Below are 113,129 nucleotides of genomic sequence, written 5' to 3' on the forward strand. Positions count from 1 at the left end.
ATGCGGAAATGGTCATACCAATAGGCCCTTTGCCCGACCTTCTTCAGCCGCGGCACGCCGCGCAGCTCGCTGACCGCCGCATCCTTCAGATGCCGCAGCAGATCGGTCCAGGCCGCCACCGCCACCGGCGAAAGATGCTGCGCCACGAGACTACCCCACAGTTTATTCCTTGTGGGGCAAGGATAATCGCCCCGCGCCTACCCCACAAGAAAAAATTCGTGGGGTAAGATCGCCCCATCTTCTTCGTTCTTCAAATACTCATGCTCCCGTGCAACTCGGCGCTGCGCGGGCCGGCTCTCTGCCATGCTCGGCAACCCAGGCCAGGGCGCCTGCCAGCACCGCGTCATGGACTGCGGCGCCGATTGCCTCGCCCAGGGTGGTGTGCAGCCCGGCAAAGGCGGTGCCGCCCGCATCGCAGGCCACGGCGATGCAATCGGTGCCGGTGCCGGTGGCGCGCCCGGTCGGCAGCTCGATCCCGGCGCCGATGACGGCGGCGGTGCGGGCCTCGGCCACGATGCTCAGCGCCTCGATCATGGCGGCATCGGTCAGCCCGTCCTCGACCAGCAGGGCGATGTTGATCGTGCCATAGCTGCCGGACGGAACCATGCGGCGTCGCCCGACCCGCTCGGCATTGCCCAGGCCGACGGTGGCCAGGCAGGCCACCGGCCCGGCCTGGGCCAGCCGGTGATGGTGCAACCCGCGCGAGGTCATCATGCCCACGTCGCCGCCATGGCCGATCCGCGCCATCTCGGCCCCCAGCCAGTTCACAGCGTCCAGGTCCGGGGTCAGGTCGGCATCGCGGACCTGGCGGATCAGGATATGCCGCGCGCTGCGAAAGCCGGGGCGATGCGGGGCAAAGGACAGCACCCGCCGAACCCCGCCCAAATCGGCCACCAGCCAGGGCGGGGCCAGTCTGACCCGCAAATCCGTCCCTGCCACAGCCATCCCCCGCCCCTTGCCCCGCGCGGGCCGGGTTTGCGCCATCGCGGGGCGGCGATCAATGCCCCTTTCAGATATGCAGCGCGTGGCCAAGCGCGCGCAGGCAGGCTTCGTGCAGCGCCTCGCCGCGGGTCGGGTGGGCGTGGATGGTGCCGGCGATGTCCTCCAGCCGCGCGCCCATCTCCAGCGCCAGGGCAAAGCCGCCGGCCATCTCGGCCACGCCGGCGCCGACCGCCTGGATGCCCAGCACCTCATGCGTGTCGGGGCGGGCGGTGACGCGGACGAAGCCCGCCTCGTCGCCCGCCGTCATCGCCCGGCCGTTGGCGGCAAAGGGGAACAGGCCGGTCACGACCTCGCGCCCCTCGGCCGCGGCCTCCTCGGGGGAGATGCCGACGCTGACGATCTCGGGGTCGGTAAAGCAGACCGCCGGGATCGCCCGCTTGTCCCAGGCGCGGCGCTGGCCGGCGACCAGCTCGGCCACCATCTCGCCCTGGGCCATGGCGCGATGGGCCAGCATCGGCTCGCCGGTCACGTCGCCGATGGCCAGCACGCCGGTCATCGAGGTGCGGCAGCGCTCGTCGATGCGGATGAAGGGGCCGGCCATCTCCAGCCGCAGCCCCGCCACCCCTGCCGCGGTCGCGCGCGGGCGGCGGCCCACCGTCACCAGCACCTTGTCGGCCTGGATGTCCTCGGCCCCGTCCACCCCGGCGACGCGCAGCGCGCCGCTATCCGACAGCCCGCCGGCCCGCGCCCCGGTCAGCAGCCGGATGCCCAGCTGGGTCAGGCGCTGCGCCACCGGGCGGGTCAGTTCGGCATCGTATTGCGGCAGGATGCGCGGCGCGGCCTCGACCACAGTCACCTCGGCGCCCAGCTTGGCATAGGCGATGCCCAGCTCCAGCCCGATATAGCCGCCGCCGACCACCGCCAGCCGCCCCGGCACCTCGGTCAGCGCCAGCGCGTCGGTCGAGGAGATGACCTTGCCGCCAAAGGGCAGGGCGGGCAGCTCGATCGGTTCCGAGCCGGTGGCGATCACCAGAACCTCGGTGCGGATCTGCACCGGGCCCTCGGGCGTCTCGACCAGCACGGTCTTGCCGTCGCGAATGTTGGCCCGGCCCGTCACCAGCCGCACCCTGGCCTTGCGCAGCAGCGTGGCGACGCCGCCGGTCAGCCGCTCGACGATGCCGTTCTTCCAGGCCATGGTCGCGCCCAGGTCCAGCCGCGCCGGACCGGCCGAGATCCCCATCGAAGGGGTCGAGGAAAGCTGTTCAAGCCGATGAAATTCCTCGGCCGCGTGGATCAGCGCCTTCGAGGGGATGCAGCCCACGTTCAGGCAGGTTCCCCCCGGCGGCTCGGCATCGACCACCACCGTGTCGACGCCCAGCTGCCCGGCGCGGATGGCGCAGACATAGCCGCCGGGGCCGGCGCCGATCACCAGCAGCCTGCATTGGATCTCGCGCATCGCTCAGCCCTCCACGAAGATCAGCGCCGGGGTTTCCAGCAGCTCTTTCAGCCGCGCCACGAAGACGGCGGCGTCCCAGCCGTCGATCACCCGGTGGTCGAAGCTGCACGACAGGTTCATCATCTTGCGCGGCTCGAAGGCGGCGCCGTTCCAGAACGGCCGCACCGCCAGGCGGTTGACGCCGACGATGGCGACCTCGGGCACGTTCAGGATCGGGGTCGAGGCGATGGCGCCCAGGGGCCCCAGCGAGGTGATGGTGATGGTCGAGCCGGCAAGCTCGTCGCGCTTTGCCGTGCCCTCCTTGGCGGCCGTACCCAGCCGCGCGATCTCGGCGGCGGTGGCGCGCAGGTCCAGCGCCTCGGCATGGCGGACCACCGGCACCATCAGGCCATGGGGCGTCTGCGCCGCGATGCCCAGATGCACCCCGCCGAAGCGGCGGATCAGCCCGGCCTGGGCGTCGTAATGCGCGTTCAGCAGCGGCTGTTCATGCACGGCGCGCACGATGGCGCGGGCGATGAAGGGCAGCAGCGTCAGCCGCGTCCCCTTGCCTTGCGCATTCATCCGGCCGCGCAGATCCTCCAGCGCGGTGGCGTCCACCTCTTCGACGATGGTGATCTGGGGGATGCTGTTCGCGGCCTCCATCCGCTCGGCGATCTTGCGGCGCAGCCCGATGACGCGGATCTCCTCGACCGCGCTGTCGGGCTGCGGGCCCGAGGGCGCCGGGATGCCGCCCGAGGCGATGAAGGCGTCCAGGTCCTCGTGCCCGATCCGGCCGGCCGGACCCGAGCCGCGCACCAGCCGCAGGTCCACGCCCGCCTCGCGCGCCCGTGCCCGCACGGCGGGCGAGGCGATCGGCCTTTCGCCCTCGGGGCGCAAGGGCGCAGCCGCGAGGGTTTTCGCGGCCGGTTTCGGGGTCGGCGGCTCCGCCTCGGGCTCGGGTTCGGACTTGGGCGGCGCCTCGGCCTTGGGCTCTGCGGGTTCGGGATCGGGGGGCGCGGTCTCGGCCTGCCGCGACGACCCCTCGGCCGGCGCTGCGGCGCCCGCCTCGGCCGCGACATTGCCGGGGCCGTCCACCTCCAGCCGGATCAGCTCGGCGCCGACGGCGATCACGTCGCCGGGCTGGCCCGCCTGCCAGACCACCGTGCCGGTGACGGGCGAGGGGATTTCCACCGTCGCCTTGTCGGTCATGACCGCGACCATCGGGTCGTCCTCGCGCAGGACATCGCCGGGCTTGACCAGCCATTCGGAGATCTCGGCCTCGGCGATGCCTTCGCCGATGTCCGGCATGCGGATTGCGTGAATACCCATCTCAGGCCACCTCGACCAGTTGACGCAATGCCTCGGCCACCCGTGCGGGGCCGGGGAAATAGCTCCATTCATGCGTATGCGGATAGGGCGTGTCCCAGCCCGCCACCCGCCGGATCGGCGCCTCCAGGTGCCAGAAGCACTCGGCCTGCACCAGCGCCGCCAGTTCCGCGCCATAGCCCGAGGTCAGCGTCGCCTCGTGCAGCACCAGGCAGCGGCCGGTCTTGTTGACCGAGGCCACGATGGTTTCCATGTCCAGCGGCAGCAGGGTGCGCAGGTCGATCACCTCGGCATCGACGCCGGATTCCTCGACCGCGGCCAGCGCGACATGGACCATGGTGCCATAGGTCAGCACGGTGGCCGCCCGGCCCTGGCGGCGCAGCGCCGCCTTGCCCAGGGGGACGGTGTAATGCCCCTCGGGCACCTCGCCCAACTCGTGGCTTTTCCAGGCCGTGACCGGGCGGTCGTGATGGCCGTCGAAGGGGCCGTTGTAAAGCCGCTTCGGCTCCATGAAGATCACCGGGTCGGGATCCTCGATGGCGGCCAGCAGCAGCCCCTTGGCGTCGCGCGGGTTCGAAGGCACCACGGTCTTGAGGCCCGTGACATGGGTAAACAGCGCCTCGGGCGACTGGCTGTGGGTCTGGCCGCCGAAGATGCCGCCGCCGGTGGGCATGCGCACCACCATCGGGCAGGTGAACTGCCCGGCCGAGCGATAGCGCAGCCGCGCCGCCTCGGACACGATCTGGTCATAGGCGGGATACATGTAGTCGGCGAACTGGATCTCGACCACCGGCTTCAGGCCATAGGCCGCCATGCCGATCCCGGCGCCGACGATGCCGGATTCGTTGATCGGCGTGTCGAAGCAGCGGGTCTTGCCGTATTTCGCCTGCAAGCCCGCGGTGCAGCGGAAGACGCCGCCGAAATAGCCCACGTCCTCGCCGAAGACCACGACGGAAGGGTCGGCGCCCATCGCCACGTCCAGCGCGTCGCGGATCGCCTCGATCATCGTCATGCGTGCCATGTCAGAACCCCGCCTCGTGACGTTGCTTCAGAAGATGCGGCGGCATCTCGGCATAGACATCCTCGAACATGTCGGCGGGGCTGGGGTGCTGGCCGTGATGCAGCGTTCCGATGGCCTCGGCGCGCTTCTGCTGTTCGGTGATCTCGGCCAGGATCTCGGCCTCGGCCTGGGCGTGGCGCTCGTCGCTCCAATGGCCAAGCGCGATCAGGTGGTTTTTCAACCGCAGGACCGGGTCGCCCAGCGGCCAGGCCGTGCTTTCCTCGGCCGGGCGATAGGCCGAGGGGTCGTCCGAGGTCGAATGCCCGCCGGCGCGATAGGTGACGTATTCGATCAGCGTCGGGCCCAGGTTGCGCCGGGCGCGTTCCGCCGCCCATTTCGCCACCGCCAGCACCGCAAGGTAGTCGTTGCCGTCCACCCGCAGCGAGGGGATGCCGAAGCCATGCCCGCGCGCTGCGAAAGTGCCTGAACCTCCGCGTGCAATCCCCTGGAATGTCGAGATCGCCCATTGGTTGTTCACGATGTTCAGGATCACCGGCGCCTTGTAGGTCGAGGCAAAGACCAGCGCGGCGTGGAAATCGCTTTCCGCCGTCGAGCCGTCGCCGATCCAGGCCGCCGAGATCTTGCGGTCGCCCGAGATGGCCGAGGCCATGGCCCAGCCCACCGCCTGGATGAACTGCGTGGCCAGGTTGCCCGAGATGGTGAAGAAGCCATGCTCGCGCGAGGAATAGCAGACCGGCAATTGCCGGCCCCGCATCGGATCCTCGGCGTTCGAGAAGATCTGGTTCATCATCGCGCTGAGCGGATAGCCGGCGGCGATCAGCAGCCCGGCCTGGCGATAGGTCGGAAAGTTCATGTCGCCCGGCGCAAGCGCGCGCTGGAAGCCACAGGAAATCGCCTCTTCGCCCAGGTGCTGCATGTAGAAGCTGGTCTTTTGCTGGCGCTGCGCGTTCAGCATCCGCGCGTCGTAGATGCGCAGCGTCATCATGTGGCGCAGCCCGGTCAGCAGGTCGTCGGGGGTGATCTCCAGCGCCTCGGCCCAGGGCCCGACGGCCTGGCCCTCGCGGTTCAGGACGCGGATGATGGTGAATGCCAGGTCGCGGATCTCCTCGGGGTCGACGTCGACCGGCGGGCGGCGCACCGTGCCCGCGCGCGGGATCGCGACATGCGAGAAATCCGGCTGGCCGCCGGGCCGCACCTCGGGCTCGGGCACCACAAGGCCAAGCGGCGGATAGTCATTCGGGTCTGGCCTTTGCATCGGCACCTCCTTTGCCTTGGGGAACGGGCCGGGTTCCGGCCCTGCCGCCGCGGATGACGGGCATCCGGGCGATGCGGCACTGGCGTTCCACCCCGTTCCTCCCAAGGGGATGATGCCACAGATCGCCGCAAAATCTTCTTTCTTTGTTTTCAGCTATCAGCCAAAATGCAAAAGATTCTTCTGATAAGAACGGTAGGACATGAGCGGATCTTCTGCAACGCGCCAGCTTGACGCGATCGACCTCAGGATCTTGCGGGCGCTGAGTCGCGACGGGCGGCTGTCCAACAGCCAGCTTGCCGAAAAGGTCGGCCTGTCGCCCAGCCCCTGCTGGCAGCGCACCCGCCGGCTGGAGGCCGAGGGCGTCATCAAGGGCTACAGCGCCCTCCTGGACCAGTCCCGCCTGGGCGCCGCCGAAACCGTGATCATCGAGATCACGCTGGAACGGCACGACGACAAGGTGCTGGAGGAGTTCGGCCGCGCCATGGCCGCCATCCCCGAGGTGCAGGAGGTCTGGCTGACCACCGGTGAATACGACTACCTGCTGAAGGTCGCGGTCAGCGGCACCCGCGGATACGAGGAATTCCTGCGTCGCAAGCTTTACCGGGTGCCGGGGATCCGCAACGCCCGCTCGATCTTCACCCTGCGCTGCCTGAAGGAACGCGGCAGCATCCTGCCGCTGCTGGCCGAGGCGGACTGACGCGGCCGTCCCGGTTGCTGGATCACCGCCTCGACGCGCCATGGCCATGCCGTCCCCCTCCCTCTCTCAGCCGATGCGGATGCGGGGCGTGCCGGTCTGGTCGCGCGTCACTTCGACCTCGTGGCGGCGGTCGCCGATCATCACGCTGGCGCGGAAGCCCGGCCAATGCGAGGGCAGGGCGGGGGCCACCTCCAGCCTTTCGCCGTCCTTGATGCGCAGGCCCAGGATATGCTCGACCGCGACGCGGTGCAGCCAGCCGGCCGAGCCGGTATACCAGGTCCAACCGGCGCGGCCGATCTTTTCCTCGGCGCCATAGACGTCGGCGGCGACGACATAGGGCTCGCCGCGATAGACCTGAAGCGTGGCGGCGTCGCTGGCATGGCTGATCGGGTTGAGCAGCCGGAACACCCGCCAGGCGTCGTCGGCGCGGCCCGCCATGCACAGCGCCTGCACCATCCAGATCGCGGCATGGGTATATTGCCCGCCGTTCTCGCGCACGCCGGGCGGATAGCCCTTGATATAGCCGGGATCCTGCGGCGCATCGGCAAAGGGCGGGGTGAACAGCCGCAGCAGCATGCCGTCCTCGTCCAGCAGATGCTCCAGCGCCGCGTCCAGCGCCGGGTCGCGGCGGTCCTTGCGTCCGGCGCCCGAGATCACCGACCAGCTTTGCGCGATGGAATCGATGCGGCATTCCTGCGACGCGGCCGAGCCCAGGGGCGTGCCGTCGTCATAGATGCCGCGCAGATACCAGCCGCCGTCCCAGCCGTGCCGGTCCAGCGCGCGCGACAGCTTGGCGGCATGGGCGCGCCAGCGCTTTGCCCGCTCCTCCTCGCCGCGCGCCTCGGCCAGGGGGGCCATCATGGCGATGGTCTGGGCCAGGAACCAGCCCATCCAGACCGACTGGCCGCGCCCGGCGGCGCCGACGCGGTTCATGCCGTCGTTCCAGTCGCCGCCCAGGAACAGCGGCAGGCCCTCGGCCCCGGTGCGGGCGATGGCCAGTTCCAGCGCCAGCGCGGCATGGTCGTAGAGCGGTGCCATGCGGTCGCTGGTCTCGGGCCGGTAGAAGGCGTCGTGCTCGCCCGGCTCCAGCACGCGGCCCAGGATGAAGGGCAGGGGCTCGTCCAGGATGCTGCGGTCGCCCGTCACCTCGACATAGCGCGCCAGCGCATGGCCCAGCCAGACCACGTCGTCGGCGATCAGGGTGCGCACGCCCGCGCCGGTGCCGGGCAGCCACCAATGCTGCACGTCGCCTTCCGGGAACTGGCGCGAGCCGGCTTCCAGCAACTGGGCGCGGGCCAGCGCCGGGTCATAGACCAGCATGGCCGAGGTGTCCTGCAACTGGTCGCGGAAGCCATAGGCCCCCGAGGCCTGGTAGAAGGCCGAGCGCGCCCGGATCCGGCAGGCGATGGCCTGATAGGGCAGCCAGCGGTTCACCATCAGGTCGAAGGCCGGGTCGGGGGTCTGCACCTGCAAGCGGCCGAAGATATGCTGCCAATGCTCGGTCTGGGCGGTGGCGGCCTGCCGGGCGGTCTCGGTGCGCTCCAGCAGCGGCGGCGCTGCGGCGCCGGGCGCGGCGGCCAGGCGGAAGGTCACGTTCTGGCTTTCGCCCGGCTCGATCTCGATGCGGGTTTCCAGCATCATCACCGGGTCGCCGTCATGACGATGCACGAAGCGGCGGCTCAGCGTGGCGTCGAACCAGGCCGGCAGGCAGGCGTCGCGGTTGCGGCCCTGCCAGATCAGCCGCGACAGGCAAAGCCCCGTCACCTCGCGGTCCACCGACAGGATCATGCGTTGGCCGGCATAGTCGATGGAATAGGGGTTCTCGCATTCCACCGCCCGCGCCTCGGGCAGGTAGCGCATCTGCAGATAGGGCGCGGTCTTGGCGCGGGCGCCGCCCATCACCGGCTCCAGGAACTGCGCCACGTCCAGCGTCAGCCGCCGCGTGCCGTGGTTGGTCAGCCGCAGCCCGATCACCCGCAGCGGTGCGTCCGGGGTCAGGCTGTGCAGCGCGGTGATCTCCAGCTCGCCCGACCAGGCGGTGAACTCGGAGAAGCCGGCGCCGTGGCGGCATTGGTAAAGCGCCTCGCGCTGGCTCGACAGCGCCGCATAGGGGGTGTGGATCGCGCCAGTGCCCAGGTCGCGGATCAGGATGCCCTCGCCCGGCGGGTTGCTGACCGCATCGTTCGACCAGGGCGTCAGCTGGTGGTCGCGCGAATTGGCCGACCAGGTAAAGCCCGCGCCCTCGGCCGAGATGTGAAAGCCGAAATCGCTGCGGGCGACGACGTTGATCCAGGGGTTCGGCGTCGCCTCGCCATGGCGCAGGCGGATGACGTAATTGCCTTGCGCGTCGAAGCCGCCGGTGCCGTTCCAGAAATGCAGATCCTCGGGCGGGAAATCGCTGCGCAGCGCGGGGCGCTGCAAGGGCCGGGACGGCGCGCGGGCGATGCCGCGGCGCAGCTCGGCCGCCTCCAGCCGCTGGATCTGCCCGGCCAGGCTGCCGTTCTGGGCGTGGATCACCACGCGCGCCACGGCCAGCAGCGTGTCGCGCGTCTCGGCCGAAAGCCCGTTGGCATCGACGGCAAAGACCGAGGGGCGCGAATGCAGCAGCTGCATGCTGTGGCACAGGTTGTTCAGCGCCTCGTGCAGATGGGCGGCATAGCTTACGCGTTGTTCGTTCAGGATCACCAAGTCGCATTCGAGGCCGCGCATCCGCAGGTATTCCTGCATGCGGATCGCCTGGCGCGCCACCGGCATCAGGTCGGGGTCGTTGATGCGCAGCACCATGATCGGATTGTCGCCCGAGACCGACATCGGCCACAGCGCCGATTGCTGCCCCATGACATGGCGCACCTGCGAGGCCAGCATCTGGTTGGGATAGACCAGCAGCGCGGCATAGCGGCGGAACAGCGCCGCTTCCTCGGGGGTGATGCTGGCATGGTGCAGCTGCACCTGGCTGCGGGTCCAGGCCATCTGGTGTTCGTTGTCATAGGCGGCCTCGTCGGCCAGGTGCAGATGCGCCTCTTCCAGCGCCTCGCGGCTGGCGGCGGCGACGGTCCAGAAGGTCACGACCGCCTCTTTCCCCGGATCCAGGGTCAGCCGCCGGCTGAGCGAGAAGATCGGGTCCAGCGTATAGCTTTCGCCCGGCGCGACATCGGCCAGCAGGCCGGGATCGTCCAGCGCCTGCGGCGCGCGGATCGAACGGCCGCGGCCGATGAACAGCCGCCGGTCGGTGGCCGCGCCGTCGGGCACGCCGGCCCCGGCGCTCAGGTGCATCAGGTGGCGGTCGGGGTCGTGCGGGTTGCGCTTGTTGCGGCGGGCGAAGATGCGGCCGCGATCCGGCTGGGCCTCGGTCGCGACGAACATGCGCGAGAAGGCGCTATGGGCGCGGTCGGCGTCGTTCTGGTCCAGCACGATCTCGCCATAGCTGGTCAGCGCCAGCTGGCGCGGCCGGTCCGACAGGTTGCGCAGCTTGACCCGCGCGCCGCGCGCGTCCAGGTCGTCGGACAGGATCACCTCGGTCTCGCAATGGATGCCCTCGCCCAGGGCGGCGAAATTCGCCTTGTAGTCGAACAGCCGCGTCGCATAGCCGATCTCGGGGTCGAAGCCGGGCGCGGCGGTGGCCGACCACCAGCGCCCCGAGGCGAGGTCGCGGATGAACAGGAACTCGCCCCAGACGTCCGCCGCCGGGTCGGGCCGCCAGCGGGTGATGGCGGTGCCGTCCATGCGCAGCCGTCCCGCGCCGCTGGCATCGAGCAGCATCGACAGCCGCCCGTTCGACATGACTGCGACGGTATGGGGCGCCGCGGCGGCATCGGCCACCTCGACGATCTCGGTCTGGCCCAGTTCGGACGGGCCGGGCAGGCGGCGGCGCACCGTCTCGCGCAAGAGCGGCGAGACCTCGCGCGGGGTTTTTTGCTGCAAGAGCGTCGAGACGCTTTCGATCACCGGGTCGGCATTGAAGCGGTTGCGGTGCAGCCCGTCCATCAGGCAATTGGCAATAGCGATCAGGCTCATGCCCTGGTGATGCGCCATCACGCTGCGCACCACGGCGCATCGGTGCCCCTGCGGCAGCCGCGAGGGGGTGAAGTCCACCGCGTCGAAAAAGCCGTATTCGCCGCGCGCGCCCAGGTCCGCCAGCCGACGCAGGTTCTTCAGCGCGCTGCGCGGGCGGAAGCCGGCGGCGATGAAGCTGGCATAGGGCGCGACCACCTGGTCGTCGCGCAGCCAGCGCCGCAGGGCCAGCTCCGACACCCCGAAGGCGTAATACTGATAGTTCATCTGCGCGTCGCGGGCGTTATAGGCGCTTTCCGACACGCCCCAGGGCCGGCCTGCGCGCCAGCCGTCGCGGATCTGCGCCTCGACCGCCACGTCGCAGGAACTGTGCAGGATCGAGCCGGGCGGCTCGTCCATCACCAGGGGCGCCATCAGGTATTCGAACATCGAGCCCGACCAGCTGACCAGCGTCGAGCCATAGGGCATCACCGTCATCGGCCGGCCGAGCCGGTTCCAGTGCTCGGTCGGCAGGTCGCCCTTGGCGATGGCGAAAAGCGAGGCGAGCCGCGCCTCGGAGGCCAGCAGGTCGTAGAAGGACTGGTCCGGCGCGCCCTCGACGCAATTGTAGCCGATGGCGAGCAGCTGGCGCTCGGGGTCCAGCAGGAAGGCGAAATCCATCTCGAAGGCGAAGGCGCGGGCGCGTTCGGCCAGCGCCGCCATGCGCCGGGCCGCGACGGCGACCTCCTCGGGGTCGATGCGGCCCAGCCCCTCCATCTTGTCGCAGGTCGAGACCAGCCGGCTCGTCCACCAGTCCAGCTCGCGCGCGGCTGCGGTGGGGATCTCGGTGACAAGGCCCTGGATCAGCACCTGCAGGTTGGCGGCGGCGCGGGCGTGGCTTTGCACATGCAGGGGCGCCAGGTGCGGCGCCTGGGCGCTGGCCATGCTGTGCCACAGGGCGGTGATGCGTTCCTCGATGCGGTCGCGCAGCGGGTTGAGGCTGCGCCGCTCGCGCGGGATGGCCGCATGCAGGCGGCGCATCAGCGACAGGATGTCCACCGCCCCCGACAGTTCCGGCAACAGGTAGAGCGCCGGGTTGCGCGCCCATTCCTTGAGCGTCGAGGACAGGGTGATCAGATGCCCGGCCAGGTTGCCGCTGTCCACCGCCGAGACATAGCGCGTGCCCAGGGGTTGCAGGCTGTCGGTCGCATACCAGTTGTAGAGATGGCCGCGATGCCGCTCCAGTCGCTCGATGGTGGTCAGCGTGGCCTCGATCCGGTCCAGCGCCTCGCCCAGGGTGATCCAGCGGAACTCGTGCGCGGTCACGGTCGAAAGCAGGTAAAGCCCGATATTGGTGGGCGAGGTGCGTTCGGCCAGCTTGGGCTGCGGCTGGTCCTGGTAATTGTCGGGCGGCAGGTGGTTGGTGCCGGCATCGACGAAGGTTTCGAAAAAGCGCCAGACCAGCCGCGCCTCGGCCCGCCATTCCAGCCGCTCCTCGGCGGTCAGGGGGCGGGCGCCCTCATGCTCGATCGGGCGGGCGCTGACCCAGGCGATCAGCGGCGCGCCCATCCACAGCACGCCCAGCACCAGCGCCGGCGCCAGATTCTCGGGGCGCAGCAGTGCCGCCAGCGCGACGAAGCCAAGCGCCAGCGCCAGCCCGCCGCGCATCAGCAGGAAATGGCCGGGCAGCGTCTCGTGCGCGCGGCGGGCCACGGCGTCGGCGGTGGTCCATTCCAGCAGGTGCCGCCGCGATACATAGACCCGGCACAGGCTGCGCACCATCGCATCGACCATGCTGAAGGCCATCTGCGGCAAAAGCGTCAGCCGCATCATGAAGGCGGTGATCTGGTCCATTAGCTCGTTGCCGATGACCAGCATGTGCCGCAGCCGCGCCACGCCGGACTGGCGCGGCATCAGCCCCATCAGCCAGCCCAGCAGCTGCGACAGCCCGACCGAGACGCCCAGCAGGCCCAGCCAGAACAGCGCATCGGCATGGGGCAGGCCGATCACCGCCACCAGCCCCGCCAGCATCAGCGAGACCGGCAAGAGGCTGCGGCGCAGGTTGTCCACGATGCGGAACCGCGCCAGCGCATCCAGCCCGTTGCGCAGGTCCAGCAGATAGGGCAGCAACTGCCAGTCCCCGCGCGCCCAGCGGTGCTGGCGCGCCAGGTCCACGTCGAAGCGCTTGGGATATTCCTCGATGAAGTTCACGTCGGTCGCCAGGGCCGCGCGCAGCCAGGCGCCCTCGATCAGGTCGTGGCTGAGGACCGAGTTCTCGCGGATGCCGTCCTGGGCGGCGGTGGCGAAGGCATCGACGTCGTAGATGCCCTTGCCGGTATAGGTACCCTGGCCGAACAGATCCTGGTAAAGGTCCGAGACGGTGAAGACATAGGGGTCGAGCCCCTTGTCCTGCGACAGGATGCGCTGGAAGGGCGAGGTCTGGCTGCCGTGCTTCAAGAGCGAGGTGACGCGCGGCTGGATCAGCCCGTGGCCGCGGACGATGCGCTGCCGCGCCGGGTCGTAGACCGGGCGGTTGACCGGATGCGCCATCATGCCGACCAGCATCCGCACCGTGTCGCGCGGCATCCGCGTGTCTGCGTCCAGCGTCACCACATAGCGGATGCCCTCGGGCGGGCGCGGGCCGGTATCGACGAAGCTGGTGTCGGGGCTGCCGCGCAAGAGCGCGTTCAGCTCGACCAGCTTGCCGCGCTTGCGCTCCCAGCCCATCCAGACGCCCTCGGCCTCGTTCCATTGCCGGCGCCGGTGCAGCAGGTAGAAGCGCCGCCCGGTATGGGCGTATTTCTCGGCCAGCGCGGCGATGCCCTGGCGGGCATAGGCCAGCAACTCGGCGTCGCGCGGCGTCGTCTCCTCGGCCGCGTCGGTGAAATCCGTAAGCAGCGCGAAGCTGAGCGCCGGGTCGGGATTCGCAAGGTAATGCACCTCGAGATTGCTCAGCAGGTCGTCGATGGTGTCGAGGCTGGTCAGCAGGCAGGGGATCGCGACCAGCGTGGCATGGTCGGGCGGGATCCCGTCCTTGAACCCATAGGCGGGCAGCTGCGCCGGCGCGATCAGCCGGCTGGCGACGAAGCGCAGGAGCGCCAGCCCCGCATCGAGGAAGGCCGCCAGCGACAGCACGATCAGCGTGGCGGCCAGGAAGCCGCCGGTCTGCGCCGGCACATAGGTCAGGCACAGCGCCACGGCCAGCAGCATCAGGGCCGCCAGCGGCAGGATCAGGCTGAGGATGCCGTGGCGGCGCGCCAGACGCGCCAGCCGCTCGCGCCAGACCGGGCGATAGCCGCAATCCGCCTCGAAGCGCGGCGCGTCGTCGCCCAGCAGCACGACCGAGACCGGGATGTCCCGCCGCCCGGCCGCCGCCAGCGCGCGCTCGGCCACCTCGGGCTCGGCCAGGGCGGAATGGCGGGCGATCATCTCGATGCGGTTGCGGATCGCGTTGCGGGTCTGGGGGGCGAGGCGCTGGTGGTCGGGATCCTCGCGCAGGATCGCCTCGGTGCGGCTGGTGGCCTCGAACCATTCGCGCCAGTTGATTTCGTCCAGGCGCTTCAGCGCGCGGATGATATGGGCGGCGGTGACGTTGTTCGCGGTCTGGCGGGTCTGCTCGCCGGCCATCACCTGCTCGGCGGTGCGGCCCTGGGCGGCAAGCCGGCGGGCAAGCTGTTCGGTGATGGCATGGGTGCGGTCCAGGCCGGCATGGACGCGATAGATCACCTGCGCCACGAAGGCCGCGTTCTGCAAGGCCGGGCCGGGCACCGCCTGGTCGAAATCCGCCGGGCCCGGCTCGTCCATGGCCATCAGCCGGTCCATGGCGGCATTGGCCTCGCGCCGGCCGCGGCGCGCGCGCTCGGTCTCGTCGCTCAGCCGCAGCATGCGCAGCAAAAGCGCATAGCGCAGCATCGAGGGCAGCGACCACAGCTCGCCGATGGTCAGCCAGTCCACCTGCTGCGCCCCGGCGATGAAATCGGCAAAGCTGCGTTCGCGCAGGTCGCCGTCGGTCATCGCGGCATAGTCCCAGGCCAGGGCCAGCACCCGCGGGATCGGCTCGGCCACCGGCTGGAACTGCCCGCGCGGCAGCGAGCGCAGGAAGGCCGGGCTGAGGTCGCGGGTCAGGTGGCGATAGGTCTCGGCGATGGTGTGGTAGTTGTCCAGCAGCCAGCGCGTCGCGGTGGTGATATGTTCGCTTTCGGCATCGGCCCTCAGCGCGGCCTGATACAGCAGGCGCTGGTCCCGCGCCGCCTGCCCCAGCTCGAAGCGCGCGGCGCGGGGGTCGAAGCCGGGGATTTGCAGCCGCTGCTGCTCCAGGACCGCGCGCCCGGCCGCCTCGAAGACCGAGGCCGCGGTGGCCCCCATTCCGCCGCCCTCCGGGTTTCCGACACCGGCCCCGTCTGCCTGCATGTTCCGTCTCCGTCCCGTCGCTTCCCGCTAAGGAAGGGCCTGGGCGGCGGCAGGGTTCCCAAAAACCTGCACGCATCGCCCCGCGACACGGCATTGCCCGCCATCCGGGCAGGGCGGCATCACGGATCTGACACCGAGCTGCCGCATCGCTGTCACCTGCCCAGCCTAAAGCCACCACATCGCGACGACAAAGGATTTCGAACCATGCGCCTTGGCCTTGCCCTGCTTGCCTGCACCATCGCCGCCCCCCTTGCCCCCGCCGCCCTGGCCGAAGAGATCTTTCCGGCCCGGCTGGCGGGCCATGCGGTCCTGCCCGCCCTGACCATGGTGCCGCCGCCGGCGGATGCCCCGCGCGAGCTGTGGCTGTCGGGCCGCTTTACCGGCGCGGCGCGCAACGACGCGCCGATGTCGGTCGAGGGCGATACCGGCCCGACCTATGGCAGCCACAAGACCGGCATCGCGCTGCCCTTCCTGGGCCAGCCGGTGCAGGGCATGTCGGGTTTCGCCATGAACCGGGCCCCGGACGGCAGCTGGTTTTCCCTGACCGACAACGGCTTCGGCACCAAGGCCAACAGCCCCGACGCCATGCTGTTCTTTCACCGCATCGCGCCCGATTTCGCCGCCGGCACGGTCGAGCGGCTGGAGACCGTGTTCCTGCGCGACCCCGACCGCAAGGTGCCCTTCCGCATCGCCAACGAGACGACCGAGGGCCGCTATCTGACCGGCGCCGATTTCGACCCCGAAAGCATCCAGTATCTGGACGGCGAGATCTGGATCGGCGACGAGTTCGGTCCCTCGATCCTGCGCGTGGCCATGGACGGGCGGGTGCTGTCCGTCCACCGGACCCTGCTGGAGGGCAAGGCGCTGGCCGGCCCCGACACGCCCGGCGTCGCCGTGCCCGCCCAGCCCGGCAAGGATTTCCGCGTCCAGCGCTCGGGCGGCTACGAGGGCATGGCGCTGCAACCGGGCACCGGCCTGCTTTGGGCGATGCTGGAAAAGCCGCTGCTGGGCGACGACGGCCAGCCCGAGGGCGATTTCCTGCGGGTGATGACCTTCGACACCGGCAAGGCCGACTGGACCGGCGACAGCCATCGCTTCAGGCTGTCCGAGGGCGCGACGGCGATCGGCGACTTCAACTTCATCGACGAGACCCGCGCCCTGGTGATCGAGCGCGACAATGGCGAAGGCGACGCCGCCCGCGCCTGCCCCGAGGGCGCGGCGGACCTGTCGGCCTGCTATCCGCTGCCCGCGCGGGTCAAGCGGGTGGTGCTGGTCGATACCGCCAGCCAGGATGCCGAGGGCTATCTGCGCCGCATCGGCCATGTCGACCTGCTGGACATCGCCGACCCGGACGGCAAGGCGCTGCCGGGCCTTGCGGCCGAGGAGGGGAAGTTCACCTTCCCCTTCTTCACCATCGAGGACGTGGCGCGGGTCGATGCCGACCACATCATGCTGGCCAACGACAACAACCTGCCCTTCTCGGGCGGGCGGCGGATCGGCGCGGCGGCGGACAACGAATTCATCCTGCTGTCGGTGCCGGAACTGCTGGCGGCGAAATAGCCGCGCCGCGCCGGCGGCTTGGACAGGTTCACGCCGGGAAGCCTTGCAGCCGTTCGGCGCAGCAGGACCGGGCGATCGCGTGCCGGGATGCCGGCCGCCGATCCTGAACGGGCGGGCAGGGATCATGGCCATGCATTCGGCTGTTACCTTATCGGCCTCTTGGCCGCGGCGCTCCTTATCTGTCGATAGCGGGAATCCGATAGCGCCGCGGGGGTGGCGGATGACGTAGTTTTTCTAATGCCTCACGCCTGAACATTCTCCTTTGCGGCGGGACGGCCGGCTGCCCTACCACTAGGTGGACAAAAGCCCGCGCAGAGGAGGCCGCGACATGACACCCCGCCTGGTTCTTGAAGGCATTTACACGCCTGTGATCACGCCGTTCCAGGGGGATGGCTCGATTGATTTCGACGCTTTGGGCGATCTGGTCGAGCGGTTGGTGGCTGCGGGGGTGCACGGGTTGATCTCGGGCGGCTCGACCGGCGAGAACTATGCCGAGACGGTCGAGGAGCGGCTGGAGCTGGCCCGCTTCATCACCGAGCGCGCCGACGGCCGGCTGCCGGTCATCGTCGGCACCGGCGCCATGCGCACCCCCGATTCCATCGCGCTGGCCCAGGGCGCGCGCGAGATGGGCGCCGATGCGATCCTGCTCGGCACGCCGCCCTATTCGGTGCCGACCGAGGCCGAGAACGCCGCCAACGCGCTGGCAATCGACCGGGCCGCCGGCCTGCCGGTGATCCTCTACAACTACCCCGGCCGCATGGGCGTCAGCATGGGGCGCGCGTTCCTGGATATCGTCGGCCAGTCGCCGAACGTCATCGGCATCAAGGAAAGCTCGGGCGACGTGAACCGCATCCACACGCTGGCCTGCGACTATCCGCAGATCCAGCTGAGCTGCGGCATGGACGACCAGGCGCTGGAATTCTTCGCCTGGGGGGCGCGCAGCTGGATCTGCGCCGGCTCGAACTTCCTGCCCGAGGAGCATGTGGCGCTTTACGAAGCCTGCGCCGTGCGCGGCGATTTCGCCCAGGGCCGGCGCATCATGACGGCGATGATGCCGCTGATGGCGGTGCTGGAACAGGGCGGCAAGTTCATCCAATGCGTCAAGCACGGGGTCGAGACCACCGGCCTGCGCGCCGGGCCGATGCGCCCGCCGCTGCAGGGGCTGAACGACGGCGAAAAGGCCGAGCTGGAAGGCGTGATCGCCACGCTGAAGACCGCCGTCCAGGCCATTGTCGAGGGGAAGTGAGATGACCGATCTGCTGAGCACCGAGGATTACAGGGCCATCGCCGCCGGGCTGTCTTTCCCGACGCAGGCCTTCATCGACGGCGCCTTCCGCCCGGCGCTGTCGGGCAGGACCTTCGCCACCACCAACCCGGCGACGGGCGAGGCGCTGGCCGAGATCGCCGCCTGCGACGCGCAGGACGTGGACCTGGCCGTGGCCGCCGCCCGCGCCGCCTTCGAGGACGGGCGCTGGTCGCGCCTGCATCCCGGCGAGCGCAAGGAGGTGCTGTTGCGCCTGGCCGCGCTGATGCAGGAACACGCCCGCGAACTGGCGGTGCTGGAAAGCCTGGATGCCGGCAAGACCATCTTCGACTGCGAAACCGTCGACGTGCCGGAGACCATCCATGTCATCAAATGGCACGCGGAACTGATCGACAAGATCTACGACCAGGTCTCGCCCGCCTCGGACAACCATATCGCCATGGTGGTGCGGGAACCCGTGGGCGTGGTCGGGCTGGTGCTGCCCTGGAACTTCCCGCTGCTGATGCTGGCCTGGAAGATCGGCCCGGCGCTGGCCGCCGGCTGCTCGGTGGTGATGAAGCCCGCGGGCGAGACCACGCTGACCGCGCTGCGGGTGGCGGAACTGGCGGCCGAGGCCGGGCTGCCGGCGGGGGTTTTGAACATCGTCACCGGCTCGGGCCGCGAGGTGGGCGAGCCCTTGGGCCGGCACGCGGACGTGGACATGGTCAGCTTCACCGGCTCGACCGCGACGGGTCGGCGGTTCCTGAACTATTCGGCCGACAGCAACCTCAAGGAGGTGGTGCTGGAGCTGGGCGGCAAGAACCCCTGCATCGTGCTGGACGATGCCGAGGATCTGGACGCGGTGGCGGCGCATGTGGTGAACGGCGCGTTCTGGAACATGGGCCAGAACTGCTCGGCCGCCAGCCGCCTGATCGTGCAGCGCGGCATCAGGGACCGGCTGCTGGAGAAGGTCCGGGCCGAGGCGGCCGGCTGGCTGGTGGGCGATCCGCTGGATCCGGCGAACCGCGTCGGCCCGCTTGTCTCGAAGGCGCATTTCGACAAGGTCAGCAGCTATCTGGATGCGGCGAAATCGGAAACCGTGCTGGTCGGCGGCAATGTCGTCAGCCCCGGCTTCATCGAGCCGACCATCGTGGAGACCGCGCGCGATTCCCGGCTGGCGGTGGAGGAGATCTTCGGCCCGATCCTGACGGTGATCGTGGTGGACAGTTTCGAGGAGGCGATCGCGGTCGCCAACGACACCGACTACGGGCTTGCGGCCTCGATCTTCTCGGCCAATGGCAAGCGGGCGTTGCGCGGGGCGCGGGCCTTGCGGGCGGGCACGGTGACGGTGAACAGCTTCGGCGAGGGCGACGTCACCACCCCCTTCGGCGGCTACAAGCAATCGGGCTTCGGCGGCCGCGACAACAGCGTCCACGCCCACGACCAGTACACCCAGCTCAAGACAATCTGGATCGACCTCAACCAGCAAGACGCGAGCCTGGATTGACATGGGCAGCCATCGGGCGATTCGCACCCCGGTCCTGAACGGCCCCGCCGGGTGGAATGCGATCCTGCCCCCCGCCGCGCCCCGCGCGCGGCTGGAAGGGCAGGCGGGCTGCGACGTGGCGATCGTCGGTGGCGGCTTCGCGGGGCTTTCGGCCGCGCGGCGGCTGCACCAGATCGACCCGTCGCTGGACGTGGTGATCCTCGAGGCATCGCGGATCGCCGAGGGCGGCACCGGGCGCAACTCGGGGTTCATGATCGACCTGCCGCATGAGCTGACCTCCAGCGATTATGCCGGTTCGGGCGACAGCCACGACCGGCAGCTGACCGCGCTGAACCGCCATGCCATCGACTTCGCGGCGCAGGCGGTGGCGGAATACGCCATCCCCGAGGGCTGGTTCCAGCGCGCGGGCAAGATCAACGCCGCCGCCTCGGCCCCCGGCCTGGCGGCGAATGAAAGCTATGCCAGGCACCTGCGCGACCTGGGCGAGGCGCATGAGATGCTGGACGCCCAGGCCATGCGCGAGATCACCGGCACCGGCTATTACCAGGGCGGGCTTTACACCCCCGGCACGGCGATGATCCAGCCGGCCGGCTATGTGCGCGGGTTTGCCGCCGGGCTGGAACGGGCGGGCGTGCGCATCCACGAGGATTCGCCCGTCACCCGGATCGAAAGCAATGCGCAGGGCTGGCGGCTGGAGACGGCGCAGGGCTCGGTCCAGGCGCAAAGGGTGGTCATGGCCAACAACGGCCATCTGGAAAGCTTCGGCTTCAAGCGCGGGCGGCTGATGCACATCATGCTGAACGCCTGCATGACCGAGGAGCTGTCGCCCGAGGCCCTGCGCGCGCTTGGCGGCCATGAATGCTGGGGCGCGACGCCGGCCGACCCGATGGGGACCACCGTGCGCCGGATCGGCCCGGCCCAGGGCGGCAACCGCATCGTGATCCGGCAGGGCGGCTATTACCGGCCGAACATGCAGACCAGCGCCGGCGACCTGTCGCGGCTGGTGGAGCATATGCGGCGGAAATTCGACGCGCGTTTCCCGATGCTGAAGGGGCTGCGCTTCGAATATTGCTGGTCGGGGCATCTGTGCCTGTCCAGGAACGGCGTCTCGGTCATGCGCGAGCTGGAGCCGGGCCTGTTCGCCGCCTGCGTGGACAACGGGCTGGGCACCACCCGCAGCACGCTGACCGGGATCGGCGCGGCCGAGATGCTGTGCGGCCAGTCGAGCACGATCACCGCCTTCTTCACCGCCGAGGCCGAGCCCTCGCGCCTGCCGCCGCATCCTTTCGACACCATCGGCGCCAATGCTTATATGCGCTGGAAAGAATGGCAGTCCCGGCTAGAATGACGCCCTGTCCAAGGGAAAGCGTCACTGCCATGCCGCCGATCAAGCGCCGCTACCTGCCGTCACTTGGGGCCTTCGCGACCTTCGAGATCGCGGCCAAGCACCTGAGCTTTACCCTGGCGGCGAAGGAGCTGAACGTGACCCAGGGCGCCGTCAGCCAGCAGATCCGCCTGCTGGAGCGCGCCCTGGAGGTGGCCCTGTTCATCCGCAAGCACAATGCGCTGGAACTGACGCCCGAAGGGGCGGGCCTGTTCCAGGCGGTGACGGCGGGGCTCGACACCATCAGCGCCGCGGTTTCGGTGCTGGCGGGGGACGAGGGGCCGCAGACCGTGACCATCTCGGCCACGGACGCGATGGCGGCCTATTGGCTCAAGCCGCTGATCGACAGCTTCCGGCGCAGCCACCCCGAGGTGGGCTTCGTCGTGCTGGCCTCGGACGCCGACGACACCCTGCGCAACTACTCCGGGGTGGACATCGCCATCCTGTGCGGCAACGAGCGCTGCGAGGTCGGCGAAGAGCTGCATTTCCTGTTCCAGGAGATCGCCCAGCCGGTCTGCACGCCGGCCTTCCTGGCCGAGCATGGCCCCTTCGCGGCGGCCGAGGATCTGAACCGGGTGAACCTTCTGCACCTGCATGACCGGCATTGGAGCGCGGATGCGATCGGCTGGCAGCCGCTGGGCTGGGCGGAATGGTTCCGCGCCCAGGGCGCCGAATGGTCCAAGGCGCCCTCGAGCCTGTCCACGAACAAGGTCAGCCTGCTGATGAACGCCACCCTGGCCGGCGAAGGGGTGATGCTGGGCTGGCACCACATGGTTCGCGGCCCCATCGCCGAAGGCCGGCTGGTCTTTGCCCATCCCGCGCCGATCACCGCGGGCCGCGGCAATTTCCTCAACTGCAGGAAGAAATCGCTCAAGCGGGCCGGGGTCGCGGCCTTCGTGGATCATGTGCTGGCGGCGCTGCGGGCGCAGGGGCGGGACTGACGGTCGCAGCGCCGGACCTGCAGCGGGGCTGATGCCGCCCCGGCCGTTGCCGCAGATTTTCTAATGCCTCGCTACAGGAAAATCTCGTTTGCCCGAAGGCCGGCGGTAATGGATAAATTCGTCTATTCCGGGCGTGGGGGACGCTTTGGAGCATCCCGGCCGACAACCCCCCGGAAATTGCCGCCTTAACGGTCCCTTGCAACGGGGGCCGGACAAATCCCGCCGCGACAGGCTTGCGCGGCGAATGACGGCTCTTGCCCGGTGGCGGGGGCTGCGGACCAACAGATCCATGGAGGAACACGCATGCGCAGACTTTTCAAAGCCGTCCTTGCCGGCGCCCTGGCGCTTGGGCTTGCGTCGCCGGTTGTGGCGCAGGACAAGGTGGTCAAGATGGGGACGCTGTCCTGGGAGGACCTGACCCCGATCACCGGCATCACCAAGAAGGTGCTGGAGGACAAGGGCTATACCGTCGAGGTGACCGAGTTCTCGGAATGGGGCATCGCCTATGCGGCGCTGGCCAAGGGCGACGTGCAGATCCTGGCCTCGCAGACCGATTACGTCGCCCAGGACTACTGGCAGCGCAACAAGAGCCGGCTCGAGAAGATCTCGCCGGTCTCGCACGGGCTCTACCAGGCGATCGCGGTGCCGAACTACGTCACCATCGACTCGGTCGAGCAGCTGAACGAGAATGCCGAGAAGTTCGGCGGCAAGATCGTCGGCATCGAGCCCGGCTCGGGGCTGATGCGCGACGCGGCCGATGCGGTGTCGGAATACGGGCTGCAGCTGCAACTGGTCGAGGGCAGCACCGCGGCGATGACCGCGGCGCTGAAATCGGCCATCGACCGGCAGGAATGGATCGCCGTCACCCTGTGGGAGCCGTCCTGGATGATGCAGAAGTTCGACGTGAAGTTCCTGGCCGACCCCAAGGGCGTCTTCCCGCCGCCGCAGGGCTATTACTGGATCGGCCAGAAGGGCTTTTCCGAGGCAAACCCCGAGGCGCGCGAGATCATCGCCAGCGTCTACGTCCCGCTTGCCGTGATCACCGCGATCAACGGCGCGGTCAGCGACGGCCAGAGCATGGACCAGGCCATCGCCGACTGGACCGCGGCCAATGCCGACCTGATCGGCCGCTGGTCGAACATCAAGTCCTACTGACCGCCGCAGCGGGCGGCCCGGCTCGGGGCCGCCCGGCATGACCGCAAACCCAGCAGGAAGGCGCGACAGGAAAAGATGGAAAAGGCGAATACGGACGCGGACACGGCCGAGGTTCTGATCGACTGCCGGTCGGTGTGGAAGGTCTTCGGCGAGCGCAATGCCGAGGCGATCCGGGCGATCACGGAACGCGGGCTGACGAAAAAGGAAATCCTGCAGCAATACAATTGCGTCGTCGGCGTCTCGGACGCCACCTTGCAGGTGCGGCGCGGCGAGATCTTCTGCATCATGGGGCTTTCGGGCTCGGGCAAGTCGACGCTGATCCGGCTCTTGAACCGGCTGATCGAGCCGAGCCTGGGCCAGGTCATGGTCAAGGGCCAGGACATCGCCACCCTGGACGCGGCGGCGCTGCGCCGGATGCGGGCGCGCCATATCGGCATGGTGTTCCAGTCGGTGGCCCTGCTGCCGCAGCGCACGGTGCTGGAAAACGCGGCCTTCGGGCTCGAGGTGCAGGGCGTGGGCAAGGACGAGCGCAACCGCGCCGCCCAGGCCGCGCTGGCCAAGGTGGGGCTGGCGGACTGGACCGCGCGCTACCCGTCCGAGCTTTCGGGCGGCATGCAGCAGCGGGTGGGTCTGGCGCGTGCGCTGACCTCGGACCCCGAGATCATCCTGATGGACGAGCCGTTTTCGGCGCTCGACCCGCTGATCCGGCGCCAGTTGCAGGACGAGTTCCGCCAGCTGACCAAGGATCTGGGCAAGTCGGCGGTGTTCATCACCCACGACCTCGACGAGGCGATCCGCATCGGCGACCGCATCGCCATCATGAAGGACGGCGTCATCATCCAGACCGGCACCGCCGAGGAGATCGTGATGAACCCGGCCGACCAATATGTCGCCGATTTCGTCGCCGGCATCTCGCGTCTGCACCTGGTCAAGGCGCATTCGGTGATGATCCCGCCCGGCGAATGGGCGGGCGCGCCCGAGGGCCTGCCGTGCTGCCCGCCCGAGGCCGACATCGACACGCTGATCGCCACCATCGCCGGCTCGGACCGCGACGCCGTGGCCATCGTCGAGGGCGATGCGGTGGTCGGCATCGTCACCATCCGCAACCTGCTGTCGGGCGTGCGCGGCGATGCCGCCGCCGCGCCCGCCGCGGCGGCCTGAGGAGGCGGGGTGATGGAGATGTCCGCCCTGATCGCCGGCTTCGACGAAACCGTCGACAACGCGCTGTTCTGGCTTGGCGATCACGCCGCCTTCCTGTTCGACTTCTTCCGCCTGGTGCTGGAGGGGCTTTATGACGGGGCGCTGTGGCTGCTGGAGCTGCCGCCCTTCTACGTCGTCGCGCTGCTTGCGGGGCTTCTGGGCTGGCGCGTCGTCGGGCGCGGCTTCGGCCTGGGCGTCGCGCTGGCGCTGCTGGCCTGCGCCGCCATGGGGCTGTGGCCCGAGACGATGAGCACGCTGGCGCTGGTCGTCGCCGCCAGCATCATCGCGCTGGCGATCAGCCTACCCCTGGGGGTGCTGGCCGGGCTGATGCCGCGGCTCGACCGGGCGCTGGTGCCGGTGCTGGACCTGATCCAGACCCTGCCGCCCTATATCTACCTGCTGCCGGCGATCGCGCTTCTGGGCTACGGGCCGGCGACGGCGCTGGTGGCGACGGTGATCGTGGCCATGCCGCCGGCGATCCGGCTGACCGCGCTCGGCATCCGCCAGACCCCGCGCGAGTTCATCGAGCTGGGCCAGGCGACCGGCGTCACGCCCCTGCAGATGTTCTGGAAGATCCGGCTGCCCTTTGCCGTGCCCTCGATCATGGCCGGGATCAACCAGAGCCTGATGATGGCCTTCGGCATGGTGGTGATCGCCGGCATCGTCGGCTCGGGCGGGCTGGGCGAGACGATCTACGGCGCCATCCGCACGCTGGACATCGCCACCTCGATCGACGCCTCGATCGCCATCGTCATCCTGACCATGATGCTGGACCGCCTGACCCAGGGCGCGGCCCGGCCCCGCAACGGAGCGCGGACATGACCCTGCCGAGCGAATTTTCCCCCGGAGCCTTCCTGGCGCCGGCGATCGACTGGCTGAACGCCAATTTCCATCCGTTCTTCGCCCTGATCACCAGGGTGATCGAGGCGGTCCTGGGCACGATCGAGGGCGCGCTGCTGGCGCTGCCGCCCCTTGGGGTGATCGGGCTTGCGGTGCTGGCGGCGCTGCTGGCCATCCACCTGCGCGCGGCGATCCTGGCCGGCTGCTGCCTGGGCTTTTGCTGGCTCAGCGGGCTGTGGACCGGCTCGATGCAGACCATCGCGCTGGTGGCGGTGGCGGTGACGATCTCGGTCGCCATCGCCTTTCCGCTGGGCATCCTGGCCGCGCGCCGGCCGCGGCTCGAGGCGGGGCTGCGCCCGGTCCTCGACATCATGCAGACGGTTCCGCCCTGGGTCTACCTGATCCCGGCAGTGATGATCTTCAGCCTGGGCCGGGTTCCGGCGATCATCGCCACCATCGTCTACGGCGTGCCGCCGATGCTGCGGCTGACGACGCTGGCCTTCCGCGGCGTGCCCAGGGATCTCAAGGAACTGGGCCAGGCCATCGGCGCGAAACCCGGCACCATCCTGTGGAAGATCGAGCTGCCCGCGGCCCGGCCCACGCTTCTGGTGGGGCTGAACCAGTGCATCCTGCTGTCGCTGGCGATGGTGGTCCTGGCCGGGCTGGTCGGCGCCGGGGGCCTGGGCGCCGAGGTGACGCGCGGCCTGACGCGGATGGAGATGGGCCTGGGCCTGCGCGCCGGCCTCGCCATCGTCGCCGTGGCGCTGCTCATGGATCGCCTCTCCCGCGGCGCGATCGAACGCGGCGGTCGGCGTCCCGGCTGACCGCGCCAACCCGTCGACGCCGGCCGGGGACGCGCCTGTCATGTCCGCGGCCGGCTCGCCTGCGCCCCGCGGGGGAGCAGGCGCGCCACGGGCCTGACCGGCCGCAGCCCGACGGAATGCAGTCCGATGCGAGATGCTTCGGGGTGTCGATCATGAGGATGGTATCCATCTGCATGGCGGCGGGGCGTGCTTTGCTGCCCCTTGGTGCAGCGCAGGCCCAGGCCGTGGTTACGGGCGACGGCGGCATGACGCCTTACGCCTTCGACCCGGATGCCGAGGGAAAATCCGCCTGCTGCGGGGATTGCGCCAGGATCTGCCCGTCCTATCTGGGCAGCAGCGACGAGGAAAAGGGCAAGGGCTGACCGTGGTCGAGCGCAGCGACGGCGCGCTGCAATGGGCCTATGGCGGCAAGTCGCTTTACTGCCATGCCGACGACCAGGCGGCGGCGCCTGGCAGGTGCCGGCCGATTAGGCCCGCGCCGGCGCCGAAGCGGCTTGCAAGTTTCGCGCCGATGCTTTCCCTTCTTGCCGAAGCAGCAAGAGGAGAAAGACCATGCGCCCGCTTGCCCGACGCCTTGCCGCCGGCGCCGCCCTTTCGCTGGCCCTGGCCGGCACCGCCCATGCCGAGCCCGCGCCGACCAGCGTGTTTTCCCCCGCCAATATCGCGGCGGGGCTGGTGCGCGGCGCGATTTCCTATGCCCGGATGGTGGCCGACATCCGCTATGACGGGCTGGAGATCGACGCGCAACGCGGTGGGCTGGTGCTGCGCGACCTGCATGTCGCCGGGCTGGGCCGGCACAAGAACTGCCGGGTTGCGCTGGGGCGGCTGCAGGTCTCGGGCCTCAGCCTCTGGAACCAGGCGGAATCGCGGCTGCGCCTGGACGCGGCCGACCTGTCGATCGCCAACAACTGCTTCGGCGCCAATGCGGCGATGATCGGCGTGGTGACGGGCGGGGCCAGCATTCCCCTGGCCGCGCTGTCGGTCGATCTGCGCCAGGCCTCGGGCAGCGGTGCGCTGAGCGCCGACATCCAGGCCATCAGCCCCGGCATCGCCCGGATCGAGGCGGGCGCGGATTTCGATTATGTTTCCTTGTTCTCGCCGGATTTCTTCGAAAAGATCACGGCGGCGAGCCAGCCCGACGAGACCGGCGCCGTCACCGAGGAGACGCCGCAGATCGGCCTGCGCGGCACGTTGCGCGCGGCGCATCTGTCGGCGGAAAACCTGGGCATCTGGGAAAGGCTGAAGCCGCTTTTGCCGCCCGAGGCCAGCAGTCCCGAGGCCTTGCAGGCGCTGCTGACCGCCGAGCCGGGCAGCGCCCTGCACCAGTCGCAGCAGGGGCTGGTGCGGGCGTTGCGGGCCTTCATGGCCGAGCCGGGCCTTGTCACCGCCGAGGTCCGCCCGGCCGAGCCGGTGGCCTTCGACACCACGCTATGGGCCGGGCCCGAGGATGCGGCGGCGCTGTTCCGGCCGCAGTTTTCGAACGGGTTGCCCACGCCGCCGGTGGCGCTGATCGCCGATCCCGCGACGCATCAGGACAACCGCGCCCTGGGCCTGGCGCTGGCCGAGGGCAGGGGGGTGCCGCAAAACAGCCGCCGCGCCGTCGAGCTGCTGACCCCCATGCGGGAGGATGCCGAGGTGGCGCTGGCCCTGGCGCGGCTGACCGCCGGCACCGATCCCGCGCTTGCCTATGACCATGCGCTGCGGGCGGCGGCGCAGGGGGTGACGGGCGGCGCCGCGATGCTGGAGCGGATCGAGGCCGGGCTTGCCACCGCCGATCTGCTGGCGACGCAGGAGGCGGCCGAAACCGCACCGCCCGAGGGCAGCTTCGCCTCGACCCTGGCGCTGCGCGACACAGCGCTGGCGCATGAGCGGGGCGAGGGGGTGATGCGCAGCTATGTGCTGGCCTGGCGGCTGGCCGCGCTGGCCGCGGCGGCGGGCGACGGCCCGGCGCAGGCGCTGATGGCGCGGCTGGAGGCCCGCTTCGGGGCCGATCCGATCTGGCTGCGCGCCCGCGACCGGGCGGAGGAGCTGGCGCTGGAGGATTGGACGCGGCGCAAACTGGCGCAGCGCCTGGCGGAGGGCCGGCCATGAGGCGGCTGACCCTTTCCCTGGCGCTTGCCCTTGCCGCGCCTGCCGCGCCGGCGCAGGCGCAGGCGCAGGCGCCGCAGCCCGTCGAGCCGTCGCCGCTGTCGCCGCTGTCGCGGGAAATCGCGCAGAACGGCATCGCCGCCACGCTGGAGCGGCTGCATGCGCTGCCCGCCCCGGCGCCCGACGAGCGTTTCGCCATCGCCGGGCTGGAGTTCCTGGGCGCGGTCGAGGCGGCCTGGCGCTGGCGCGTGACCTATGGCGTGGCGCCCTTTGGCGGCATGATCTTCGGCTCGGCCGCCGAGCTGCCGCAAACCGTGCCGCCGCAGCCGATGCCGCCCGAGGCGCTGGCCGAGCAGACGCAGGCCACGCTGGAGGCGATGGCACGCAGCCGCGCCGCGCTGGACGGGCTGGGGGCGGACGAGGATTTCGGGCTGGCGATCTCGCTGGGCGATCTGTGGTTCGACCTCGACGCCGATGGCCGGCGCGGGATGGGCGAGGGCGCGGCGGAACTGCTGGACGGCATCGTCTGGTCCAGCATGCCGGGCCTTGACCCGGAGACGGGCGAACCCGCCCCGCCGCCCGCGCTGCCGGTGATCCGCTTCGACCGCGCCGATGCGGCCTGGCTTGCGGCCTATACGCATCTGGTCTCGGGCGGGGGCGAGCTGCTGCTGGCCTTCGACCCGACGCCCAGCCTGCGCAAGGTCTTTGCCACGCGGGCCCGGATCGACGAAAGCCGCCTGGCCGGGGGCGAGGCCGTTCTGCCGCCGATGCTGGACGATTTGATCGACCCGCTGGCCGTCGCCATCGACATGCTGCGCAACCAGCCCGATGCCGGGCGCACCCGCGCCGCCCGCGCGCATTGGCAGCAGACCATCGACCAGAACCGCCGCTTCTGGACGCTGGTCGGGCAGGAAAGCGACGATGCCGGCGAATGGATCCCGAACGACCGCCAGGTCTCGGCCACCGGCATCGCCTTTCCGCCCGGCACCGGCATCGCCTGGCAGGCGGTGCTGGCCGACGGCGAGGCGCTGCTGGCGGGCGAGCGCAGCATCCCGTTCTGGCGCGGGCCGATGGGCATCGACCTGGGGGCATGGCTGGAAGACCCGGCGCCGCTGCCGGTGGACGGGGTGATCCAGGGCTGGGCGCTGGCCGATTACTTCTCGGACGCGCCGCCGGTCAGCCCGGAAAGCTTTCGCCGCTTTTCGGACATGCTGATGGACACCGGCCCCTTCCTGGCCATGGTGATGCTGAACTGAGCGGGGTCACTTCACCAGTTCGCGGATGATCGTGTCGAGCCCGATGACGCCGTTGCCGATCTGGCCCTGGTTGATCAGCCGGTTGCGGCGCTGGCGGGCCTGCTCGGCATGTTCGCCGCGCGGGAAGTTCTGAAGGTATTGCGTATAGGATTGCACGGTATCGGCCTGCCGCGCCCGCGCCCAGGCCTGGTCCTCGCGGTCGCCGCGCGGGGTGTCCCGGTCGGCATTGGCCAGCCGCTGCCGGGCGGTCTGGGCATAGATGCCGTTGGGGTAACGGTCCAGATAGGCGCGCAGGTTGCGCACGCCTCCCCTGGCGCCGGTCTGCTGCCAATAGGCGTGGTCCTGTTCGTCCCGGCTGGGGGCGGCGGCATTGGCCTGCGCCCGCATGGCATCCACCTGCGGCCCGGTCAGATAGCCCGTCACCGCATAGCCGTTGCGCTGCTGCCAGCCCCGGATGGCCGCGCGCGAGCGCGAGCCGAAGATCCCGTCCGCGCCGCCGGTCGAATAGCCCAGCGTGTTCAGCCGGCGCTGGATCGTCACCCGGTCGCCGCGCGACAGGTTCAGCCGGTTCTCGGTCAGCTCGGCCTGCGAGGCCTGGCGGGGCTGCTGGATTTCCGGGGCGCGGGGCTGCACGGGGGCGGGGGCCGGCGCGGGGGCGGGGGTCGGGTCGGGGGCGGGGGTCGGGTCGGGGGCCGGCGTCGGGTCGGGGCGCAATTCGGCCAGCCTGTTTTGCGCGGCCTGGGCAAACTCGCCCTGCGGATAGCGGGCCAGGTAGTCCTGATAGGCGGCGACGGTATTGGCCGCCGCGGCATCGGCCCACAGATCGCGGTCCGACTGCACCGCCCCCAGCGCATCGAGCCGCGCCTTGGCCGCCGCCGAGTAGAGCCCGCCGGGGTAGCGGTCGAGATAGCCGCGATAGGCTGCCGCCGTATCCTCGGCCGCGGCCTTGGCCCAAAGGTCGCGGTCGGCGTCCAGCGGCCCGGCCGGGGCATCGGCGTCCGGGCCGGCCGCGACCAGAACCAGCTGCGCATCGCCGCCCTCGGCCATCGCCAGCCGGTCGTCTGCGCCGACCACATCGCCGACCGAGGTGCCGGGCTTGAGCAGCGCCGCCGCCGCCGCGCTGGTCGCCGCGGGCGGCCCCGAGATCACCGTCACCCCCTTGGGCGGGGTCAGCGGGCCGATGCCGTTCTCCAGCCCGGCCGCATGTTCCATTTCCCCCTCGTCCGAGCCGAGCAGCAGCACCGCGCCCGGCTTCGCCTGCTTCATCAGGTCCAGCACCATGGACAGCGGCACGCCCTGCGAGCCGGCGCCGACCAGGTCGGGCTTGTCGGCATCGGTGCCCATATACCAGCTGTCGCTGCCGCCATGCAGGAAGCGGCCGTTCAGCAGCACGATGCGCGCGCCGGGGGAATCGTCGGGCCGGAGCAGGTCGGCCAGCGCCTGGCGCACGTCCTGGACCACCAGGTCGGCCCCGGCCACGGTGCGGAACCCGGCCGCCTTCATCGCGGCAGAGACGGCGCCGGCATCGGCATCGGCCAGTTCCGGCGCGTTCTGGTAGCGCGCATTGGCGATCACCACGCCGCGGTTCTCGGCCAGGGCCGGTCCCGCCGCAAGCAGGGCGGCCAGAAAGAGCGACAGGTGACGCATGGCTTTCTCCTTCATCGCGATGCTTCCTGGCCATAAGCGCCGGGCAGCGGAATCGTTCCCGGTTAGCCGCGGCGCCCCAAGCCGGCAAGCCGGGCGCGGACACATGGGCGCGAGCGCCCGGCGCTTTCGGCAGGGCTTTGCCGAAGCAGGCCGTCGGATCGGCGGCGGGCCGGGGGAAGGAACCGGAAGCGGGCGCCGGGGATTGCGGGACCGGATGCCATGGGTGCATCCGCCGGGCGCGGGCGGACCCCGCGGATGGGGCGCCAGCGCAACGGCGTAGCGTGGACGGGCAGGGGAGGCGCGGCCATTCCCCTGTTTTGGGGAATGGTGCCCCCCAGCCGCCAGTGCCAGAATGACCTGCGTCCGATCGGGCCGCGCGATTGTCGCGAAATCCCCTCTCACGTCCCGAGGACAGGCGGTTTATCGTAGCGAGTAATCGGCCCTTCGGCCGAAGGTAACGAAACGGCATGCGCGAGCTATACCCCGGTTCGCGCATGTCCTACCCACCGCTGTTTCTTGTCGGAGAGAGGACCAGATGCGTCGCGCGATGGAGACCGTCCTGAGCAGAAGAGACCTTGTCCTGTTCGGATCAATGGCGGCCCTGGCGGCCGTTCTGCCCGCCCCGCGGCTTTTCGCCCGCCCGGCCGGGGCGATGCTGACGATCACCGAACCCTCGGGCAGGGTAAGGCAGCTCGAGGCCGAGGACATTGCTGCGCTGCCCTGGCAGCAGCTCATCACGCAGACCCCCTGGACCGACGGCAAGCAGCAGTTCCGCGGCCCCTTCCTTCGCGACGTGCTGACCAGCGGCGGAATGACGCGGTCGGAACTGGCCGGGCGCAAGCTTCTGATGAAGGCGCTGAACGATTACGGCATCGTGCTTCCGGCCGACGATGCCTGGGATTACGAGCCCGTCCTGGCGCGCGAGATGAACGGCAAGCCCATGCGGGTGCGCGACAAGGGACCGCTCTGGCTGGTCTATCCGCGCGACCAGCGGCCGGACCTGCAGCTTGCCGTCATGGACGAACGCTGGATCTGGCAGCTGTTCGAGATCACCATCCTCTGATGCGCCTGCGCGGTTCCCATTTCGCGCTCCTGACGATTGCCAGCTTTGTCCTGCTGTTCGTCTATTCCCTGTTCCAGCTGGTCAATATCGACCGCGCCTTTCGCGAAGAGATCGTCGAGCGCAACCTCTGGGCCGCGAACCAGGCTGATCGCGAGGCGCAGAACCTGATGCTGACCCTTTACCGCGTCAGCCTGGACCGGGATGTCGAGGACGTGCTGCTGCGCTTCGAGATCCTCTACAGCCGCATCGCGCTGATGGCGGATCGGCCGCAGATCGACTATCTGCGCGCGATCGGCGCGGACGATCTGGTTTTCCAGGCCAAGAGCCTGCTGGAAGAACTGGACGGGGCCTTCATGGCCGAGGATTTCGACGCCACCGATCTGGAGGTGCTGACGCCGCGCGTCGCCGTGCTTTCCTCGGTCCTGCGCGAGATCACCAACATCACCGCGCTGGACGAAAGGATCGACCGCCACGTCCGCCGCGAAGCCCTGTTGCAGATCATGCAATTGCTGCTGCTGGCCGTCGGCGGCGCCTTCCTGACCGGGGTGGTCATGGCCGGCCTTTTGTGGCGCAACATGCGCCGCTCCATGCGCGCGCAGGCGGAACTGCAAGCCCATCGCGCGGAACTGGAAAGGACGGTCGCCGCCCGCACGACCGAGCTGCAGGAGGCGCTGGAGGTCGAGCGCAGGGCCAAGGAGGTCTATCGCAGCTTCATCGTCACCGTCTCGCACCAGTTCCGCACACCGGTTTCCATCATCCACATGATCGCGCAAAGACAGCTGCGCGGCGAGGAAACGCCGCTTTCGGAAACGCTCAGGCGCAAGTTCAGCCGGATTCTGGACGCGGCGGAACGGCTTGAACGGTTGCTGAGCGGCTTTCTCGCCTCGGCCAGCGTCGAGGGCAAGGACATCGCGCTTTCTCGCCGCCTCGTCGATTTCAACGAGATCGCCCGGATCGCCGCCGAGCAGACCCGGCAAGCCAACCCGGACAGGGTGCTGGAGGTCGCCCTGTCGGACATGCCGCTGCTGGCGGATGCCGATCCCGTGCTGCTGGAGCAGGTGGTGCTGAACCTGCTGTCCAATGCGATGAAATATTCCGAAGCGCCGGCGCCGGTCCGGCTGGATACGTGGCGCGCCGGCGACCGGATCTTCTGCCGCGTCAGGGATCGCGGCGCGGGCATCCCGCCGGCGGCGCAGGGCGCGGTTTTCGACCGGTTCTATCGCGCACCGAATGTTCACCGATTGCCCGGAGTCGGGGTTGGCCTGAGCCTGGTTCGTGATATTGTCGCGCTGCACGGCGGCGAGGTCACGTTCACCTCGCGCCTGGGTGAGGGGTCGGAGTTCGTTGTCGCCGTGCCTGCCAAGGGGGATCACGTCGATGAATCGGGAGCGCGGGCCGGCGACCATTCTTTGTGTCGAGGATGAGCTGTTCATCCTCGAGGAATTGCAGGAGGAACTCGCGTCCAGGGGCTACAGGGTTCTGACCGCGCGCAACGGCGACGAGGCCGAGGCCATCCTGTCCCGAAGCCGGCCCGACATCGTGCTGTGCGACGTCATGCTGCCGGGCCGCAGCGGCTTCGAGCTGCTGAACGATCTGCGCGCCTCGGGCAGGCTGGCGGAAAGGACCGCCTTCATCTTCCTGACCGCGCTGTCGGATCGCGAACCGCATCTGGCGGGGCTGCGGGCCGGGGCGGACGATTACCTGACCAAGCCGATCGACCTGGACCTGCTGCATCTCAAGATCGAGAACACCTTGGCCTTCGCGCAGCGGCTTCGCGAAGGCATGGTTCCCGCGGGCGAGCCGCTGGACGTGCGGCTTTCCCGGCGCGAGGAGCAGGTCTTGTCCTTGCTGGGGCAGGGCGAGCGGACCGGGGCCATCGCCTTGCGGCTGGCGATTTCCGAGCATACGGTCAGCCATTATATCAAGGAGCTCTACCGCAAGCTCGGCATCAACAACCGCGCCGATGCCGCCCGCGTGGCGATCTCGCTGGGGCTCGGCACCACGAGCAAGGTCTAGCCGCCGCGCAGGCAAGGGCCCTCGGCCCGCCGGCTGCGGCGGAACGCCCCGGAATGGCGCAGTTTTCGCGATGGCCAAGCGCAGGCCCCAGGGCTAGAGTGGCGCCCATGAGCCAAAGCCTGCCGCCGTGCCCCGAATGTTCCTCCACCTATGCCTATCAGGTGGATGCCCTGCTTGTCTGCCCCGAATGCGGGCATGAATGGTCCCAGGATGCGGGATCCGAGCCCGCCGACGAGGTGCGCGACAGCGTCGGCAACGTCCTGAAGGACGGCGACACGGTGACGGTGATCAAGGATCTGAAGGTCAAGGGATCGTCCTCGGTGGTCAAGGTCGGCACCAAGGTGCGCGGCATCCGCCTGGTCGAGGGCGATCACGACATCGATTGCCGGATTCCGGGCATCGGGCAGATGGGCCTGAAATCGCAATTCGTGAAGAAGGTCTCGGAATAGCCCGCCTGGGGCCGCGGGACCGCAGCTGCCGCCGGCCATGCGGAACGAAAAAGGGCAGGGCGATCGCCCATGCCCTCTCTCCATCCCGAGGCGTGCCGTTCCGGCTTTCTCCGTTCGGCAAATACTCTCGGGGGTGAATTGCGGCTTTGCCGCAAGAGGGGGCAGACAGCCCCCTCCCGTCGCGGGCGTCACCCGACGATCGCCGCCTCGGTCGCGGCGCGCAGATCGGCCTCGCTGACGCCATCGGCCAGCTCGACGATGCGCAAGCCCCCCTCGACCACGTCCAGCACCCCCAGGTTGGTGATGATCCGGTCCACCACCCCCTGGCCGGTCAGCGGCAGCGTGCAGGACTTCAGCACCTTCGACTCGCCGTGCTTCGATGTGTGGTCCATCACCACCACCACCCGGCCCACGCCCGCCACCAGGTCCATCGCCCCGCCCATGCCCTTGACCAGCTTGCCGGGGATCATCCAGTTCGCCAGGTCGCCGTTCTCGGCCACCTCCATCGCCCCCAGGATCGCCATGGCGATCTTGCCGCCGCGGATCATCGCGAAGCTCTCGGCGCTGTCGAAATAGGCGGTCTGCGGCAATTCCGTCACCGTCTGCTTGCCGGCGTTGATCAGGTCCGGGTCCTCCTCGCCCTCATAGGGGAAGGGGCCGATGCCCAGCATGCCGTTTTCCGACTGCAGCGTCACATGCACCCCCTCGGGGATATGGTTCGCCACCAGCGTCGGGATGCCGATCCCGAGGTTCACATACCAGCCGTCCTGCAGCTCCCGCGCGGCCCGCGCCGCCATCTGGTTCCGATCCCAGCCCTTGATTTCGGCGGCCATCACGCGGTCTCCTTCCTGCGGGTCGTGTCGAAGACGCGCGAACGAGTCGTGCGCTGCTCGATGCGCTTCTCGTGGCTGCCCTGGACCAGGCGGTGGACATAGATCCCCGGCAAGTGGATGGCGTCGGGATCGAGGCTGCCCGTCGGCACGATCTCCTCGACCTCGCAGACGCAGATGCGCCCGCATTTCGCCGCCGGCACGTTGAAGTTGCGCGCGGTCTTGCGGAAGATCACGTTGCCGGTCTCGTCCGCCTTCCAGCCCTTGACGATCGACAGGTCGGCGACGATGGCGCGTTCCAGGATATAGGTCTGGCCGTCGAAATCCTTGTGTTCCTTGCCCTCGGCGACCACGGTGCCGACGCCGGTCCGGGTATAGAAGCCGGGGATGCCGGCGCCGCCCGCCCGCATGCGCTCGGCCAGGGTGCCCTGCGGGTTGAACTCCAGCTCCAGCTCGCCCGACAGGTATTGCCGCATGAACTCGGCGTTCTCGCCGACATAGGAGGAGATCATCTTGCGGATCTGGCGCGAGTCGAGCAGCTTGCCCAGCCCGAAGCCGTCGACGCCGCAATTGTTGGAGGCGATGGTCAGGTCCCTGGTCCCCGCCCGCAGGATCGCCTCGATGGCGAGCTCGGGGATGCCGCAAAGCCCGAAACCCCCGGCCGCAATCAACATCCCGTCCCGCAACACTCCCTCAAGCGCAGACCCGGCGCTGGGATAAAGCTTGTTCGATCCTGTCATTCGCACGCCTCGATTTGATTGATCTCCGACGGCCGGCCTTCCCCTCCGCCACGACCGAGCTTGTCGCATGCGGCAGGAATACTCTATCCGTAGGAATACGTAGTCGAATAGGTATTCCATGCAACCAACCGTCCGCCAGCCCGCGGCCAGGGATTACGACAGTCTCGGCTTCCAGAACGCGCCCGATGCCACCCTGGTCCTGGCCGAGCGCGTGATCGTCCGCGCCAGCCTGATGGTCGAAACCGTCTTCGGCTGGACGCCGCAGGAGCTGGCGGGCCGATCCATGCGCTGCCTTTACCCCGGCCAGACCGATTTCGACCTGGTCGGCGAACGCGCCCACAAGGCGCTGCGCGAGCGGCCGTTCTATCGCGACGAACGCTTCATGCGGCGCAAGGACGGACAGATCGTCTGGATGGAGGGGCGCGGGCGGACCATGGACCAGGCCGACCCGCACCGCCTGGCGATCTGGACCTACCGGCCGCTGGATTCCGCGGTCGGTGCCGACAGCCTGCTGACCGCGACCGAGAAGCGGATTGCCGGCTATCTGGTCAACGGTTTCACCAGCAAGGAGATCGCCAAATCGCTGGGCTGTTCGCCGCGCACGGTCGAGGTGCATCGTGCCAACATGATCCGCAAGATCGGGGTGCGCAACAGTTTCGAACTGGTGCGGCGGCTGCTCGACATCGGCGCAGGCTGAGCGGCATGGACAGCGGCCTGCGTCGGGTGCGGCTCAGGATATCGCCATCGCGAAGGTGGATCGTCCGGGGAACGGCGGATTTGTGCCGCTGAGGCCGTGGTGCGGTTGGGTTTTAGGCTGATTTTACTTACATAATTTTGATTATCGGCTAAATTCAATCCTAGGGTGAAAGCCGATGAAACTCGCGATGTTCTGGAAGCTCGTTGAACTGGCGGCCCAAAAAGAACCTTTTGTCTCCGGAACAGCGGGTTATGCTGAAAGGTCCGCTGAAGATGCTGTCCTGTTCCGAGAATTCACTCGCCCCGGCTGCTGAGCGGCTGCCGCCATCCCCACACGACCATTCGCGGGCCACAACAGCACACGCGTCGATCGCCGAAACGCATTTGGGGCGCATTCATGCCTTGCTTTGTGCAGACGCCCTGCCCCAACGATCTTGCACACGCGATCATCCTTGAGGCCTGGCAGCCCTGCCTTTTCATGCAAGGGTTTCCTGCGCTTTTGGGGTGTGCTGATGGATCATCCCCGCCTCGGGCGCCGCCCTGTGTTGACACCGCGACTACTGGTGATTGACCGACCTGACGGCTGGGCCCGCAGCTTGCAGGGCCTGATCCGCTTGGGGTTTTCCTTCGCTCAGTAGCGCGCATTCGCTCCCTCACAGCTGAGCGGCATCGCGCGCCAAATACGCGTGATCGAGGCCGCAGGCTATGTATCCATCGACCCGAAGATGCTGGAAGGTCTGCTTTCGGACTTCGCGCGAACTGTTCGCCTGATACATGCCTGCCGGCCACGCCCTGCCCGCTTGACTGAATCGCCCTATATCGGTTCTGGCCAGAGTATAGACGACCGATCGCCAGGCTGAGATCTCGCGGGCGCCACGCGATTTCTCGGTCCGGGCCGGTTCGAAAACCCCGCCCGACCTGATCTTCCCAAGCGCCTGATCGCCATCCCTCAAGCCTGCTGCCGCGACCGACCTTTCTTGGTCGACGGCCCCCTCATGACTGGAGTATCCCCATGTCCACCATCCCCTTCATCGAGACCCGCACCTTCAGCCCGAACGAGGGTCGCTTCGAACTCGAGGACCGCTTCAAGCGGCATCTGCGCAAGCTGCGCTGCAAACGGATTCCCCCCGGAGCGTCTGGCCCCACCTGACGATGTCGACGCGCCAAGCGAAAGCCCCGGCATGGATCTGATGGATATCATCGGGATCAGCGCCGACGACGCGGCCCGCATCCGGCGCCGGGTCAAGCGAATCCTGGAGCTTCGCAAGGCCGCCACCGGCCTCGAACACCTGAAGTCGGACGATCGAGCGCGGTTGGACGCGGTGAAGAATGGGGTGCGACTGATCTCTATTCCAAGCGAACATCGGGCTGACGAACTGGCGGCGGCCTTGCACGAGGACATGCCCTGGATGGCCCCGGCCACCGAGGTGGTCTGGCACGCTGCGCGGCGCTCAGTGCGCGAGGGATGGCCGGGCCTGAGGGTGCCGCCCCTTCTGCTCGACGGTCCGCCGGGCATCGGCAAAAGCCACTGGGCGCGGCGCTTCGGCGAACTGCTCTCGGTGCCGACCGCGGTGATCGAAGCCATCGGAGAAAATGCCAGCTTCGGCGTTGTCGGATCTCAGCGCGGTTGGGGCGGATCCTGCCCTGGCAGGCTGATAGAAACGGTGCTGCAAAGCCGCGTCGCCAACCCCGTCGTGGTGGTGGACGAGGTGGAAAAGGCCGGCACTGCGGTTTCGATGAAAGGCCACGCCTTCGGGTTGGCAGAGGCGCTTTTGCCGTTGCTGGAGCCGCTGATCGCGACGCGCTGGAGTTGCCTCTATTACCAGGTGAAGTTCGACATGAGCTGGGTGATATGGGTGTTGACCTCGAACGATCACCGCCGGTTGCCGGAACCCTTGCTCAGCCGTTGCCCGCCGATCCCGCTGCGTCCTCTCACCCTCGCCGAACTACAGGGCTTCGTGCGGCGCGAGGGCGTCAAGCGCGCGCTGTCCGAGACGGCCGTCGACGCGATCTGCGAGGTCCTCGCCCACCCCACCCTGCAGCGGCATCACCCCAGCCTGCGGGTCGCCACGCGCATGCTGCAGCGCGCCGCCGATCTGGAACAGCGGCCTGTTCGGCACTGATCCGGCACGTCCATCCTTGCTCATACAGGAGATCAGCCCTGAAACTCTCGCCCGAAGACCGCGCCTGGATCGACCTGGCCCTGCAGGCCATCGCCGCTGTCGAAGCCGGCCCCTCGGAAGCGGACATCGCGCATGCGCCGGTTCTGTCGGACTGGAAGCCGTGGATTTCACCGCTCGGGCACGTGATGCTCTGGAGCGAGGTTGTCGGCCACCCCATTCTCGGCAACTCAAGCATCACCACCTCGCAGCTGATCGCGATCAATCCCGGGGCCGGTTGGGCCCGGACGGTGTCGCGCTGGTATCGGCTCGCACAGCCCGTCGCTGTCATTGACGCGGTTCTTGCGAAAAACCTTGGTCTGAAGAATCCAACCGCAGCGGCGATCAAGTTCGCCATACCCGGGTTCATTACCCTGGATGATATGGCGACCCTGGATGAGATCCTGACCGAGAATATCGCACGCATTCGCAAGATCGACGCGGCGGACCGTGCAGCCTCCGGACGCGCCGCGGCCGCGGAGGTTCGGATTGGGCCGATCCCGAAACCTATACGGTGGCGCAGGAGGCGCGGGACGCCCTGGCGCTGCTGGATCATCTGGGGATCGCGCGGGCCGCCGTCATCGGCTCGTCACGCGGCGGGCTGCTGGCCATGGCCATGGCGGCGATGGTGCCCAAGCGCGTGGCCGGCATATGCTTCAACGATGTTGGCCCGGTGCTTCAGCGCGAGGGCTTGCTTCGCATCGGCACCTACATGAGCGTCCGTCCCTCGGTCGCCACGCTGGAAGAGGCCGTCGACCGGATGCCCGCCGCCAATCCGGGCTTCGACCACGTCCCGCCGCTGCGCTGGGAGGAAGAGACGATCCGGCACTACGTCCAGACACCGGACGGGCTGGACCTGCCTTATGACCCGGCTTTGCGCATCGGATTCGACCGTGCCATGTCGGCGCCGCTGCCCGAGGCATGGGACCTGTTCGACGCCTGCGCGGGGCTTCCGCTGGCACTGCTGCATGGCGAGAACTCCGACGTGCTGAGCCGTGCCACCGCCGACGAGATGCAGGCCCGCCGACCGGACCTCATCCGTGCGGAATTGCCCGGCAGGGGCCACGTCCCCTTCCTCGATGAGCCCGACGCGCTGGCCGCGATCCACCGCTGGCTGGATCTGTGCCGGACGAACTGAGAGCATGCTCCGCAGCCCTCCGCCGCGCCGGGGAACCACGCAGAATTGACTGCATACGACCGGCCCCGCCGCCGCTTCTGCGCTGCCCCAGCGCGAATGCCTCGCAGCAAACGGCCCGCTCCCCGACCGGCCAGCCTAGTCCATCAACGGCCAGCTTTGCAGCGGGCGCAGCTGCGGGGTCTTTTTCCGCATATGCCCGCCCATACGGCCGAACAGGCGGTCGAGTTCGGAAATCGCCTCGAAAAGATAAGGGCCCTTGTTCAGCATGACGCATTCGGCCCGCGCCGCCATCGCCGCGTCCGTCATCTCGCCTCGCGAAGGCACGCCTGTCTTGAGATAGCTTTCCAGCACCTGCGTCGCCCAGATCACCGGGATTTGCGCGGCCTCTCCCAGCCACAGGATTTCCTCCTGCATCTCGGCCAGCCGGGTAAAGCCGATCTCGACCGCCAGGTCACCGCGGGCGATCATGATGGCGGTGGGTTGCCCGCCCGCGGCACGGACCACCAGATCGGGCAGGTTCCGCACCGCGCGGGCGGTCTCGATCTTCAGGACCAGGCCCAGCCGGTGCCAGTCGTCTGGCCGCTCGCCGGCAAGCGCCTCTTGCAGCCGCACCACGTCCTCGGGCTCCTGCACGAACGAGAACTCCACGCCGTCCGCATGATGGGCGATGAAGCGCAGCGCCTCGACATCATCGCCGGTCAGGGCCGGGACGCTGAATTCCGTGTCGGGAAAGTTTATGCCCTTTTCCGGCTTCAGCTTGTAGCCCTTGCCCTCGGGACCGGCGGTGATCTCGGCCAGCACCCCCCAGGGTTCGCGCCGCACCACCCGAGCCTGCAACTTGCCGTCGTCCACGAAAAGACGATGGCCGGCATCGGTGGCCAGCAGGGCCTCAGGCAGGGTGCATTCGATGGCGGGCAGATCGGGATCGGCCTGGCCCAGTTGCCCCGGCAGGGCGAGGGCCAGTTGCTCGCCCAGGATGACACGCTTCAGCCCCTTGCTCTTGCGGATCGCTCCGGTGCGGATCTTGGGACCGGCCAGGTCCATGAAGACCTTCATGCGGCGACCGGTATGCTCACCCGCCTGGACGACATGGGCGATCATCTGTGCCCAGTCCTCTTCCCCGTCATGGGCGCAGTTGATGCGAACCGCCTCGACGCCCAACTCGGCAAGTTGCCGCAGGAAGCCGGGGTTGTCGGCCGCTTCCGAGGGCAGGGTCACCATCAGCGGCACCGGCCCGTGAAGCGAGGGCTGGCCCAGCAGCTCGACGGTGCGGGCGGCGATCCGCTCTTCGCCGGCGAAGAAATCGGGATCGGAGCGCATGCCCGAGGGCGGATTGCCGGCAAGCGCCTGCAGCGCCCGCACCACCGCGTCGAGGGTCGGCAGCACCCGACCCTCGGCCCGGCCCAGCGAGGACAGGCCCTCGGCCATCAGCCGCCGCTGCAGGGGCCGGATCTCGTGCCGCCGGAACGCGAGATAATAGGCGAAATTTTCGGCGCTCGGGGCAAAATCGTCGCGCGTGATCCAGCCATCCCAGCGGCGCAGGATCTCCTGCGCCTGGGCGGCGACGTCGCCGCGCAATGCCTCGACTTCCCGAAGAATGTCCAAAACGTCCGAATCCTGATCCATGAGACCCTCCTTGCGCGAGCGTAAGGCTAGACGGGCTGCATGACATGGCGGTAACTGCTGGCTGGCGTCATAGCCCGCCCTACACCAACTGAAATGTTGCCACGAAAATAAAATGACGACGGCTCAAGGATGCGAACCTATCACAACACGAACAGCCGGCGATCAGGGCGCAAAGGGCGGGCAGCTGATACTCGGTAACGCGGCAGAAAAGCTTCCACAATTGGCGCGACACCGCCGCGTGGGTTCCCCGCGCTGGATAGGTCCGGTTGGCGCTTGTGTGTTGGTTGCGGGCTCCCCCACCCTTGATTTGAACCTTTTGCGCCAAAATTTGGACAATATATTGATATTCCCTGGTAATGTCTCTTGTCTTGGGAGCTTTCCGCGCAAATACGAGAAGCGCGCCGTTTGGCGCACTGTACGCAACATATTGATTTATATTGATGTTTTTAGATCTATCTGGTTGCAGAGACCGCTGCTATGGACGCTATGGCTATCGCAAGATCGCCGAACTCCTGCGCAGCCCGGCCGGCTGGGTTGTCAACGACAAGCGTGTCGAGCGGATCTGGCGGCAAGAGGGGGGTGAGGCGGACAAGCAATCGATCCAGTGGGGGCTGTTGAAAAAGTTGTTTCAGGCTGCCGCCGGGTTTGGTCGGACTGCGCGCATTTCGATGATCGAACAGAGCAACAGCATCATTGCGGCTGCCAGTTTCTTGAGGTTCATGGCGATGGCCGTCAGGAGGGCCTGTATCCTCATGTTCTCGAGCCCCCTGCGGATGGCTCTGGCAAGTCCGTGGAGCGTCTTGGCGGTGCCGTGGGTGCCTTCGACGCGCCAGCGATGCCGGGTGTATATCGCATGGCCGTCCTTTCCCCATGCCAGCCGTTTGCGTCGAGCGCGCAAGATGGCCGCGTGGTTTGTCACGATATGCACCCTGCGGGATGGCGCGCCCCGGGGCAGGCATTGCGCCTTGAGAGGACAGCGCGCGCAGTCATGCCGGTCGGCGCGATACCATTGCCCGGATTTTGTGACGTTTCTCGGGGTCAGCCGCCTCCTCGCCGGACACCGGACCACATCATGATGGGGATCGAACTTGAACCGCTCGGTCGGAAAGCCCTGCGCCCCCTTGCGACGGGGGGCACGAAGAGGCGGGATGACGGCTGCTATCCTGCGGTCTTCAAGGGCGGCGTAAATCCGGCCAATGCCATAGAGCCTGTCCGCCGTGATCCGGCCCGGGGTAACTCCAAGGGTCGCTTCGATCGCTTCCAGGCGCTCGTCGAACCGGCCCGTGTCATGTTCTTCGCCGGTCACAATCTCCACATCGACGACGACGCCCGCAAAATCGTCAACGGCCGTGTGCTGCTTGTAGGCCGGGCGCAGCGGCGCCTTGGAGGATGTAGCCATGGTCGCGTCCGGGTCTGTGCGGCAGAGCTTCTTGAACTTGCCGCTCGTGCGCGCGTCCCGCTCGGCGCCATTGGCGTCGTCGTGGGCGGCCTCGACCGCATCCAGATGGCGCGAAACCAGTGCGTCCATGCTGACATTCGCCCGGATCAGGCTGGCGTCAATGTGGACGGTTTCAGTCGAAATCAGGCCCGCCGCCTGGCACTGTCGCACGACATGTATGAAGATCTGGCGGAAAACATCTGCGCCCCAACGCTGCCGGATGCGCGTCAGCGAGGAGTGATCCGGCAAGGCCTCGTGCAAGGCGTAACCGACGAACCAGCGGATCGCGAGATTGACCTGCGCTTCACGCATCAGCCGCCGGTCTTGAACGATCCCAAGCAGGAAACCCGCCAGCATCAGCCGCATGGCTACCTCGGGATCGATACCGGAACGGCCATTGTCGGCACAATAGAGATCGGCCACTTCAGCGCGCAGCCATCCAAGATCAAGAACCTGATCGACCCTCACCAGCACATGGTCATCAGGGATCAGCCCCCGCAGCGACCCCGTGATGAAAAGCTCCTGTTGCCCGCGTTCTTTCCGACCCAGCATCGCTGCCCCAATATCTCTGTTCAGCCAAGTGAATCAGAGACATCGGACTTCTTCAACAGCCCCCACCGGATCGTTTTCTGATCCTCGTCGATCACTGACGACACAGGCCGGCTTGCCGTAGATCCTGACCAGCGCATCCAGTTCCCGCGCCACCCTGGCCCCCGAGATGCTGGTGTCGGCGATCAAGGCGAGGTTTTCGCGGCAGCAATCGTCGTTCACGGCCAGAATGCGGAACCTGCGGCAGGCCCCGAACGTGTCGGCCAGGAAGTCCAGCGACCACCGCTGGTTCGGCAGCAACGGCACTGGCATGGGGGTCCGACTGCCATGCGCCCGCTTGCGACCGCGCCTGCGTCGCACCGACAGACCTTCCTCCCGGTAAATCCGGTAGAGCCCTTCGCCCTACAAACGATCCCCCGGATCGTTTGTAACGGCCCGATTGTTACCGCCTGCCTGAGTTTGGGCTGATGGATTAAGGCACATGCATAGTGACGTCGTTAATGACGTGTCTTATGCGGGTGTGGGGATGCGGGGCGATATTCTTGGACTGGAGCGGCGGCGGCGGTGGAGCGACGAGGAGAAGCTCGAGATCGTTTTGTCGGTCGGCGTGGACGGGGCGACAGTGACGCAGGTTGCACAGCGGCACGATGTAACACGGCAGCAAATCTATGCCTGGCGGCACCAACTGAAGAAGAAGGGCGTGGTTTCGGCGTCTCCGGAGGCGCTGTTTCTGCCGGTTGAACTGGACCGGCCCACGGAATTGGTGATGCAGTCAGCGGCCATCTGCGCAGGAACGCCTCGGCCTGCCCAGATCGAGTTGCAGTTGGCGAATGGTCGCTGCCTGCGCTTCGATCCGGCTCTGGATACCGTGACGCTGACACATGTGATCCGTGCGGTGGAAGGGGCATGATCGGGCCGGGAACCGGCGTTCGTGTCTATCTGGCCTGCGGCGTGACAGATATGAGGAAGGGGATCACCGGGCTGGCTGCACTTGCCCAGGATGTTCTGCGCCAGAAGCCGACCGGCGGTGCGGTCTTTGCATTCCGTGGGCGTCGCGGCGACAGGTTGAAATTGCTTCATTGGGACGGGCAAGGCTTCTGCCTGTATTACAAGGTGCTGGAAAAGGGCCGCTTTCCCTGGCCTACACGTGGTGATGGTGCGGTTCGCCTGACCTCGGCGCAGTTGGCGATGCTGTGGGAGGGCATTGATTGGCGTAGGCCGGATTGGGGCGCGCCGCCGGCCCGGGTGGGCTGATTTATCCTGCTGAAACACCTCGTTTTTATGGTCAGGATCGCTGCCCTGTGGTAGTCGGACGCATGTCGAATGCGGCCCAGACCCTTCCCGATGACCCGGCGCTTCTGAAGGCGCTGATCGTGGCGTTGCAGGCGGAAAACGCGAAGATCTCGGCCACGCTGCGCGCCCATGACCAGTTGATCCAGACCCTGCGACTGCGCATCGCCAAGCTGAAGAAGCAGGTCTTCGGCCAGTCCTCGGAAAAGATCGAACGCGAGATCGAGCAACTGGAACTGGCGCTGGAGGATCTGCTGATCGCAACGGCCGAAAGTGAGACCTCAGTTCCGGATGACAGTCAGGGCGATGATGTGCTGGAAACGTCAGCCACCGATGAAGGCGGTGACCGCCCATCCCGCCGACGCCCCCGAGTCTCGGACAGCACGCCGCGCGAGCGGCAAGAGCTGGATCCCGGCAGTTGCTGCCCCGATTGCGGTGGTGATCTGCGCCTGGTGGGCGAGGATGTCAGCGAGATGCTGGATCTGATCGCGGCGCAGTTGCAGGTCGTGCAGATCGCCCGGCTCAAGAAATCCTGCCGCCGCTGTGAGCGCATGGTGCAGGTTCCGGCCCCCAGCCGCCCGATCCCCGGCAGCATGGCAGGCCCGGGCCTGCTGGCGCATATCCTCGTCTCCAAGTTCGACGACCACCTTCCGCTTTATCGCCAGCATGAGATCTTCACCCGGATGGGCGCCGACATCCCCGACAGCACACTGGTCGACTGGTGCGGTCGGGCAATGAGGGTGCTGGCCCCATTGATCGAACGGATCGAGGTGGATGTGATGGCCAGCGACCTGCTGCATGCCGATGACACACCGATCCGGGTGCTGGATCGCGCGGGCCGCGACAAGGGGTTGGGCAAGGGGGTGAAGAAGGGCCGGATCTGGGCCTATGTCCGCGATCAGCGCCCTTGGGCAGGCGCCTCACCGCCCGGCGCGGTCTATGCCTTCGCGCCCGACTGGAAGGAAGAGCACGTTCATCGCCATCTGGCCCGGACCCGCGGCATTCTCCAGGCCGATGGCTACAAGGGCTATGCCAAGCTCTACGACCCGGACCCAGACGGGACGCCGCGCCTGCGGGAGGCCGCATGTTGGGCCCACCTGCGGCGGGACTTCCATGACGAATGGGACAAGACCAAATCCGCGATCGCCCGCGAGGCGCTCGACCGCATCGGCGCACTCTACGACATCGAGCGAGAGATCACCGGCCATCCCGCTGATATCCGCCTTGCCGCGCGCCGGAAACACAGTGCCCCGAAGGTCGAGGCCTTCTTCGCCTGGTCGGAGCAGCAGCTCCCGCGGATCCGCGGCAAGGGGGATCTGGCCAAGGCCTTCCGCTATGGGCTGAGCCGTCGGGACGCCTTCAGCCTGTTTTTTGAGGACGGCCGGGTGGCGATCGACAACAATCCTGCCGAGCGCGCGCTGCGCCCGATCGGTGTCGGGCGCCGCAACTGGCTCTTCGCCGGTGCGGATACCGGAGCCGAAACGCTGGCCCGCGCCATGACGCTCATTGAAACTGCCAAGATGAACGGCCTGGATCCCCAAGCCTATCTGGCCGACATCCTGGCCCGCATCCACGATCACAAGATCAATCGGCTCGACGATCTGTTGCCCTGGAACTGGTCGCCGCTGCCCTCCGCCCTGCACGAGGCCGCCTGATGGCAACCGTCACCCACGTCTGCACCCTCGACTACGTCGCAAAGATGCTGGGCGAAGACCCCGAGCTTCTCAAAGCCATCGTCTACAACGACGACAACCTGACCTATGGCTCGATCATCAGCGTCTATACCGGCCCGGATGACACCGTCACCGCCCTGACCGATGACGGTATCGATGAACTGAAAGACATGCTCAGGGACGCGCGCATCACCACCGAAACCTGGCACGCGTTCCTCGACGACTTTGTCGATGACGCGGAACTCGTCGCCCGCATCAAGGCACTGTCGCCGCGGTAACAATCGGGCGGTTACCCCGCACCAACGGATTCGGCCCGAGATGATGAGGGTCGTTGTTCTGATAGATCGCCGGCAGCGTGAAGTTGCTGATATTGGCGTTCGCCATGTCGAACGCGCCGATATTGCTCATGTAGGCGCGCGACAGGTCGATGACCGCCTCGCCCAGGGCTTCCGTATAGTCATGCGGGAAGCCGTCCCGGGCGGTCGCGTAAAGATAATAGTCCAGCACGCCGGGAATGATGTTTTCGCCCTGCTGCTCGGCGAACATCAGGAAATTGGCGCCGGGCTCGGGATCGTCGCCGAACAGGTCCCCGAGAAGCGTGCCGAGCAGCGTGCCGATGAAAGCGCCAACACCGGGGATCAGGAGGTTGCCAAGCAAACCAACCGACTGCATTCCACCCAGAGCACCCCCAATCTGCCCTATGGCCCAGGAGGTCCCGGCGATCGAGCCGAGGCTGCCGCCAATCGATCCAGCAAGAGTATCCGCCGGCAGGATCTTATGCGCAAGAGATGAGCCGAAGAACGCGCCGACCGCTCCTGACACGCTATCCCAGGCATTACCCCATTTAACCTCACCCCAATTATAGTTCTGCTTTGCGAGTTGCTCGATCACCGAGCCGGCATAGGTCGAGGCGGTTACACCGAAAAGCTGCGCCCCGAACCCCTCCAGTCCCAGTTGTTCGCCGAGTTTCGCCGCGAAAAGCGAGGCCATCGAGGCGGTAAGGCTGGCCGTGAACTCGGGTCCGATATCACCGAGCTGGTTGTCGATGGCATCCTCCAGGGAGACCGCGAAATTCAACTGCCGACCATCGAACATATGATAGCCGGTGCTGGTAATGACCTCGGCGAGGTTTTCGGTAATCGTGCCCAGAATGGTGCCGCCAAGCAGCCGCTCGAACTGGCTTTCGCCCTCCAGAAGAACATTGGCAAGCTGCGTGCCGAAGCTGCGCCCGAGATTTCCGGCCAGATCGATGGTCGCCTGGCTGTCGTTGTGAACCCGAACGCCGCCCGCGACGTAGGTATGCAGATCCTCGACCTCGAAGTTGTAGCTGCGCTAGGCACCACGACCGGAATGTGCGAGCCCGTCGCCTGCGGCCATGGCGACCGCCTCGACCTCCTCGGACATGTGCCTGGTCTCCTCAGACCAGACGATCCGTTCCGCGCGAATACCTGCAAGGGAACCGTCGGCCAACACGACCGTCGGCTCGGCGTCTTCGATGATCTCGTCGATACGGCGGAATTGGCCATGCGCGTCGAGGAAGCGGTGGCCGGGCGTTACCGTAAGCTCGCGATCTTCGCCACCCTCGTGCCACGAAAGGGAAAGCCATTCCCCCGTTTCATTATGGAAAAGCCTAACCACCCGCTTTGGTACCAATGCCCCCGCCCAGCTTCAACCGAATGATCAAACGCAAGGACAATGTCGCCGGGACGGAGGGTTTCGATAGATGCATGCTCACCCCCCATTACCAAGATTTGTGTGCCTGCTGAAAAGCAGAATGCTTTGAATTGGAACTCTTCAAGGATCTCGGCCGGGAGATTTAAATCGGAGCCAAGTTGGTCGATTTCAGAATCAGTCAAGCCAACAATAAAATCAATATCGATTCCTGCTGCGGAGTAAAGCTGCCGCAACGCAGCAGCGTTCTCACCAGCAAGAGTATATTGCTCCTTAACTACCTTGGAAACATTTGAGACATCTAGACCGGAATGTTTTTGAATGATCAGAGAAAACTTTTCCCATTCTGTTAAGGGAGTATTGGCGACAGTTCCATCTGGGAAAGTACGCTGAACTACCAGTTGGTCCAGCTTCACCTGCTCGCTCAGTAGAATTCCATAGTTAATATTTGCATCCGGATTAATCGCGTTAATAATGAAGTCAGCTTCAATCAATTTATCTTTCATGCCTTCGGTAATTGCCGAAAGCACCCAAGACTGTGGCTTTCCAATAAAGGCATCCCGTAGCCGCAGCGCTGACAACCCAGTGTTTGTGAGGGCAAGTACATCAGTTGCGGTTTTGTGGGAGTTGGCATAGTCTGACCAAGCTCCAAGGATGCTGATCTGAACTTCAATAGTTAACCAAGTGTCATTAGCACCGTTCATTCTTGATCACTTTTTCTGGAGGAAATGATAAAATAGAAGGTGCTGTTGGTGAAGGCACAGCGTATACGGTCTGAGGTACTGAGGCGACAACTTTGAGAAAGCTCCAATATCACACTGGGGCAGAGATCACATGAAGGGGCGGCACTACCTTTTAGTGCCCGGTAGACGATTCGGTCACCTTCGATACTCCGCCCAGGTGTCTGGCCGGTCTGTTGCTGCAAGCTATTATGAGCCGCTACTTCCCAACTAGCGATAGATCGCGGTGTCATTTGACCAGTAGACTTCGAAATTCCCACGATTATGTCGTCGCCATGACAGCGCGTCGTTTCAATCATCAATCCGGGGTTATTACCAAATACTCCCGAGCTTCTATAAACCGTAACGATAGCGCCATCGAAGTCTCGCTCGGACGGTCCTGAGACTGGCGTGACAGGGAACGAGATTGTGTTTAACTGTTGGCCGAGATGAACCGGAGGAGAGCCTAGGAGTAGTGCCTCTGCAGGCAGAGTATTGCAAAGCGAAGCCACCTCAACAGAGGATTGGCTTTTAGCTTGCTCGGCGATTGCAGGAATCCATAATGTAACCGTGGCAAAGATCAGTAGTAATGTGGCTTTCAGCACTTGCTCACTCCCTTGATCTTGCCATCTTAAAAATATACGAGTGAGCTTTAACGGTTTGATCGCGATAGATCTCTGCCGCCACAGGTTGTAATACAGACGCCGCAGGTTTCCGTGTATCTGTAACCTGCGCATATTTGATGTGAAATCTCCGCTGCAGGATCGCCGGCATAACCAGCTTCTCGATGTCCGCGACCTTCATCTCCCGCCCCGCAGGGTCCTGGGTCATCAGCCAGACGATCTCGCCCAGGATCTCCGCGACGGTCTTGCCGGCGACCGGGTCTCGGGCCGGACCTTCGGAGGCTTCGTTCGGTTCGGTGGTCCTGCCAGGGATGCCTCCGCAGATTCTCTTCCGGCAGTAAGCCGCGCATCCTGTATGTTGTAAAGAGCGGCAACCCGCCGACGCGCGTAGCGTCGCATATCGGAACATCCGACCGGAAGCACAGTATGCGCCGCAAGGTCGAAGGCAAGGCTGCCGTCGTCCAGCGCAGTATGGCCGCTGCGCCCGCCGGTCGCGGTGGCGCGGGTCTTGTAGAAGATCTTCATGGGTGTGTTCCTTCGTGGGATTGGCCTCGCAGGCCAGCAGCCGTGTCGTGGCGGAAAGCGCATCGCGCATCGGGTCGGGGGATCGCGTCAGCCTGGTCAGCAGCGCCGCCCCCAGCCACATCTGGTAAAGCACCCGGGTCAGCGCCTGTGCATCGGCGCCGCCGGGCAGCGATCCGTCTGCACGCCCCGCCGCGATCAGTGTGCCACAACGGGCGATCAGGCGTGTGACGCCCGCCTCCAGCACCTGACGCATGACTTCGGACAGATCCGCCACCTCGGCCGACAGCTTGACGACAAGACAGCCTTCCGCCCAGCCGGGCCGGGCCGGATCCTCGGGGTCAGAGATCCAGGCGTTCCAGTAGCGCATCAGTCTTTGGCTGCCAGTTCCCGGCGGCTCCAGCAGCCGGTCCAGCCTGTCGCCGTAGGTTTCGACGTAATGTTGCAGCAGGGCTGTGCCGAACGCTTCTTTGGAGGCGAAGTAATGGTAGAATGAGCCTTTCGGCACATCCGCCGCACGCAGGATCTCTTGCAGACCGATGCCCGAAAATCCCTTGTGCAGCACCAGCGCCTGACCGGCTTCGAGGATATGCAGCCGGGTCGCTTCGCCCTTTGGTGTGAGGTGGAACTGTGTCATACGCATAAAATAGACCGGTCGTCTATAAGAGCAGGACCAAGCGCAGCATACTTTTTGCAGATCTTCCCGCCGCCTTGGCAGGAAGGCTCGCACGAGAGCGCTTTCTTCCCCAGTCCGGAACAAGAGTGACGGTCGAGGGCAGAGCCGCTCTTTCATCCGAAATTTTTCCGGTTGGCGATTGACGCCCGCTTTCCCGCCTGCCGTAACTCCCATACGAAATAAATTCGGATGGTTCGCAACATGGCAACGTCGGGAGAAATGGTGGCGGCAATCGCCGATCTGTTCGACGTCAACGCCGTGACGATCGAGAGCATCGACCGCAGCCTGTCGGCGGCTGGCCTGCGCCGGAAAGGCGGGCGCGGTCGGTCCGCGCTGCATATGACCGGGTCGGATATCGTCAGCCTGACCTTCGCGCTGATCCTGGGCACGGGCATGAAAGATGCGCCGGAGAAGGTCGGCAAGGTCAGTCGGATGCCGCGACTGCATGCCTCCGTGCAATGGCGTCCGGACCCGGAAACGCCCCTGTCCGCGCTGGCCGAACAGGTGGAGCAGTATCAGGAACACCCGGCTGCGACTGCAGGTCTAGGCGTGTTTCCGGGTGGGGCGGCACTTGCCGCGGCGGGGACCTTGGGTGAAGGCGTTGCCGCACTGGTCGATGCGATGGCTGCCGGCGAGTTCCGCTCGCTCGACGATGTGGCGTTGAACCTGCAGATGTCGAGTGTCGGCCCTTCGGCCAGGCTCGCCTATGCCACCCGCGCCGGGGTATTGCGCGTGCATTACGAGACCACCGGTCCGGAAGCGGAGCGTCCGGTCTTCGAGCGTCGTTTCAAGCTCGACGAGTCTCTCCTGCGGCGTCTCGCCGGGATCATAGCCACCCGGTGACCGGCATTGGCCGGGATCTGACGGCATCGATCATGAATGCGGTAATGGACATGAATCCCCTGGCTGCTCTTATCTCGTCCTGGCTCATACGCTGATCCTTCTCGGATCGGACGTAGGGCTCGTTCAGCTGGACGTTCCCGGACCATCGCAACAGTCACCGAATCGTCCGTCTTTGGACGGGCTGTGCCGGGACACCCGCCGAAGTCTTCCGCGAGAAGCTAATGACAGAGACGGATCCCCTGTCCTAGTCTAAAACGCGTCAGCGTCGCGGTTCAGCCTGAAACCACAGAAGTGATTTGCGAAGACAGGAGAGCGAAGGCGCCTTCGCTCTCCCTGGCACCGGCTACTTCGCCGCCAGCCAGTTGTTGAACCGCTCGGCCAGTTCCGCGCTGTGATCGGCCCAGAAGCCGGGATCCTCAAGGACGGCATTGGCCATGTTCTCCGGCGCCGTCGGCAGGTTCGGCGCCATCTCGGTCTTGTCGTCCTTGTAGAGCCCCAGAAGCGGGGCCGAGGATTTGCGGGCGGGGCCGTAGCTGATATAGCGCGCCTGTCCGGCCAGGGGCTCGGACCCTGTGGCGAACTTGACGTATTCCAGCGCTTCTTCGGGGTGCGGCGCGCCCACGGGAATGACGAAGGCGTTCAGTTCCAGGTATTGCCCGTCCCAGATCACCTCGAAGGGCTTGCCCTCGTTGATCGCGGCGTCGAAGATGCGGCCGTTATAGGCGGTGGTCATCGTCACCTCGCCGTCTGCCAGCAGTTGCGGCGGTTGCGCGCCGGCCTCCCACCAGACCACGTCCTTCTTGATGGTGTCGAGCTTGGCAAAGGCCCGGTCGACGCCTTCGGGCGTGGCAAGCACGTCATAGACCTCGGATGCCGGCACCCCGTCGGCCATCAGCGCGAAATGCAGTGTGCGCTTGACATCCTTGGCCAGCCCGCGCTTGCCGGGAAAGGCTTGGGTGTCGAAGAAATCCGCGACGGTCGACGGCGCCTTGTCCGGGAACTTGCTGGTGTCGTAGCTGATCACGGTGCCGGCAAAGATGGTCGCGATGCCGCAATCGCTCAGCGCGCCGTCGATGAAGTCCTCGGCCGCGGGCGTGCCGTCGGCCCCCGGCGGCAGGTCGGCCGGTTCGATGGCGATGACCGCGCCGTCGTCGCAAAGCCGCACGGCATCGGCCATGGCCACGTCGAAGACATCCGCCGTCACGTTCCCCGCGCCCACCTGCGCCCTGAGCAGGACCGAGGGATCGTCCGCCGAGATGGTAGTGACCTTGATGCCGGTCGCTTCGGTGAAGGGCTTGTTATAGGCCTCGATCTGGCTGACCTCGATGGCGCCGCCCCAGGTGACGACGCTGACCTCCTGCGCTGCGCTGGCCGAGACCACGAGGCCGAATATCAAGGCCAGCGCGGTGGTCGAATGGGGGTGTTTCATGATGTTTCTCCCTGATCTTGTTATGTTGGAACGGTTGTGAAAGCAGGCTATCCGGCCCCCTGCAGGGCAGCCCTGACGGGGTCGGGCACCGGGACGCTCTGGCGCGCCAGCGCGTCGAAGAACACCTCGACCACCTCGCAGGTCGCGACGGTCCGGCCGGTGGCGGCTTCCTGCATCGTCAGCGCCAGGGTCACGGATTTGCCGCCGATGCGCGCCGGCTGCCCCGAGATCGCCAGCACCTCGCCGGCCGTGACCTCGGATCGGTATTCGATCTTCAACTGGGCGGTGACGGGGATCACCCCGAGCTGTCCCGGAGGGGGAACCTCCACCCCCGCCTGGGACCAGAAGATGAAGATCGCGTCGTCGAAGGCGGCCGCGTAATGGCGGGCGTTCAGATGCCCGAAATGATCGCAATGCCAGCGATGCGCGACCACGGCATTGAGCGAAACGGGAAAGCGCATCTCCTCAGCCCGCCAGGCGTTTTTCGGCAAGCGCATCGAGTCCCAAGATCCCGCGCGCCTCGTCGGGGGTGGCGACCTCGCAGCCCAGATCGGCGATGATGCGGCTGGCGCGCTCGACCAGCTGGCCGTTGGTGGCGAAGACGCCGCGTTCCAGGTAGATGTTGTCCTCGAGCCCCACCCGGCAATGGCCGCCCAGGATCGTGGACAGCGCCACGATGTCCATTTGCCAGCGCGAGATGCCGAAGGCGCTCCACAACGCGCCCTCGGGCAGCAGTTCCTTCATGTAGATCAGCGTCTTGGCGTCGGCGGGCGCCGACCATTTGACCCCCAGGCAGATCTGGAACAGCGGCGCCGGGTCGATCAGCCCCTGCTCGATCATCCGCCGCGCCAGCAGGATGTCGCCGGGGTTGAAGACCTCGATCTCGGGCTTGACGCCGCCTTCGCGGATCAGCTGCGCCATGCGGTTCAGCGTGCCGGGCGTGTTCATGAAGATGCAGTCCGGCGCCCCGGCAATGCCGCCTTCCAGGTTCATCGTGGTCACGTCCAGCGTGCAAAGCTCGGGCCGGTTCTCCAGCACATGGCCGACGCGCTCGACGGCACTCGCGACATCGGTGGTCGGATGGGCCACGGCCTCGTCCGCGGGATCCGGCACGAAGGTGGCGCCCATGCCGGTGGTCAGGTTGATGACCACGCGGTCGTTCCTTTCGCGGACGCGCTGGACGATCTCGCGGAACACCTCGGGCGAGCGGTTGCCGAGGCCGGTTTCCGGGTCGCGGCCGTGGATATGCACCACCGAGGCGCCCGCATCGGCGGCCTCGATGCAGGCATCCGCGATTTGGGCGGGCGTGACCGGATAGTTCGGAAAGCGGGGGTGGATCGGCCCGTCGCCGGTCACGGCGCAGGTCAGGACGATTTTGCGTTTCATGGGATCTCCTGTCGGTCTCTAGGCGTGTTCGGGGGCGGCAGGCGTCTTGCGGGTCTCGCCAAGCGCCTTGAGGACCGCGACCAGCTGGTCGTCGCGCTGCCGGCGCAAGGTGGCGTAGTCGCGGCCGTCGATTTCCTCGGCCAGGCCCTCGACCAGCCTGTCGATGGTCTCGGGCGTCAGCTGCGGCTTGCCCAGGTCGTCCCACCATTCGGTGTAGCTTTGGGTGAACTGCTCGCAATAGGCGCGCAGGCCGCCTTCGCCGCCGCCCAGGTTCAGCAGCATATGCGGCCCCATGATCGCCCATCGCAGGCCGGGGCCGGCCCAGATCGCCGCGTTCACGTCCTTGACCGAGGCGACGCCGGCATCGACCAGGTGGATCGCCTCGCGCCACAACGCGGCCTGCAGGCGGTTGGCGACATGGCCCATGACTTCGCGCTTCAGGGTGATCGTCACCTTGCCGCAGCTTTCGTAAAGCGCCCGCGCCCGCGGCAGCACGTCGGGATCGGTGCGGTCGTTGGCGTAAAGCTCGACCAGCGGCACCAGGTGCGGCGGGTTGAAGGGATGGCCGATGATCAGCCGGCCGGGGTTTTTCCAGCCCGCCTGCAGGTCCGACAGCTCCAGCCCCGAAGAACTGGTGGCGACGATGGCATGCGGCCGCAGATGCGGCTCCATCGCGGCATAAAGCGCCCGTTTCGCGTCCAGACGCTCGGGGATGTTTTCAAAGACGAAATCCGCCTCGGCCAGCGCGGCCTCGAGCGAGGGCGCGACGTGGAAATCCGGTTGCGTGGTTTCCGTCGCCAGCCCCAGTTCCACCAGCGCCGGCTTGACCGAATCCCAGAACTCGGCGACCGCCCGCCCTGCCTCGGGGCGGTTGTCATGGATCACCACCCGCCGCCCCGAGGCAGCCATCAGCGCCGCCCAGCTGCAGCCGATCAGCCCGGTGCCAATGATCGTGATCACTCGCAAATCGGAGGGATCGGTGGTTTCGTCTCGCGCCATCATGTCCTCATATATGATATCTGATCAGATTTAGGTCGACGTCATGCGGGTCCGCCCTGCTGCATCCACCCTAGGAGGCGCGAATCGATTCTGTCAATGAATATGATATCTGATCAGATATTGCGGACTGATTGCCTCGGCCTGGGCATTTCTTTACGCTTGCGCCAAAACCATCCAAGGATCCCGCATGGCCCCGCGCTCCGCCTCCCTGCCCGCCTTTCAGCAACGGCAGGTGATTTCCGAACCCGATCACGTCTATGGCGAGTTGAAGCAGTCCTTCATGATCGGCGAGTTCGAGCCGGGCCAGCGCCTGACCCTGCCCGAGCTTGCCGCGGCCTTCGGCACCAGCCAGATGCCCGTGCGCGAGGCCACCAGCCGCCTGGTAGTGGCACGCGCCATCGAGGCGATGCCGCGCCGCTCGATGCGGGTGCCACAGGCCACGGTGGAGCGGCTGGACGCGCTGCTGCCCCTGCGCTTGCATCTCGAGGGCGAAGCGGCCCGCCTTGCCGCCCTGCGGCCCGACCCGCAACTGGCCCGCCGGCTCGCGCGCATCGACGAGGAGATGCGCGCCATGGTGCCCCGGCAGGACACCAAGACCTATCTGCGGCTGAACCAGCAGTTCCATTTCGAGGTCTACCGGCAATGCGGCAACGACGACCTGGTCGACCTGATCGAGCTTTTGTGGATGCGCTATGGGCCGTTGATGAGCATCGTGCGCAGCGGGGTGCTGTCCAAGACCGGCCAGGTGCGCCACGCCGAGGTGATCGAGGCGATCCGGCAGGGCGATCCCGAGGCGGCCCGCGCCGCGATCTGCGGCGACATCGCCGAGGCCGCCGAGGCGATTCGCGCCCGGATCGCCACCGACAAGGCCACGCCTGCGCACCCGAAAACCGAATAGCGCCTGCTGGTGCCGCCGGAGGATGGGGGATCGATCCTGTCGCAAAAGCCCCGGCCGGTTTCTGTCCCCGATGATCCGCGATCCAGGATCCGGGCAGCACGCCAGGACCGCCAGGGCGGCCGGGATACTCGGCCGCATAGTGCGTTCGATGTCCAGAACCACGAACCGGACGAATCCTTGCGCCGGAACGGTCCCGTCCATCCCTGCTCGACGCAGCCGAAAACCGCATCGACTTCAATGCCCTGCGCGGCGGTCTCCAAGGCTTCGCGCTTCATCGCAGCACAGATGCGATGGTAGAGGAAGCCGAGGCTTTTCCTCCCGTCCTCGAAAGGCCGCAGGCGCGGAAGATCCCGGCCCGGATTTCCCCGGTTTCGGGCTTTCTCTGAGAAACATCTTTGCACGATCAGGTTGTCGGTCCGAGGCGGCAAACACGCCCTTGGGGTCGTGCGGGAGTTTCATGGCATATCGCGCAGCCGTCCAGGTCGGGGTCCACAGCGTCACGACGATGGGCAGTTGCCGGTCCACGGCCGTCATGCCCGCGGTGCTGCCCTCGGCCAGTTGCAGGTCGAGGCGATATTGCTCGACGGCCTGCATTGTCTTGCGCATCCACCCCGCGCCGGGCTCGGTGCCGATGATCTTTGCCCGGTCGTGGGTGGTGTCGTTCTGCTCCTCGATCGGTGATCTCGACAGAGTTGGGAACGGCCAGACCCTGGCAAAGGCCATGCGAAGCGATCGAGAGCTTCGCGGGCTGGTTTCCCGATAGCCGGCTTGGCCGCGCCTGACCACGGGTCAGGCCGACATAAGCAATGCCCAATCAGGGACGCGGTCGGCTCTACCGGATAGCCCTTGTTCCCAAGAACCTTCCCGGCCACCGTTGCGGTCGGAACCTCTCAGGCCATGGTGCCCGGCTCGAACCTTGTCCCGCGCTTGCGGCCAGGGTGCTCATCCGCACCGCCCAAGAGCTTTCACCAGTCGTTTCATGGCATCCCCCGATGGTCTGACCGAGCTTCGTCGCTTGTGACGGAACGCGGATCGCTGCCGGCCGCAAAGCTCATATTGACATACTGCAAATAATAGACATTCTGTCTATTAAAAATACAGAATGGTCGGCGTCAGTGGATCTCGTCGACACGGTCGTGGACCGGATCGGCGAGATCATGCAGCCGATCCTCTCGGGCACCATCAGCCGCGACCCTATGCGGGGCGATCTTTACGATCTGGTGGCGGCGGGCGGCTCCAGCCGCCGGTCCGATGACCAGGTCACGCTGTTCAAGAACGGCGGCGGCGCGCATCTGGACCTGATGATCGCCAGCTATGCCGTCGAGGCCCTCAAGTCCTTGAAGATAAAATATCGCAGCCGGCATCTGCCGGATCGCAGCGGATGTCCGCCTTGGGCCGCCGGATCGTGTCCGGCGGCCCATAGGATCACGATGCAGAGCGCGCTCATGGCCCGCGGCCAAGGCAGCACGCCGCCGCGTTCGTTGTATGTCGACAGCTTGGGCCGTGCCCCTGACGCCCGTTACGGAAAGCTGGCGACGGGGGCGCCGAGCAGCGCGCGGTCGACGGTGATGCCCAGGCCGGGGCCTGTCGGCGCGGCGCCCCGGCCGTTGCGGCTGCGGGGCTGATAGCCGGCGACATGCTCGTTCGTCCAGTCGTTGAAGAACGAGGTGTGCAGCAGATGTTCGGGGCTGGAGCTGGCCGCCACATGCGACACCGCCGCCGAGGTGACGTCGCCACCCCAGACATCCTCGATGGCGAAATGCATGCCCAGATCCTGCGCGGCATTGCGCAGGGCGACCGTCGGGGTGATGCCGCCCAGCCGGCCCAGCTTGATGTTCACCGCCGCCGCCGAGACCTCGTATTTCGCGCGATACAGATCGGCGTGGTTCAGGACGGTTTCGTCCATGATCATCGGCAGGCGGCCGGTGCGGCGCAGGAGGGCGCAATCGGCCAGTTCGCGGCAGGGCTGCTCGAAGAACATGCCGGTGTCGTCCAGCGCGCGCATCGCGACCTGCGCTTCCAGCAGCGTATAGCCGGCATTGGCATCGACGAAAAAGAAGATCTCGGGGAAGGCCTCGGCGATGGCGCGGGCGCGCGCGGCATCCCTGGCCGGATCGTCGCCGATCTTGATCTGGTAGCGCAGGATGCCCTCGGCGCTGCGTTTCTGGACATAGGCGATGCTGTCTTCGACCGAGGACAGCGGCACCGCCTCGAAGATCGGCAACTCGGTGCTGAGCACGCCGCCGATCAGCTCGGCGATCGGCAGGCCGACCGACTTGCCGAAGATGTCCCAGCAAGCCACGTCGAAGGCGTTCTTGGCATTGGCCTGGCCCATCAGCACGCTCGACATCAGCCGCTGCAGATGGCTGGTCCGGCGCGGATCCTGGCCGATCAGCAAGGGCGCCAGCTCGCGCAGCGCTGCGCGGGTGCCGGCGGCAAAAACCGGCAGGTAGTTCCCCGACAGCGTCGCCGCCTCGCCCCAGCCCTCGATGCCGTCGTCGGTGACGACCCGCACCAGGTTCGAGGGCTGTTGCCTGGCCGAGCGGCCCTTGGACATCGCATAGGTGCCATGGGCATAGGTCAGGTCGTATTCGTAAAGCTCGATGGCCAAGATCTTCATGGCGGTCCTCTTTCCTGCCGGGTGGCGCATCCGCCCAAGGCGGTGCGATCTGTTCACGGGGCAGGATTTCCATGGCGGCCGCGCTTGCCGCAAATCAGTTTTCCACTATACAAGGATCAGAAAATCTGAGTCTGGGGATCATGCCGGTTTCGCCGCCTTTCAGCAGGATGCCTTCCCTGAACGCCCTGCGCGCCTTCGAGGCGGCGGCGCGGCTTGGCAGTTTCCGGCAGGCGGCGGACGAGCTGATGGTGACGCCGGGGGCCGTCACCGCCCAGATCAAGGCGCTGGAGGCGGACTATGGCGCCACCCTGTTCGAGCGCCGGGCGCATGGCGTCCGGCTGACCCCGCTGGGGCAGCGCGTCGCGCCGGGTTTCATCGCGGCCTTCGATGCCCTTGGCCATGCGGTGCGCGAGCTTCGGCGCCATGCCGCGCCGCGCCGGGTCCATGTCGTCACCTCGCCGGCCCTGGCGCAGCTGTGGCTTGCACCGCGCCTGCCCGCCCTGCGCGCGGCGCTGGCACAGGTGGACATCTCGGTCACGGCGCTGGAGGATCCGCCGGATCTCAAGCGCACGCCCTTCGACCTGTGCCTGTTCTATGCCGCTCCCGACCCCGGCAGGATTGATCTTGGGGCGGAAAACCTTCTGCCGGTATGCGCCCCTGACCTGGCCGAAAGCCTTGCCGAGCCCGCCGATCTGGGCCGGGTGATCTGCATCTCGGACGTGGTCTGGCAGGACTGGCGGATCTGGGCCAAGGCGGCAATGCCGGACGGCGCGGTCGTTCCCACCGGCCCCGGCTTTTCGCTGTATGCGGTCGCCCTGCAGCAGGCGCTGGCGGGCGCCGGAGTCCTGATGGGCCGGCAATCCCTGGTGCAGGGGCATCTGGACAGCGGCACGCTTGTCGCCCCCTTCGGCCGGCCGGTTCCGTTGGGCCTGTCGGTGACGGCATGGATGCTGCCGGAAAGCCGCAACGACCGGGCGGTGATCGCGGTGGCCGACGCGTTGCGCCATGTCGCGGGTGGCGTGTCAGCCGGCCGTCCATGACCGCCGGCGTATCCCGGGCCCAGGTGTCGCCGACCGTGCAGCCTTAAGGACCGCGGTCCGGCGCAAGGAGATTGAGGCCGTGGATCCAGCCGGCCCCCGAGATTTCCAACACCACGCGGCGGCGGGCCATCTTGGTCTCCCAGACCAGCCGCCCAGCATGGACGTTGCCGAGAATGTTCTGATGCCGGAAGCTCTGGCTCAGCGGCAACTCGCCCTTGGCGCAGGTGCCGGTCCGCGCCCGTGCAGCGAACGAGCCCGGCCGGCAGGTGGATGCCGACCTGTTCCCGCTGCATCTGCCGGAGGGGGTCGAAATCGTCCCCGGCGCCGAGATCGCCGAGGCACGCTGGGTCGATCCGGCATGCAACGACATCACCCTCGCGCCGCTGACCGGAGAGGAGATCCTGCCGCGCTGGGTCTCGGGCGCCTTCGCCCGGCTGCAAGCCGGCTGGCCCAAGCTCATCGCCCGGCCGGAAGCAGCGGACCGACGAGGTCCAGAATGGTCGCAATGGCCGCTTGCGCCGTCCCCGGCATCTCGAATTCGGCGAGTGCGCCCCCGGCGATGCGCTCTGGCGGGATGGCGTCAAGAAAGGCGCGCAGCCGGTCGGGGACAAGCCCGCCGGGAACGGAATAGGCGGCGGCCGCCAAGCGCGACATCCCTGGCCAGCTCAAGCCCCAAGCCAATCGGGCGTGGGAGAAACAATGGACATTACCGTCCTGATTCCCAGGCTCATCCTGATCGCCGCAAGCGCAGTCCTGCCGACGCCCGAGTCAGGCCGCAAGGCGGTGCATCCGCGCCGAAGAACGGCCCGCTGGCTCTGCTGGCAGGCGACGAGCCCGCGGCCGAAACAGCCGGCGCGAATGTTGCCGATCGGGGGATGCCCGGCGCACAGGCCCGGCCCGAGGGCAAGGCGGCCGCAGCGGATCACGGCCGCCCCGCAATCGGAGCCGACGGCAAGGCGGCGGCGCTTGCACGACTGGCCTGCCTGGGCTGGTTTGCTCTCAAACGGCCCGGCAATCAGGCAGCAAGCCCCTCGCCGCGCGGACCGATTTTTCAACGCGGCCGCCCAGCCGCCCGGTCTTCCGCATCGAGCCTGGCTCTGGAACGGGGCTTTCCCTGGGCGGACTTGATGCGACCGGATGGTCGCTGCCCGCGCCCGCAAGGGGGCAAAGCGGGCGGGGGGCCGAAGGCCTCGACGATCAGACTCGCCGCAATGGAAGCGGACATGAAATCGTCCGGCGATCCGCCTGGCCGGATCGGCACCGGCATCGGCGGGAAAGCGGCTGGCTCGAACGGGGAAGCGTTCGAAACATCCCCCGCCGGGCCGGGCGGCACGGGCGAAGGACGGCGCGGACCGGTCTTCGCGACCAGACCGACGCGCCAGGGGCGGGCAGCTATCCCAGCGCCCGCACCAGCCCCAGGGTGATCGCCGGGAACGCGACCAGCAACACGATGCGCAGCAGGTCCGAGATCAGGAACGGCATGACCCCCTTGAAGCTTTCCCACATCGGCACCTCCTTGGCCATCGCGTTGATGACAAAGACGTTCATCCCGACCGGAGGGGTGATCAGCCCCACCTCGACCACCACCACCGCCAGGATGCCGAACCAGATCAGCGTGTCCTCGCGGCCCATGCCGAAATCCAGCCCCGCGATGATCGGATAGAAGATCGGGATGGTCAGCAGCAGCATGGACATGGAATCCATCACGCAGCCCATCGCCAGATACAGAAGCAGGATGGCGACCAGAACCATCATCGGCGACAGCCCCGCCTCGACGATCATCTGCGAGGCCAGCATGGGCGTCTGCGTGGCGGAAAGGAAGGCGTTGAACATCTCGGCCCCCAGCATGATCAGAAAGATCATGGCCGAGGTCCGGGCCGTGCCTTGCAGGCATTCGACCAGCCCCTTCAGCCGCAGCCCGCCATGCAGCACCGCCAGCACGAAGGCCCCGAAGGCGCCGACCGCCGCGGCCTCGGTGGGGGTGAACCAGCCGCGATACATGCCGACGATCACCAGCGCAAAGATCAGGATGATCGACCAGGTTTCCTTCAGCGAATCCAGCCGCTCGGACCAGCTGGCGCGGGGGCCGGCCGGGCCTGCCTCGGGGCGGCGGCGCACGAAGACGGCGATCGCCAGCATATAGCCGAGCGCGGCGACTACCCCCGGCACCATGGCGGCGACGAACATCTTGGCGATGCTTTGTTCGGTCATCAGCGCGTAAAGCACCAGGATCACCGAGGGCGGGATCAGGATGCCCATCGTGCCCCCGGCCGCCAGAGAGCCGGTGGCCAGCGCGCCCGAATAGTTGTAGCGCCGCATCTCGGGCAGCGCGACCTGGCCCATGGTCGCGGCGGTGGCCAGCGACGAGCCGCAGATCGCGCCGAAGGCCGCGCAGCCCCCGACCGAGGCCATGGCCAGCCCGCCGCGCAGATGCCCCATGAAGGCCGCGGCGGCACGGTAAAGCGCCCGGCTCATCCCGGCATGGGTGGCGAATTCGCCCATCAGCACGAAAAGCGGGATCACCGACAGCGAATAGGTGGAAAACTGGTAATAGGTGTTGGTCTTGAGGAAGGCGAGCAGCGGCATCCAGCCGCTGACCAGCCCGTATCCGACGATGCCGGTCGCCAGCATCGCCACGGCGATCGGAATACGGATGGCCATCAGCGCCAGAAGCACAGCGAAACCCGTCAGCCCGGCGGCGATCCCGGTCATGCGCGCGCCTTTCCGATATGGCCGATCAGGGTGAAGAAGGTGGTCACGATCAGCAGCGCCATCGCCGGCATGGCGATGATGAAGCTCCACCAGATCGGGATGCGCAGGATCATGGTCTGTTCCCCATAGCTGTAGAAATCGACCGCCCCGTGCCACAGCCGCCAGGTCAGCAGCACCCCGATCGCCAGATAGACCAGGTCGCCCAGAGCCTCGAGCGCGTGGTTCGTGCGCGGGCCGGCCTTCATGGTGAAGAAATCGACCAGCACGTTGCCGCCGATGACCTGGCACCAGGGCAGGAAGCAGAAGACGGTGATGGCCGAGAGAACCTCGACCAGCTCGAAATCGCCGGGGATCGGCCAGCCGAGGACGGATCGCAGCGTGACGCTGGCCACGGTCATCAGCATCATCGCCAGCAGCGCCGCGCCCCCGATGGCGGCAAACCAGCGGCAGAGGGCGACGAGCCAGCCGGGCACCGGCACCGGATGGGGCTGTTCGGTCAGGGGTTCGGCTTCGGTCATCTCGCCCTCGCCTCCCCTTACTCGGCGCCGGCCGCGGCCAGCATGGCGCGCGCATCGTCCAGCATCGCCTGCCCGTCCAGGCCACGGCTGTCCATGGCCTTGACCCAGCCGTCCACCACCGGCTGCACCGCCGCGCGCCACTCCTCCATCTGCTCGGCCGGGATCACGTTGATCTGCGCGCCCGCGTCCAGGGCTTTCTGCCTTTCCTCGGCCTCGACCCGGTCCAGGGCGGCGCCGGCCAGCACCGCCAGATTGGCGCCGGAATTGTCGTCGATTACCTTTTTCAGGTCGTCGGGCAGGCTGTCGTATTTGGCCCGGTTCATCACCAGCGCCATGACCGCGGTGGAAACGCCGCCGTTCTCGACCCCGATTTCGCTATGGGCATTGGTGATCTCGTCGACCCGCAGGGAACCCACGACCTCCCACGGGATCTGCGCGCCGTCGATCACGCCGGTGGTCAGGGCCTGCGCGACCTCGGGCACGGGCATGCCCACGGCAGTCGCGCCAAGCGCATTCAGCGCGTCGGTCATCGCGCGCGAGGGGGCACGGATCTTCTTGCCCTTGAGATCGGCCAGCGCGGTGATCGGGCCGCTGCGCATGTGGAACTTGTAGCCCGCCGGCGCATGCAGCAAGAGCGGCTTCACCTGCGCCATCTCGTCGCCCAGGTATTTCGCCTGGAACTCTTGCAGCGCGGCGGTGGTCTGGACGGCGGTGCCGGAGACGAAGGGCAGTTCGAACACCTCGGCCACGGGGAAGCGGCCGGGCGTATAGCCCAGGAGCGTCCAGGAAATGTCCACGATGCCGTCGCGCGCCTGGTCGAAGAGTTGCGGCGGCTTGCCTCCCAATTGCATCGAGGGGAACAGTTGCACGTCGATGCGGCCGCCCGACTGTTCCTCGACGGCCTTTTCCCAGGGGACCAGGATCTCGGTTTGCATCGGCGCATCGGCCGACAGGAAGTGATGGACGCGCAGCGTCACATCGGCGGCGCATGCCGCGCCACCCAGCGAAAGCGAGGCGATGGCCGACAGGATCAGGGTTTTCATGGTTTCCTCCCGTTGCGTTGTTCAGATCGGTCGTGCGGCGCGCGCTTGCCGGGGCGCGGCGCCGGTCAGGTTCTCGGGCCTCAGGGCCTTGGCCCAGTCGCGGCCGGGGGCCAGTTGCGCCAGCGCATCGGCCAGCGTCGGCGCCTCGCCCCCGGCGACCTGCGCCAGCGCCTGCGCCACGATCCGCAGGGCCTCGGCGCGGGGCATGGCCTTGGCCAGCAGAAAGCCCGCGGCCTCGGCCGCCATCCGCCCGCGGTCGGCGGCAAAGGTGGCCGCGATGCCGTCGGGGCGCGGGGCCAGCGTCTCGGCCAGCGCGCAGCCGATGCGCAGCGCCGCGGCCGCGCGTTCCAGCATTCCCGGCAGCAGGTTCCATTCCAGCCCCAGCGCGATGCCGTCGCGTTCCTGCGCATGGACCAGCGCCTGGTGCATTCCCGCCAGATCGCCGGCATTCAGCCGCGCCAGCGTCACCAGCGCCTCGGCCGCGACGGGGTTCTGCTTTTGCGGCATGGTGGACGAACCGCCCCCGGACCCCGCCGCCAGTTCCGCGATCTCGCTTTGGCCAAGCTGCACCAGGTCGAGGCCCATCTTGCCAAGCCCGCCCGTGACCAGCGACAGCCAGCCCGCCAGTTCCGCGATGCCGTCGCGGGCCGCGTGCCAGGGCCCATCCGGCACCCCGAGCCCCAGCGCCGCCGCCATCGAGGCGCGCAGCGCCGGGCCGTGACCGGCCAGCGCCGCCTCGGTCCCCGCCGCCCCGTGCAGCGAGACCAGCAGCAGCCGCGGCCGCAACTGATCCAGCCTTTGGCGGTTGCGCACCGCCGTCCCGTGCCAGACCGCGATCTTGGCGCCCAGCGTGGTGGGCGTGGCGATCTGGTGGCGGGTGCGCGCCGGGATCGGCAGGTCGGCGTGATCCGCGGCCTTCTGCGCCAGCAGCGCCTCCAGACGGTCCAGGCGCGCGGCCAGCACTTCCAGCGCCGCCTCCAGCTGCAGCGCCAGCGCCGTGTCCACGACGTCCTGCGAGGTGGCGCCGTAATGGGCGAATGCCCCGGCCTCGCCCGCCGCGGATTTCAGCGCCGCGACAACCGGCTGCGCAGCGATGCCGGCCAGGGCCACCGCCGCGGCCAGGTCCGCCGGGTCGGGGTCCAGAGCCTCTGCCGCCTTGGCGATCGCCTCGGCCGCCGCGGCCGGGATCGCCCCCAGATCGGCCTGGGCGCGGGCCAAAGCGACTTCGACCCGCAGCATGGCCCGGATGGCCGCGCGATCCGACAGGATCGCCGCCATCTCGCCGTCGCCGTAAAGCTGTCCGAACAAGGTGCCCACCGCCATCAGACCATCCGCAGCCCAAGGATCTGCCGCGCCTGCCGCCATGTCGCGACGGGGCGGCCGTATTTCCCGCACAGCTCGACCGCACGGCGGACCAGCGCCGCGTTCGAGGGCGCCAGCCGGTCCCGATCCAGCCGCAGGTTGTCCTCGAGCCCCGTGCGCGCGTGGCCTCCCGAGGAAATCGCCCATTCGTTCAGCACGATCTGGCTTGCGCCGATCCCGGCCGCGCACCAGGGCGCGTCCTCGCCGAACAGCCGCTTCACGGTGCGGATGTAATAGTCGAAGACATCGCGATCCGCGGGCATGGCGTTTTTCACCCCCATCACGAACTGCACATAGGGGGTGCCGGCCAGCCGCCCGTCCTCGGCCATCTTCTTGGCCTGGAAGATATGGGACAGGTCGAACGCCTCGATTTCCGGCTTGATGTCGTATTCCAGCATCTCGGCGGCCAGCCAGTCCACCAGGTCCGGCGGGTTTTCATAGACCCGCGTCGGGAAGTTGTTGGACCCGACCGAGAGCGAGGCCATGTCGGGGCGCAAGGGCAGCATGGCCCCCCGCGCCTCCCCCGCACCCGACCGCCCGCCGGTCGAAAGCTGGACGATCATGCCGGGGCAATGTTTCTCCAGCCCCTCCTTCAGCGCGGCGAAGCGGTCGGGGTCGTTGGTCGGCCGCCCCTCGTCGTCGCGGACATGGCAATGGGCGATCGAGGCGCCGGCCTCGAATGCCTCATGCGTGGATTCGATCTGCTCGGCCACGGTGATCGGCACCGCCAGGTTGTTTTCCTTGGTCGGCAGGCTGCCGGTGATGGCGACGCAGATGATGCAGGGTCTTTCGGCCGGGTCAGACATCGAAGAACACCGTTTCATCCTCGCCCTGCAGGCGAATGTCGAAGCGATAGACCGGGCGGCCGTCGCGCAGGGTGCGCTTCGCGATCAGCGTGGCGCGGCGGCGTTCCCATTCGATCAGGTTCAGCACCGGATCGGTGGCGTTGGCCGGGCCCTCGTCGTCGAAATACATCCGGGTGTTCAAGCCGATGTTGATGCCGCGGGCAACGATCCACAGATTCAGGTGCGGCGCCATCGGGATGCTGTCTTCCTGCGCGCGACCCTGCCAGTCGGGATGGCTGTCGCGCACCCGCTGGCTGACGCCCGAGATCATGCGGGCCCGCGCCCTGACCGGGCCGGGCTTGACGGTGTCGAAACCCCATTCGCCGGTCTCGAAATCGGTGATGACCCGGCCCCAGCCGCGAAAGCCCTCCTCGACCGCGCCGCCCGCCTCGGGATGGGCATAGATGCCGGCGGCATTGGCCTGCCAGACCTCGATCAGCACGTCCTTGACCGGACTGCCGGTGCCGTCGATCACCACGCCCTCGACCCGGATGCGTTCGCCTGCGGCGTTCGGCCCGGCGATGTCCCAGCCCAGTTCGCGGTCGAAGATCCGAAAGCCGGCAGCCCCCGGCGCCAGCCCGATATGGACATAGGGGCCGGCGGTCTGCGACGCGGTTTCCGGCAGGTAGTGCGGGCGGTTGGCCCGTGCATCGACGACCTTCATCAATTCCCCTCCAGCCGGTTTTCGAACATGGTCGAGCGGCGGCCGCGCAGCACGATGTCGAAACGATAGGCGATGCTGTCCAGCGGCACCGTGGCGTTCATGTCCAGTTTCGCGGTCAGCCGGTCGATGGCCTCCGGGTCGGGGACGGTCTGCACGATGGGGCAGATCGGGATCAGCGGATCGCCCTCGAAATAAAGCTGGGTGATCAGCCGCTGGCAAAAGGCGTGGCCGAAGACCGAGACGTGGATATGCGCCGGCCGCCAGTTGTTGACCCAGTTGCGCCAGGGATAGGCGCCGGGCTTGATGGTGCGAAAGAAATAATAGCCGTCCGCGTCGGTGATGGTGCGCCCGCAGCCGCCGAAATTCGGGTCGATGGGGGCCAGGTAGCTGTCCTTCTTGTGGCGATAGCGGCCGCCGGCATTGGCCTGCCACACCTCGACCAGCGTGTCGGGCACGGGCCGGGCGTTCTCGTCCAGCACGCGGCCGTGGACGATGATGCGTTCCCCGATCGGGTCGCCGTCCTTGGCGTAGTTCTTGATCAGGTCGTTGTCGATCGGGCTGATGTCGCCATGGCCGAAGGTCGGCCCGGTGATTTCCGACATCGAGCCTTGCAGGCTGATCAGGCTGAAGCGCGGGCTGCGCGCGACCGAGGTCTTGTAATCCGGCGTCAGCGCCGGCGGGTGGATGCGTCGGTCGCGCTGGTAATATTCTGCGGGGGTCATCGGCTCTCCTCCTCTTCCATCTCGGCGAAGGTCTGCTTGGCCAGTTTCAGCGCGTGGTTCGCCTTGGGCACGCCGCAATAGATGGCGACATGCTGGAACGCCTCGAGGACGTCGCGCTGGCTGGCTCCGGTGCGGGCGGTGGCGCGGATATGCATGGGGATCTCCTCCCAATTGCCGGTCGCCGCCAGCAGCGCCAGCGTCAGCATGGAACGCTCGCGCCGGCTGATGCCGTCCGAGGCCCAGACCGTGCCCCAGGCAGAGACGGTGATCAGATCCTGGAACGGCCGGTCCAGATCCGAGGTCTGCGCCTCGGCCCGGTCCACATGCATATCGCCCAGCACCTCGCGGCGGGTTCTCATGCCGGTCGCATGGCGGTCGGGGACGGGGCTGTCAGACATGGCCGATGTCCTTGAAAAAACGGTTGAGAATGGCCGCATGGGCGGCCGGCGCCTCCACGCAGGGAATATGCCCGGCATCCGCGATCAGGTCGAAGCGCGCGCCGCGGATCAGCGCGGCGGTGGCCCGCACCAGGTCCGGCGGGGTCGAGCCGTCGAGCCCCCCCGCGATCACCTGCACCGGCAGGTCCAGCGTGCGGGCCGCCTCGGCCAGATCGGCCCCGGCAATGGCCTGGCAGCAGGCGACATAGCCCCCCTGCGGCTGGCGGGCAAGCATCCGGCGCCAGGGCGCGTCGCGTCCCGCCGCCCGGAATGCGGGCGAGAACCAGCGCTCCATCGTCGGCGCCGCGATGCTGGCCAGCCCGTCGTCGCGGATCGCCTGGATCCGGGCGTTCCACATCGCCGCATCGCCGATCCGGGCGGCCGAGTTCGACACCACCAGCCCCGCCAGCAGGCCCGGATGGCGGGCGGCCAGCGACAGGCCGATCAGCCCGCCGATGGACAGCCCGACAAAGACCGCCCGCCCTAGGTCCAGCGCCGCGATCAGCGCCGCGGCATCGTCGGCCAGCGTCTCGATGTCGTAGGGGCCGGGCGTTTCCTGGGACAGCCCGTGGCCGCGCTTGTCATAGCGCACCAGCCGCAGCCCCGGCGCCAGATGCGGGATCAGCCCGTCCCAGACCCGCAGGTCGGTGCCCAGCGAGTTCGCAAAGACCACCACCGGCCCGGTTTCCGGCCCCGACACCGCGACATGCAGATCCGCGCCGTTTGCCATGATCGTCCGCATCAGTAAGGCAACCCCACGTAGTTTTCGGCGAATGCGCGCTGTTGCGATTCGTTGTCGCGCAGGAAGGCGATATCGGCCTTCTGCATCTTCAGGTCGAAGGGGCTCTGGTGGGGATAGCGGTGCAGCAGGCCGCTGAACCACCAGCTGAAGCGTTCCGCCTTCCAGACGCGCAGCAGCGCCTTTTCGGAATAACGGTCGATGCCCTCGCTGTCCTTGTCCCGGTAATATTGCACCAGCCCGTTATACAGGTATTGCACGTCGCTGGCCGCCGTGTTCAGCCCCTTGGCCCCGGTCGGAGGCACGATATGGGCGGCGTCGCCGCACAGGAACAACCGGCCCCAGCGCATCGGCTCGGTCACGAAAGACCGCAGCGGCGCGATGGATTTCTCGATCGACGGGCCCGCGACCAGCCGGTCGGCCACCTCTTCGGGCAGGCGGCGGCGCAGCTCGTCCCAGAAAGCCCCGTCGGTCCAGTCGCTGGTGTGGTCCGACAGCGCGCATTGGATGTAATAGCGCGACAGGTTGGCGTTGCGCATCGAACACAGCGCGAAGCCGCGGTCGGAATTGGCATAGATCAGTTCGTCGTGGACCGGGGGCGTTTCCGACAGGATGCCCAGCCAGCCGAAGGGATAGGTCTTTTCATATTCGCGCCGCAGGTCCAGCGGGATGGTCTGGCGGCTGATGCCGTGGAACCCGTCGCAGCCGGCGATGAAATCGCAATCGATGCGGTGGCCTTGCCCGGCGCGGGCATAGGTCACATGCGGGCGGTCGGTGTCGGCACCGTGGATCACGACGTCCTCGACCTCGAAGACGGTCTGCGCGCCCGCGGCCTCGCGCGCGTCGTAAAGATCGCGCGTCACCTCGGTCTGGCCATAGACCACCACCGGGGTGCCGGTCAGCCTCTTGAAGTCGATGTGGAACATGCCGCCGTCCCAGGCGATCCGGGTGCCGTCATGGACGTAACCCTCGCGGTGCAGCCGCTCGGCCACGCCCGCTTCCTCCATCAGCCGGACGAGGCCGGTTTCCAGCACGCCGGCACGGATGCGGTCCAGCACATAGTCCCGCGTCTTGCGCTCCAGCACCACCGCCTCGATGCCCTGGCGGTGCAGAAGCTGGCCCAGAAGCAGCCCGGACGGCCCGCCGCCGATGATAACGACCTGAGTGCGCATGACAGTCCCCCTCTGCCGCCGAACTTGACCTGCCACGCATCGCAAGTAAAATGAGAAATCGGGTTTGATGATTATCAGAAACGGCAAGTGTTGGACCGCAGGATTCGGCTGAGACATGTGCAGGCCTTTGTCGAGATCGTCCGCCAGGGCAATCTCAAGCGGGCGGCCGAGGCGCTATATCTGACCCAGCCGGCGATTTCGCGCACCATGGCCGAGCTCGAGGAAATCGTCGGCGCAAGGATGATGACCCGCAGCCGCCGCGGCGTGGCGCTGACCGCGCAGGGCGAATTCTTCCACGGCTATGCGCTGAACGCGCTGTCGGCGCTGTCGCAGGGGCTGGCGGGCATTTCCGGCGAGGCGCAGGCGGCCGAGCTGTCCTTGCGGGTGGGGGCGCTGCCCTCGGTTTCGGCGCGGCTGATGCCCGAGGTGGTCGCCGAATTGCAGCAGGCCGCACCACATCTGCGGCTGTCCATCGCCGATGGCGGGCACGGGCATCTGATGGGGCTGCTGCGCTCGGACGATCTTGACGTGGTGATCGGGCGGCTGGGCGCGCCCGAAACCATGCAGGGGCTGAGCTTCACCCAGCTTTACCTGGAGGACGTGGCGGTGGTGGTCCGGCCGGGCCACCCGATCCTCACCGACCCCGACCTGCGCCGGATCGGCGATTTTCCGGTGATCTATCCGACCGAGACCGCCGCGATCCACCCATTCGTGGAACGGTTGTTGATCGCGCATGGCGTCCTGCGCCCCGCCCGGCGGATCGAGACCGTCTCGGATGCCTTCGGCCGCGTCTTCACCCGGCAGGGCGATGCGGTATGGTTCATCTCGGCGGGGGTCGTGGCGCGCGAGATCGCCGAGGGCCGGCTGGTGCGGCTGCCGCTCGACACGACGCTGACGCAGGGTCCGGTCGGGCTGATGACCCGCGCCAGCCAGCCCGAAACCAATGCCCAGCTGCTGTTCCGGCAGGCGGTGATGCGGGTGATCGCCGAAGGCTTCGGGCCAGGACCGGGACCGGGGCCAGGGCCGGCAGATGCCGGCCCGGCCCGCGGCTAGGACGCAGGCAAGGCCCGCCGCCGCGGCCTAGCCCGCCGGCCGCAGCACGCCCGCGAAATATTCCCCCAGCGCCGTGTCGTCCTCCAGCGGCAGAACCTGGGCGACATATTGGTCGGGACGCACCACCACCATGCAGCCCCGCTCGCGGTCGATGCCGCGCCGGTCGAAGATGTCGCCCGCGGCCGGATCGGCGCAGAACGCCTTTTCATAGTCGCGCAGCCCGTGGCGACCCTTGCGCGGCCACAGCAGCCCCGGCAGGTCGTCCATCGACAGCGACTGGTGGGGCTGCTGCAAAACCGCGCGGATGTCGAACACCGCATCGGGGTCCGCACCCGCGGGGGTGTGGCGGCGCAGGACCGAGCCGTCCCGGTCGAGCCGCCCGCAAAGCCGCGCCAACCCCGAGCCGGGCGCCAGCCCCTGCGCATCGGCAAAGAGATAGATCCGCCAGCGCCCGTCCGCCTGGGCGATGTGGCCCAGATGCATGGGCCGTGCATCGGCCAGCCTTATCACCGGCGCCGAATGAAAGCGCATCCCGACCGGGAACCCGGTCGCCAGATGCTGATGCGTGTCCGGCCCGGTCAGCTCCGAGCGGCGATAGCGCGTCGCCGTCCCGGCGGTGAAGCGGCCATGCTGGATGAAATAGCGCTGGAACTCGGCCGGGTCGACGCCTTCGCCGTCGTCCTCGGCGGTCTTGGGACGGGCACTGAACATCCGGGCAAACTCGCGGTCGAAGTCGATCAGCTCCTGCGCGACCCCCTGCCGCTCGGCCGAATAGCTGCGCAGCAGCCCGGCATCGGCCTGTCCGCGCAGCACCGCCGCGAGTTTCCAGCCCAGGTTGAAGCTGTCCTGCATCGAGACGTTCATGCCCTGCCCCGCCTTGGGGCTGTGGGTGTGGCAGGCATCGCCGGCGATGAACACCCGCGGCATGCGCGAGGCCGGGGCATCCGCGGGCAGGTCGTCGAAGCGGTCGGTCAGCCGCTGGCCGATTTCATAGACCGACCACCAGGCGACCTCCTTCACCTCCAGCACATAGGGGTGCAGGATCCGCTGCGCGGCGGCGATCAGGGTTTCCTGGGTGATGTTGCGCGACGCGACGCGCTCGTCCTCGGCCAGCTTGTCCAGCTCGATATAGAGCCGGACCAGATAGCCCCCTTCGCGCGGGATGATCAGGATATTGCCTTCCTGCGCGGAATGGATCGCGGATTTCAGCCGGATGTCGGGAAAATCGGTATAGGCCAACACATCCATCACGCCCCAGGCTTGGTTCGCCGCCTCGCCGCGCAATTCCCGCCCGATCTGGCGGCGGACCTGGCTGCGCGCCCCGTCGCAGCCGACGACATAGCGGGCGCGAACGATCTGGTCGCGGGACGCGTCCTCGGCCCCGGCCGGGCGCAGCCGCGCCTCGACCGGCTGCGCGGGGTCGTCGGGGATGGTCAGGCCGGCCAGTTGCAGGCCGTAATCCGGCTGCAGCCGGGTCGGCGCATGACGCATCGCCTCGAGATAGAAGTCATGCACCCGCGCCTGGTTCAGGATGACATGGGGAAATTCCGAAAGCCCCTCTTCGGTGTCGCGGATGCGGCCGTGGCGCATGATCGGGCCATCGCCGTCCTGCGGCTTCCAGAATGTGACTTCGTTCACCCAATAGGCTTCCTTCATCACCCGGTCGGCAAAGCCGAAGGCGTTGAACATCTCCATCGTGCGGCAGGCGATGCCATCGGCCTGGCCCAGGTCCAGCGGCCCCGGCCTCCGTTCCACGATGCGCGTGCGGATCGAGGGAAAGACGGCCAGCTGCGCCGCCAGCGTCAGCCCGGCCGGGCCGCTGCCGACGATCAGCACATCGACGTCCCCGTCGTTCCCGGCCGCCCCGTCCTGCGCAGAGGCGGCCGGATGATGGGTCGGGTCGCCGGGCCGGAAGCCGTCAAGGTGAAACTGCATTCTGTCCTCCCTCAGGGTTCGCCCCGACCATGCCGCGGGGTCCGATAATCAAGACGTATACTAATCATCAGTATACTGGTCAATATGATTAGCACACTTGTCATCCTGCCCCGACTTGCCTAGCCTGCGGCGGTCCCAACCATGCCGGTGCCATGACGACGCTTTACGATCTGCCGGGCCATCTGATCCGGCGCCTGAACCAGATCTCGACAGCGATCTTCGCCACCCGGATGGACGAGGCGGGGGTGGACCTGACGCCGGTGCAATTCGCGGCGCTGGCGGCCCTGGCCGAACATCCGGGGGTGGACCAGGCCACGCTTGCCGGGCTGATCGCGCATGACCGCGTCACCATGGGCGGGGTGGTGGACCGGCTGGAGGGCAAGGGGCTGTTGTCGCGCAGCGTCAGCGCGCAGGACCGCCGCGCAAGGGTGCTGGAACTGACCGCAGCGGGGCAGCGCATGCTGGAGCAGCTTGCCCCGGCCATCGCCGAGGTGCAGCAGCGTACGCTGGCCGGGCTGACCCCGGCCGAGGCCGAGGCATTCCTCGCGCTGCTGCGCAAGGCGACCGAGGCCGGCAACGAATACAGCCGCGCGCCCCTGCGGACGGGGGCGCGCGGAGAGGATTAGCCTGGGATCGGCGGGCGGCGGAACTCTGGCAGCCCGGCGTTTCGCGCGCCTGGAACCGTTCCAGCGAAAGGGCACCGGGCCGCCTTGGCGGCGCAGGCCGGCAAGCTCCGCGCCCGCCCATGGCCGACACGGCGCCCCGCCACCGGCTTCAGCGCCGCGGGATCACCGGATAGTCGGCATCGTTCAGCACCCAGCCCTCCTGCATCGAGAAATCCAGCCGCGGCGGGCAGAAGATGTCCACCAGCGCATTCTCGCCCGCGCCGCTGGCTTCGGTCGTGTGGACCACCGGCGGCGGGATCACCAGCGAAGAGGGCGAGCCGACGGCGATATGCCGGTCCTCGCGCCAGTCGCTGCGGTCCACCGTCCAGGGCCAGCGCAGGTGATGGACGAAGCTGCCGGCAAGCGCCAGCGAGCATTGCTCGAAATCGTCGTGGTGATGGGGCGAAAGCTTCCTGGGATCGCGCGGTCCCTGCTGCACGTCCAGGAAGTTCACCATGAAGGTGGTGCAACGGAAGATGCGGCCGAAGCGCCCCTCCTGCGGCTTCACGTCCAGGTCATAGGCGCGGATCCTGAAGCCCCCGGCAGGCTCGGGCCAGGGCCGGAAGGCCGGGATATGGCTGCGCCCTTCCGCATAGGCATCGGCATTGGGGCACAGCGCGACCAGGTCCGCCGCGGCGGCGGTGAACAGCCGGACCACCCTGCCCCCTTCGGGCAGCGTCACCCGGCTGTCGCCCGGCGGCACGAAGACGATGGAATGGCCGGCAACCTCGCGGCTGTCGCCATCGGCCTCGATCAGCGCCGGCCGGTCGGGCAGCAGCACGACATATTCGTCGGGCTGGCCGGTGCGGGCGAAGCTTGCGCCCGGCTGCGCCTCGGCATAGGCCAGCACGAAATTGCAGCCGCGCTGATACCAGACCTTGCGGCCTTGGGCGTCCTCCTGCGGCGGGGTCTTGTCGAACTCGGCCAGCTGTTCCTCGGCGATCAGGCCGGTGCGGGCCGGCGCCGAGGCCGCGGCGAACAGGGCCGCGCGGGGATCCTTGTCTTCATACATCCCGAAAATCCTTTCCTGTCAGCGCGGGCTCAGCAAGCGCGGCCCGCCTCGATGATCCGGCGCGCGCCCTTCATCAGCAGCCCCTGGTCCGAGCCGCAGACGAAGACGCTGACGCCCCGTTCGCGCCAGGGGGCGATCTGGCTTTCGTCGCCGACGAACAGGCCGGCGGCGATACCGGCGCGCCGGGCGGCCGCGATCACGCGGATGATCGCCGCGTCAAGCGCGGCCGAGGGGAAGCCGCAGCCCAGCGACTGCGACAGGTCGGCAGGGCCGACGAACAGCACGTCGACATCCGGCACGCCGGCGATGTCGTCCAGCCGCTCCAGCGCCTCCCTGTCCTCGATCTGCAGCATCACCACGGTTTCGGCATCGCTTTTCGCGGTATAGGCGGGGGCGGCAAGGGTGCCGTAATTCCCCGCCCGCGGCGAAGGCGACAGGCCGCGCGAACCCCGGCCGAACTTGACCGCCGCCACGACCCCTTCCGCCGCGCCGCGATCCGCGACATGGGGCACCATCACCCCCGCGCAGCCCAGATCCAGCAGCGGCGAGATCCGCGCCGGCGACTGGTCCAGGCAGCGCGCGACCAGAGGCAGCCCCACCGCGCGCGAGGCCAGCGCCAGCTGGTCCATCGCGCCCAGGTCCAGCGGCGCATGTTCCTGGTCGGGCACCGCGAAATCCAGCCCGGCAAGGCCGAGGATCTCGACGACATGGGGCGCGGGCGTCTTGACGAAGGTGCCGATGACGGTCTCGCCCGCGTTGATCCGAGCCTTCAGCCCGCTCATGCTGCCAGCCCGACCAGTTCGGCCCCGACGGTCGAGGTCATCTTGCGGATGTCGTCGTCGTCATGGCCCAGCTTGATCAGCATGGCGATCATCTGGCGCATGCCCTCGACCGGATCCGGGTTGCCGGTCTGGCCGAGGTCGGTGCCGAAGAAGGTATTGTCGACGCCCGCCGCCTCGATCACCGCGCGCAGATGATCCTCGTCGAACAGCTGGAAGGTCGAGGGGATGAACATGCAGACGGAATGCTCCATCTTGACCCCCATCCCGACCAGATGCGCGACGTCCTGAAGGCTGCAGTCGTTCACATAGGTCGGGTGGTTCAGGAACAGCCGCTTCACGCCCCGCGCCTTGGCCTCTTCGTAGAAGGGCAGCAGTTCGCGGGCGTGATGGTGGCCGCCCGACACGACCGCGTCGGCCTCGGCGATCAGGTCGAGGATATGCTTGACCTCGTCGCGCACCACGCCCTTTTCGTCGGTCAGCGTCAGCGGGACGGGGGCGACGGTCTTCTTGCTGTTCTGCGGGAACTTGAAGCCGGGCTTCTGGGCTTCGTGCTCCATGTGGTTCTGGGCATGGGCCGTCGCCATCCAGACCACGCGGGCGCCCTGCTTGAGCGCGTAATCCACGGCCGAGGGGTTCAGCCCGCCCAGCGGATTGTTCAGCACGATCGAGCCGATGGCCCTGGTCCTGAAACCCATGTTCTGGTTGATCAGCGTCGCCAGCGGCATGGTGGGATAGTAGTGGTCCTTCAGCAGCACGGCGGCCATGCCGGCCCGGTCGGCCTCGCGCAGGGCGGCGATATGGTCCAGCTTGCGCGGATGCAGCGAGGGGCCGGAATGGACATGCAGGTCGACCGCGCCCTTCATCAGATCGTCAATGCGGTTTTGTTCGGCAGTCATCGGTTTCTCCTGACTTCTTCGCCCGGCACCAGCGGCGCGGGAACATGGTTGCGCCAGACCTGATCGAGGACCGGCATTTCGGCAAAGCTGCGGCGCGCATCGGCCGCGCGCCCGACCAGGTCGCGGGCGCTTGCGCCCTTGCCGGCGCAATAGGCTTCAAGGTCGGCGATGGCATCGCGCAGGACGTCCCAGCCGCGCAGCATGACGGCCGAGGACAGCCCCACCGCCGACGCGCCCGCCAGCATCATCCGCGCCACATCAGGGCCCGAACAGGCGCCGTTGATGCCGATCAGCGCCTGGTCCGGGCCCAGCCTTACGCGGGTCGTCGCCAGCCAGTGACAGGTCAGCGGCAGGTTCCAGTAGCCGCCGATCCCGCAACTGGTGCCCAGCATCGGCTGCATGGTCTCGAGATCGGGAACCAGCCCCAGCGCCCGCCCGGCGATCACCGCGCTTTCCGCCCCGGCGCCGGTGGCGGCGGCGACCAGGTCGGGAACCCGCTCGCTCTGGCCCGAGAGCTTGACCCAGACCGGGATCGACACGGCCGATGTCACCTGCCCGACCAGTTCCGCCACGCGCGCGGGCGAAAGCTCTGTGCTGACCGCGCCCTTGGCGGCCTGGCTGGCATAGGGGGTGCCGATGTTGAACTCGAAGACGCGCAGGCCGGCGTCTTCGACGGCACGGGCGCGGCGGACGGCGTCCTCGACTCCCGCCATGACGACCGAGGCGACCAGGACGCAATCCGCCTTGCGGGCCGCCGCATCCATCCGCCGCGCCTGGTCCAGCCATTCCTCGAAGCCAAGCGGCGTCAGCCCCGAGCGCGTCAGCACCGTCGTGTCGCGCGGCGCCCCGGACCCCCAGCCGACACGGTTCCAGTTCGCGTCCAGCGCGGCATATTCGGCCTGCAACAGCTGGCGCTGCGCGGCGGCCGAGTCGTTGCTGGACTTCATCACCACCGCCCCTGCCCCGGCCGCGATGGCCGACAGGATGCCGTCATCCTCGATCAGATGCTCGCCCGACGCGGCGATGACGGGGTTCTTCAGCCGGATCCGGCCGACCTGGACGGAAAGATCCGTCATCCCGCCACCCCCAGCACCCGCGGCAGGAACAGCGAGATTTCGGGAAAGACGGTGATCAGTGCCAGCACGATCAGCGCGATCCCGATCATCGGCAAGGCCCTGGAGGCGATCCGCTCCATCGGCCGGCCGGTCACGCCGGCGATGACGAACAGGCACAGCCCGACCGGCGGGGTGACGAAACCCACCAGCACGTTGAAGACCACCATGACCCCCAGATGCACCGGCTCCAGCCCCAGCATGTTGCCGATGGCCATCAGCGCGGGAACCGTCAGGATCAGCACCCCGATCGTGTCCAGGAACATGCCCAGGAACAGCAGGATCAGGTTCACCATCAGCAGGATCACGTATTTGTTGTCCGAGACCCCGGTCAGCAGGGCGACGGTCTTTTGCGGCAGCTGCTCGATGGCGAAGATGAAGCCGGCGACGTTGGCGACGGCGACCAGGAAATAGATCGCCGAGGTGATGATCGCCGTGGCGACGAAGGCTTCCTTGAGGAATTTCCAGCTCATCGCGCGATAGACGACGGTGGCGATGACCAGCGCATAGATCGCGGCGACCGCCGCCGCCTCGGTCGCGGTGAAGATGCCGCCCCGGATGCCGACGACGATGATGACCGGCAGCAGCATCACCGGGACGGACTGCCAGCAGCCCCGAAGGATCGAGGCCAGCGACTGCCTGGCCGCCTTGGGATAGCCGCGGCGATGGGCGACCCAGACCGCATAGGCCGACAGGAACACCGCCAGCATGAAGCCCGGCGCCAGCCCCGCGACCAGCAGTTGCGAGATCGAGGTGCCCGACAGCGCGCCATAGATGATCATCGCGATCGAGGGCGGCACCAGCGGCGCCATCAGCGACGAGACCGCGATCAGCGCCGCCGAATAATCCACGTCATAGCCCTGCCGCTTCATGTCCGGCACCATCACCGTGCCGATGGCCGCGGCATCCGCCGCCGCCGATCCGCTGACGCCGCCGAACAGGAAGCAGCCCCAGACCGCCGTCAGCGACAAGCCGCCCCGGAACCGGCCGACGACCGAGTTCGCAAAGCCGATCAGGCGACGGGTCAGCCCGCCCACGTCCATGATCGCGCCCGCCAGCACGAAAAGCGGGATCGCCAGCAGCACGAACATGTCCATCCCCGCCAGCATCCGCTGCGGCAAGACGATCAGGAACTGCGTCTGGCCGGTGAAATAAAAGTAACCCAGCGCGCTGATGCCCAGGACGAAGGCGATCGGCATGCCCAGGGCAAGCGTCAGAACGAAAATCGAGCCAAGCCAGATCAAAGCGCTTCCTCCGCACCCATCGGGTGGTCTTCGGGCTTCTCTTCCCGCGCGATGCCGAAGAATTCGTTCAGCGCGACATGCGCCGCCAGAAGCGCGGCGCCGACGGTGATCGCGACATGGACCCAGAACATCGAGAAGCCGAGCGCGGTCGCGGTCTGCAACCGCGTCATCCAGGCGAATTTCGTGCCGAACCACAGGATCGCCGCCAGAAAGACCAGCATGATCGCGGCCGAGACCAGGTTGACGGCCCGGCGCGGGCCTTGGGGCAGGCGGTCCACCGCCAGCCGCATCCCCAGGAACTGGCCGCGGGAATAGCTGAGACCGGCACCGATCATCACGATCCAGATCATCAGATAGCGCATCGCCTCTTCCGACCAGAACAGCGAACTGTTGAAGACATAGCGCCAGATGACCTGCATGGTGCCGATCACCAGGATCGCAGCGATCCCGGCAAAGCAGAATGCTTCCACGGCCGCGACATAGGCGCGCCAGAGCTTGGACATGGGTTTCTCCGTTGAGAACGCAGGCGGAAGGCGCGGGACCGGCCCGCGCGCCTGGACGTTATTGGGCGGCCGGGGCCAGCTTTTTCGCCGCCGCCGCGAAATCGGCGATCAGCGGGTCGGCGGCCTCGTATTTCTCGACCACCGGGGCGAAGGTGGCCTGCAATTCGGCCCTGAACGCATCCGAGGGCGTCACGACGGGAATGTTCAGCTCGGCCAGATGGGCCTTGATCTGCTCGTCCAGCTCCTTGACCGCCATCACCTGCGGCTCGACGATCTCGTCGGCGGCCTGGCGCATGATCTCTTGCTGCTCGGGCGTCAGCGCGTTGAACTTCATCTGGTTGATCAGCAGGAAGCTGGGCCAGAAGTAATGGCCGGTCAGCGACACGCCCTTGGCGATCTCGTAATATTTCTCGCTCTCGATCGAGGTCAGGTTGATCTCGACCGCATCCAGCGTGCCGGTTTCCAGCGCCGAATAGACCTCGCCATAGGCCATCGGCGTCGGGTTCACGCCCACCGCCTGCCACGCGTCCAGAAACATCCGGTTGGGCGCGACGCGGGTCTTCTTGTGATGCATGTCGGCCAGGCTTTCGACCGGCACGCCGACGGTCAGGAAATGGCGCTGCCCGCCGTCGTAGAGGCCCAGGGCGACCATCATGTGGTTTTCCAGCCTGTCCATGATCGCCCGCGCTTCCGGCGTCTTCGCCATGGTTGCGAAGCCTTCGTAGTCGGGGATCAGGCCCGGCAGCTGGAAGGCGTCGATCGACGGCTCCAGGGTCGAATAGGCCGAGGTCGAGTTCACCGTCATGTCGACGGTGCCGAACTGCACGCCCTCCATCAATTCCTTCACGTCGCCAAGCTGGCGCGAGGGGAAGATGTCGATCTTGATGTCGCCATCCGACAGCCGCTCGACCGCTTCCTTGAAGCGGACGGCGGTGTCGTGGATCGGATGCTGCTCGAATACGGCATGGCCCAGGCGCAGCGTGACGGGGTGGGCCCAGGCTGCGGTCGAAAGCAGGCTTCCCATCAGGGCGAGGACGGCGGTCTTTGTTTTCATGTTTCTCTCCTCCTATGTTCCCACACAGGGAACGCTGTTCTCATATTGACACGACAGGTCAAAGGCGTCAACACAGGGAAAGGGGAAGCAAAATCACGGGGAAAACACTTTGGAAAAGGCCGAGACCGTCCGGGCCGCCGACACCTGCCTGCGCATCCTCGAGCGTATCGCCTTTGCCGATTCGCCCATGGGCGTGACGCAGGTTTCCGCCGATGTCGGCATCGCCAAGGGGGCCGCCTTCAAGCATCTGCGCACCTTGATCGAACATGGGCTGATCGTCCAGGATCCGGTCACTTCGCATTATGCGCTGGGGCCGAAACTATGGCTGATGGCGCAACAGGCCCCCGCCGGCGCAAGCCTGGCCGAACTGGCCCTGCCCCTGATGCGCGCCACCCGCGACGAATTGGGCATGGCGGTGGTGCTCAGCATCCCCGCGCCGCGTTCGGCCTTCATCCTGGCCACGGTCAGCAGCAACCAGCCGATCGAGATCGGCGTCCGTCCCGGCAGCGAGTTGAGCCTGCATTCCTCGGCTCAGGGCAAGGTGTTCCTGGCCTTCGGTTCGCCCGAACTGCTGGGCACCCTGCCCGACGCGCTGCCGCAGATCACGCCGAAAAGCGTCACCTCCAAAGCGGTTCTGGCGGCGCAGCTCGACGCCATCCGCGCGGCGGGCTACGCAACCGCGCCCGAGGAATCGCTGCTGGGCATCAACGCCGTCGCCGCGCCGATCCTCGGCTCGCAGAACCAGCTTCTCGGCAGCATCGGCCTGATCGCGTCGATCCAGCACCTGGGGGCGGTCCCTACCCCGTCGCAACTCAAGGCATTGTTCGCTCTGACGCGAGAGATCGGGCTGCGCGTCAGCCAATAGCCGATCTTTCGCTGCCTCGGCGGCAAGGCACGGCCGCTCGCCGGAAGGCGATCTGCCGGATCGGCATCCCGGCTGTGCTGGTGAAGCCCTGCCATCCGGTTCCGGCAGGCCCTGCAGCACCGCCGCCAGACGTGCTGTCCGCCCCCGGTCTGGCGCGTTCGCGCCGATTGCTCGCGGTGATCGCCGGTCGGGTGGCGGAGGACGGTATCGGTATCCACCGCGATCATGGTGCAGCGGGCCTCGGCCAGCCTGGCGGTCTCTCTGTCCTCGAACGATTTCGGCCGGGCCGCGAAGGGCAGCATCCCCAGGACATGGTCGGACCGTGTCGGGGCGAAGGCCGGGGTGCGCTTCAGCAATACGCCCTCCGGGGGTTCCTCGACGATCAGCCGCGTGCCGGCATCCCAGTCCCGGCGCTTACGGATCGCCTTGGGCACCTGCCCTTGGTCGAGACGGTCGCCATCCGGGGGATCGGTCCCTTGCCGCAAGAACCGATGGGACAAGCCGGGCGGCCCCGAGAATGGTCCTAAGCCCTTCCGATTGCAGCGGCTCGACCGGCTGTCCGCAGCCGGAGGATGCCGGCCCTTCCGGTCGCCCGGCTGCGCGCGCCGGTCGGGCCGCGCCGGCGGTGCCTTACCGCCAGGCCCTGCGGGCGCGCTTGTCGGCCGCTGGGGGCGCCAGCAGAAAGCACCCGGCCCGCGAACCACCCCGCCGGCACCGGCGGAGCGGCCGGCAAGGCTTACGACCGCTCGCTCGCCTTCCATTCGTCCCAGCTCGGCTGGCCCTTCATGAAGCCCTCGATCTGCTGGCGGTCGGCCTCCAGCCGGGGGTCGTGGCGAAGATAGAAGCGGGTCTCGCGCGCGATCAGGCCCGACAGGATCAGCAGCCCGATCAGGTTCGGGATGGCCATCAACCCGTTCATCACGTCCGAAAAGCTCCAGACGACGCCCAGCTGGACCGTGCAGCCCAGCAGCACCACCAGGGAAAACAGGATGCGGAAGGGCATGACGCCGCGATGACCCACCAGGCGCTCGAGGTTGCGTTCGCCGTAATAGGCCCAGCCCAGGATGGTCGAATAGGCGAAAAGAACCAGGCCGACGGTCACGACCCAATGCCCCCATTGTCCCGGCAGGCCGTGGCTGAACGCCTGTCCGGTCATGATCGAGGGCGAGATCTGCAGCCCCGTCTGCGGGTCGATCTCGGTCCAGACGCCGGTGGTGATGATCACCAGGCCGGTGCAGGACACGACGATGATCGTGTCGATGAAGGTCTGAGTCATCGACACCAGGCCCTGCCGCACCGGATGCGTGGTCTGCGCCGAAGCGGCGGCAATCGCGGCGGAACCCATGCCGGATTCGTTCGAGAAGATGCCGCGCGCCACGCCGAACTGCACCGCGATCATGATGGTGGAGCCCAGGAAGCCCCCCGTCGCCGCCGTCCCGGTAAAGGCCTGCGAAAAGATCTCGCTCAGGGCGGCGGGCACCGACCGGATGTTGACCAGCAGGATGTAAAGCGCGCCCAGGACGTAGAACAGGATCATCACCGGCACCAGCCCGGCAGTCACCTTGCCGATGGACCTGATCCCGCCGACCAGCACCACCAGCGTCAGGCCGGCCAGGACGATGCCGGTGATCCAGGTCGGGATCATGAAGCTGCGCTCGAGGTTCGAGGCGATCGAGTTGCCCTGCGTCATGTTGCCGATGCCGAAGCAGGCGCAGACGGCGAATATCGCAAAGCACAGCGCAAGGAACCTGCCAAAGCCGTTCGGGATGCCGCGCTCCAGGTAATACTGCGGGCCGCCGTTCTTCTCGCCGACCTCGTCGGTGGTGCGGAAGCGCACGCCGAGGAAGGCCTCGGCATATTTCGATGCCATGCCGAGGATCGCCGTGACCCACATCCAGAACAGCGCCCCCGGACCGCCCGCCGCAATGGCCGTCGCCACCCCGACGATGTTGCCGGTGCCGACCGTCGCGGCCATCGCGGTGGTCAGCGCCTGGAATTGCGAGATGTCGCCCTCGGCATCGTCATCCCTGCGTTTGAGCAGGCCAAGCCGCAGGGCCGCGCCCAGACGGACCAGCTGGATGCCCTGCAACCGGATCGTCAGGTAAAGCCCGGTGCCCAACAGCAGCGGGACAAGAAGGTAAGGCCCCCAGACGATCCCGCCGATTTTCCCCAGGATTGCTTCCATCTGGTCGAGTCCCATCGATGCCGCCTCTCGTGATTGCAATGGCCGCAAACGGAACCGTCCGGTCCCGGATGTCAAGTTCGGCCGGGGCACGGCCCTTGCCGCAGCGAAGGGGGGGAAAGACGGCCATGGCGCGAAAGACGTTCCCACCAGGACAGGGACAGAGACCGGCGAGGTCGGGTTTGCTTGGCGCCGCAGCGCAAAGGCAGCTCGCTCGGGATCCCCTTGCGCAAGCAGCCGAAGCCTTGGCGCGGCAGGGATTGCTCCCGGCCCCATCGGCGCCAAGGGGCGCGATGGCCCCGACGCCATCGCCACGGGTTTCGATCTGCCGCGCCGGGGCGCGAATCAGGCCGGTATCTGCCGCAGGAGCAGGAACAGGAGCGCCGACAGAAGCGCCGCGGCAGGAACGGTGACGACCCAGGCCGCCCCGATGGTCAGCACATGCAGCCTGCGGACCAGCTTGCGGCGGCGGCGCTCGTCCGCGGGTATGTATTCCGGCCGAGGAACGGCGATGCGGGCCTGTTTCAGCCGCCGCTCGGCATCCCATTCGCGAAAGAAGCCCACGCCGAAGATCGCCCCCACCGCGATATGGGTCGAGCTGACCGGCAGCCCCAGCCAGCTTGCCAGAATGACCGTGATCGCCGCCGACAGGGCGACGCAATAGGCGCGCATCGGGTTGAGCTTGGTGATCTCGCTGCCGACCATGCGGATCAGCTTGGGGCCGAACAGGCTGAGCCCGAAGGAGATCCCGAAGGCCCCGATCAGCATGACCCACAGGGGAATGGTCACGTCGCCATTGAAATCGCCCGTCTGCACCGTCTGCACGATGGCCGCCAGCGGGCCGACGGCATTGGCGACGTCGTTGGCGCCATGGGCAAAGCTGAGCAAGGCTGCAGAGGCGACCAGCGGGATGCCGAACAGCACCTTCACCGACTTGTTGCGGTTCTCCAGCCCCTCGGACTGGCGGCGGGTGACCGGAATCATCAGCAACCAGCAGCCCAGCCCCACCATCAGGCCCAGCAGCAGCGCAGCGCCCATCGAGACCTCGACCAGCTGCTTCAGCCCCTTCATCACCAGATAGGCGGCAAAGGTGCCCGCCATGATGCCGACCAGGATGGGCACCCAGACGCGGGCCGCGGCGATCTTGTCCTCGCGATAGACGATGCGGGACTTGATGAGCCACAGGAAGCCTGCCGCCACGACCCCGCCCATCACCGGAGAGATGACCCAGCTGGCGGCGATGGCGAGCATCTGGTCCCAGCTGACCGCGCCGAAGCCGGCCCCGGCGATGCCCGCGCCCACGACCCCGCCGACCACCGCATGCGTGGTCGAGACCGGCGCCCCGATCCATGTCGCCAGATTGACCCACAGGGCCGACGCCAGCAGCGCCGCCATCATCGCCCAGATGAAGGTCGCAGGCGTGTCCAGCGCCTCGGGCGCGACGATGCCCTTGGCGATGGTCGAGACCACGTCGGCCCCGGCGATCAGCGCGCCCGCGCTTTCGAACACCGCCGCGATGACGATGGCGCCCCCCATGCTGAGCGCGTTCGCCCCCACCGCAGGACCCATGTTGTTGGCCACATCGTTGGCCCCGATGTTCAGCGCCATGTAGGCGCCAAACACGGCGGCGGTGACGACGATCAGCATCTCGCCGCTCTGCCCCAGCAGGATCGCCGCGGCGAGTCCGGCCAGGATGATGAAGACGAAGCCGATGCCCGGCGCCACCAGCGGCCGGGACACATAGGCGGCGGCCGCCTCGAGATTCGCGAAGCGGCCGAGATCGCGGTCCAGCGTTTCCAGGTGTCGGGGCTCGAGATCCTTGTCAGACATGTTCCGCCTTTCTGTTGCCGCGGGTGCTAGGAGGGAATCGGCGGCATATCAAGACGGCGCTGTCACAAGACAGTCGCACAGTTGCAACATGCCGCCTTGCCATCGGCCGCCGCCGACCGGCCCGCCGCGATCAGCGCCCGTTTCGGCGCAATGCGGCCGTGCTGCCCCAAACCCCGTTTGCCCGGACCGAAGGATCTGGAAGAGTCCCGGCGCGGCCTTCGGGGCGTCACGCAATTGCAGATTTTCGCCGGCCTAGGCGATTGTCGCCGTCGGCGGCTTGGGGCGCGCCCCGACCCAGACGATCTGGAAACAGGGCATGCCATGAAGCCAGGGGCAATGTTCGCATTCGCCGTGGCGGCGGGGCCTGGTCCGGCCGCGCCGGCGCAGGGGATCGCGTTCTTCAGCATCGGCACGGGCGGCACCCATGGCCCGACGGCGGGCTGATCGCGCATGCCATCTCGAGCCCGCCCGCCCCACGCCTGCGAGGAAGGCCATCCTTCCGGGATCGTCCTGTTCCTGCTTTCGGTCCATCTTATACGCCCGGCTTCGGCATCCCGCGCCACTTGGCATCGCGGGGGCTGCGCATGGGCGTGGCACTGTCCGCGGCGCAGGCGCGCAACCGCCACCGAACGGAGGCCCGCGTCATTCCCGACGTGCTGCCGGTGACGGACTGGCTTGTGGCCCTTAGCAGCGCGGTCGGCGCCTGCCACGGGCGGTATGGCTGCAATTCTGCGTCCGCAACCCGCTACAGGGCGTCGGTCCGCTGTTCGTGGCGGTGGCGATCTGCTTCGCCCGCACCTCGATCATCGGCAATGACGCCTGTTCGGAAATGGCCCCGCCCTTTCCTTGGCATCGGCCGGGGCCGGGCTTGCCGCCTTGCGACGCCTGCTGCCGGTCATGGTGCCATGGCGGGCATTGCAGGCTGTCGCCACGGTGTTCGATCTTGCCGACGCATCGGGCGGGCTGATGGCGACGGCCAGCATGATACCCGGTCCGCCCCGCACTTTCCCAGGCGGACGCCCGACCTGCGCCGCCGCGGTCAGCAATAGCGTTCCACGAAAGCCATCTGGTGATCGCCATAACGGTCGCCATGGGCAAATCCCGGCGGAAGGATGCGCCCGATTTCCGCAATATCCGCGGCGGCAAGGTCCGGCACCTGCCAGTCGCGAAGGTGATCCGCCGTCCGCGTGCCGGGGATCGGGACGATGTGATCCCCCTGCGCCAGAACCCATCCCAGCGCCGCGCCGGGGACCGTCCAGCCCCGCTCGGTGCAGAGAGCCCGGAACGGTGCCATCGCGGCAAGGTTGGCCGAGAAATTCGGCTCGGTGAACCGCGGGTTGGTGTCGCGGAAATCGATGCCTGCGCGGAAATTCCGTTTCAGCGGCGCGCGCCCGAACATGCCGCGCCCCAGGGGCGAAAAGGCGACGAAGGCCACGCCAAGCGCGCGGCAGGCCTGGATCAGGCCCAGCTGGGGCAGCCGCGTCCACAGGGAAAATTCGCTCTGAACCGCGGCCACGGGATGTTCGGCATGGGCGCGGCGCAGGGTCGAGGGCGCGATCTCGGACAGGCCATAGCCGCCGATCTTGCCTTCCTGCACCAGCTTCGCCATCGTCCCGGCCAGGTCCTCGACCGGGATCTCGGGCTGGCGGCGGTGGATGTAGTAAAGCTCGACATGCTCGCGCTTCAGCCGGCGCAGCGATTCTTCAAGGCATTGGCGGATATAGGGCTCGTCGTTGCGCACGGCGCGCGGCGGCCCGGTGACGATGCCGCATTTCGTGGCAAGGTGAATGTCCCGGCGCCCCCATTTGCCGAGGATCCGCTCCGACACGCCCATGCCATAGATGTTGGCCGTGTCGAAATGGCTGATGCCGGCGTCCGCCGCCGCGTCGAGGCAGGCCAGCGACGTCGCCTCGTCCGTGGCGCCGAAGATCCCGCCAAAGCTCATCGTGCCGAAGCCGATGGCGCCGACCTTGCGATTGCCGAGCCGTCTCTGTTCCATCCCTGCCTCCCCGTGCCGCGGTGCGGCAGGGAAGCGCGGCGCGATCCGTTCGTCAAGCGAAAGCGACCTGCAGGCGGCCGGGGCCGCGCCCCCCCCTGGGCGGTGCATGTTCGCCCGCGTCGGTTGCTCATCCCCGCTGCGGCAGCTTCGCGCTTCGCCACATGATGAACAGCCCCGAGAGGACGATCATGGCCGAACCGATCAGCATCGAGCCCGTAAGACGCTCTCCGAAAAGCAGGACGCCCAGGGCGACGCCAAAGATCAATCGCACGTAGCGGAAGGGCGTGACGGCAGAGACCTCGCCCGTGCGCATCGCCTTCATCAGGCAGGCATAGGCGCAGACCCCACAAAGCACCGCGCCCACCAGAAGCAGCCAGGCCCGCCTTTCGGGAAGGACGAAGGCCGCGTCCGACCAGAAGGAAACCATCACCCCGGCGACCGCCACCGCCAGAAAGCCGTAGAACCCCAGGACGTTGGTCCCCAGGGACGCAGGGGCCGCCCGGCTGGCGAGGTCTCGTCCGGCAAAGCCCAGCATGCCCGCGACCGCGAGAAGCGAGAGCATGGAGAAGCCGTCCGTTCCCGGCCTGACGATCACCAGCACGCCCCCCATGCCCAAGAGGATGGCGCTCCACCGGCGCCATCCGACCCGCTCGCCGAAGACGAGGGCGGCGGCGGCCACCACCACGACCGGCGTCGCCTGCAGGATAACGGTGGCCGCCGAAAGCGGTATCAGCGCCAGCGCGAGGACATAGAACAGCCGGCCCGCGATCTCGAACACCACCCGCAGGCGCATGGGAAAGGACAGCACCTCGGGCGTGAACAGGCTTTCGCCTGCCCATCGGGCCAGGCCGGCAAAGACCAGCGCGCCGCCCAGGCCGAAGGTGACAAGGATCTGGGCGATGGGGATGGTGGAGGAAACGCCCTTGATCATGGCGTCCTCGAGCGTGAAGCCCGCCATCGCCGCGACCATCCACAATGCGCCGGCAAGGTTGGCGGCATGGCGCCTGCGCGCGGCCAGGGTTTCTTGCGGCGGGGCCGAAACGCGTTCCATGGGTAGGCTCGTCCAATGAATGGGTAAGAAGATCCTTGCCCGAGTATCAGCCCAGGCCCTCGCATGCCACCCGCTCCGGCGCGGCGGCCGGTGTCGCCCGTCGGCGCCGGCACCGATGCGACGCGGGTGGCAAGCTACAACCCCCGGGTTTCGCTGCCGCTGGTCGGCCGCCGCATCCTGGGGCTGGAGGCCGCGGGCTATGGCACGCTTCTGGGCTGCATGGGCGCGGGCGCGGTGCTGGGCACGCTGCTGCTGAAGCGGCTGCGCCGGACGGTTCCCGCCAACCGGCTCTCGGTCTGGGCGACGCTGCTGTTTGCGCTGGCGACGCTGGCGCTGACGCTGGTGCCGAACGCCTGGATCGCAGGCGCGGTCATGGTCTTGGCGGGGCTGGCCTGGATCGGGATGCTGACCTCGCTGAACGTGGCGACGCAGACGGCCTCTCCGGGCTGGGTGAAGGCGCGGGCGCTGGCCGTCTATCTGCTGGTCTTCCGGGGCACGATGACGGGCGGCAGCGTGCTTTGGGGCACCATCGCCTCGTGGTCCGGCGTGCCGGCGGCGCTGGTGGTGGCATCGGCGGGGCTGGTCGCCTCGGTGCTGCTGGCGCGCGTCTGGCGGCTGCCGAAGGATGCGACGGCCGACCTTGCCCCCTCGGACCATTGGGCGGAACCCGTGGTCGCCGGCCCGCCTGGGGACGATCGCGGCCCGGTGCTGATCGAGATCGAATATCGCGTCGATCCGGCCCGGATGGCCGAGTTCACGGCCGCCCTGCGCCGCTTCAGCGCCACCCGCCAGCGCGACGGCGCGATCCGCTGGGACCTGTGGGAGGACGTTGCCGAACCGGGGCGGCTGGTCGAAGCCTTCGTGGTGGAAAGCTGGGTCGAGCATCAGCGCCAGCACGCCCGCGTCACCCATGCCGACCAGCTGGACCAGCAGATGCTCAACGCCTTCCATATCGGCGAGGGACCGCCGTGGGTCAGGCACCTGCTGCGGCCGCTGTGACCGCGCGCCCCAGGAACGACAACGCCAGAAAGGACCGACATGATGAACCAAGCCCTGACACCCTATGAGCCGCTTTTGCTCGGCATCCTCAGGATCGTCGCCGCGCTGGTGATCTTCAGCTACGGCACGCAGAAGATCCTTGGCTTTCCGGCCAGCCAGGCCGTGCCCCCGACCGGCTCGCTGCCCTGGATCGCGGGCCTCTTCGAACTGGTCGCGGGCTTTCCGGTCCTGGTCGGGTTCCAGGCCCGCATTGCGGCCTTCGTCCTGTCCGGGGTCATGGCCTTCGCCTATTTCCTGGCGCATGCGCCGCGGGGGTTCTATCCGGCGCAGAACGGCGGCGTTCCCGCGATCCTGTTCTGCTTCGTCTTCCTGTATCTTGCGGCGGCAGGGGCCGGCCCGGTCAGCCTCGATGCAGCCCTGCGCAAGACCTGATACCGTAAGCCTTCGCATCCCCGGACCCACGAAAGGAGCCTGACATGAGCTGGAACCCCACGCAGAACCCGGATTGCCCCGACCGCAAGGGCCTGGAATCCATCGAGACGCTGATCATTCCGCGCGCCCGCGACCTGGGCGGCTTCGAGGTGCGCCGCGCGCTTCCCGCGCCGCGCCGGCAGATGGTCGGCCCCTTCATCTTCTTCGACCAGATGGGCCCGGCCGAGTTCCTGACCGGCGGCGGCATCGACGTGCGCCCGCACCCGCATATCGGGCTGGCGACGGTGACCTATCTCTACCAGGGCGAATTCCATCATCGCGACAGCACCGGCGCCGACCAGATGGTCTATCCCGGCGAGGTCAACTGGATGATCGCCGGCAGCGGCGTCACCCATTCCGAGCGCACCAGCGAGGAGATGCGCAAGCAACCCGGCTCGCTCTTCGGCATCCAGACCTGGGTCGCGCTGCCGGAAGCCGAGGAGGACCGCGCCGCGGCCTTCGAGCATCACGGCAGGGAGGCGCTGCCCTTCCTCGATGAAGGCGGCAAGCAGGTGCGGCTGATCCTGGGCTCGGCCTGGGGCGAGCGCGCGCCGGTCAAGACCTTCACCGAGACCTTCTATGCCGATGTCGTCCTTGCCGCCGGGGCCAGCCTGCCGCTGCCCGACGATCACGAGGACCGCGGCGTCTATGTGGTCGAGGGCAGCATCCGTGTCGCCGGCCAAAGCTTCGAGGCCGGCCGGATGATGGTGTTCCGCCCCGGCGACCACATCAGCCTGAAGGCCGGCGAGGCCGGCGCCCGGCTGATGGTTCTGGGCGGCGAGACCATGAACGGGCCGCGCTACATTTCGTGGAATTTCGTCGCCTCGTCGCAGGAACGGATCGACGCCGCCAAGGAGGCGTGGGCGCAGGGCGACTGGGAACACGGCCGCTTCCGCCTGCCGCCGGGGGACGAGAGCGAGTTCATCCCCCTGCCCGACCAGCTGCGGTGAAGGAACGCATGTCCGACGCGGCAGCGGGACGGACCGTGCCGCCCTGATCCTTGGGCAAGATCCGCCCCCTTGCTCCATGGCCCGGCTGGCGCCGGATACCCCCACCACGACATGAGCATGTCCGGCCTCACGTCGCGGCCTTCAGGCTCACCCGTTCCTCGAGCTTTCCCGCCGCTTCCTTGCGCTCGCTGTAGCGGTCGGTCAGGAAGGCCGACAGGTCGCGGGTCAGCAGGGTGAACTTCACCAGCTCCTCCATCACGTCGACGATGCGGTCGTAATAGCTCGACGGCCGCATGCGCCCGGCCTCGTCGAATTCCTGCCATGCCCTGGCGACGGAGGACTGGTTCGGGATCGTCAGCATCCGCATCCAGCGGCCGAGCACGCGCATCTGATTCACCGCGTTGAAGCTCTGCGAGCCGCCCGAGACCTGCATCACCGCCAGCGTGCGGCCCTGCGTCGGCCGGATCGCCCCCATCGACAGCGGAATCCAGTCGATCTGCGCCTTCATCACCCCGGTCATCGCGCCGTGGCGTTCCGGGCTGGTCCAGACCTGGCCCTCGGACCACAGACAGGCGTCGCGCAGTTCCTGGACCTTGGGATGCGACGGTTCGGCATCCTCGGGCAGCGGCAGGCCGTTGGCGTGGAACACCCGCGTCTCGCAGCCGAAATGCCGCAGCAGGCGTTCGGCCTCCAGCGTGGCGAAGCGGCTGCAGGAGCGTTCGCGCAGCGAGCCGTAGAGCAGCAGGATGCCCGGCGGATGCGTCGCGCGGGGGATGTCCGGGATCGGCCCGCTGGTCGAGGTGCCGGTGCTGATCCTGCTGGTCAACGCCGCCCTGTGGCTGGGCAGGCGCTGGTTCCCCGAACTTGCCGCGAAGGAGGCCCGCGCATGATCCCCGACCTGCCGAACCTGTCGCCCGACTGCCGGCGCGCGCCCGCGATCCCAGCCATCCCCCCGAACGAAGCCCAGGTCCGCTGCGCGCAGGACCGCGTCCATTCGTCGGCGAAGGCAGCCCGACAGGCGGCGTGGTCTTCCGTCCCATCGCGACCAGCGCATCCAGCAGCGTCGGCTGGTCGGCATGGCGACGGTGCCCTGCCTTGCTGTCAGCCCGCTATACTCGGACCTTGCAGGCCTTCCGTCCGACATCCTTGGGAGAGGACAGTCGATAGGCCGTGTAGTGACCCGGATCATCCATCCTGACGGATATTGCCCCATCCGCCAGGTCGGGCGGGTCGCAAAGAGCGTGCTGATCAGGCGGCCGCCGCGAATCCAGCCACCGCTGCAGCGGTTCGGACAGGGCAAGCGGCAGGCCGTCGCGGGACAGATACGGATCCCCGTCGAAACCTTGGGGCCATCGGCGGGAGACCTGGGGGTCTCGACCGCGCTCGGCCCGTGATCGCCATCCGTATCCCGCCCCAGATCGGCCAGGATCAGCAGGGTGCTGGGCGCGTCATAGGCCCAGCTGACCTCGGCCACCCAGGGCGTCCCCGGTCATCGAGGCGCAGGGTCAGGGACGCATCCACGAAGCCATGCGGATGCGCGGCAGCCGCGGCGGGCACACAGCCGGAAAGTCCGGCGATCAGGCGGGGCAGCCCCACGGCCCTTTTGCGCGGGCGAATGGCAAGGCAATTCGCCCGCGCGGGAGGGCGCTTTCACCCCCGGCCGTCTGCGCGGCGGCGGGCGGCGGGAAGCCCCATATCCGCGGCGCGTCCCGCATCAGCATCCGCGCCTCGATCAGGTCGAGGCGCCGGCAGACGGCCTCGGCATTGCCCGCGGTCTCGCCCAGAAGCTTCTGCCACAGGCGCAGGGCGGAAGCCGGGCTCCAGGGCAGCGCCGCCTGCACCAGCCAGCGGCGCAGCTCGGGCGGCAGGCGGTCGTATTGCTTGATCGGGCATGGCCTGCGGCGACGGCGCAGCGAGGTGGCAAGATTGCCGCGCATCAATGCAGCCTCTGCGCCGCGGCCGGGTCCACGGCCGGATCGAGCGCCAGGAACAGCCGCACCTGCCCGGTTCCGGCGATGGGCGGGGAACGGTGCAGCAGCCGCGTGACCTCCATGCCGGGCCACAGCCCGCCGCGCAGGATCGCGGCCTCGCCCGCGCGCATCTCGCCGGCCGGCGCGACCTGGCCACTGGCATCCTCCAGCCCGAATTGCGTCCCCGGCCCCCGATAGGTGCAAACCAACCGCGCGGGCATCTGGTCGATATGGAATCGGCGACAGGCATCCGTCGTCACCGCCTCGAAGCGGATATGCATCAGCGGGTTGCGCACGACCTGGGCAAAGACCAGCGCCAGCGCCCCGATATCGCTGGCCAGCAGGTCTCGCATCGTCCCGGCGGGCAGGCCGGAGCAGTCGCAGGCGGCGTGGATGCAGTTCTCGACCGCGCGGAAATCCACCAGGGCGCGCAGGGCCGGCAGTTGGCCGACCGGAATGCCCTCGATCCATTCGGCGAAAGCGGGAGAGAGACGGCGCCGCCAGATCGCGGCGCCCACCCCCGGCTGCGCCACCTGCTGCAGCACCAGCCCGCTGTCGGATTCGCGGATTTCCCGCGCCTCGGCGGCATCGGGGCCTGGTGCTTGCGGGATTGCGGTATCGGTCTTGGTCATGCGGCTGCTTCTCCTCTGGTCCGCTTCTGAGGGGGCATCCCAGCCCCCGCCCTTGCCACGCTCAGGCCACGCGACGCTGGCCCCATTGCGGAAAGGGATCGGGAAGCCTCGCCCAGGCTTCGGGCGTGAAGTCCCAGGCCTCGACCAGGGCATCGTCCAGGGCCTGGGTGATCGCCGCAGGGTCCATGCCCGCGCCGATGAAGACCAGCTCCTGCCGGCGGTCGCCCCAGGGTTCCTGCCAGTTCCTCGCCACCTCGGCGAGGCTGTCGGGATGCGTCGGCCAGCGTTCGCGCGGCACCGAGGCCCACCAGCCACCCAGAGGCGTAACCGAAGAGACGACGCCGGCCAGGCTGAACTCCACCGCCCAGTTCGGGCGGCTCGCGATCCAGAAATGCCCCTTGGCGCGGATCACGCCGGGCAGGTCGCCGTTGAAAAGGTCGTGGATCCTGCGCGGGTGAAACGGCCGCCGCGCGCGATAGACGAAGGAAGAAATGCCGTATTCTTCAGTCTCTGGCACATGATCCTCGAAACCGTAAAGCTCTTTCGCCCACATCGGATGCAGATGCGCGCGGTCGAAATCGAACAGGCCGGTGTCGAAGATCGCATCGGCATCGACACGGCCGAAATCCGTCTCGATGAGCGTCGCGTCCGGGTTCAGCGCCCGCACGATCTTGCGCGCCCGGTCCAGCCGCTCGGGTCCCGCGTCCGTCGCCTTGTTCAGCACGATCACGTCGGCGAATTCGATCTGGTCGGTCAGCAGGTTGACCAGCGTCCGCTCATCCGCGTCGCCCAGGCTTTCGCCGCGTTCGGCTATGAAATCGTCGCTGGCGAAGTCGTTGGTCAGGTTGATCGCATCGACGACCGTGACCATGGTGTCCAGCCGCGCGACATCCGACAGGCTGTCGCCGTTCTCGTCCCGGAAATCGAAGGTCGCAGCGACGGGCAGAGGCTCGGCGATGCCGGTGCCCTCGATCAGCAGATAATCGAAGCGGCCCTCCTCGGCCAGCTTGCGCACCCCTTGCAGCAGGTCGTCGCGCAAGGTGCAGCAGATGCAGCCATTGGTCATCTCGACCAGCTTTTCCTCGGCCCGGTTCAGTTCGGCGCCGTCGCGCACCAGGTCGGCGTCGATGTTCACCTCGGACATGTCGTTGACGATGACCGCGACGCGGCGACCCTCGCGATTGTTCAGGACGTGGTTCAGAAGCGTGGTCTTTCCCGCACCCAGAAAGCCGGACAGGACGGTGACGGGCAGGCGTTTGTCGCGCGTTTGCTGGCTGGTCGGCATGGCATCCTCGTAAATGTAATGTTATTACGTTGCTCAAATAACCAGAATCGCCGGGGCCTGCAATGCCGTTCTTTTCCACCCGGCCCAGCGTTGGACAGGTCGAGGAAGGCAGCCGTCTGGCCTCGAAATCGGCGCCGACGGGCTGATCCCGGCCGTCACAAATGCCGCGACGCCCGAGGCCCATGCGCCCAGCCTGATGACCGTCGGATAGCCGGGCGCTGGCTCTAAAAACCCGCGCATGCCTCGCCCAATTCATCATGAGAATCTGCATGACTAATATCTTTCAAGATACTGATAAACATTGACTATCCATTCGTATTGGATGCGGCATCCTGCATGCAACCGGGCGGATCGCGGCGCTGGAAGACGACCCCTCTTCCATGCCCAGAAGTTTCCATCGCGCGAGGCCGCAGGCAAGCGCCCCGCCGGTTGACCCGCTTTCATTCAGGGCAACACCATGCCGCGGGATCCGGTCACGATCCTGAACGGTTTTCTCGGGGCCGGAAAGGCTACGCTCATGCAGAGCCTGCTGGTGCAGGCCCGCAGCATGCCGGGCGTCCGGCCAGGCGTCATCGTCAACGCGATGAGCAAACTCGACGTCGATGGCGCAATCCTCGACACCAGCAATGCGATCTCGCGCCGCGACCCGCGCTTTGCCGCCATTCCGGCCGGCAGCATCAGCGGCGCGCAGGGGCTGGAGCAGTTCGTCCGCGCCGTGGACCGGATGATCGCCCAGGGGAACGCCACCCATGTGCTGATCGAGACCTCGGGCAGCAGCCATCCTTGGCCGCTTCTCGAGGCGATCCGCGCGCATCCCGCCCTGCGGCTGCACGGCTTCCTGTCGGTGGTGGACACGGCGACGCTGGCGCAGGACCACGACCTGGGCCGCGCCATCCTGCCCGCCGCCTCGCGCCAACTGGCCGGGGGCCGGCGCGGGATCGAGAACCCGCTGGCCGAGCAGATCATGTTCGCCAGCCGCATCCTGCTGAGCGAGATGGACCGGGTGTCCGGCGAGACGCTGCGCACTGTCGCGCAGGCGATCCATCCGCTCAACCCCTTCGCCGACATCATGGGGATGCAATGGGGCAATGTCCGGCTGGCCGATGTGCTGGCCCTGCCGCCCTATGACCATGCGCGCGTCGCCGCCCTGGGGGCGGAACTGACCGACTGGGACCGCAGCCGCGGCACCGCCTCGATGTCCGGGGCCGAGGATTATCGCATCGACAGCATCGTGATCGCGGACCCCCGCCCCTTTCACCCGCAAAGGCTGTGGCAGGTCTATAACCACGCCCTCGGCACCGGCATCCACCGCAGCAAGGGCTTCTTCTGGCTGCCGACGCGCGACCGGCTGCAACTGCTGTGGAACCAGACGGCGGGCAGCATCGGGCTGGAGATCGTCAACTACTGGAAAATCGCCGCGCTTGAGGACAACAGCCTGAACCTGCTGCCCGAGGAACGCGACGAGATGCGCCGGCGCCTTGCAGGCCTGTCGCCCGAATTCGGCGACCGGCGCTGCCGGCTGACCGTGATCAGCGACCGCGACGAGCTTGCGGCGTTCGCCGATGCGGTGAGGGATTGCTTCTGCACCCCTGAGGAGATCGCGGCCTGGAAGGCGGGCGAGCCCTTCGACGACCCCTGGCCGGCAAGCACAGTGAGATTGTCGCAGCGGTAAGCCGCCCGGCCCGGCATTGCACCTATCGGGCCGTCAGCGTCGTCCTGAAGCGGTCGCGATAGTCGCGCGGCGTCAGCGAAAAGCGGCGCAGGAAGGCCTTGCGCAATTGCTCGTCCGAGGTGAAGCCGCAGCGGAAGGCAATGGCCTTCAACGGCAGGTCGCCGTCCAGAAGCAGCGCCTTGGCCCGCTCGCAGCGCGCGCTCTCCAGATAGCTGGCGGGAGTCGTGCCCAGTTCGGCGGCGAACAGGCGGGTGAAGTTGCGCGGGCTCATCCCGGCGCGGGCGGCCATGTCGGGGATGCGCAGGGGCCGGTCCAGGTTGGCCAGCAGCCACGCCTGGATGTCGCGCATTCCCGGCGGGCCGCGCATCTGGCTGGTCAGGGCGGCGCTGAACTGCGACTGCCCGCCCGGCCGCTTCAGATAGATCACCAGGTCGCGCGCCACCGCCAGCGCCAGATCGCGGCCGAAATCCTGCTCGACAAAGGCCAGCGCCAGGTCGATCGCCGCCGTCACCCCGGCCGAGGTCCACAGGCTGCCGTCCTGCACGAAGATCGCGTCGGCATCCACGCGAACCTTGGGAAAGCGCCGCTGCAGCAACTCGGCCACGCTCCAATGCGTCGCCGCCCGCCGCCCGTCCAGAACCCCCGCCGCGGCCAGGAAGAACGACCCCGAGCAGAGCGCCGCGAAGCGTTCCGCCTCGAAGGCCCGCCTGCGGCACCACTCCACCAGCCCGGCTTCCCGCGCCAGCGCCGCCTGGATGTCGAGCGCACCGGCGACCATGACCGTGGTCAGCGGGCCTTCCGGTAGCGGCCCCGCCTCCAGCGAGATCAGCGTGTCCGAGGGCACCATGCCGGGCTGGCGCGCGGCCAGCACGATGTCATAGCGGCGCGGATCGCCCCGCGCGGCCAGGTGGCGGTTGGCATAGCTGAGCACATTGACCGGACCAACCGCCTCCATCGACTTGAAGCCGGGATAGATCACGACATGCACCCGATGGCTTGCCCTGCCGGCGGCCTGCCCTTGCGATGCTGTCATCGGCTGCTGTCCTGCCCTTGGCGCGAAGATCGGGAACCCTGTCCGAAATCGACCGCCCCGGCCGGTTCCAGGCACGTTGATTATGTAATAACATCACGTAACCGAATGCAAGCCGAGGAGTATCTCCATGAAAACCCGCGCCGCCATCGCCTGGGAACCGAACCGCCCGCTGGAGATCGAGGAAATCGACCTCGAGGGCCCGAAGGACGGCGAGGTCCTGGTCCGCATCGTCACCACCAGCCTGTGCCATACCGACATATTCACCCTGTCGGGCCGCGACCCCGAGGGGTTGTTCCCCGCCATCCTCGGCCATGAGGGCGTCGGGATCATCGAAGAGATCGGCCGCGGCGTCACCTCGGTCAAGCCGGGCGATCATGTCATCCCGCTCTACATCCCCGAGGATCCGGACTGCCTCTATATCAGGTCGGGCAAGACCAACCTGTGCCAGACAATCCGCGAGACGCAGGGCCGCGGCGTCATGCCCGACGGCACCTCGCGCTTTTCCTACAAGGGCAAGATGATCCATCACTACATGGGCACCAGCACCTTCAGCGAATATACGGTGCTGCCCGAGATCTCGGTGGCCAGGATATCGACCGAGGCGCCGCTCGCCAAGGCCAGCGTCATGGGCTGCGCCATCCCGACCGGCATGGGCGCGGTCAGGAACACCGCCAAGGTCCAGCCCGGCGCGACCGTCGCGGTCTTCGGCCTGGGCGCGGTCGGCATGGCGGTGATCCAGGGGGCGAAGATGGTCGGCGCCGGCCGGATCATCGGCATCGACACCAACCCGAACAAGTTCCCGCTGGCCCGCGGCCTTGGCGCGACCGAGTGCATCAATCCCGCGGATTTCCAGCAGCCGATCCAGCAGGTCGTCATCGACATGACCAACGGCGGGGTGGATTATTCCTTCGAATGCATCGGCAACGTGAACGTCATGCGCTCGGCGCTGGAATGCTGCCACAAGGGCTGGGGCGAATGCACGGTGATCGGCGTTGCCGGCGCGGGCGAGGAAATCGCCACCCGTCCGTTCCAACTGGTGACGGGCCGGGTCTGGCGCGGCTCGGCCTTTGGCGGGGTGCGCGGGCGCAGCCAGTTGCCCGGCATGGTGGACGAATGGCTGCATGGCGATTTCGACGTCGATCCCTATATCACCCACAACATGACGCATGAGCAGATCAACACCGCCTTCGACCTACTGCATGCTGGCGAGTCGATCCGCTCGGTCATCCATTTCCGCCCCGACGAGACGATGCGGGTCAACAGCCTGCCCGGCAAGATCGTCCCGGCATGAGCCGATGAGACAATCCCCGGACATCCTGCATGTCCGGGGGTCGGAGCATAGCCTCTGCAATGGACTGCGCCGAAGCCGGCCAAATCGGGAACATCATCGCCCGATGCCGCATCGATCCTTTTGGTGGTTCCCGCCATGCCGGGACCACCTCGACACGCGGCAGCGACGGGCGGAGCTTCACCTAGGGGTGCGGAACCATGCCGTTCAGATAGAGCGACAGGGCATATGCCGTCGCTCGGGCCTCGACTGCCAGCCGCTCCCGTCCCTCGTTTTCATCCATGAAATGGGTTCCGAGGCCGCGTGTCGTGCATCCTCCAACGAGCGCAAGGGCAAGAACGGCGTTGGCAATTCGCTTTGGCGCTCTCTTCTTCGATGGAATGTTTCTGCCACTACGGCAGGTATCGCCGGATACCGAAGCCGACCCCTGGGGAAGGCATCCCGGCTGGTCCGGTCGGGTAGCCGCGCCGGGATCGGATCAGAAGGACGCCTGGACCAGGCGAAACGCCGTTGCGAAGGCGAAGATCGCCACCAGGCCGCCGAAGGCGACCTCGACCAGGCCGGCGAGGACCGAGGCCCGACCCAAGGCCGGCAGCGAGAGATGCACCCCGCGACGCAATCCAACCGCGATGGCCGCGGCAAGGCCCGTCACCATCATGGTGCCGATCCCCATGGCATAGGCCCCGGCGATCCCGACCGCGTCCAGGCCGAACCGCCAGGTCAGGATCAGCAGGAACAGCGCCCCGGTGCAGGGCCGCAGGGCCACTCCGGCGACCAGCGCCGCGGCTTCGCGCCAGGACCGGATTGCCCGAACCTCCTGGACATCGGGGACATGGACATGGCCGCAGCCGCAGGTTTCGGAATGCGCGTGGCCATGCCGGTGCCGGCCGGCGGCCAGCCTGCGGAAGCCGCGCCAGCACAGGATCACCCCCAGCAGGGCGATGGCCGCGGCCGAGAACGGCTCGAGACTGGCGGAAGCGCCCTCGACGCGATCGCGCGCGCCGCCGAAGATCCAGACGCCCGCATAGACCACGGCCACCGCGACCGTCGCCTGCGCAAGGCTGGTTATCGCGGCCAGGCCGACCATGCGTCTCATCGGCACGTCCGTCGCGACCCCGTAGGCGCCGATCAGCGCCTTGCCATGACCCGGCCCCAGCGCATGCAGGAAGCCATAGGCGAAGCAGATGCCCAGGAATGCCGTGACCGCCCCGGCCTCGCCGCCCCGCAGGGCGCGCAAGGCCCGCGCCAGCGCGTTCTGGTAGTCGCGCTGCCAGCCCAGGGCCATGCGGGCGACGCGGTCGTCCAGCCCGGTCCAGAGAACCAGCCCGGCCGCCACCACCAGCGCAAGCAGCGCGACCAGGATCACCTTACGCATTCCAGCCTCACCTCGTCGGCGAAATCGCCGCCCACGTCGGGGTATTTGCCCTGGTCCATGATCTCGTCATTGCTGAGCTTCGCCAGCTCGTCGCCATATTTGCGCTGCGCCGCGGCGATGTCGGCCTTTTCTATCTCGACCCGGCATCCGTCCCTGCCCCGGATTTCCGGCGTCCCGACCAGCTCGTAGAAGGTATAATAGGTCGGATCGTAGACCTGCACGACAATCCGCCCGTCCTCGGGCCCGATCCGGTCCAGAAGCGGGCGGATATGGCTCACGACCAGCCGGCCGTCGCGATGGCGGACCTCGATCTCCATCGGCCCGGACAGCGCGGCCGGCTTGCCGTCATGGGTCACGTAAAGGTCGCCGGCGAAATCCTCGGGCCAGTCGCTGAACATGGCGGTCAGGCGGGCGATATCGTCATCGGTCAGCACGCCGTTGCCGTCAGCGTCCAGCTCCATGTCCTCGACGATCAGCATCGAGGAAAGCTCGTCGAAGACCCAGGTCACGCTGACCGCGCCCATCCTGCCCTCGCCGTCGAAGCGAAAGGTCAGGCCGGTGTCGATGAAGACATGCGGATGCGCCTCGGCCCTTGCAAGGACAAGGGCCGACAGCAGGGACAGCAAGGCAAGCCGCAAACAGCGCATGGCGGCAGGCTTTAGGCCGCGGGCGCCGTTTCGACAAATCACAAAACTGGCGCGTCGGCATGTCCTTGCCGGCATCCCGCCGGCTTTCCGGCCTCAGCCGCCGTTTTCTGACGCCGGGACGCGCGACGGCCTCTCTTGCCCTTCTCTTTTCGTAATGTAATAACATCACGAAAACTCGAGTCTGTTATGCAGCGACGCCCGGAGCCGCCTGAAATGAACCCCCGCACGGCCGATGCCTGTATCACCTTCGAGGATCTGACGGTCGGCTATGGCAGCCACGCCGCCGTCCATCACCTGACCGGCCAGGTGCCGCGCGGCGCGCTGCTGGCCGTGGTCGGGCCGAACGGGTCGGGCAAGTCGACGCTGGTCAAATGCATCACCGGCCTGCTGGCGCCGATGAGCGGCACTTGCCGGGTCGCCGCAGATGCCAGCCTTGCCTACCTGCCGCAACAATCCGAACTGGACCGCAGTTTTCCGGCGCGGGTGGTGGACCTGGTCGCGCTTGGCCTGTGGCACAAGCGCGGCCTTCTGGGTCGGCACCGGGCCGAGGATCGCCGTGCCGTCGCGGATGCATTGCGCGCCGTGGGGCTGGACGGGTTCGGGCGGCGTCCCATCGACAGCCTGTCGGGCGGGCAGTTGCAGCGCGCTTTGTTCGCCCGGCTGCTGGTGCAAGATGCCGATCTGATCCTGCTCGACGAGCCCTTCAACGCCATCGACGAAAAGACCATCCGCGACCTGATCGGCCTGATCCTGCATTGGCATGGCGAAGGCCGTACCGTGGTCGTGGTCGTCCATGACCTCGACCTGGTGCAGGCGCATTTCCCGCAGGCGCTGCTGCTTGCCCGCCGCCCCATCGCCTGGGGGCCAAGCGCCGAGGTGGTGACGCCCGAGAACATGCAGCGCGCCCGGCAGTTCCAGGAAGCCTGGGACGACGACGCCCCCTGGTGCGAGCCGTCCCCCGCCCCGGCCAGAGACGTGGCGTGATGGTCGACTGGGTCGTGGCGCCTTTCCTCGAATTCGCCTTCATGCAGCGCGCGCTGGCGGGGGCGCTGCTGCTGTCGCTGTCGGCCTGCCCGGTCGGCGTCTTCCTGATGCTGCGCCGGATGAGCCTGACCGGCGACGCCATGTCCCACGCCATCCTGCCGGGTGCTGCGGCGGGCTTCCTGCTTTGCGGGCTGGAGATCGTGCCGATGACCATCGGCGGGCTGATCGCCGGGGCCATCGTGGCGCTTGGCGCCGGCGCCGTGGCACGGCTGACGGTGCAGAGGGAGGATGCCTCGATGGCGGCCTTCTACCTGGTTTCGCTGGCCATCGGGGTCGTCATGGTCTCGCTGCGCGGCTCCAGCGTCGATCTGATGCATGTGCTGTTCGGCACGGTGCTGGCGCTGAACGACGATGCGCTGTGGCTGATCGGGCTGGTCGCCGCCGTCACGCTGGCGACCACGGTGCTGCTGTGGCGGGCGCTGGTGGCGGAATGCCTCGACCCGCTGTATCTGCGTTCGGTCTCGGGCCTGGGGGGCGTGGTGCATTTCGTCTTCCTGGGGCTGGTGGTGCTGAACCTGGTCGCCGGGTTCCAGGCGCTCGGCACGCTGCTGTCGGTCGGGCTGATGATCCTGCCCGGCGCTGCGGCGCGGTTCTGGGTGAACGATGCCGTCGCGATGTGCGCCGCCTCGGTCGGGATCGGCATCGTCTCATCGCTGGGCGGGCTCCTGCTGTCCTATCACGCCAGCCTGCCCTCGGGTCCGGCGATCATCCTCTCGGCCGGGGTGGTCTATCTCGTCTCGCTTCTGGCCGGGCCGCGCGGCGTGCTGCGGCCCGCCCTGCCCCGCCGCCACCGGACGGCCTGACGCCATGAAAGGATATCCCATGAGAGATTGGCTTCGCCGCATTGCCGCCTGTTCGGCCATTGCGTTTTCATCCCTTGCGGCTGCACAGGCGGAACCGCTGGACGTGGTCGCCACCTTCTCGATCATCGGCGATTTCGCGGCAGAGGTCGGCGGCGACCGGATCAGGCTGAAGGTGCTGGTCGGCCCGGATTCCGACACGCATGTCCATGAGCCTCGCCCGGCCGACGCGATCGCGCTGGCCGGCGCCGATGTGGTGCTGACCAACGGGCTGGAGTTCGAGGGCTTCCTTGCCCGCCTGATCGCCGCCAGCGGGACAGACGCCGCCATCGCCACCCTGACCGACGGGGTCGAGACGATGGAGGAGCCGGGCGGCGGCCATTACCACTATATCGACGGCAAGGCGGTCTTCCATGCCGGCGCGCATGATCCCCATGCCTGGCAATCGGTGCCGAATGCCAAGGTCTATGTGCAGAACATCGCCGCAGCCTTCTGCGTGGCCGATGCCGAAGGCTGCGCCGCCTATCAGGCGAATGCGGCCCGCTATGCCGGCGAACTGGACGCTCTCGATACCGAGATCCGCAGTGCCGTCGCCGCCCTGCCCGAGGACCGCCGCACCGTGGTGGTCGCCCACAACGCCTTCCGCTATTTCGAGGCCGCCTATGGCGTGCATTTCCTGTCGCCGCAGGGCGTCTCGACCGAATCCGAGGCCGCTGCGGCCGATGTCGCGGGGCTGATCCGCGCGATCCGCGACCGCAACGCCGCAGCCATCTTCGCCGAGAACATCAGCGACACGAGGCTGCTGGAGCAGATCGCGCGCGAGGCCGGACTGCCGCTGGCAGGCACGCTCTATTCCGACGCGCTGTCCGGCCCGGACGGCCCGGCGCCCGACTACATCGCGATGATGCGCCACAATGCCGGCGCCATCGCCGCGGCGCTGGCCGCCCGCTGACCAGATTTCCGCCGGGACCAGCCATTGCCCCGTCCCGGAGCCTTCACCCCGATCCACCATCCAAGGAGACCTTCCATGTTCAGACATCTCGCGGGCGCCAGCGCCCTGGCGCTGATCCTGGCCGGTGCGGCTTTCGCGCAGGACCATGACCACGATCACGGCCATGAGGACGTCACGCTTTACCGCGTCTTCGTCGGCGACCATGAAAAGGGCCAGGTCACGGCGTTCGACCTGTCCGAACCCGATCATCGCTGGACCTTCCCGACCACCGGCCAGGTCAAGCTGTTCCCGGTGGCGGGCGGCGCGGTGGTGGCCGCGGTGCAGTCCGATGCCGACACGGTGCAGTTCATCCGCAGCGGCATCGCGTTCCACGACCACGGCGACCACCGCGACATCGAGGTGGCCGATCCCGCGGCCATCGACGCCAGCCTGACCGGGCCGCGCCCGTTCCACCTGGTCGAGCACGACGGCAAGGTGGTGCTGAACTACGACCAGGGCGGCTATGCCGAGATCCTGGAGGGCGGCGCGCTGGCCGAGGGCAAGGTCGAGCCGGTCAAGTTCCCGCAGGCCCGCGCCCATCACGGCTTCGTCGCGCCCTTGGGCGACAGCTGGCTCTCCACCGTCGCCTCGGACGAGAAGGTCGAGGGCGACGCCTCGGTGCCGCGCCTGGGCCTGCAGGCCTTCGACGCCGAGGGCAAGCCGGCAGGCGACCTGGCCAGTTGCACCGCGATCCATGGCGAGGCCTTCTCGGGTGCCTATCTGGCCGCCGGCTGCAAGGAAGGCGTGCTGACCGTCAAGGCCGGCGCGAACGGCCCGGAATACAGGCTGCTGCCCTATCCGGCCGACCTGCCGCAGGGCGGGACCACCGGCACGCTGCTGGGCGCGACCGGCATCCAGGTCTTCCTGGGCAATTACGGCCCCGACGGGCTGGCGGTCATCGACCCGGTGGACGAGCCGCATTACCGCTACATCAAGCTGCCTTTCCGCCGGGTGGATTTCGCGCTCGACCCGGCCAGGCCCTCGACCGGCTACGTGCTGACCGAGGACGGCAGCCTGCACCGCATCGACCTGCTGAAGGCCGAGATCGCGGCCAGCGCCAAGGTGACGGAGCCCTATTCGATGGACGGGCATTGGAACGACCCGCGCCCGCGCCTCGCCCTGGCCGGGGATGAAATCGTCGTCACCGATCCCAACGCCGGCCTGGTGCGCCGCATCGCGACCGAGAGCCTCGAAGAACTCGGGACGGTCGAGGTCGAGGGCAAGCCCTACAACATCGCCGTGACCGGCGGCAGCGGCGTGACGCATTGAACGGGACGCAAGGCAGATGCCAAAAGGGGGCGGTTTTCCGCCCCCTTCTTTAATTCGGGCAGGACGTATCAGCCGATCCGGCCGCCGCCCTGTTTCGTGATCGCCACCACCGCCGGGCGCACCGGCATGGCGTCGCGGAAATCCGGCCAGCGGGTGGACAGGTCCTCGTAATAGGACGGGCGGCCGTGGCCCTCCCAATCCTCGCCGCCGTCGCCCGGATGCTGAACCGCCACGAAGAAGGTGGCCAGGTCCGGCGTCGGACAGGGGCCGCACATCTCGGCCCCCACGGGCACGCGATGGAACAGCGGCGAGATGCAGCGCCTCCTGCCCTCGGCATCCACCGGCGCGGCGACGGGCGGCTTTGCCGGAAGATGCCGGTCAATGCCCCGCGCCCGGACGCCGCCGCCCGAGGACAGCGGCATGGCTTTGCCCCGTTTGCCCAGCCGGCGCACCGGCGCAAGGGCCGATGGCGAACAGCCCGACTCTGCCCTAGAAATCCACCGAAGCGGAAAGCTGGAAGGTTCGCGACGCGCCAAGCGCCACCACATTGCTTGCATGGCGCCCGCCCAGTAGCTCTGGTCGAAGAGGTTCTTCACCCCGCCGTTCACCGAGACCTTCCTGCCGCCCAGGACCGTCTCATAGCGCATGCCCAGATCGACCCGCGTCCAGTCCGGGATCCTGATGGCATTGGCGTTGTCGACATATTGCGACGAGGTGTGGATCAGCCGCCCGCTGAGCGTCAGCCCCTGCACCCAGGGGGTATCCCATTCCAGGCCAAGGTTGACCGCCAGGGGCGCGGCGCCGGGCGCATGGTTTCCGTCATGGGCGCCGTCCTGCGTCCTGGTCAGGCGGGCCTGCGTATAGCTCACCCCTCCAAGCGCGCGGAGTTCCGGCGCGATCTCGCCCATGATGGCCCATTCGATGCCGCGATTGCGCTGCTCGCCGTTCTCGCGCAGCGTGGGCAGCGGCGCCGTCGCGTAATCGACCAGGGTGCCCGGCTTTTCGACCTGGAACAGGCTGACGGTGTTGATGAAGCCGCCGGTCTCCAGCTTGGCGCCGATCTCGACCTGGCGGGTCTTGTAGGGGGCAAAGACCTGCCCGGCGTTCTGGTAGGCGGCATCGACGATGGTGCCGGGCGACAGGCCCTCGATATAGTTGCCGTAGAAGGACAGATGTTCGCTGGGCTTGACCACCAGCCCGACCATCGGCGTCCAGGCGCTGGAATCGTAGCTGCTGGCGACAAGGCCGGTGGCGGTGTCGTAGCTGTCGGACCGGACCTTCTGGTGGCGGATGCCCAGCGTCAGCAGCGCGCGGTCGTCGAACAGGGACATGGTATCGACGAATGCCAGGCTGGTCATCGTCGATTCGGCGGTCTTCAGCGGCGCGCCTGCGGGGTCCGGCCAGATGGTGATCGGCAGCGGATCGTAGATGTTGGTCGGGTTGCGGGCAAAGGTGACGCTGGATGCCAGCTCGCGATTCTGCCGCGCGGCGCTGACGGCAAAGCGATGCTCGACCCCGCCGGTAGAGAATGCGCCGCGCACCCCGACCTCGGCCGAGCTGCCATCCGATTCATAGGGCCAGTCGGTCACGTTGACGGCGGTGTCGCCGTTCTGGGCCAGCGCGATGGCGATGCCGCCGAAGAAGCCGCTTTGCCGGAAACGCTGCACCCCCAGCTTGGAATAGGCGGTGACGCCGTCGGCAATGTCCAGTTCGGCCTGCAGGACGGCGCCCTGGGTGGTGTAGTCCGACCGGATCCCCGGATAGATGTTGGTGCTGCCGGAGGGCGCGGCGGGCATCTCGGTCAGGCCGGCCGCCGGAGAGGCGTAGAAGGCGATCCCGCCCTCGGTCTTTTCCTGCAGGTGATAGGCGTCGAGCGAAGCGCGGAAGCGCTCTCCCCGATAGTCGAGACCGACTGCGCCCACCGGAACCTTGCGCGACTGGCCGTCGATGAAGGTTTCGCCGCTGCGATAGCTGCCGTTGATGCGCAGGCCCCATTGCCTTTGCGCGCCAAAGCGCCGGCCCACATCCACATGCGCGCGCAGGGACGAATCCGAATCGAGCCCCATGGTCAGCCGCGCAAGGGGTTGGTCCCCCGCGCGTTTCATGACCAGGTTGATGCCGCCGCCGACCTGGCCCGACGGGGTGATCCCGCTTAGCAGCGCATTCGGGCCCTTCAGGACTTCGACGCGCTCGACGAATTCGACCGGAAGGCTGCCCGACAGCGGGGCAAGGCCATAGAGCCCGTTGATCGCCGCCTCGCCCACGTTCATGTCGAAGCCGCGGATCTTCACGTTCTCGGCCGAGCCATAGGCCGGGATGGCGCGACGCACCGAGGGTTCGTTGTCCAGCACGTCGGCGACCGTCGCGGCCTGCTGGTCCTGGATCAGCTTGCTGGTATAGCTGGTCTGGTTGAACGGCGTGTCCATCACGCCGGTATTGCCAAGGATGCCAAGCGCGCCGCCCGAGGCGACCTGCCCGCCCGCATAGGCCGGCGGAACGTCCCAGCTTCCCATGCCCTCGCCCTGGATGACGACGGTGTCCAGCAGGATCGAGCCGGGCTCGGCCGCCGCCGGTGCCGCGGGTGTTTGCGCCAGGATGCTGACCGTCCGGGGATTGTTGAACCGATAGCCAAGCCCGGTGCCCGCCAGAAGCCGGGCCAGCGCGGCCTCGGCGGTCATGCTGCCGCTGACGCCGGGGCTGCGGCGGCCGGCGACCACGCGCTCGTCGAAGAAGATCTGCAAGCCGCTGGCCTGGCCGAAGCGGACCAGCGCCGCAGAAAGCGGCTGGGCGGGGATGGCGAAGCTGCCTGTCCCGGCCGTTTCCTGCGCCGCCGCCGCCGGCGCCGTCAGCGGTATGGCTAGCGCCGTCGATGCCAGCAGCATCGCGGTGGCGATCCCCAGCCGAAATCCCGGCATCCCCTTGCGTGTCCGTTCCATCCTTGTCCCTCTTGCATGTGCCATGACCGGCTTTCTTCGGCCCTCGCATGGCAGACACCTGGGAACGGAAAGGTCATTAAGGCGGCGGTGAAAAAAAATCATCCGCCGCGGATGAGGGTGATCCCGCCGGGCAGGTTGACCATGCGCAGGTCCAGGGTCTGGACGATGGTTTCCAGCGCCGCATCCGGCGCGTTCGTGTCGAAGATCGCCGTGACCGGGACCGCCGCCACCCCGCTGCCCCAGGCCGAGATGCTGCCGCCGCGCCAGCGCGCGATCTCGGCCAGCACCTCGCCCAGGGGGGTGTTGCGAAAGATCATCCGCCCCTGCCGCCAGGCGCCGATGCTGTCCGGCTCCGCCTGCACCGGCGGCGCGATGTAGTCGCGGCCATAGCTGGATTGCCAGCCCTGGCCCAGTTCGACCGCAGGCAGGCCCGGCAGCTTCAGCGAAACCGCGTGCTCCGCCACCGCGACGTCGACGCGGCCGCCCTGCAGGCAGACGTTGAACCGCGTTCCCAATGCCGCCACCTCTCCGCCCAGGGCCCGGACCGCGAAGGGCCGCGGGTCGGGCGCCACGGCAAAGAACCCCTCGCCCCGCAGCAGCCGGACCAGCCGCCGCTCGGGCCCCAGGTCGACCGAGAGAGCCGAGCGGCTGCCGAGATTAACCAGCGAGCCATCCGCAAGCGCGATGTCGCGCACCTCTCCGGCATCGGTGACGTGATCGGCCCGGAACCAGGGACGCGAGACATGCCAGCCGCCGGCGCCGGCGAAGGCAAGGCCCGCCAGCCCGCCGATCAGGCGGCGGCGGCTGATGGCCCGGTCGCGGCGGCGCAGGGTGTCGAACTCGGCCTTGACCGGCTCCATCCCGGCCCAGAGCGCATTTGCCTCGTCCCAGGCGGCACGGTTCCTGGCCGAGGCCGCCAGCCACGCCTGGAACCGGCGCTCCAGGTCGGGCGGCGCGCGGTCGTCGTTCAGCCGCACCAGCCATTCCAGCGCCTTGCGCAGCTCGGGGGGGTCCTCGTCCTTCAGCATGCACGGATCCTGAAACGCGTTCCTGCCTCTATGGCACCCCGGCGTCGCTGGCGCATCATCCTTGCCGGAAAAAGTCGCGGCCGAGTTCGCGGCGCAGGTCGGCAAGGGCGTTCACGATCTGCACCATGACGGTATTGCGCGAAATGCCAAGCCGCGCGGCGATCTCGTCATAGGTCAGCTCTCCGAACCGATGCAGCACGAAGATCTCGCGCCGCCGCGGCGGCAGCGCCAGGATCGCCTGCATGACACGGCGCAGGCTTTCGCGGCAGACCAGCACCATCTCGGCCGAGGGCGTGTCCGAGGTGATGGTTTCGACACCGCCGGGCGGGGCATCCACGACGACCCCCTGGCGTTCATGGCGCATGTGGTTCAGCGCCAGATTGCGCGCGACGCGGGCCAGCCAGGCGTCCTGCGCGATCACATGGCCTTGGGGCGTGTTCAGCAGCCGCAGGAAGGCGTCATGCACGACATCCTCGGCCGTCGCCCGCTGCCCGGTCACGCGCAGCACCAGGCGTTGCAGCCGGCCCCGCTGGCCAAGATAGAGCTTGTCGAAAGAGAAGGTCGGTTCCATCGTCGCGCGGCACCACAAAGGTTTCGGGGTGGCTGTGCTGGACGGCTTGCTGCATTCCTCCTACCCCGCGCCCGGCCATGACGCAACGGCCAGGCCGCGCGGGGCCTTGCGATGGCAAGCTCGTCCCGCCAGCCACGCAGGCCGCATACCGCCGGCCTGGTGATGCCTGCGGTTTCGCCATCCATGCCGGATCATGATCGGTCTTTGCCGCAGAGGTTTCGGGAATGACGAAGGCCATGTCCGGGCCTCACGCGTATCGCTTGGCCCCGGCGACGCAGAGGACGACGATGACGGCGGATGCGATCATGGTCCAGGCGATGGGCTCGCCCAGCAGGATCGCCGCCAGCAGGAAGCCGAAGAAGGGCTGCAGAAGCTGCAACTGCCCGACCCCGGCAATGCCGCCAAGCGCGAGGCCGCGATACCAGAAGATGAAGCCGACCATCATGCTGAAGACCGAGACATAGCCAAGCCCGAGCCAGGCGGGCATGGTGATCAGGGACCATGCAGGCGGCAAGGTGAACAGGCTGATCGCCGCCATGGCCGGCAGGGACAGCAGCAAGGCCCAGGAGATGACCTGCCAGCCGCCGAGCCGGCCCGACAGCGCGGCGCCCTCGGCATAGCCCAGCCCGCAGGCCAGGATCGCGGCGATCATCAGCAGGTCGCCGGCCAGCGTGCCGCCGTCGCCGCCATGGAGGGCGAAGCCGGCAACCGCAGCCGCGCCGGCCACCGCGAAGACCCAGAAGGCCGGCGCGGGCCGCTCGCCCCCGCGCAGCACGCCGAAGATGGCGGTCGCCAGCGGCAGCAGCCCGACGAAGACGATGGAATGCGCCGCGGTGATATGCTGCAGCGCCAGCGCGGTTAGCAGCGGAAAGCCCAGCACGACGCCGAAGGCGACCAGCGCCAGGGACAGCAGGTCGCGGCGCTCGGGCCGGGGCTGGCGCAGCGCCAACAGGCAAGCCGCCCCCAGCAGCGCGGCGATCACCGCGCGGGCCGAGGTCAGGAACATCGGCGAGAAATCCGCCACGGCGACGCGGGTGGCCGGCAGCGACCCGCTGAAGATGATGACGCCCAGAAGGCCGCTGCCCCAACCTGCCGTTCCGCGTTCCATATGCGTCCTCGCTTTACCGCCCCCGGCAATAGCGATCCGGCTCTGGCCCGGACAGGAACAATACATTACAGTTTCGACAATCCGTATGGGTGAAGCGGCCCATACAGCGGGAGAAGGCGCGATGATGGACAGCCAGGAAACCACGCGCACGCAGGCGCTGATGAATGCCGTCCGCGCCAAGATCGCCAACCGGGCGCTGAGCCCCGGCGACCGCCTGCCCTCGGTCCGGGGCTTCGCGAGAACCATGGGCGTCTCGCCCTCGACCGTGGTCGAGGCCTATGACCGGCTGGCGGCGGAGGGCATCATCCGCGCCAGGCGCGGCTCGGGCTTCTATGTCACCGGCGCCGACCTGCCGCCGATGGCGCTGGCCGAAATGGGGCCGCCGCGCGACCGCGCCATCGATCCGTTCTGGGTCTCGCGGCAATCGCTCGATGCCGACCCCGCGGTGCTGAAACCGGGCTGCGGCTGGCTGCCTGCCGGTTGGATGCCCAATGCCGCGCTGCGGAAAGGCTTGCGGGCCCTGGCCAGGGCCGAGGACGCCCTGCTGTCCGATTATGGCAGCACCCGCGGCGCGCCGGCCCTGCGGCGCCTGCTGCTGGGCCGGTTCGCCGACGAGGGCATCTTGGCCACCATGGACCAGGTCATGCTGACGGGCTCGGGGACGCAGGCCATCGACCTGATCTGCCGCCTGCTGCTGCGGCCCGAGGATACCGTTCTGGTCGACGATCCCTGCTATTTCAATTTCCAGGCGCTGCTGCGCGCCCATCAGGTGCGGGTCGTCGGCATCCCCTTCACCCCCACCGGCCCGGACATCGCCGCCTTCGAGCGCGCCCTCGCCGAGGAAAACCCGCGGCTCTACATCACCAATTCGGCGCTGCACAACCCGACCGGCGCCAGCCTTTCGCCCCAGACCGCGCATCGCTTGCTGAGCGCGGCGGCGGCCCACGGGCTGACCATCGTCGAGGACGACATCTTCGCGGATTTCGAGCCCGCCCTGTCGCCGCGGCTGGCGATCCTCGACGGGCTGAACCGCGTCATCAGGATCGGCAGTTTTTCAAAGACGCTCTCGGCCTCGCTGCGCTGCGGCTATATCGCCGCCCGGCCGGATTGGATCGAAGGGCTGGCCGACCTGCAGGTCGCGACCAGCTTCGGCGGGCCGAGCCCGGTCGCGGCCGAGCTGATCGCGGGGGTGCTTGCCGGCGGCAGCTATCGCAAGCATATGGACGAGCTGCGCCAGCGGCTGGCGCGGGCCCGGAAGGAGGCGGAGGACCGGCTGCGGCCCCTTGGGCTGGTTCCCTGGATCATGCCGCGCGGCGGCTTCTACCTGTGGTGCCGCCTGCCCGAGGGCCGGGATTCCACCGCCATCGCCCGGCGCTGCCTGGAGGAAAACGTCGTCCTCGCGCCGGGAAACGTCTTCAGCGTCTCGCAATCGGCAAGCGCGTTCCTGCGCTTCAACGTCGCGCAGCTTGGCGATGCGCGGATCTTCGCGGCACTCGAAAGGGCGATGGAAGGGTGAGAGGCTGGGCCGATCCGGCTTCGAAAACCCGATGCGTTCGTGCAGCCCCTGCGCAGTGAGCCTGGCCGGTGACGGGCTTTGCAAGGCGGCGGCCTGCCCAGGGCCAGCCCATCGCCGGGATCGCCATGGAGATTGCCGCGCCACCTTCGCGACACCGAAAAAAAGCCCGCCGGGATCGCGTTGACGGTGCGCCCGCTTTGGCGGATCGTGCCCCGGTATGGCGAACAGGCAGAGGGCCGGAATGGACATCCGCGACGCAGAGGACCAGCATATCGACGGCATTACCGCGATCTACAACGATGCCGTCGCCCATACGACGGCGATCTGGAACGAGACGCAGGTCGATGCCGCCAACCGCATGGCCTGGCTGGCCGACCGCCGCCGGGCCGGCTATCCGGTGCTGGTCGCGGTGGACGAAAATGGCGCGGTCCTGGGCTATGCGTCCTTCGGCGACTGGCGTGCCTTCGACGGCTATCGCCATACCGTCGAGCATTCGGTCTATGTGCGTGGCGACCAGCGCGGCGCCGGGATCGGCCGCGCCCTCATGCTGGCGCTGATCGAGCGCGCGCGAGACCTGGGCAAGCATGTGATGGTGGCCGGGATCGAGGCTGGCAATGATGCCTCGATCCGGCTGCATGCGAAGCTGGGCTTCGAACAGACCGGCAACCTGAAACAGGTCGGCGCCAAGTTCGGCAAATGGCTCGACCTGGCATTTCTTCAACTGATCCTGGACCAGCGCGACGTGCCGGGGCGGTGACGACCAAGCACCGCGATGGCCCCCGCCCAGCGGCTGGAGAGCGAAATCCTAGGGTCCGACAGGTTCCGTCGCCCAACTCAGCACCATGCCGCTGGCGCCGGACAAGACGCGAAGCCCGCCGTAATCGGTGATCGTCGGCGCTTCTTCGTCCTGGGGCACGGTATGGGGCCCGGCAATGCGGATGACCTGGGCGCCCGCTGCCCGCCCGGCCAGCAGGCCGGCTTCCGTGTCCTCGAAAACCAGGCAGCGGCCGATGTCCACACCCAGGAGCGCGGCCCCCCGACGATAGCCTTCGGGGTCCGGCTTGCCGCGCGACACGTCGTCCGAAGTGACCGTGATCCGGGGCAGCGGAAGCCCCGCGGCCGCCATCCGCCGCAGCGCCAGCCTGCGGCTTGCCGAAGTCACCACGGCCCATCGCCCCGGCGCGAGCGAGGCGAGCAGGTCGATGACGCCTGCGATGGCGACGACCCCATCGACATCCTCGATCTCGCGCGCCTCGACCCAGGCAACCTCCTCAGCGATCCGCAGATGCGGCGGGGCGAAATGGCGCACGGTATCGACGGCGCGGCGGCCGTG

At 67.8% G+C, this 113,129-nt stretch carries 98 protein-coding genes and 6 pseudogenes (2 of these 104 running past the window's edge); 46 read left to right on the top strand and 58 right to left on the bottom strand.

The window, feature by feature from the left end:
- The 6 genes from KF941_RS23120 to KF941_RS23145 form a co-directional block, all read right to left on the bottom strand.
- A protein-coding gene (locus KF941_RS23120) for a GSU2403 family nucleotidyltransferase fold protein (protein WP_214274678.1) crosses the window boundary here: on the bottom strand, positions 1-146 show its 5' end (the start). It extends 871 nt beyond the left edge of the window; only the first 146 of its 1,017 coding nucleotides appear in the window; it begins with the start codon at positions 144-146; the stop codon falls past the left edge of the window.
- A 112-nt stretch (positions 147-258) separates the two neighbouring features.
- Positions 259-945: an adenosylcobinamide amidohydrolase gene (locus tag KF941_RS23125; RefSeq protein WP_072462661.1), complete on the bottom strand. Its 687-nt coding sequence runs from the start codon at positions 943-945 to the stop codon at positions 259-261.
- Positions 946-1,009: 64 nt separating this feature from the next.
- Positions 1,010-2,398, bottom strand: a complete 1,389-nt coding sequence (gene lpdA, locus KF941_RS23130) for a dihydrolipoyl dehydrogenase (protein ID WP_036755268.1) — start codon at positions 2,396-2,398, stop codon at positions 1,010-1,012.
- Between the two features lie 3 nt (positions 2,399-2,401).
- Complete coding sequence (locus KF941_RS23135) at positions 2,402-3,706, bottom strand: dihydrolipoamide acetyltransferase family protein (protein WP_214274679.1); 1,305 nt, start codon at positions 3,704-3,706, stop codon at positions 2,402-2,404.
- 1 nt (position 3,707) lies between these two features.
- Positions 3,708-4,724: an alpha-ketoacid dehydrogenase subunit beta gene (locus KF941_RS23140; protein ID WP_214274680.1), complete on the bottom strand. Its 1,017-nt coding sequence runs from the start codon at positions 4,722-4,724 to the stop codon at positions 3,708-3,710.
- Between the two features lies 1 nt (position 4,725).
- A complete protein-coding gene (locus KF941_RS23145; RefSeq protein WP_214274681.1) occupies positions 4,726-5,979 on the bottom strand; it encodes a 3-methyl-2-oxobutanoate dehydrogenase (2-methylpropanoyl-transferring) subunit alpha in 1,254 nt (417 codons plus the stop codon).
- Positions 5,980-6,178: 199 nt separating this feature from the next.
- Between KF941_RS23145 and KF941_RS23150 the strand changes: the two genes are divergently transcribed.
- Positions 6,179-6,676 carry an Lrp/AsnC family transcriptional regulator gene (locus KF941_RS23150; protein ID WP_036755259.1) on the top strand — a complete coding sequence of 166 codons (498 nt, stop codon included), beginning with the start codon at positions 6,179-6,181 and terminating at the stop codon, positions 6,674-6,676.
- 66 nt (positions 6,677-6,742) lie between these two features.
- On the opposite strand, the gene KF941_RS23155 is transcribed toward KF941_RS23150, so the two are convergent.
- On the bottom strand, positions 6,743-15,031 hold the full coding sequence (locus tag KF941_RS23155) for a glucoamylase family protein (protein ID WP_240540597.1): 8,289 nt from the start codon (positions 15,029-15,031) through the stop codon (positions 6,743-6,745).
- Between the two features lie 249 nt (positions 15,032-15,280).
- On the opposite strand from KF941_RS23155, the gene KF941_RS23160 reads away from it, so the two are divergent.
- The 12 genes from KF941_RS23160 to KF941_RS23215 all read left to right on the top strand — a co-directional run bounded on the left by KF941_RS23160 (position 15,281) and on the right by KF941_RS23215 (position 29,074).
- Entirely contained in the window at positions 15,281-16,636 is a 1,356-nt protein-coding gene (locus tag KF941_RS23160; protein WP_214274683.1) for an esterase-like activity of phytase family protein, read from the top strand.
- A 328-nt stretch (positions 16,637-16,964) separates the two neighbouring features.
- Positions 16,965-17,882, top strand: coding sequence for a dihydrodipicolinate synthase family protein (locus KF941_RS23165; protein WP_214274684.1), 918 nt, complete (start codon positions 16,965-16,967; stop codon positions 17,880-17,882).
- 1 nt (position 17,883) lies between these two features.
- Entirely contained in the window at positions 17,884-19,386 is a 1,503-nt protein-coding gene (locus tag KF941_RS23170; RefSeq protein ID WP_214274685.1) for an aldehyde dehydrogenase, read from the top strand.
- 1 nt (position 19,387) lies between these two features.
- On the top strand, positions 19,388-20,734 hold the full coding sequence (locus tag KF941_RS23175) for an FAD-binding oxidoreductase (RefSeq protein WP_140848996.1): 1,347 nt from the start codon (positions 19,388-19,390) through the stop codon (positions 20,732-20,734).
- Between the two features lie 29 nt (positions 20,735-20,763).
- A complete protein-coding gene (locus KF941_RS23180; protein ID WP_036760958.1) occupies positions 20,764-21,711 on the top strand; it encodes a LysR substrate-binding domain-containing protein in 948 nt (315 codons plus the stop codon).
- A 303-nt stretch (positions 21,712-22,014) separates the two neighbouring features.
- Positions 22,015-22,866: a glycine betaine ABC transporter substrate-binding protein gene (locus KF941_RS23185; protein WP_072464108.1), complete on the top strand. Its 852-nt coding sequence runs from the start codon at positions 22,015-22,017 to the stop codon at positions 22,864-22,866.
- 75 nt (positions 22,867-22,941) lie between these two features.
- Positions 22,942-24,027, top strand: a complete 1,086-nt coding sequence (locus KF941_RS23190; protein WP_072464107.1) for a betaine/proline/choline family ABC transporter ATP-binding protein — start codon at positions 22,942-22,944, stop codon at positions 24,025-24,027.
- 12 nt (positions 24,028-24,039) lie between these two features.
- Positions 24,040-24,888 (top strand): ABC transporter permease subunit, encoded by an 849-nt coding sequence (locus KF941_RS23195; protein ID WP_072464106.1) that lies wholly within the window; start codon positions 24,040-24,042, stop codon positions 24,886-24,888.
- Positions 24,885-25,730, top strand: coding sequence for an ABC transporter permease subunit (locus KF941_RS23200; RefSeq protein ID WP_214274686.1), 846 nt, complete (start codon positions 24,885-24,887; stop codon positions 25,728-25,730). Before KF941_RS23195 ends, KF941_RS23200 begins: the two co-directional genes overlap by 4 nt.
- A gap of 152 nt (positions 25,731-25,882) precedes the next feature.
- A complete protein-coding gene (locus KF941_RS23205) occupies positions 25,883-26,092 on the top strand; it encodes a hypothetical protein (RefSeq protein WP_214274687.1) in 210 nt (69 codons plus the stop codon).
- Positions 26,093-26,282: 190 nt separating this feature from the next.
- Entirely contained in the window at positions 26,283-27,821 is a 1,539-nt protein-coding gene (locus KF941_RS23210) for a hypothetical protein (RefSeq protein WP_214274688.1), read from the top strand.
- Positions 27,818-29,074 (top strand): hypothetical protein, encoded by a 1,257-nt coding sequence (locus KF941_RS23215; protein ID WP_214274689.1) that lies wholly within the window; start codon positions 27,818-27,820, stop codon positions 29,072-29,074. The genes KF941_RS23210 and KF941_RS23215 overlap by 4 nt, the downstream gene beginning before the upstream one ends.
- A 6-nt stretch (positions 29,075-29,080) precedes the next feature.
- Here KF941_RS23215 and KF941_RS23220 read toward each other — a convergent pair whose 3' ends face one another.
- Entirely contained in the window at positions 29,081-30,736 is a 1,656-nt protein-coding gene (locus tag KF941_RS23220; RefSeq protein ID WP_240540598.1) for a peptidoglycan-binding protein, read from the bottom strand.
- A gap of 520 nt (positions 30,737-31,256) precedes the next feature.
- Here KF941_RS23220 and KF941_RS23225 point away from each other — a divergent pair.
- From KF941_RS23225 to KF941_RS23240, 4 genes are all read left to right on the top strand, one after another.
- On the top strand, positions 31,257-31,784 hold the full coding sequence (locus KF941_RS23225; protein ID WP_214274690.1) for a molybdopterin-dependent oxidoreductase: 528 nt from the start codon (positions 31,257-31,259) through the stop codon (positions 31,782-31,784).
- Complete coding sequence (locus tag KF941_RS23230; protein WP_072464101.1) at positions 31,784-33,208, top strand: HAMP domain-containing sensor histidine kinase; 1,425 nt, start codon at positions 31,784-31,786, stop codon at positions 33,206-33,208. The genes KF941_RS23225 and KF941_RS23230 overlap by 1 nt, the downstream gene beginning before the upstream one ends.
- Entirely contained in the window at positions 33,162-33,800 is a 639-nt protein-coding gene (locus tag KF941_RS23235; RefSeq protein ID WP_072464100.1) for a response regulator transcription factor, read from the top strand. Before KF941_RS23230 ends, KF941_RS23235 begins: the two co-directional genes overlap by 47 nt.
- 107 nt (positions 33,801-33,907) lie before the next feature.
- Entirely contained in the window at positions 33,908-34,249 is a 342-nt protein-coding gene (locus KF941_RS23240; protein WP_072464099.1) for a zinc ribbon domain-containing protein YjdM, read from the top strand.
- Between the two features lie 188 nt (positions 34,250-34,437).
- On the opposite strand, the gene KF941_RS23245 is transcribed toward KF941_RS23240, so the two are convergent.
- Positions 34,438-35,082 (bottom strand): 3-oxoacid CoA-transferase subunit B, encoded by a 645-nt coding sequence (locus tag KF941_RS23245; RefSeq protein WP_072464098.1) that lies wholly within the window; start codon positions 35,080-35,082, stop codon positions 34,438-34,440.
- Positions 35,082-35,819 (bottom strand): CoA transferase subunit A, encoded by a 738-nt coding sequence (locus tag KF941_RS23250; protein WP_036759458.1) that lies wholly within the window; start codon positions 35,817-35,819, stop codon positions 35,082-35,084. The genes KF941_RS23245 and KF941_RS23250 overlap by 1 nt, the downstream gene beginning before the upstream one ends.
- A 118-nt stretch (positions 35,820-35,937) precedes the next feature.
- Between KF941_RS23250 and KF941_RS23255 the strand changes: the two genes are divergently transcribed.
- The 6 genes and pseudogenes from KF941_RS23255 to KF941_RS23270 form a co-directional block, all read left to right on the top strand.
- Positions 35,938-36,516 carry a LuxR C-terminal-related transcriptional regulator gene (locus tag KF941_RS23255; protein ID WP_214274691.1) on the top strand — a complete coding sequence of 193 codons (579 nt, stop codon included), beginning with the start codon at positions 35,938-35,940 and terminating at the stop codon, positions 36,514-36,516.
- Between the two features lie 175 nt (positions 36,517-36,691).
- Complete coding sequence (locus KF941_RS23260; protein ID WP_157034095.1) at positions 36,692-36,829, top strand: hypothetical protein; 138 nt, start codon at positions 36,692-36,694, stop codon at positions 36,827-36,829.
- 698 nt (positions 36,830-37,527) lie between these two features.
- Positions 37,528-37,665 (top strand): hypothetical protein, encoded by a 138-nt coding sequence (locus KF941_RS28170; RefSeq protein ID WP_240540599.1) that lies wholly within the window; start codon positions 37,528-37,530, stop codon positions 37,663-37,665.
- 31 nt (positions 37,666-37,696) lie between these two features.
- Positions 37,697-38,638, top strand: coding sequence for an AAA family ATPase (locus KF941_RS23265; RefSeq protein WP_240540600.1), 942 nt, complete (start codon positions 37,697-37,699; stop codon positions 38,636-38,638).
- Between the two features lie 38 nt (positions 38,639-38,676).
- Positions 38,677-39,126, top strand: a pseudogene (locus KF941_RS28585) (DUF6634 family protein); the annotation flags it as partial.
- A 20-nt stretch (positions 39,127-39,146) separates the two neighbouring features.
- Positions 39,147-39,812: pseudogene (locus KF941_RS23270) on the top strand (alpha/beta hydrolase); the annotation flags it as partial.
- Between the two features lie 135 nt (positions 39,813-39,947).
- On the opposite strand, the gene KF941_RS23275 reads toward KF941_RS23270, so the two are convergent.
- A complete protein-coding gene (locus KF941_RS23275; RefSeq protein WP_214274692.1) occupies positions 39,948-41,438 on the bottom strand; it encodes a pyruvate kinase in 1,491 nt (496 codons plus the stop codon).
- 470 nt (positions 41,439-41,908) lie between these two features.
- Here KF941_RS23275 and KF941_RS23280 point away from each other — a divergent pair.
- A pseudogene (locus tag KF941_RS23280) lies at positions 41,909-42,016 on the top strand (IS3 family transposase); the annotation flags it as partial.
- 50 nt (positions 42,017-42,066) lie between these two features.
- On the opposite strand, the gene KF941_RS23285 reads toward KF941_RS23280, so the two are convergent.
- Both KF941_RS23285 and KF941_RS23290 read right to left on the bottom strand, forming a co-directional pair.
- Positions 42,067-43,428, bottom strand: a complete 1,362-nt coding sequence (locus tag KF941_RS23285) for a transposase (protein WP_214272908.1) — start codon at positions 43,426-43,428, stop codon at positions 42,067-42,069.
- Positions 43,429-43,503: 75 nt separating this feature from the next.
- Positions 43,504-43,824: pseudogene (locus tag KF941_RS23290) on the bottom strand (IS3 family transposase); the annotation flags it as partial.
- Positions 43,825-43,906: 82 nt separating this feature from the next.
- Here KF941_RS23290 and KF941_RS23295 point away from each other — a divergent pair.
- The 4 genes from KF941_RS23295 to KF941_RS23310 all read left to right on the top strand — a co-directional run bounded on the left by KF941_RS23295 (position 43,907) and on the right by KF941_RS23310 (position 46,666).
- The gene (locus tag KF941_RS23295; RefSeq protein WP_214272530.1) at positions 43,907-44,335 is read left to right on the top strand and encodes a transposase; all 429 of its coding nucleotides are present in this window, start codon (positions 43,907-43,909) and stop codon (positions 44,333-44,335) included.
- Positions 44,332-44,679, top strand: coding sequence for an IS66 family insertion sequence element accessory protein TnpB (gene tnpB, locus KF941_RS23300; RefSeq protein ID WP_214272531.1), 348 nt, complete (start codon positions 44,332-44,334; stop codon positions 44,677-44,679). The genes KF941_RS23295 and tnpB overlap by 4 nt, the downstream gene beginning before the upstream one ends.
- Before the next feature lie 62 nt (positions 44,680-44,741).
- Positions 44,742-46,370 (top strand): IS66 family transposase, encoded by a 1,629-nt coding sequence (locus KF941_RS23305; RefSeq protein WP_214273635.1) that lies wholly within the window; start codon positions 44,742-44,744, stop codon positions 46,368-46,370.
- Positions 46,370-46,666: a hypothetical protein gene (locus KF941_RS23310; RefSeq protein ID WP_214272532.1), complete on the top strand. Its 297-nt coding sequence runs from the start codon at positions 46,370-46,372 to the stop codon at positions 46,664-46,666. The genes KF941_RS23305 and KF941_RS23310 overlap by 1 nt, the downstream gene beginning before the upstream one ends.
- On the opposite strand, the gene KF941_RS23315 is transcribed toward KF941_RS23310, so the two are convergent.
- The 3 genes from KF941_RS23315 to KF941_RS23325 all read right to left on the bottom strand — a co-directional run bounded on the left by KF941_RS23315 (position 46,644) and on the right by KF941_RS23325 (position 50,566).
- Entirely contained in the window at positions 46,644-47,483 is an 840-nt protein-coding gene (locus KF941_RS23315; RefSeq protein ID WP_214274693.1) for a hypothetical protein, read from the bottom strand. The two genes, KF941_RS23310 and KF941_RS23315, sit on opposite strands and share 23 nt — an antisense overlap.
- Positions 47,484-47,941: 458 nt before the next feature.
- The gene (locus KF941_RS23320) at positions 47,942-48,763 is read right to left on the bottom strand and encodes a hypothetical protein (RefSeq protein WP_214274694.1); all 822 of its coding nucleotides are present in this window, start codon (positions 48,761-48,763) and stop codon (positions 47,942-47,944) included.
- Positions 48,764-49,387: 624 nt separating this feature from the next.
- Complete coding sequence (locus KF941_RS23325; protein WP_214274695.1) at positions 49,388-50,566, bottom strand: TetR family transcriptional regulator C-terminal domain-containing protein; 1,179 nt, start codon at positions 50,564-50,566, stop codon at positions 49,388-49,390.
- Positions 50,567-50,788: 222 nt separating this feature from the next.
- Here KF941_RS23325 and KF941_RS23330 point away from each other — a divergent pair, with 222 nt between their 5' ends.
- The gene (locus tag KF941_RS23330) at positions 50,789-51,442 is read left to right on the top strand and encodes a hypothetical protein (RefSeq protein WP_214274696.1); all 654 of its coding nucleotides are present in this window, start codon (positions 50,789-50,791) and stop codon (positions 51,440-51,442) included.
- 343 nt (positions 51,443-51,785) lie between these two features.
- Here KF941_RS23330 and KF941_RS23335 read toward each other — a convergent pair whose 3' ends face one another.
- The 4 genes from KF941_RS23335 to KF941_RS23350 are packed head-to-tail and all read right to left on the bottom strand — an operon-like array spanning position 51,786 to position 55,217.
- Positions 51,786-52,871, bottom strand: a complete 1,086-nt coding sequence (locus KF941_RS23335; protein ID WP_214274697.1) for an ABC transporter substrate-binding protein — start codon at positions 52,869-52,871, stop codon at positions 51,786-51,788.
- A 47-nt stretch (positions 52,872-52,918) separates the two neighbouring features.
- The gene (locus KF941_RS23340; protein ID WP_214274698.1) at positions 52,919-53,332 is read right to left on the bottom strand and encodes a thioesterase family protein; all 414 of its coding nucleotides are present in this window, start codon (positions 53,330-53,332) and stop codon (positions 52,919-52,921) included.
- A 4-nt stretch (positions 53,333-53,336) separates the two neighbouring features.
- Complete coding sequence (locus KF941_RS23345; protein ID WP_214274195.1) at positions 53,337-54,257, bottom strand: 3-keto-5-aminohexanoate cleavage protein; 921 nt, start codon at positions 54,255-54,257, stop codon at positions 53,337-53,339.
- Between the two features lie 18 nt (positions 54,258-54,275).
- Positions 54,276-55,217, bottom strand: coding sequence for a 3-hydroxyacyl-CoA dehydrogenase NAD-binding domain-containing protein (locus KF941_RS23350; protein WP_346429023.1), 942 nt, complete (start codon positions 55,215-55,217; stop codon positions 54,276-54,278).
- Between the two features lie 226 nt (positions 55,218-55,443).
- Here KF941_RS23350 and KF941_RS23355 point away from each other — a divergent pair, with 226 nt between their 5' ends.
- A complete protein-coding gene (locus KF941_RS23355) occupies positions 55,444-56,154 on the top strand; it encodes a GntR family transcriptional regulator (protein WP_214274699.1) in 711 nt (236 codons plus the stop codon).
- A gap of 234 nt (positions 56,155-56,388) precedes the next feature.
- On the opposite strand, the gene KF941_RS23360 is transcribed toward KF941_RS23355, so the two are convergent.
- A complete protein-coding gene (locus KF941_RS23360; RefSeq protein ID WP_214274700.1) occupies positions 56,389-56,877 on the bottom strand; it encodes a glycine betaine ABC transporter substrate-binding protein in 489 nt (162 codons plus the stop codon).
- Positions 56,878-57,269: 392 nt separating this feature from the next.
- Here KF941_RS23360 and KF941_RS23365 point away from each other — a divergent pair, with 392 nt between their 5' ends.
- Positions 57,270-57,779 (top strand): hypothetical protein, encoded by a 510-nt coding sequence (locus KF941_RS23365; RefSeq protein ID WP_214274701.1) that lies wholly within the window; start codon positions 57,270-57,272, stop codon positions 57,777-57,779.
- On the opposite strand, the gene KF941_RS23370 is transcribed toward KF941_RS23365, so the two are convergent.
- Positions 57,674-58,774 carry a mandelate racemase/muconate lactonizing enzyme family protein gene (locus tag KF941_RS23370; RefSeq protein ID WP_214274702.1) on the bottom strand — a complete coding sequence of 367 codons (1,101 nt, stop codon included), beginning with the start codon at positions 58,772-58,774 and terminating at the stop codon, positions 57,674-57,676. The two genes, KF941_RS23365 and KF941_RS23370, sit on opposite strands and share 106 nt — an antisense overlap.
- Positions 58,775-58,941: 167 nt before the next feature.
- On the opposite strand from KF941_RS23370, the gene KF941_RS23375 reads away from it, so the two are divergent.
- Positions 58,942-59,814, top strand: coding sequence for a LysR family transcriptional regulator (locus tag KF941_RS23375; protein WP_214274703.1), 873 nt, complete (start codon positions 58,942-58,944; stop codon positions 59,812-59,814).
- 456 nt (positions 59,815-60,270) lie between these two features.
- On the opposite strand, the gene KF941_RS23385 is transcribed toward KF941_RS23375, so the two are convergent.
- The 11 genes from KF941_RS23385 to pobA form a co-directional block, all read right to left on the bottom strand.
- Positions 60,271-60,459 (bottom strand): hypothetical protein, encoded by a 189-nt coding sequence (locus KF941_RS23385; protein WP_214274705.1) that lies wholly within the window; start codon positions 60,457-60,459, stop codon positions 60,271-60,273.
- A gap of 747 nt (positions 60,460-61,206) precedes the next feature.
- Positions 61,207-62,526, bottom strand: coding sequence for a TRAP transporter large permease (locus KF941_RS23390; protein ID WP_114534875.1), 1,320 nt, complete (start codon positions 62,524-62,526; stop codon positions 61,207-61,209).
- Positions 62,523-63,044, bottom strand: a complete 522-nt coding sequence (locus tag KF941_RS23395; protein ID WP_072463967.1) for a TRAP transporter small permease — start codon at positions 63,042-63,044, stop codon at positions 62,523-62,525. Before KF941_RS23395 ends, KF941_RS23390 begins: the two co-directional genes overlap by 4 nt.
- Positions 63,045-63,061: 17 nt before the next feature.
- Positions 63,062-64,087 (bottom strand): TRAP transporter substrate-binding protein, encoded by a 1,026-nt coding sequence (locus tag KF941_RS23400; RefSeq protein ID WP_214274706.1) that lies wholly within the window; start codon positions 64,085-64,087, stop codon positions 63,062-63,064.
- A 21-nt stretch (positions 64,088-64,108) separates the two neighbouring features.
- Entirely contained in the window at positions 64,109-65,410 is a 1,302-nt protein-coding gene (locus tag KF941_RS28445) for a lyase family protein (protein WP_214274707.1), read from the bottom strand.
- Positions 65,410-66,255: a 3-keto-5-aminohexanoate cleavage protein gene (locus KF941_RS23410; protein WP_214274708.1), complete on the bottom strand. Its 846-nt coding sequence runs from the start codon at positions 66,253-66,255 to the stop codon at positions 65,410-65,412. The genes KF941_RS28445 and KF941_RS23410 overlap by 1 nt, the downstream gene beginning before the upstream one ends.
- A complete protein-coding gene (locus KF941_RS23415) occupies positions 66,248-66,958 on the bottom strand; it encodes a protocatechuate 3,4-dioxygenase subunit alpha (protein WP_072463959.1) in 711 nt (236 codons plus the stop codon). The genes KF941_RS23410 and KF941_RS23415 overlap by 8 nt, the downstream gene beginning before the upstream one ends.
- Positions 66,958-67,680 carry a protocatechuate 3,4-dioxygenase subunit beta gene (pcaH, locus tag KF941_RS23420; protein ID WP_036755628.1) on the bottom strand — a complete coding sequence of 241 codons (723 nt, stop codon included), beginning with the start codon at positions 67,678-67,680 and terminating at the stop codon, positions 66,958-66,960. Before pcaH ends, KF941_RS23415 begins: the two co-directional genes overlap by 1 nt.
- Positions 67,677-68,078 (bottom strand): 4-carboxymuconolactone decarboxylase, encoded by a 402-nt coding sequence (pcaC, locus tag KF941_RS23425; protein ID WP_036755624.1) that lies wholly within the window; start codon positions 68,076-68,078, stop codon positions 67,677-67,679. The genes pcaH and pcaC overlap by 4 nt, the downstream gene beginning before the upstream one ends.
- Entirely contained in the window at positions 68,071-68,847 is a 777-nt protein-coding gene (gene pcaD / locus KF941_RS23430; protein ID WP_240540601.1) for a 3-oxoadipate enol-lactonase, read from the bottom strand. Before pcaD ends, pcaC begins: the two co-directional genes overlap by 8 nt.
- A gap of 11 nt (positions 68,848-68,858) precedes the next feature.
- Positions 68,859-70,028 (bottom strand): 4-hydroxybenzoate 3-monooxygenase, encoded by a 1,170-nt coding sequence (gene pobA, locus KF941_RS23435; RefSeq protein WP_214274710.1) that lies wholly within the window; start codon positions 70,026-70,028, stop codon positions 68,859-68,861.
- A gap of 87 nt (positions 70,029-70,115) precedes the next feature.
- On the opposite strand from pobA, the gene pcaQ reads away from it, so the two are divergent.
- A complete protein-coding gene (gene pcaQ / locus KF941_RS23440) occupies positions 70,116-71,081 on the top strand; it encodes a pca operon transcription factor PcaQ (RefSeq protein ID WP_346429024.1) in 966 nt (321 codons plus the stop codon).
- Between the two features lie 27 nt (positions 71,082-71,108).
- On the opposite strand, the gene KF941_RS23445 is transcribed toward pcaQ, so the two are convergent.
- Complete coding sequence (locus KF941_RS23445; RefSeq protein ID WP_214274712.1) at positions 71,109-73,016, bottom strand: FAD-binding monooxygenase; 1,908 nt, start codon at positions 73,014-73,016, stop codon at positions 71,109-71,111.
- A gap of 152 nt (positions 73,017-73,168) precedes the next feature.
- Between KF941_RS23445 and KF941_RS23450 the strand changes: the two genes are divergently transcribed.
- Complete coding sequence (locus KF941_RS23450) at positions 73,169-73,642, top strand: MarR family transcriptional regulator (RefSeq protein ID WP_214274713.1); 474 nt, start codon at positions 73,169-73,171, stop codon at positions 73,640-73,642.
- A 148-nt stretch (positions 73,643-73,790) separates the two neighbouring features.
- Here KF941_RS23450 and KF941_RS23455 read toward each other — a convergent pair whose 3' ends face one another.
- The 7 genes from KF941_RS23455 to KF941_RS23485 are packed head-to-tail and all read right to left on the bottom strand — an operon-like array spanning position 73,791 to position 80,284.
- Complete coding sequence (locus KF941_RS23455) at positions 73,791-74,693, bottom strand: hypothetical protein (RefSeq protein ID WP_214274714.1); 903 nt, start codon at positions 74,691-74,693, stop codon at positions 73,791-73,793.
- Positions 74,694-74,722: 29 nt separating this feature from the next.
- Positions 74,723-75,475, bottom strand: a complete 753-nt coding sequence (locus tag KF941_RS23460; protein ID WP_214274715.1) for an aldolase/citrate lyase family protein — start codon at positions 75,473-75,475, stop codon at positions 74,723-74,725.
- Positions 75,472-76,371 carry a DUF6282 family protein gene (locus KF941_RS23465; protein ID WP_036755606.1) on the bottom strand — a complete coding sequence of 300 codons (900 nt, stop codon included), beginning with the start codon at positions 76,369-76,371 and terminating at the stop codon, positions 75,472-75,474. Before KF941_RS23465 ends, KF941_RS23460 begins: the two co-directional genes overlap by 4 nt.
- A complete protein-coding gene (locus tag KF941_RS23470) occupies positions 76,368-77,447 on the bottom strand; it encodes a dihydroorotate dehydrogenase (protein WP_214274716.1) in 1,080 nt (359 codons plus the stop codon). The genes KF941_RS23465 and KF941_RS23470 overlap by 4 nt, the downstream gene beginning before the upstream one ends.
- Positions 77,444-78,727, bottom strand: coding sequence for a TRAP transporter large permease (locus KF941_RS23475; protein WP_214274717.1), 1,284 nt, complete (start codon positions 78,725-78,727; stop codon positions 77,444-77,446). The genes KF941_RS23470 and KF941_RS23475 overlap by 4 nt, the downstream gene beginning before the upstream one ends.
- Complete coding sequence (locus KF941_RS23480; protein WP_036755597.1) at positions 78,724-79,230, bottom strand: TRAP transporter small permease; 507 nt, start codon at positions 79,228-79,230, stop codon at positions 78,724-78,726. Before KF941_RS23480 ends, KF941_RS23475 begins: the two co-directional genes overlap by 4 nt.
- Before the next feature lie 58 nt (positions 79,231-79,288).
- Positions 79,289-80,284 carry a TRAP transporter substrate-binding protein gene (locus KF941_RS23485; protein WP_214274718.1) on the bottom strand — a complete coding sequence of 332 codons (996 nt, stop codon included), beginning with the start codon at positions 80,282-80,284 and terminating at the stop codon, positions 79,289-79,291.
- Between the two features lie 109 nt (positions 80,285-80,393).
- Between KF941_RS23485 and KF941_RS23490 the strand changes: the two genes are divergently transcribed.
- Complete coding sequence (locus KF941_RS23490) at positions 80,394-81,149, top strand: IclR family transcriptional regulator (protein WP_036755591.1); 756 nt, start codon at positions 80,394-80,396, stop codon at positions 81,147-81,149.
- 736 nt (positions 81,150-81,885) lie between these two features.
- On the opposite strand, the gene KF941_RS23495 is transcribed toward KF941_RS23490, so the two are convergent.
- The 4 genes from KF941_RS23495 to KF941_RS23510 form a co-directional block, all read right to left on the bottom strand.
- The gene (locus KF941_RS23495) at positions 81,886-83,349 is read right to left on the bottom strand and encodes a sodium:alanine symporter family protein (RefSeq protein ID WP_072463941.1); all 1,464 of its coding nucleotides are present in this window, start codon (positions 83,347-83,349) and stop codon (positions 81,886-81,888) included.
- Between the two features lie 327 nt (positions 83,350-83,676).
- Complete coding sequence (locus KF941_RS23500; RefSeq protein WP_036755585.1) at positions 83,677-85,161, bottom strand: inorganic phosphate transporter; 1,485 nt, start codon at positions 85,159-85,161, stop codon at positions 83,677-83,679.
- A gap of 1,039 nt (positions 85,162-86,200) precedes the next feature.
- Entirely contained in the window at positions 86,201-87,160 is a 960-nt protein-coding gene (locus KF941_RS23505; RefSeq protein WP_214274719.1) for an aldo/keto reductase, read from the bottom strand.
- Between the two features lie 127 nt (positions 87,161-87,287).
- Positions 87,288-88,211, bottom strand: coding sequence for a DMT family transporter (locus KF941_RS23510; protein WP_052095902.1), 924 nt, complete (start codon positions 88,209-88,211; stop codon positions 87,288-87,290).
- A gap of 63 nt (positions 88,212-88,274) precedes the next feature.
- Between KF941_RS23510 and KF941_RS23515 the strand changes: the two genes are divergently transcribed.
- Genes KF941_RS23515 through KF941_RS23525 form a run of 3 tightly spaced genes read left to right on the top strand, consistent with a single transcriptional unit; the run spans position 88,275 to position 90,631 of the window.
- Positions 88,275-89,210, top strand: a complete 936-nt coding sequence (locus KF941_RS23515; RefSeq protein WP_240540602.1) for an MFS transporter — start codon at positions 88,275-88,277, stop codon at positions 89,208-89,210.
- Positions 89,211-89,249: 39 nt separating this feature from the next.
- Positions 89,250-89,642, top strand: a complete 393-nt coding sequence (locus KF941_RS23520) for a DoxX family protein (protein ID WP_214274720.1) — start codon at positions 89,250-89,252, stop codon at positions 89,640-89,642.
- Positions 89,643-89,686: 44 nt separating this feature from the next.
- Positions 89,687-90,631 (top strand): pirin family protein, encoded by a 945-nt coding sequence (locus KF941_RS23525; protein ID WP_214274721.1) that lies wholly within the window; start codon positions 89,687-89,689, stop codon positions 90,629-90,631.
- 127 nt (positions 90,632-90,758) lie between these two features.
- On the opposite strand, the gene arsH is transcribed toward KF941_RS23525, so the two are convergent.
- The 4 genes from arsH to KF941_RS23550 form a co-directional block, all read right to left on the bottom strand.
- Positions 90,759-91,415: an arsenical resistance protein ArsH gene (arsH, locus tag KF941_RS23530; RefSeq protein ID WP_346429035.1), complete on the bottom strand. Its 657-nt coding sequence runs from the start codon at positions 91,413-91,415 to the stop codon at positions 90,759-90,761.
- Between the two features lie 793 nt (positions 91,416-92,208).
- Positions 92,209-92,568, bottom strand: a complete 360-nt coding sequence (locus KF941_RS23540; RefSeq protein WP_240540603.1) for a DUF6525 family protein — start codon at positions 92,566-92,568, stop codon at positions 92,209-92,211.
- Positions 92,568-93,233, bottom strand: coding sequence for a DUF1826 domain-containing protein (locus KF941_RS23545; RefSeq protein WP_214274724.1), 666 nt, complete (start codon positions 93,231-93,233; stop codon positions 92,568-92,570). Before KF941_RS23545 ends, KF941_RS23540 begins: the two co-directional genes overlap by 1 nt.
- Positions 93,234-93,294: 61 nt before the next feature.
- Positions 93,295-94,518 carry a GTP-binding protein gene (locus KF941_RS23550; RefSeq protein ID WP_036755570.1) on the bottom strand — a complete coding sequence of 408 codons (1,224 nt, stop codon included), beginning with the start codon at positions 94,516-94,518 and terminating at the stop codon, positions 93,295-93,297.
- A 457-nt stretch (positions 94,519-94,975) separates the two neighbouring features.
- Here KF941_RS23550 and KF941_RS23555 point away from each other — a divergent pair, with 457 nt between their 5' ends.
- Positions 94,976-96,190 (top strand): GTP-binding protein, encoded by a 1,215-nt coding sequence (locus tag KF941_RS23555; protein WP_214274725.1) that lies wholly within the window; start codon positions 94,976-94,978, stop codon positions 96,188-96,190.
- Between the two features lie 22 nt (positions 96,191-96,212).
- Here KF941_RS23555 and KF941_RS23560 read toward each other — a convergent pair whose 3' ends face one another.
- The gene (locus tag KF941_RS23560) at positions 96,213-97,223 is read right to left on the bottom strand and encodes a GlxA family transcriptional regulator (protein WP_214274726.1); all 1,011 of its coding nucleotides are present in this window, start codon (positions 97,221-97,223) and stop codon (positions 96,213-96,215) included.
- A 127-nt stretch (positions 97,224-97,350) separates the two neighbouring features.
- On the opposite strand from KF941_RS23560, the gene KF941_RS23565 reads away from it, so the two are divergent.
- Positions 97,351-98,514, top strand: coding sequence for an S-(hydroxymethyl)glutathione dehydrogenase/class III alcohol dehydrogenase (locus KF941_RS23565; protein ID WP_214274727.1), 1,164 nt, complete (start codon positions 97,351-97,353; stop codon positions 98,512-98,514).
- 475 nt (positions 98,515-98,989) lie between these two features.
- Here KF941_RS23565 and KF941_RS23570 read toward each other — a convergent pair whose 3' ends face one another.
- Both KF941_RS23570 and KF941_RS23575 read right to left on the bottom strand, forming a co-directional pair.
- Complete coding sequence (locus KF941_RS23570) at positions 98,990-99,886, bottom strand: high frequency lysogenization protein HflD (protein ID WP_214274728.1); 897 nt, start codon at positions 99,884-99,886, stop codon at positions 98,990-98,992.
- Entirely contained in the window at positions 99,874-100,533 is a 660-nt protein-coding gene (locus KF941_RS23575; protein ID WP_214274729.1) for a DUF1007 family protein, read from the bottom strand. Before KF941_RS23575 ends, KF941_RS23570 begins: the two co-directional genes overlap by 13 nt.
- 213 nt (positions 100,534-100,746) lie before the next feature.
- Here KF941_RS23575 and aztA point away from each other — a divergent pair, with 213 nt between their 5' ends.
- The 4 genes from aztA (at position 100,747) to KF941_RS23595 (ending at position 104,637) form a co-directional block, all read left to right on the top strand.
- Positions 100,747-101,517, top strand: coding sequence for a zinc ABC transporter ATP-binding protein AztA (gene aztA / locus KF941_RS23580; RefSeq protein ID WP_214274730.1), 771 nt, complete (start codon positions 100,747-100,749; stop codon positions 101,515-101,517).
- Entirely contained in the window at positions 101,517-102,380 is an 864-nt protein-coding gene (gene aztB, locus KF941_RS23585; protein WP_214275228.1) for a zinc ABC transporter permease AztB, read from the top strand. Before aztA ends, aztB begins: the two co-directional genes overlap by 1 nt.
- Positions 102,381-102,399: 19 nt before the next feature.
- Positions 102,400-103,329 carry a zinc ABC transporter substrate-binding protein AztC gene (aztC, locus tag KF941_RS23590; protein WP_214274731.1) on the top strand — a complete coding sequence of 310 codons (930 nt, stop codon included), beginning with the start codon at positions 102,400-102,402 and terminating at the stop codon, positions 103,327-103,329.
- Positions 103,330-103,404: 75 nt separating this feature from the next.
- Entirely contained in the window at positions 103,405-104,637 is a 1,233-nt protein-coding gene (locus tag KF941_RS23595; RefSeq protein ID WP_214274732.1) for a metallochaperone AztD, read from the top strand.
- Between the two features lie 68 nt (positions 104,638-104,705).
- Here the strand turns inward: KF941_RS23595 and KF941_RS28590 are convergent.
- The 5 genes and pseudogenes from KF941_RS28590 to KF941_RS23615 all read right to left on the bottom strand — a co-directional run.
- Positions 104,706-104,978, bottom strand: a pseudogene (locus KF941_RS28590) (alkaline phosphatase PhoX); the annotation flags it as partial.
- A 234-nt stretch (positions 104,979-105,212) separates the two neighbouring features.
- Positions 105,213-107,675, bottom strand: a pseudogene (locus tag KF941_RS23600) (TonB-dependent receptor); the annotation flags it as partial.
- The gene (locus tag KF941_RS23605) at positions 107,672-108,601 is read right to left on the bottom strand and encodes a FecR domain-containing protein (protein WP_214274734.1); all 930 of its coding nucleotides are present in this window, start codon (positions 108,599-108,601) and stop codon (positions 107,672-107,674) included. The pseudogene KF941_RS23600 and the gene KF941_RS23605, both read right to left, overlap by 4 nt.
- Positions 108,602-108,656: 55 nt before the next feature.
- Positions 108,657-109,172: an RNA polymerase sigma factor gene (locus KF941_RS23610; RefSeq protein ID WP_214274735.1), complete on the bottom strand. Its 516-nt coding sequence runs from the start codon at positions 109,170-109,172 to the stop codon at positions 108,657-108,659.
- Between the two features lie 247 nt (positions 109,173-109,419).
- Positions 109,420-110,280, bottom strand: a complete 861-nt coding sequence (locus KF941_RS23615) for a DMT family transporter (RefSeq protein WP_214274736.1) — start codon at positions 110,278-110,280, stop codon at positions 109,420-109,422.
- Between the two features lie 121 nt (positions 110,281-110,401).
- Here KF941_RS23615 and KF941_RS23620 point away from each other — a divergent pair, with 121 nt between their 5' ends.
- Positions 110,402-111,796 carry a PLP-dependent aminotransferase family protein gene (locus KF941_RS23620; RefSeq protein ID WP_240540604.1) on the top strand — a complete coding sequence of 465 codons (1,395 nt, stop codon included), beginning with the start codon at positions 110,402-110,404 and terminating at the stop codon, positions 111,794-111,796.
- Positions 111,797-112,037: 241 nt separating this feature from the next.
- Entirely contained in the window at positions 112,038-112,553 is a 516-nt protein-coding gene (locus KF941_RS23625; RefSeq protein ID WP_214274737.1) for a GNAT family N-acetyltransferase, read from the top strand.
- Positions 112,554-112,601: 48 nt separating this feature from the next.
- Here KF941_RS23625 and KF941_RS23630 read toward each other — a convergent pair whose 3' ends face one another.
- Positions 112,602-113,129 carry the 3' portion of an HAD-IA family hydrolase gene (locus KF941_RS23630; RefSeq protein ID WP_240540605.1) on the bottom strand. Its footprint extends 153 nt past the window's final position, so the window shows 528 of its 681 coding nt (coding positions 154-681); its start codon lies off the right edge, out of view; the stop codon is at positions 112,602-112,604.

It is taken from the genome of Paracoccus sp. pheM1 (assembly GCF_018499825.1).
GTDB classification, from domain to species: domain Bacteria; phylum Pseudomonadota; class Alphaproteobacteria; order Rhodobacterales; family Rhodobacteraceae; genus Paracoccus; species Paracoccus versutus.

Excerpts from the sequence above, each read along its gene's own strand:
- KF941_RS23125 (WP_072462661.1), bottom strand. The coding sequence starts at position 945 with ATGGCTGTGGCAGGGACGGATTTGCGGGTCAGACTGGCCCCGCCCTGG.
- lpdA (WP_036755268.1), bottom strand. The coding sequence starts at position 2,398 with ATGCGCGAGATCCAATGCAGGCTGCTGGTGATCGGCGCCGGCCCCGGC.
- KF941_RS23135 (WP_214274679.1), bottom strand. The coding sequence starts at position 3,706 with ATGGGTATTCACGCAATCCGCATGCCGGACATCGGCGAAGGCATCGCC.
- KF941_RS23140 (WP_214274680.1), bottom strand. The coding sequence starts at position 4,724 with ATGGCACGCATGACGATGATCGAGGCGATCCGCGACGCGCTGGACGTG.
- KF941_RS23145 (WP_214274681.1), bottom strand. The coding sequence starts at position 5,979 with ATGCAAAGGCCAGACCCGAATGACTATCCGCCGCTTGGCCTTGTGGTG.
- KF941_RS23150 (WP_036755259.1), top strand. The coding sequence starts at position 6,179 with ATGAGCGGATCTTCTGCAACGCGCCAGCTTGACGCGATCGACCTCAGG.
- KF941_RS23155 (WP_240540597.1), bottom strand. The coding sequence starts at position 15,031 with ATGGGGGCCACCGCGGCCTCGGTCTTCGAGGCGGCCGGGCGCGCGGTC.
- KF941_RS23160 (WP_214274683.1), top strand. The coding sequence starts at position 15,281 with ATGCGCCTTGGCCTTGCCCTGCTTGCCTGCACCATCGCCGCCCCCCTT.
- KF941_RS23165 (WP_214274684.1), top strand. The coding sequence starts at position 16,965 with ATGACACCCCGCCTGGTTCTTGAAGGCATTTACACGCCTGTGATCACG.
- KF941_RS23170 (WP_214274685.1), top strand. The coding sequence starts at position 17,884 with ATGACCGATCTGCTGAGCACCGAGGATTACAGGGCCATCGCCGCCGGG.
- KF941_RS23175 (WP_140848996.1), top strand. The coding sequence starts at position 19,388 with ATGGGCAGCCATCGGGCGATTCGCACCCCGGTCCTGAACGGCCCCGCC.
- KF941_RS23180 (WP_036760958.1), top strand. The coding sequence starts at position 20,764 with ATGCCGCCGATCAAGCGCCGCTACCTGCCGTCACTTGGGGCCTTCGCG.
- KF941_RS23185 (WP_072464108.1), top strand. The coding sequence starts at position 22,015 with ATGCGCAGACTTTTCAAAGCCGTCCTTGCCGGCGCCCTGGCGCTTGGG.
- KF941_RS23190 (WP_072464107.1), top strand. The coding sequence starts at position 22,942 with ATGGAAAAGGCGAATACGGACGCGGACACGGCCGAGGTTCTGATCGAC.
- KF941_RS23195 (WP_072464106.1), top strand. The coding sequence starts at position 24,040 with ATGGAGATGTCCGCCCTGATCGCCGGCTTCGACGAAACCGTCGACAAC.
- KF941_RS23200 (WP_214274686.1), top strand. The coding sequence starts at position 24,885 with ATGACCCTGCCGAGCGAATTTTCCCCCGGAGCCTTCCTGGCGCCGGCG.
- KF941_RS23205 (WP_214274687.1), top strand. The coding sequence starts at position 25,883 with ATGAGGATGGTATCCATCTGCATGGCGGCGGGGCGTGCTTTGCTGCCC.
- KF941_RS23210 (WP_214274688.1), top strand. The coding sequence starts at position 26,283 with ATGCGCCCGCTTGCCCGACGCCTTGCCGCCGGCGCCGCCCTTTCGCTG.
- KF941_RS23215 (WP_214274689.1), top strand. The coding sequence starts at position 27,818 with ATGAGGCGGCTGACCCTTTCCCTGGCGCTTGCCCTTGCCGCGCCTGCC.
- KF941_RS23220 (WP_240540598.1), bottom strand. The coding sequence starts at position 30,736 with ATGAAGGAGAAAGCCATGCGTCACCTGTCGCTCTTTCTGGCCGCCCTG.
- KF941_RS23225 (WP_214274690.1), top strand. The coding sequence starts at position 31,257 with ATGCGTCGCGCGATGGAGACCGTCCTGAGCAGAAGAGACCTTGTCCTG.
- KF941_RS23230 (WP_072464101.1), top strand. The coding sequence starts at position 31,784 with ATGCGCCTGCGCGGTTCCCATTTCGCGCTCCTGACGATTGCCAGCTTT.
- KF941_RS23235 (WP_072464100.1), top strand. The coding sequence starts at position 33,162 with ATGAATCGGGAGCGCGGGCCGGCGACCATTCTTTGTGTCGAGGATGAG.
- KF941_RS23240 (WP_072464099.1), top strand. The coding sequence starts at position 33,908 with ATGAGCCAAAGCCTGCCGCCGTGCCCCGAATGTTCCTCCACCTATGCC.
- KF941_RS23245 (WP_072464098.1), bottom strand. The coding sequence starts at position 35,082 with ATGGCCGCCGAAATCAAGGGCTGGGATCGGAACCAGATGGCGGCGCGG.
- KF941_RS23250 (WP_036759458.1), bottom strand. The coding sequence starts at position 35,819 with ATGACAGGATCGAACAAGCTTTATCCCAGCGCCGGGTCTGCGCTTGAG.
- KF941_RS23255 (WP_214274691.1), top strand. The coding sequence starts at position 35,938 with ATGCAACCAACCGTCCGCCAGCCCGCGGCCAGGGATTACGACAGTCTC.
- KF941_RS23260 (WP_157034095.1), top strand. The coding sequence starts at position 36,692 with ATGAAACTCGCGATGTTCTGGAAGCTCGTTGAACTGGCGGCCCAAAAA.
- KF941_RS28170 (WP_240540599.1), top strand. The coding sequence starts at position 37,528 with ATGTCCACCATCCCCTTCATCGAGACCCGCACCTTCAGCCCGAACGAG.
- KF941_RS23265 (WP_240540600.1), top strand. The coding sequence starts at position 37,697 with ATGGATCTGATGGATATCATCGGGATCAGCGCCGACGACGCGGCCCGC.
- KF941_RS23275 (WP_214274692.1), bottom strand. The coding sequence starts at position 41,438 with ATGGATCAGGATTCGGACGTTTTGGACATTCTTCGGGAAGTCGAGGCA.
- KF941_RS23285 (WP_214272908.1), bottom strand. The coding sequence starts at position 43,428 with ATGCTGGGTCGGAAAGAACGCGGGCAACAGGAGCTTTTCATCACGGGG.
- KF941_RS23295 (WP_214272530.1), top strand. The coding sequence starts at position 43,907 with ATGCATAGTGACGTCGTTAATGACGTGTCTTATGCGGGTGTGGGGATG.
- tnpB (WP_214272531.1), top strand. The coding sequence starts at position 44,332 with ATGATCGGGCCGGGAACCGGCGTTCGTGTCTATCTGGCCTGCGGCGTG.
- KF941_RS23305 (WP_214273635.1), top strand. The coding sequence starts at position 44,742 with ATGTCGAATGCGGCCCAGACCCTTCCCGATGACCCGGCGCTTCTGAAG.
- KF941_RS23310 (WP_214272532.1), top strand. The coding sequence starts at position 46,370 with ATGGCAACCGTCACCCACGTCTGCACCCTCGACTACGTCGCAAAGATG.
- KF941_RS23315 (WP_214274693.1), bottom strand. The coding sequence starts at position 47,483 with ATGTTCGATGGTCGGCAGTTGAATTTCGCGGTCTCCCTGGAGGATGCC.
- KF941_RS23320 (WP_214274694.1), bottom strand. The coding sequence starts at position 48,763 with ATGAACGGTGCTAATGACACTTGGTTAACTATTGAAGTTCAGATCAGC.
- KF941_RS23325 (WP_214274695.1), bottom strand. The coding sequence starts at position 50,566 with ATGCGTATGACACAGTTCCACCTCACACCAAAGGGCGAAGCGACCCGG.
- KF941_RS23330 (WP_214274696.1), top strand. The coding sequence starts at position 50,789 with ATGGTTCGCAACATGGCAACGTCGGGAGAAATGGTGGCGGCAATCGCC.
- KF941_RS23335 (WP_214274697.1), bottom strand. The coding sequence starts at position 52,871 with ATGAAACACCCCCATTCGACCACCGCGCTGGCCTTGATATTCGGCCTC.
- KF941_RS23340 (WP_214274698.1), bottom strand. The coding sequence starts at position 53,332 with ATGCGCTTTCCCGTTTCGCTCAATGCCGTGGTCGCGCATCGCTGGCAT.
- KF941_RS23345 (WP_214274195.1), bottom strand. The coding sequence starts at position 54,257 with ATGAAACGCAAAATCGTCCTGACCTGCGCCGTGACCGGCGACGGGCCG.
- KF941_RS23355 (WP_214274699.1), top strand. The coding sequence starts at position 55,444 with ATGGCCCCGCGCTCCGCCTCCCTGCCCGCCTTTCAGCAACGGCAGGTG.
- KF941_RS23360 (WP_214274700.1), bottom strand. The coding sequence starts at position 56,877 with ATGGCCTTTGCCAGGGTCTGGCCGTTCCCAACTCTGTCGAGATCACCG.
- KF941_RS23370 (WP_214274702.1), bottom strand. The coding sequence starts at position 58,774 with ATGAAGATCTTGGCCATCGAGCTTTACGAATACGACCTGACCTATGCC.
- KF941_RS23375 (WP_214274703.1), top strand. The coding sequence starts at position 58,942 with ATGCCTTCCCTGAACGCCCTGCGCGCCTTCGAGGCGGCGGCGCGGCTT.
- KF941_RS23390 (WP_114534875.1), bottom strand. The coding sequence starts at position 62,526 with ATGACCGGGATCGCCGCCGGGCTGACGGGTTTCGCTGTGCTTCTGGCG.
- KF941_RS23395 (WP_072463967.1), bottom strand. The coding sequence starts at position 63,044 with ATGACCGAAGCCGAACCCCTGACCGAACAGCCCCATCCGGTGCCGGTG.
- KF941_RS23400 (WP_214274706.1), bottom strand. The coding sequence starts at position 64,087 with ATGAAAACCCTGATCCTGTCGGCCATCGCCTCGCTTTCGCTGGGTGGC.
- KF941_RS28445 (WP_214274707.1), bottom strand. The coding sequence starts at position 65,410 with ATGGCGGTGGGCACCTTGTTCGGACAGCTTTACGGCGACGGCGAGATG.
- KF941_RS23410 (WP_214274708.1), bottom strand. The coding sequence starts at position 66,255 with ATGTCTGACCCGGCCGAAAGACCCTGCATCATCTGCGTCGCCATCACC.
- KF941_RS23415 (WP_072463959.1), bottom strand. The coding sequence starts at position 66,958 with ATGAAGGTCGTCGATGCACGGGCCAACCGCCCGCACTACCTGCCGGAA.
- pcaH (WP_036755628.1), bottom strand. The coding sequence starts at position 67,680 with ATGACCCCCGCAGAATATTACCAGCGCGACCGACGCATCCACCCGCCG.
- pcaC (WP_036755624.1), bottom strand. The coding sequence starts at position 68,078 with ATGTCTGACAGCCCCGTCCCCGACCGCCATGCGACCGGCATGAGAACC.
- pcaD (WP_240540601.1), bottom strand. The coding sequence starts at position 68,847 with ATGGCAAACGGCGCGGATCTGCATGTCGCGGTGTCGGGGCCGGAAACC.
- pobA (WP_214274710.1), bottom strand. The coding sequence starts at position 70,028 with ATGCGCACTCAGGTCGTTATCATCGGCGGCGGGCCGTCCGGGCTGCTT.
- KF941_RS23445 (WP_214274712.1), bottom strand. The coding sequence starts at position 73,016 with ATGCAGTTTCACCTTGACGGCTTCCGGCCCGGCGACCCGACCCATCAT.
- KF941_RS23450 (WP_214274713.1), top strand. The coding sequence starts at position 73,169 with ATGACGACGCTTTACGATCTGCCGGGCCATCTGATCCGGCGCCTGAAC.
- KF941_RS23455 (WP_214274714.1), bottom strand. The coding sequence starts at position 74,693 with ATGTATGAAGACAAGGATCCCCGCGCGGCCCTGTTCGCCGCGGCCTCG.
- KF941_RS23460 (WP_214274715.1), bottom strand. The coding sequence starts at position 75,475 with ATGAGCGGGCTGAAGGCTCGGATCAACGCGGGCGAGACCGTCATCGGC.
- KF941_RS23465 (WP_036755606.1), bottom strand. The coding sequence starts at position 76,371 with ATGACTGCCGAACAAAACCGCATTGACGATCTGATGAAGGGCGCGGTC.
- KF941_RS23470 (WP_214274716.1), bottom strand. The coding sequence starts at position 77,447 with ATGACGGATCTTTCCGTCCAGGTCGGCCGGATCCGGCTGAAGAACCCC.
- KF941_RS23480 (WP_036755597.1), bottom strand. The coding sequence starts at position 79,230 with ATGTCCAAGCTCTGGCGCGCCTATGTCGCGGCCGTGGAAGCATTCTGC.
- KF941_RS23485 (WP_214274718.1), bottom strand. The coding sequence starts at position 80,284 with ATGAAAACAAAGACCGCCGTCCTCGCCCTGATGGGAAGCCTGCTTTCG.
- KF941_RS23495 (WP_072463941.1), bottom strand. The coding sequence starts at position 83,349 with ATGGGACTCGACCAGATGGAAGCAATCCTGGGGAAAATCGGCGGGATC.
- KF941_RS23500 (WP_036755585.1), bottom strand. The coding sequence starts at position 85,161 with ATGTCTGACAAGGATCTCGAGCCCCGACACCTGGAAACGCTGGACCGC.
- KF941_RS23505 (WP_214274719.1), bottom strand. The coding sequence starts at position 87,160 with ATGGAACAGAGACGGCTCGGCAATCGCAAGGTCGGCGCCATCGGCTTC.
- KF941_RS23510 (WP_052095902.1), bottom strand. The coding sequence starts at position 88,211 with ATGGAACGCGTTTCGGCCCCGCCGCAAGAAACCCTGGCCGCGCGCAGG.
- KF941_RS23515 (WP_240540602.1), top strand. The coding sequence starts at position 88,275 with ATGCCACCCGCTCCGGCGCGGCGGCCGGTGTCGCCCGTCGGCGCCGGC.
- KF941_RS23520 (WP_214274720.1), top strand. The coding sequence starts at position 89,250 with ATGATGAACCAAGCCCTGACACCCTATGAGCCGCTTTTGCTCGGCATC.
- KF941_RS23525 (WP_214274721.1), top strand. The coding sequence starts at position 89,687 with ATGAGCTGGAACCCCACGCAGAACCCGGATTGCCCCGACCGCAAGGGC.
- KF941_RS23540 (WP_240540603.1), bottom strand. The coding sequence starts at position 92,568 with ATGCGCGGCAATCTTGCCACCTCGCTGCGCCGTCGCCGCAGGCCATGC.
- KF941_RS23545 (WP_214274724.1), bottom strand. The coding sequence starts at position 93,233 with ATGACCAAGACCGATACCGCAATCCCGCAAGCACCAGGCCCCGATGCC.
- KF941_RS23550 (WP_036755570.1), bottom strand. The coding sequence starts at position 94,518 with ATGCCGACCAGCCAGCAAACGCGCGACAAACGCCTGCCCGTCACCGTC.
- KF941_RS23555 (WP_214274725.1), top strand. The coding sequence starts at position 94,976 with ATGCCGCGGGATCCGGTCACGATCCTGAACGGTTTTCTCGGGGCCGGA.
- KF941_RS23560 (WP_214274726.1), bottom strand. The coding sequence starts at position 97,223 with ATGACAGCATCGCAAGGGCAGGCCGCCGGCAGGGCAAGCCATCGGGTG.
- KF941_RS23565 (WP_214274727.1), top strand. The coding sequence starts at position 97,351 with ATGAAAACCCGCGCCGCCATCGCCTGGGAACCGAACCGCCCGCTGGAG.
- KF941_RS23570 (WP_214274728.1), bottom strand. The coding sequence starts at position 99,886 with ATGCGTAAGGTGATCCTGGTCGCGCTGCTTGCGCTGGTGGTGGCGGCC.
- KF941_RS23575 (WP_214274729.1), bottom strand. The coding sequence starts at position 100,533 with ATGCGCTGTTTGCGGCTTGCCTTGCTGTCCCTGCTGTCGGCCCTTGTC.
- aztA (WP_214274730.1), top strand. The coding sequence starts at position 100,747 with ATGAACCCCCGCACGGCCGATGCCTGTATCACCTTCGAGGATCTGACG.
- aztB (WP_214275228.1), top strand. The coding sequence starts at position 101,517 with ATGGTCGACTGGGTCGTGGCGCCTTTCCTCGAATTCGCCTTCATGCAG.
- aztC (WP_214274731.1), top strand. The coding sequence starts at position 102,400 with ATGAGAGATTGGCTTCGCCGCATTGCCGCCTGTTCGGCCATTGCGTTT.
- KF941_RS23595 (WP_214274732.1), top strand. The coding sequence starts at position 103,405 with ATGTTCAGACATCTCGCGGGCGCCAGCGCCCTGGCGCTGATCCTGGCC.
- KF941_RS23605 (WP_214274734.1), bottom strand. The coding sequence starts at position 108,601 with ATGCTGAAGGACGAGGACCCCCCCGAGCTGCGCAAGGCGCTGGAATGG.
- KF941_RS23610 (WP_214274735.1), bottom strand. The coding sequence starts at position 109,172 with ATGGAACCGACCTTCTCTTTCGACAAGCTCTATCTTGGCCAGCGGGGC.
- KF941_RS23615 (WP_214274736.1), bottom strand. The coding sequence starts at position 110,280 with ATGGAACGCGGAACGGCAGGTTGGGGCAGCGGCCTTCTGGGCGTCATC.
- KF941_RS23620 (WP_240540604.1), top strand. The coding sequence starts at position 110,402 with ATGATGGACAGCCAGGAAACCACGCGCACGCAGGCGCTGATGAATGCC.
- KF941_RS23625 (WP_214274737.1), top strand. The coding sequence starts at position 112,038 with ATGGACATCCGCGACGCAGAGGACCAGCATATCGACGGCATTACCGCG.